Source organism: Pseudomonas sp. RV120224-01b (assembly GCF_003208145.1).
GTDB classification, from domain to species: Bacteria; Pseudomonadota; Gammaproteobacteria; order Pseudomonadales; family Pseudomonadaceae; genus Aquipseudomonas; species Aquipseudomonas monteilii.
The window spans coordinates 113,841-226,431 of the sequence record NZ_QKMQ01000001.1; the positions used below are offsets into that span (position 1 = coordinate 113,841).

General features: G+C 62.9%; 108 protein-coding genes and 1 pseudogene (2 of these 109 only partly in view). 61 read left to right on the plus strand and 48 right to left on the minus strand.

What is annotated here, in order from left to right; all coding sequences use genetic code 11:
* The 3 genes from N436_RS00560 to N436_RS00570 form a co-directional block, all read right to left on the minus strand.
* Positions 1–85: the beginning of a TonB-dependent siderophore receptor gene (locus N436_RS00560; RefSeq protein WP_110740181.1), read on the minus strand. The gene continues 2,345 nt to the left of window position 1, outside the view; the window shows 85 of its 2,430 coding nt (coding positions 1–85); it begins with the start codon at positions 83–85; its stop codon lies off the left edge, out of view.
* 247 nt (positions 86–332) lie between these two features.
* Positions 333–1,298 (minus strand): FecR domain-containing protein, encoded by a 966-nt coding sequence (locus N436_RS00565; RefSeq protein ID WP_110740182.1) that lies wholly within the window; start codon positions 1,296–1,298, stop codon positions 333–335.
* 4 nt (positions 1,299–1,302) lie between these two features.
* Positions 1,303–1,833: a sigma-70 family RNA polymerase sigma factor gene (locus N436_RS00570; protein WP_105945463.1), complete on the minus strand. Its 531-nt coding sequence runs from the start codon at positions 1,831–1,833 to the stop codon at positions 1,303–1,305.
* 332 nt (positions 1,834–2,165) lie between these two features.
* Here N436_RS00570 and mqo point away from each other — a divergent pair, with 332 nt between their 5' ends.
* The 3 genes from mqo (at position 2,166) to N436_RS00585 (ending at position 5,227) form a co-directional block, all read left to right on the plus strand.
* Positions 2,166–3,803 (plus strand): malate dehydrogenase (quinone), encoded by a 1,638-nt coding sequence (gene mqo, locus N436_RS00575; protein WP_110740183.1) that lies wholly within the window; start codon positions 2,166–2,168, stop codon positions 3,801–3,803.
* Positions 3,804–3,965: 162 nt separating this feature from the next.
* On the plus strand, positions 3,966–4,604 hold the full coding sequence (locus N436_RS00580; RefSeq protein WP_110740184.1) for a hypothetical protein: 639 nt from the start codon (positions 3,966–3,968) through the stop codon (positions 4,602–4,604).
* Positions 4,604–5,227 carry a metalloregulator ArsR/SmtB family transcription factor gene (locus N436_RS00585; RefSeq protein ID WP_110740185.1) on the plus strand — a complete coding sequence of 208 codons (624 nt, stop codon included), beginning with the start codon at positions 4,604–4,606 and terminating at the stop codon, positions 5,225–5,227. The genes N436_RS00580 and N436_RS00585 overlap by 1 nt, the downstream gene beginning before the upstream one ends.
* Before the next feature lie 148 nt (positions 5,228–5,375).
* On the opposite strand, the gene N436_RS00590 is transcribed toward N436_RS00585, so the two are convergent.
* The gene (locus N436_RS00590) at positions 5,376–5,675 is read right to left on the minus strand and encodes a helix-turn-helix transcriptional regulator (RefSeq protein WP_110740186.1); all 300 of its coding nucleotides are present in this window, start codon (positions 5,673–5,675) and stop codon (positions 5,376–5,378) included.
* Between the two features lie 84 nt (positions 5,676–5,759).
* Between N436_RS00590 and xenA the strand changes: the two genes are divergently transcribed.
* Positions 5,760–6,851: a xenobiotic reductase XenA gene (gene xenA / locus N436_RS00595; RefSeq protein WP_110740187.1), complete on the plus strand. Its 1,092-nt coding sequence runs from the start codon at positions 5,760–5,762 to the stop codon at positions 6,849–6,851.
* Between the two features lie 32 nt (positions 6,852–6,883).
* Here the strand turns inward: xenA and N436_RS00600 are convergent, their stop codons facing one another.
* The 5 genes from N436_RS00600 to N436_RS00620 all read right to left on the minus strand — a co-directional run bounded on the left by N436_RS00600 (position 6,884) and on the right by N436_RS00620 (position 13,464).
* The gene (locus N436_RS00600) at positions 6,884–8,131 is read right to left on the minus strand and encodes an FAD-binding oxidoreductase (protein WP_110740188.1); all 1,248 of its coding nucleotides are present in this window, start codon (positions 8,129–8,131) and stop codon (positions 6,884–6,886) included.
* Positions 8,132–8,133: 2 nt separating this feature from the next.
* Positions 8,134–9,711 (minus strand): aldehyde dehydrogenase (NADP(+)), encoded by a 1,578-nt coding sequence (locus N436_RS00605; protein WP_110740189.1) that lies wholly within the window; start codon positions 9,709–9,711, stop codon positions 8,134–8,136.
* Positions 9,712–9,911: 200 nt separating this feature from the next.
* Entirely contained in the window at positions 9,912–10,859 is a 948-nt protein-coding gene (locus N436_RS00610; protein ID WP_110740190.1) for a dihydrodipicolinate synthase family protein, read from the minus strand.
* A gap of 41 nt (positions 10,860–10,900) precedes the next feature.
* On the minus strand, positions 10,901–11,827 hold the full coding sequence (locus N436_RS00615) for a 4-hydroxyproline epimerase (protein WP_105945454.1): 927 nt from the start codon (positions 11,825–11,827) through the stop codon (positions 10,901–10,903).
* Positions 11,828–11,850: 23 nt separating this feature from the next.
* Positions 11,851–13,464: an APC family permease gene (locus N436_RS00620; protein ID WP_110740191.1), complete on the minus strand. Its 1,614-nt coding sequence runs from the start codon at positions 13,462–13,464 to the stop codon at positions 11,851–11,853.
* A 377-nt stretch (positions 13,465–13,841) separates the two neighbouring features.
* On the opposite strand from N436_RS00620, the gene N436_RS00630 reads away from it, so the two are divergent.
* A complete protein-coding gene (locus N436_RS00630; RefSeq protein WP_110740192.1) occupies positions 13,842–14,615 on the plus strand; it encodes an AraC family transcriptional regulator in 774 nt (257 codons plus the stop codon).
* On the opposite strand, the gene N436_RS00635 is transcribed toward N436_RS00630, so the two are convergent.
* Entirely contained in the window at positions 14,602–15,474 is an 873-nt protein-coding gene (locus N436_RS00635; protein WP_110740193.1) for a DUF6216 family protein, read from the minus strand. The two genes, N436_RS00630 and N436_RS00635, sit on opposite strands and share 14 nt — an antisense overlap.
* A 156-nt stretch (positions 15,475–15,630) precedes the next feature.
* Complete coding sequence (locus N436_RS00640; protein WP_110740194.1) at positions 15,631–16,518, minus strand: LysR family transcriptional regulator; 888 nt, start codon at positions 16,516–16,518, stop codon at positions 15,631–15,633.
* Positions 16,519–16,659: 141 nt separating this feature from the next.
* On the opposite strand from N436_RS00640, the gene moaB reads away from it, so the two are divergent.
* A complete protein-coding gene (gene moaB / locus N436_RS00645; protein WP_105945450.1) occupies positions 16,660–17,199 on the plus strand; it encodes a molybdenum cofactor biosynthesis protein B in 540 nt (179 codons plus the stop codon).
* Between the two features lie 164 nt (positions 17,200–17,363).
* Here moaB and N436_RS00650 read toward each other — a convergent pair whose 3' ends face one another.
* Complete coding sequence (locus tag N436_RS00650) at positions 17,364–18,263, minus strand: bestrophin family protein (RefSeq protein ID WP_105945449.1); 900 nt, start codon at positions 18,261–18,263, stop codon at positions 17,364–17,366.
* 20 nt (positions 18,264–18,283) lie between these two features.
* On the minus strand, positions 18,284–19,288 hold the full coding sequence (moaA, locus tag N436_RS00655) for a GTP 3',8-cyclase MoaA (RefSeq protein WP_110740195.1): 1,005 nt from the start codon (positions 19,286–19,288) through the stop codon (positions 18,284–18,286).
* A gap of 234 nt (positions 19,289–19,522) precedes the next feature.
* Between moaA and N436_RS00660 the strand changes: the two genes are divergently transcribed.
* Positions 19,523–21,853 carry an FdhF/YdeP family oxidoreductase gene (locus N436_RS00660; protein WP_105945447.1) on the plus strand — a complete coding sequence of 777 codons (2,331 nt, stop codon included), beginning with the start codon at positions 19,523–19,525 and terminating at the stop codon, positions 21,851–21,853.
* A gap of 117 nt (positions 21,854–21,970) precedes the next feature.
* On the opposite strand, the gene N436_RS00665 is transcribed toward N436_RS00660, so the two are convergent.
* Positions 21,971–22,432 (minus strand): Lrp/AsnC family transcriptional regulator, encoded by a 462-nt coding sequence (locus N436_RS00665; RefSeq protein ID WP_016498365.1) that lies wholly within the window; start codon positions 22,430–22,432, stop codon positions 21,971–21,973.
* 91 nt (positions 22,433–22,523) lie between these two features.
* On the opposite strand from N436_RS00665, the gene N436_RS00670 reads away from it, so the two are divergent.
* Positions 22,524–23,705, plus strand: a complete 1,182-nt coding sequence (locus N436_RS00670; protein ID WP_110740196.1) for a PLP-dependent aspartate aminotransferase family protein — start codon at positions 22,524–22,526, stop codon at positions 23,703–23,705.
* Between the two features lie 125 nt (positions 23,706–23,830).
* Here the strand turns inward: N436_RS00670 and N436_RS00675 are convergent, their stop codons facing one another.
* Entirely contained in the window at positions 23,831–24,067 is a 237-nt protein-coding gene (locus tag N436_RS00675; protein ID WP_016711950.1) for a YdcH family protein, read from the minus strand.
* Between the two features lie 252 nt (positions 24,068–24,319).
* On the opposite strand from N436_RS00675, the gene N436_RS00680 reads away from it, so the two are divergent.
* The 4 genes from N436_RS00680 to N436_RS00695 all read left to right on the plus strand — a co-directional run bounded on the left by N436_RS00680 (position 24,320) and on the right by N436_RS00695 (position 28,417).
* Entirely contained in the window at positions 24,320–25,957 is a 1,638-nt protein-coding gene (locus tag N436_RS00680; protein ID WP_110740197.1) for a phosphoethanolamine transferase, read from the plus strand.
* 101 nt (positions 25,958–26,058) lie between these two features.
* Positions 26,059–27,192, plus strand: coding sequence for a ribonuclease D (rnd, locus tag N436_RS00685; protein ID WP_060498659.1), 1,134 nt, complete (start codon positions 26,059–26,061; stop codon positions 27,190–27,192).
* Positions 27,189–27,482 carry a YcgL domain-containing protein gene (locus N436_RS00690; protein ID WP_016711947.1) on the plus strand — a complete coding sequence of 98 codons (294 nt, stop codon included), beginning with the start codon at positions 27,189–27,191 and terminating at the stop codon, positions 27,480–27,482. Before rnd ends, N436_RS00690 begins: the two co-directional genes overlap by 4 nt.
* 2 nt (positions 27,483–27,484) lie before the next feature.
* Positions 27,485–28,417: a D-2-hydroxyacid dehydrogenase gene (locus N436_RS00695; protein ID WP_105945444.1), complete on the plus strand. Its 933-nt coding sequence runs from the start codon at positions 27,485–27,487 to the stop codon at positions 28,415–28,417.
* 130 nt (positions 28,418–28,547) lie between these two features.
* Here N436_RS00695 and N436_RS00700 read toward each other — a convergent pair whose 3' ends face one another.
* Positions 28,548–29,141, minus strand: a complete 594-nt coding sequence (locus tag N436_RS00700; protein WP_016711945.1) for a nitroreductase family protein — start codon at positions 29,139–29,141, stop codon at positions 28,548–28,550.
* Between the two features lie 143 nt (positions 29,142–29,284).
* On the opposite strand from N436_RS00700, the gene N436_RS00705 reads away from it, so the two are divergent.
* From N436_RS00705 to N436_RS00745, 8 genes are all read left to right on the plus strand, one after another.
* Positions 29,285–29,734, plus strand: coding sequence for a YcgN family cysteine cluster protein (locus tag N436_RS00705; protein WP_105945443.1), 450 nt, complete (start codon positions 29,285–29,287; stop codon positions 29,732–29,734).
* Positions 29,735–29,775: 41 nt separating this feature from the next.
* Positions 29,776–30,984 (plus strand): hypothetical protein, encoded by a 1,209-nt coding sequence (locus N436_RS00710; protein ID WP_105945442.1) that lies wholly within the window; start codon positions 29,776–29,778, stop codon positions 30,982–30,984.
* Positions 30,985–31,173: 189 nt separating this feature from the next.
* Positions 31,174–32,571 carry a GABA permease gene (gabP, locus tag N436_RS00715; RefSeq protein WP_105945441.1) on the plus strand — a complete coding sequence of 466 codons (1,398 nt, stop codon included), beginning with the start codon at positions 31,174–31,176 and terminating at the stop codon, positions 32,569–32,571.
* Between the two features lie 394 nt (positions 32,572–32,965).
* Entirely contained in the window at positions 32,966–33,682 is a 717-nt protein-coding gene (locus N436_RS00725; RefSeq protein WP_105945439.1) for a GntR family transcriptional regulator, read from the plus strand.
* 61 nt (positions 33,683–33,743) lie between these two features.
* Positions 33,744–35,063, plus strand: coding sequence for an FAD-binding oxidoreductase (locus N436_RS00730; RefSeq protein ID WP_105945438.1), 1,320 nt, complete (start codon positions 33,744–33,746; stop codon positions 35,061–35,063).
* A 183-nt stretch (positions 35,064–35,246) separates the two neighbouring features.
* Entirely contained in the window at positions 35,247–36,575 is a 1,329-nt protein-coding gene (locus tag N436_RS00735) for an MFS transporter (RefSeq protein ID WP_105945437.1), read from the plus strand.
* Between the two features lie 73 nt (positions 36,576–36,648).
* Positions 36,649–37,542: a dihydrodipicolinate synthase family protein gene (locus tag N436_RS00740; protein ID WP_105945436.1), complete on the plus strand. Its 894-nt coding sequence runs from the start codon at positions 36,649–36,651 to the stop codon at positions 37,540–37,542.
* A 13-nt stretch (positions 37,543–37,555) separates the two neighbouring features.
* Positions 37,556–39,046, plus strand: a complete 1,491-nt coding sequence (locus N436_RS00745) for an aldehyde dehydrogenase (RefSeq protein WP_105945435.1) — start codon at positions 37,556–37,558, stop codon at positions 39,044–39,046.
* A 74-nt stretch (positions 39,047–39,120) separates the two neighbouring features.
* Here N436_RS00745 and N436_RS00750 read toward each other — a convergent pair whose 3' ends face one another.
* Both N436_RS00750 and N436_RS00755 read right to left on the minus strand, forming a co-directional pair.
* Positions 39,121–39,591, minus strand: a complete 471-nt coding sequence (locus N436_RS00750; RefSeq protein WP_016711941.1) for an RNA methyltransferase — start codon at positions 39,589–39,591, stop codon at positions 39,121–39,123.
* A gap of 71 nt (positions 39,592–39,662) precedes the next feature.
* The gene (locus N436_RS00755) at positions 39,663–40,034 is read right to left on the minus strand and encodes a YajD family HNH nuclease (RefSeq protein WP_003254676.1); all 372 of its coding nucleotides are present in this window, start codon (positions 40,032–40,034) and stop codon (positions 39,663–39,665) included.
* Between the two features lie 132 nt (positions 40,035–40,166).
* On the opposite strand from N436_RS00755, the gene N436_RS00760 reads away from it, so the two are divergent.
* Positions 40,167–40,445 (plus strand): hypothetical protein, encoded by a 279-nt coding sequence (locus N436_RS00760; RefSeq protein WP_105945434.1) that lies wholly within the window; start codon positions 40,167–40,169, stop codon positions 40,443–40,445.
* 146 nt (positions 40,446–40,591) lie between these two features.
* Here the strand turns inward: N436_RS00760 and N436_RS00765 are convergent, their stop codons facing one another.
* Positions 40,592–42,634, minus strand: a complete 2,043-nt coding sequence (locus tag N436_RS00765; RefSeq protein WP_105945433.1) for a S9 family peptidase — start codon at positions 42,632–42,634, stop codon at positions 40,592–40,594.
* 92 nt (positions 42,635–42,726) lie between these two features.
* Between N436_RS00765 and N436_RS00770 the strand changes: the two genes are divergently transcribed.
* Genes N436_RS00770 through N436_RS00780 form a run of 3 tightly spaced genes read left to right on the plus strand, consistent with a single transcriptional unit; the run spans position 42,727 to position 44,546 of the window.
* A complete protein-coding gene (locus tag N436_RS00770; RefSeq protein ID WP_105945432.1) occupies positions 42,727–43,224 on the plus strand; it encodes an MFS transporter in 498 nt (165 codons plus the stop codon).
* A gap of 17 nt (positions 43,225–43,241) precedes the next feature.
* Positions 43,242–44,015: a class II glutamine amidotransferase gene (locus tag N436_RS00775; protein ID WP_060498670.1), complete on the plus strand. Its 774-nt coding sequence runs from the start codon at positions 43,242–43,244 to the stop codon at positions 44,013–44,015.
* 9 nt (positions 44,016–44,024) lie between these two features.
* Positions 44,025–44,546: a DUF2937 family protein gene (locus N436_RS00780; protein ID WP_110740198.1), complete on the plus strand. Its 522-nt coding sequence runs from the start codon at positions 44,025–44,027 to the stop codon at positions 44,544–44,546.
* A gap of 72 nt (positions 44,547–44,618) precedes the next feature.
* On the opposite strand, the gene N436_RS00785 is transcribed toward N436_RS00780, so the two are convergent.
* A complete protein-coding gene (locus N436_RS00785; protein WP_105945430.1) occupies positions 44,619–45,530 on the minus strand; it encodes a LysR family transcriptional regulator in 912 nt (303 codons plus the stop codon).
* Positions 45,531–45,660: 130 nt separating this feature from the next.
* Between N436_RS00785 and N436_RS00790 the strand changes: the two genes are divergently transcribed.
* From N436_RS00790 to N436_RS00805, 4 genes are read left to right on the plus strand one after another with little or no spacing between them, the layout of a single operon-like run.
* On the plus strand, positions 45,661–46,947 hold the full coding sequence (locus tag N436_RS00790; protein WP_105945429.1) for an MFS transporter: 1,287 nt from the start codon (positions 45,661–45,663) through the stop codon (positions 46,945–46,947).
* A 9-nt stretch (positions 46,948–46,956) separates the two neighbouring features.
* A complete protein-coding gene (locus N436_RS00795) occupies positions 46,957–47,736 on the plus strand; it encodes a 5-oxoprolinase subunit PxpA (RefSeq protein ID WP_105945428.1) in 780 nt (259 codons plus the stop codon).
* Entirely contained in the window at positions 47,733–48,419 is a 687-nt protein-coding gene (gene pxpB, locus N436_RS00800) for a 5-oxoprolinase subunit PxpB (RefSeq protein ID WP_105945427.1), read from the plus strand. Before N436_RS00795 ends, pxpB begins: the two co-directional genes overlap by 4 nt.
* A complete protein-coding gene (locus tag N436_RS00805; protein WP_110740199.1) occupies positions 48,416–49,333 on the plus strand; it encodes a biotin-dependent carboxyltransferase family protein in 918 nt (305 codons plus the stop codon). Before pxpB ends, N436_RS00805 begins: the two co-directional genes overlap by 4 nt.
* A 30-nt stretch (positions 49,334–49,363) precedes the next feature.
* Here the strand turns inward: N436_RS00805 and N436_RS00810 are convergent, their stop codons facing one another.
* Both N436_RS00810 and N436_RS00815 read right to left on the minus strand, forming a co-directional pair.
* The gene (locus tag N436_RS00810) at positions 49,364–50,542 is read right to left on the minus strand and encodes a VWA domain-containing protein (protein WP_060498678.1); all 1,179 of its coding nucleotides are present in this window, start codon (positions 50,540–50,542) and stop codon (positions 49,364–49,366) included.
* A gap of 13 nt (positions 50,543–50,555) precedes the next feature.
* Positions 50,556–51,401 (minus strand): MoxR family ATPase, encoded by an 846-nt coding sequence (locus tag N436_RS00815; RefSeq protein WP_012273667.1) that lies wholly within the window; start codon positions 51,399–51,401, stop codon positions 50,556–50,558.
* Between the two features lie 294 nt (positions 51,402–51,695).
* On the opposite strand from N436_RS00815, the gene cysK reads away from it, so the two are divergent.
* The 4 genes from cysK (at position 51,696) to N436_RS00830 (ending at position 55,052) form a co-directional block, all read left to right on the plus strand.
* Positions 51,696–52,670, plus strand: coding sequence for a cysteine synthase A (gene cysK, locus N436_RS00820; protein WP_105945425.1), 975 nt, complete (start codon positions 51,696–51,698; stop codon positions 52,668–52,670).
* Between the two features lie 173 nt (positions 52,671–52,843).
* Positions 52,844–53,779 (plus strand): aspartyl/asparaginyl beta-hydroxylase domain-containing protein, encoded by a 936-nt coding sequence (locus N436_RS00825; protein ID WP_105945424.1) that lies wholly within the window; start codon positions 52,844–52,846, stop codon positions 53,777–53,779.
* Between the two features lie 115 nt (positions 53,780–53,894).
* The gene (locus N436_RS28505; protein WP_177410862.1) at positions 53,895–54,056 is read left to right on the plus strand and encodes a hypothetical protein; all 162 of its coding nucleotides are present in this window, start codon (positions 53,895–53,897) and stop codon (positions 54,054–54,056) included.
* 114 nt (positions 54,057–54,170) lie between these two features.
* A complete protein-coding gene (locus tag N436_RS00830; protein ID WP_105945423.1) occupies positions 54,171–55,052 on the plus strand; it encodes a DMT family transporter in 882 nt (293 codons plus the stop codon).
* Positions 55,053–55,055: 3 nt separating this feature from the next.
* Here the strand turns inward: N436_RS00830 and N436_RS00835 are convergent, their stop codons facing one another.
* Positions 55,056–55,514, minus strand: coding sequence for a DUF4265 domain-containing protein (locus N436_RS00835; protein WP_105945422.1), 459 nt, complete (start codon positions 55,512–55,514; stop codon positions 55,056–55,058).
* 13 nt (positions 55,515–55,527) lie between these two features.
* On the minus strand, positions 55,528–56,403 hold the full coding sequence (locus tag N436_RS00840) for a DMT family transporter (protein WP_105945421.1): 876 nt from the start codon (positions 56,401–56,403) through the stop codon (positions 55,528–55,530).
* A gap of 126 nt (positions 56,404–56,529) precedes the next feature.
* Between N436_RS00840 and aceK the strand changes: the two genes are divergently transcribed.
* A complete protein-coding gene (gene aceK / locus N436_RS00845) occupies positions 56,530–58,239 on the plus strand; it encodes a bifunctional isocitrate dehydrogenase kinase/phosphatase (RefSeq protein ID WP_105945420.1) in 1,710 nt (569 codons plus the stop codon).
* A gap of 7 nt (positions 58,240–58,246) precedes the next feature.
* Here the strand turns inward: aceK and N436_RS00850 are convergent, their stop codons facing one another.
* Positions 58,247–59,107 (minus strand): DUF6279 family lipoprotein, encoded by an 861-nt coding sequence (locus N436_RS00850; protein WP_110740200.1) that lies wholly within the window; start codon positions 59,105–59,107, stop codon positions 58,247–58,249.
* 147 nt (positions 59,108–59,254) lie between these two features.
* Between N436_RS00850 and N436_RS00855 the strand changes: the two genes are divergently transcribed.
* From N436_RS00855 to N436_RS00870, 4 genes are all read left to right on the plus strand, one after another.
* Positions 59,255–59,773 carry a sigma-70 family RNA polymerase sigma factor gene (locus N436_RS00855; RefSeq protein ID WP_105945418.1) on the plus strand — a complete coding sequence of 173 codons (519 nt, stop codon included), beginning with the start codon at positions 59,255–59,257 and terminating at the stop codon, positions 59,771–59,773.
* Positions 59,770–60,711, plus strand: coding sequence for a FecR domain-containing protein (locus N436_RS00860; protein WP_105945417.1), 942 nt, complete (start codon positions 59,770–59,772; stop codon positions 60,709–60,711). The genes N436_RS00855 and N436_RS00860 overlap by 4 nt, the downstream gene beginning before the upstream one ends.
* 108 nt (positions 60,712–60,819) lie before the next feature.
* A complete protein-coding gene (locus N436_RS00865; RefSeq protein ID WP_105945416.1) occupies positions 60,820–63,267 on the plus strand; it encodes a TonB-dependent receptor in 2,448 nt (815 codons plus the stop codon).
* 106 nt (positions 63,268–63,373) lie between these two features.
* Complete coding sequence (locus N436_RS00870) at positions 63,374–64,210, plus strand: S1 RNA-binding domain-containing protein (RefSeq protein WP_110740201.1); 837 nt, start codon at positions 63,374–63,376, stop codon at positions 64,208–64,210.
* A 6-nt stretch (positions 64,211–64,216) separates the two neighbouring features.
* Here N436_RS00870 and N436_RS00875 read toward each other — a convergent pair whose 3' ends face one another.
* Positions 64,217–64,597, minus strand: coding sequence for a hypothetical protein (locus N436_RS00875; RefSeq protein WP_060498687.1), 381 nt, complete (start codon positions 64,595–64,597; stop codon positions 64,217–64,219).
* A 129-nt stretch (positions 64,598–64,726) separates the two neighbouring features.
* A complete protein-coding gene (locus tag N436_RS00880; protein WP_110740202.1) occupies positions 64,727–66,199 on the minus strand; it encodes a nitrous oxide reductase family maturation protein NosD in 1,473 nt (490 codons plus the stop codon).
* 244 nt (positions 66,200–66,443) lie between these two features.
* On the opposite strand from N436_RS00880, the gene N436_RS00885 reads away from it, so the two are divergent.
* The 3 genes from N436_RS00885 to def all read left to right on the plus strand — a co-directional run bounded on the left by N436_RS00885 (position 66,444) and on the right by def (position 68,275).
* Positions 66,444–66,623, plus strand: a complete 180-nt coding sequence (locus N436_RS00885; RefSeq protein WP_060498688.1) for a CsbD family protein — start codon at positions 66,444–66,446, stop codon at positions 66,621–66,623.
* A gap of 159 nt (positions 66,624–66,782) precedes the next feature.
* The gene (locus tag N436_RS00890; protein WP_105945414.1) at positions 66,783–67,742 is read left to right on the plus strand and encodes a YihY/virulence factor BrkB family protein; all 960 of its coding nucleotides are present in this window, start codon (positions 66,783–66,785) and stop codon (positions 67,740–67,742) included.
* Positions 67,739–68,275 carry a peptide deformylase gene (gene def, locus N436_RS00895; protein ID WP_016711916.1) on the plus strand — a complete coding sequence of 179 codons (537 nt, stop codon included), beginning with the start codon at positions 67,739–67,741 and terminating at the stop codon, positions 68,273–68,275. Before N436_RS00890 ends, def begins: the two co-directional genes overlap by 4 nt.
* Here the strand turns inward: def and N436_RS00900 are convergent.
* Complete coding sequence (locus tag N436_RS00900) at positions 68,230–68,598, minus strand: GNAT family N-acetyltransferase (RefSeq protein WP_110740203.1); 369 nt, start codon at positions 68,596–68,598, stop codon at positions 68,230–68,232. The genes def and N436_RS00900 overlap by 46 nt on opposite strands.
* Positions 68,599–68,955: 357 nt before the next feature.
* On the opposite strand from N436_RS00900, the gene N436_RS00905 reads away from it, so the two are divergent.
* The 5 genes from N436_RS00905 (at position 68,956) to N436_RS00925 (ending at position 71,991) form a co-directional block, all read left to right on the plus strand.
* The gene (locus N436_RS00905) at positions 68,956–69,213 is read left to right on the plus strand and encodes a DUF2790 domain-containing protein (RefSeq protein ID WP_016711914.1); all 258 of its coding nucleotides are present in this window, start codon (positions 68,956–68,958) and stop codon (positions 69,211–69,213) included.
* 218 nt (positions 69,214–69,431) lie between these two features.
* Positions 69,432–69,857, plus strand: coding sequence for a nuclear transport factor 2 family protein (locus N436_RS00910; protein ID WP_104835366.1), 426 nt, complete (start codon positions 69,432–69,434; stop codon positions 69,855–69,857).
* A gap of 44 nt (positions 69,858–69,901) precedes the next feature.
* A complete protein-coding gene (locus tag N436_RS00915; protein WP_016711912.1) occupies positions 69,902–70,246 on the plus strand; it encodes a YciI family protein in 345 nt (114 codons plus the stop codon).
* Positions 70,247–70,267: 21 nt separating this feature from the next.
* Positions 70,268–70,753, plus strand: coding sequence for an SRPBCC family protein (locus N436_RS00920; protein ID WP_105945410.1), 486 nt, complete (start codon positions 70,268–70,270; stop codon positions 70,751–70,753).
* A complete protein-coding gene (locus N436_RS00925) occupies positions 70,753–71,991 on the plus strand; it encodes an RNA polymerase sigma factor (RefSeq protein WP_110740204.1) in 1,239 nt (412 codons plus the stop codon). The genes N436_RS00920 and N436_RS00925 overlap by 1 nt, the downstream gene beginning before the upstream one ends.
* A gap of 126 nt (positions 71,992–72,117) precedes the next feature.
* Here the strand turns inward: N436_RS00925 and N436_RS00930 are convergent, their stop codons facing one another.
* Both N436_RS00930 and N436_RS00935 read right to left on the minus strand, forming a co-directional pair.
* Positions 72,118–72,588, minus strand: a complete 471-nt coding sequence (locus N436_RS00930; RefSeq protein ID WP_051099445.1) for a MaoC family dehydratase — start codon at positions 72,586–72,588, stop codon at positions 72,118–72,120.
* 34 nt (positions 72,589–72,622) lie between these two features.
* On the minus strand, positions 72,623–73,567 hold the full coding sequence (locus tag N436_RS00935) for an alpha/beta hydrolase (protein ID WP_110740205.1): 945 nt from the start codon (positions 73,565–73,567) through the stop codon (positions 72,623–72,625).
* 218 nt (positions 73,568–73,785) lie between these two features.
* Between N436_RS00935 and fadD2 the strand changes: the two genes are divergently transcribed.
* Both fadD2 and fadD1 read left to right on the plus strand, forming a co-directional pair.
* Complete coding sequence (fadD2, locus tag N436_RS00940) at positions 73,786–75,474, plus strand: long-chain-fatty-acid--CoA ligase FadD2 (RefSeq protein WP_110740206.1); 1,689 nt, start codon at positions 73,786–73,788, stop codon at positions 75,472–75,474.
* A 294-nt stretch (positions 75,475–75,768) separates the two neighbouring features.
* On the plus strand, positions 75,769–77,466 hold the full coding sequence (gene fadD1 / locus N436_RS00945; protein WP_027609399.1) for a long-chain-fatty-acid--CoA ligase FadD1: 1,698 nt from the start codon (positions 75,769–75,771) through the stop codon (positions 77,464–77,466).
* Between the two features lie 65 nt (positions 77,467–77,531).
* Here the strand turns inward: fadD1 and N436_RS00950 are convergent, their stop codons facing one another.
* Positions 77,532–78,839: an FAD-binding oxidoreductase gene (locus N436_RS00950; RefSeq protein WP_105945402.1), complete on the minus strand. Its 1,308-nt coding sequence runs from the start codon at positions 78,837–78,839 to the stop codon at positions 77,532–77,534.
* Positions 78,840–78,863: 24 nt separating this feature from the next.
* Positions 78,864–80,228, minus strand: a complete 1,365-nt coding sequence (locus N436_RS00955) for a glutamine synthetase family protein (protein WP_110740414.1) — start codon at positions 80,226–80,228, stop codon at positions 78,864–78,866.
* A 572-nt stretch (positions 80,229–80,800) separates the two neighbouring features.
* Between N436_RS00955 and hrpA the strand changes: the two genes are divergently transcribed.
* The gene (hrpA, locus tag N436_RS00970) at positions 80,801–84,706 is read left to right on the plus strand and encodes an ATP-dependent RNA helicase HrpA (RefSeq protein ID WP_110740209.1); all 3,906 of its coding nucleotides are present in this window, start codon (positions 80,801–80,803) and stop codon (positions 84,704–84,706) included.
* Between the two features lie 174 nt (positions 84,707–84,880).
* Complete coding sequence (locus N436_RS00975) at positions 84,881–86,002, plus strand: beta-ketoacyl-ACP synthase III (protein WP_019099150.1); 1,122 nt, start codon at positions 84,881–84,883, stop codon at positions 86,000–86,002.
* Positions 86,003–86,140: 138 nt separating this feature from the next.
* On the opposite strand, the gene N436_RS00980 is transcribed toward N436_RS00975, so the two are convergent.
* Positions 86,141–87,385, minus strand: a complete 1,245-nt coding sequence (locus N436_RS00980; protein WP_016711900.1) for a putative porin — start codon at positions 87,383–87,385, stop codon at positions 86,141–86,143.
* Positions 87,386–87,647: 262 nt separating this feature from the next.
* Here N436_RS00980 and N436_RS00985 point away from each other — a divergent pair, with 262 nt between their 5' ends.
* Positions 87,648–88,775: a GNAT family N-acetyltransferase gene (locus N436_RS00985; RefSeq protein WP_105945399.1), complete on the plus strand. Its 1,128-nt coding sequence runs from the start codon at positions 87,648–87,650 to the stop codon at positions 88,773–88,775.
* A 40-nt stretch (positions 88,776–88,815) separates the two neighbouring features.
* On the opposite strand, the gene N436_RS00990 is transcribed toward N436_RS00985, so the two are convergent.
* The 4 genes from N436_RS00990 to N436_RS01010 form a co-directional block, all read right to left on the minus strand.
* Entirely contained in the window at positions 88,816–90,948 is a 2,133-nt protein-coding gene (locus N436_RS00990; protein ID WP_110740210.1) for a TonB-dependent siderophore receptor, read from the minus strand.
* Positions 90,949–91,024: 76 nt separating this feature from the next.
* Positions 91,025–91,405, minus strand: a complete 381-nt coding sequence (locus N436_RS00995; RefSeq protein WP_060498703.1) for a hypothetical protein — start codon at positions 91,403–91,405, stop codon at positions 91,025–91,027.
* A 116-nt stretch (positions 91,406–91,521) separates the two neighbouring features.
* A complete protein-coding gene (locus tag N436_RS01000; protein ID WP_105945397.1) occupies positions 91,522–92,691 on the minus strand; it encodes an MFS transporter in 1,170 nt (389 codons plus the stop codon).
* Between the two features lie 220 nt (positions 92,692–92,911).
* The gene (locus tag N436_RS01010; RefSeq protein WP_105945396.1) at positions 92,912–93,661 is read right to left on the minus strand and encodes a 3-oxoacyl-ACP reductase family protein; all 750 of its coding nucleotides are present in this window, start codon (positions 93,659–93,661) and stop codon (positions 92,912–92,914) included.
* 118 nt (positions 93,662–93,779) lie between these two features.
* Here N436_RS01010 and N436_RS01015 point away from each other — a divergent pair, with 118 nt between their 5' ends.
* A complete protein-coding gene (locus tag N436_RS01015; RefSeq protein ID WP_104835357.1) occupies positions 93,780–94,718 on the plus strand; it encodes a LysR family transcriptional regulator in 939 nt (312 codons plus the stop codon).
* 114 nt (positions 94,719–94,832) lie between these two features.
* On the opposite strand, the gene N436_RS01020 is transcribed toward N436_RS01015, so the two are convergent.
* Together N436_RS01020 and N436_RS01025 are read right to left on the minus strand one after the other, a co-directional pair.
* The gene (locus N436_RS01020; protein ID WP_105945395.1) at positions 94,833–95,303 is read right to left on the minus strand and encodes a GreA/GreB family elongation factor; all 471 of its coding nucleotides are present in this window, start codon (positions 95,301–95,303) and stop codon (positions 94,833–94,835) included.
* A gap of 2 nt (positions 95,304–95,305) precedes the next feature.
* A complete protein-coding gene (locus N436_RS01025; RefSeq protein WP_105945394.1) occupies positions 95,306–95,704 on the minus strand; it encodes a hypothetical protein in 399 nt (132 codons plus the stop codon).
* Between the two features lie 130 nt (positions 95,705–95,834).
* Here N436_RS01025 and earP point away from each other — a divergent pair, with 130 nt between their 5' ends.
* Both earP and efp read left to right on the plus strand, forming a co-directional pair.
* Positions 95,835–96,962 (plus strand): elongation factor P maturation arginine rhamnosyltransferase EarP, encoded by a 1,128-nt coding sequence (gene earP / locus N436_RS01030; RefSeq protein WP_105945393.1) that lies wholly within the window; start codon positions 95,835–95,837, stop codon positions 96,960–96,962.
* Between the two features lie 48 nt (positions 96,963–97,010).
* On the plus strand, positions 97,011–97,580 hold the full coding sequence (gene efp / locus N436_RS01035; protein ID WP_012271109.1) for an elongation factor P: 570 nt from the start codon (positions 97,011–97,013) through the stop codon (positions 97,578–97,580).
* A gap of 56 nt (positions 97,581–97,636) precedes the next feature.
* On the opposite strand, the gene N436_RS01040 is transcribed toward efp, so the two are convergent.
* The 3 genes from N436_RS01040 to N436_RS01050 all read right to left on the minus strand — a co-directional run bounded on the left by N436_RS01040 (position 97,637) and on the right by N436_RS01050 (position 99,672).
* Positions 97,637–98,065 carry an organic hydroperoxide resistance protein gene (locus N436_RS01040; RefSeq protein ID WP_012271110.1) on the minus strand — a complete coding sequence of 143 codons (429 nt, stop codon included), beginning with the start codon at positions 98,063–98,065 and terminating at the stop codon, positions 97,637–97,639.
* Positions 98,066–98,205: 140 nt separating this feature from the next.
* Complete coding sequence (locus N436_RS01045) at positions 98,206–98,661, minus strand: MarR family winged helix-turn-helix transcriptional regulator (RefSeq protein WP_016715092.1); 456 nt, start codon at positions 98,659–98,661, stop codon at positions 98,206–98,208.
* 57 nt (positions 98,662–98,718) lie between these two features.
* Positions 98,719–99,672: a LysR family transcriptional regulator gene (locus N436_RS01050; RefSeq protein WP_105945392.1), complete on the minus strand. Its 954-nt coding sequence runs from the start codon at positions 99,670–99,672 to the stop codon at positions 98,719–98,721.
* A 113-nt stretch (positions 99,673–99,785) separates the two neighbouring features.
* Between N436_RS01050 and N436_RS01055 the strand changes: the two genes are divergently transcribed.
* Complete coding sequence (locus N436_RS01055; protein WP_110740211.1) at positions 99,786–100,535, plus strand: sulfite exporter TauE/SafE family protein; 750 nt, start codon at positions 99,786–99,788, stop codon at positions 100,533–100,535.
* 28 nt (positions 100,536–100,563) lie between these two features.
* On the opposite strand, the gene N436_RS01060 is transcribed toward N436_RS01055, so the two are convergent.
* Positions 100,564–101,415 (minus strand): LysR substrate-binding domain-containing protein, encoded by an 852-nt coding sequence (locus tag N436_RS01060; protein ID WP_110740415.1) that lies wholly within the window; start codon positions 101,413–101,415, stop codon positions 100,564–100,566.
* Positions 101,416–101,512: 97 nt separating this feature from the next.
* Here N436_RS01060 and N436_RS01065 point away from each other — a divergent pair, with 97 nt between their 5' ends.
* Both N436_RS01065 and N436_RS01070 read left to right on the plus strand, forming a co-directional pair.
* A complete protein-coding gene (locus N436_RS01065) occupies positions 101,513–101,731 on the plus strand; it encodes a DUF1127 domain-containing protein (protein ID WP_105945391.1) in 219 nt (72 codons plus the stop codon).
* Between the two features lie 83 nt (positions 101,732–101,814).
* Complete coding sequence (locus tag N436_RS01070; protein WP_105945390.1) at positions 101,815–103,035, plus strand: winged helix-turn-helix domain-containing protein; 1,221 nt, start codon at positions 101,815–101,817, stop codon at positions 103,033–103,035.
* Here the strand turns inward: N436_RS01070 and N436_RS01075 are convergent.
* Positions 103,016–104,362: a class II 3-deoxy-7-phosphoheptulonate synthase gene (locus tag N436_RS01075; protein ID WP_016715096.1), complete on the minus strand. Its 1,347-nt coding sequence runs from the start codon at positions 104,360–104,362 to the stop codon at positions 103,016–103,018. The two genes, N436_RS01070 and N436_RS01075, sit on opposite strands and share 20 nt — an antisense overlap.
* A gap of 116 nt (positions 104,363–104,478) precedes the next feature.
* On the opposite strand from N436_RS01075, the gene N436_RS01080 reads away from it, so the two are divergent.
* Together N436_RS01080 and N436_RS01085 are read left to right on the plus strand one after the other, a co-directional pair.
* Positions 104,479–105,234, plus strand: coding sequence for a spermidine synthase (locus tag N436_RS01080; RefSeq protein WP_016715097.1), 756 nt, complete (start codon positions 104,479–104,481; stop codon positions 105,232–105,234).
* Between the two features lie 293 nt (positions 105,235–105,527).
* Positions 105,528–107,241: pseudogene (locus N436_RS01085) on the plus strand (DEAD/DEAH box helicase).
* Positions 107,242–107,381: 140 nt separating this feature from the next.
* Here the strand turns inward: N436_RS01085 and N436_RS01090 are convergent.
* Entirely contained in the window at positions 107,382–108,149 is a 768-nt protein-coding gene (locus N436_RS01090) for a class III extradiol ring-cleavage dioxygenase (protein WP_110740212.1), read from the minus strand.
* Between the two features lie 110 nt (positions 108,150–108,259).
* Between N436_RS01090 and N436_RS01095 the strand changes: the two genes are divergently transcribed.
* A complete protein-coding gene (locus tag N436_RS01095; protein ID WP_110740213.1) occupies positions 108,260–108,910 on the plus strand; it encodes a thiopurine S-methyltransferase in 651 nt (216 codons plus the stop codon).
* Between the two features lie 173 nt (positions 108,911–109,083).
* Here N436_RS01095 and htpX read toward each other — a convergent pair whose 3' ends face one another.
* Both htpX and N436_RS01110 read right to left on the minus strand, forming a co-directional pair.
* On the minus strand, positions 109,084–109,971 hold the full coding sequence (htpX, locus tag N436_RS01105) for a protease HtpX (protein ID WP_012271122.1): 888 nt from the start codon (positions 109,969–109,971) through the stop codon (positions 109,084–109,086).
* Between the two features lie 243 nt (positions 109,972–110,214).
* Complete coding sequence (locus N436_RS01110; RefSeq protein WP_110740214.1) at positions 110,215–111,426, minus strand: pyridoxal phosphate-dependent aminotransferase; 1,212 nt, start codon at positions 111,424–111,426, stop codon at positions 110,215–110,217.
* 167 nt (positions 111,427–111,593) lie between these two features.
* On the opposite strand from N436_RS01110, the gene msrB reads away from it, so the two are divergent.
* Positions 111,594–111,989 (plus strand): peptide-methionine (R)-S-oxide reductase MsrB, encoded by a 396-nt coding sequence (msrB, locus tag N436_RS01115; protein ID WP_016715103.1) that lies wholly within the window; start codon positions 111,594–111,596, stop codon positions 111,987–111,989.
* Between the two features lie 13 nt (positions 111,990–112,002).
* The gene (locus N436_RS01120; protein ID WP_110740215.1) at positions 112,003–112,491 is read left to right on the plus strand and encodes a glutathione peroxidase; all 489 of its coding nucleotides are present in this window, start codon (positions 112,003–112,005) and stop codon (positions 112,489–112,491) included.
* On the opposite strand, the gene N436_RS01125 is transcribed toward N436_RS01120, so the two are convergent.
* A protein-coding gene (locus N436_RS01125; protein ID WP_110740216.1) for a response regulator crosses the window boundary here: on the minus strand, positions 112,481–112,591 show its 3' end. The gene runs 2,247 nt beyond the window's last position; the window shows 111 of its 2,358 coding nt (coding positions 2,248–2,358); the start codon falls outside the window, past its right edge; the stop codon is at positions 112,481–112,483. The genes N436_RS01120 and N436_RS01125 overlap by 11 nt on opposite strands.

Sequence of the window (112,591 nt, forward strand, 5' to 3'; positions counted from 1 at the left end):
CTGACAAAATCAGCGGTGTGGCGGCACACAGTGAAAGCGGGGCGGCAAGCGCCAGGCGAAGCGCGGGGTGGAAGGGCGTCGGCATGCGGGTCTCTGGAGTCGGTAAGGTGAGTTGGACGGGCTATGCCGGGTTAACCGATCGAGATTGGAAAAAGGGAACTGGCTTGGCATTAATTTTCATAACTGATGAACACCGCGTCGCCTGCTTCGCGGGCTCGCCCGCTCCCACAGGTACTGCGCCGGCTTCGAGTTCACGCTGTCTCTGTGGGAGCGGGCATGCCCGCGAAGAATCCAGCGCGGTGCAAGGCGTTGGTTTCAAAGGTGTTCAGGTATCAAGCCGGCTCAACTGTGACCCACCACGGCGTCAGCCGCTGCACCCGCACTGGCAGTGCCGCTTGCAGCAATTCCAGCGCACGATCGGTATCGTTGAGCGGAAACGCCCCCATCACTGACAAATTCGCCACCTCCGGGTGCCAGCCCAGATGCCCATGGCGATAGCGCCCGAGCGTTTGCAGCAAATGCGCCAAGGGCATGTCTTCGGCATTCAGGCGGTGGTGAATCCACGACTCACCTGCGCTTTGTGCCGGGCGGGTGCTGCCGATACCTTCGGCACTGAAGTCCACCTGCTGGCCAGCCTGCACGATGCAGCGCTCACCGCTGAGCGCGGTGCACACCTCCACGGCGCCTGCATACACGTCCAGCCGGGTGTTCTCGCCCTGCTGGCACACCGCAAAGCGGGTTCCCAGCGCCTGCATGCGCCCTTGCGCGGTGTCGACGAAGAAGGGGCGACGCGGGTCGTGGGCGGTTTCCACCAGCAGTTCGCCAAAACGCAGTTTCAGTACCCGGCTGAAGGTGGAGAACTCCATGTCCACGGCACTCTGTGCGCCCAGCCACAGCTGGCTGCCATCGGCCAGGCGCGTCTCGCGGATTTCCCCAATGCCCGTGGCCATATCGGCGCCCAAACCCGACAAGGGGGCACCATGCCAGGCCCGCCAGCCCAGTAGCGAGCTGGCACCCAGCACCAGCAGCGACTTGAGCCCGGTGCGCCGTCTGAAGCGGTGTGCGTCGTGCTCACGCAGTGCCCGGCCCGCCGCCGCACCTTCGCCCAGCAAGGGGGTAAAACGCTGGCCGACACGCTGCACATAGTGCCAGGCCGCCTGATGGTCACTGTGCTGGCCCAGCCAATGTTGCCACTGTGCGCGTAGGTGAGGGCTGACGTTATCGTCCTGCAACTGCACATACCACTGCGCGGCTTGTTGCAGGCTGGCATGGCTGAGCTTTTGTGCGGATGAGGTCATGGCGTCACTCCACCAGCAACCCGTCGAGCTCGGCTTCAAGAATGGCGCAATGCAGAAACGCCTGGGCCAGGTACTTCTTGATCATGCGTTCGCTCACGCCGATATGCGCGGCAATATCGCGGTAGGCCAGGCCATCGATCTGCGCCAGCAGGAATGCCTGGCGCACCTTGCCGGGCAAACGCAGCAACATCGCGTCCACCTCGTGCAGGGTTTCGACAATGATTGCGCGCTGTTCGGGGGAGGGCTGCAATGCCTCGGGCTGCAAGGCCAGCTGCTGCAACCAGGCCTGTTCCAGCTTCTGCCGCCGCCAGTGGTCCACGCACAGGCCGCGGGCGATGGTGGCCAGGTACGAGCGCTCGCCGCGTTCACCGTCGAACTGCCTCGGGCGGTTGAGGATGCGCACGAACGTGTCCTGCACCAGGTCGGCAGCATCGCAACGGCTGCCCAGCCGACGGTACAGAAAACCCAGCAACCAGCGTGAATGGCTGTGGTACAGGGTATGGAGCGAGGTGTTCAACTCTGGGATCGAAACCACGGCGGCATCCGGCGCGAGCGCATACTGGTGTAAATGAGAAGTGATCGCGATAGTAGGGGTGCCAGAAAAATACTGCAATCGTCGTAATGCTTGCTGTTATCCCCTGGGACAACCCGTCACCTTGACGCGAGGGCGGGCAATTTGTTTGTGCTGGCATTTCATATACAATCAGAAAAACGATTCAGCGTTGTCGGTCAATTCGACAAAAGGCCGGGTCGTTTTCTGGTTCTCTGGCTGCTGAACAATGATCAACAACAAGCCTGCGCTGAAGAACACGCTTTACCTGGGCCAGCCACAGGCCCGCCCTCTGTTCTCCTGACTGGAATTGATCAATGTTCAAGAAAGCTGGCAAGACCTTGCTGGGTCTGGCTGTCGCTGCAAGCTTCATGCAAGCGCACGCCGCAGAAACCAAGAAAGTAGACGTGCTGCTGGTCGGCGGCGGCATCATGAGCTCCACCCTGGCCGTGTGGCTGCATGAGCTGGAGCCAAGCTGGTCGATGGAAATGGTCGAGCGCCTGGACGGCGTGGCCGAAGAAAGCTCCAACGGCTGGAACAACGCCGGTACCGGCCACTCCGCGCTGGCCGAGCTGAACTACACCCCGGAAGACAAAGACGGCAACGTCAACATCTCCAAGGCCATCGAAATCAACGAAGCCTTCCAGATTTCCCGCCAGTTCTGGTCGTGGCAGGTACGCCAGGGCGTGTTGAAGAACCCACACTCGTTCATCAACACCACCCCGCACATGAGCTTCGTGTGGGGCGATGACAACATCAAGTTCCTTAAGAAACGCTACGACGCGCTGCAGGCCAGCCCGCTGTTCCGCCCGATGCAGTACTCCGAGGACCACGCGCAGATCGCCAAGTGGGTCCCGTTGATGATGGAAGGGCGCGACCCGAACCAGAAGCTGGCCGTGACCTGGACGCCGATCGGCACCGACGTGAACTTCGGCGAGATCACCCGCCAGTTCGTTGGCCACCTGCAAACCCAGAAAGGCTTCGACCTGAAGCTGTCCAGCGAAGTGCAGGACATCTCCCGCAACAAGGACGGCTCCTGGCACGTCGAGTACAAGAACCTGAAGGACGGTACCGAATCGGCCACCGACGCCAAGTTCCTGTTCATCGGTGCCGGCGGCGGCGCACTGAAGCTGCTGCAAAAATCGGGCATTCCTGAAGCCAAGGAATACGCAGGCTTCCCGGTGGGCGGCTCGTTCCTGGTGACCGAGAACCCGACCGTGGCCATGCAGCACATGGCCAAGGCCTACGGCATCGCCTCGACTGGCGCACCACCCATGTCGGTACCGCACCTGGACACCCGCGTGCTGGACGGCAAGCGCGTGATCCTGTTTGGCCCGTTCGCCACCTTCTCGACCAAGTTCCTGAAGAACGGCTCGTACCTGGACCTGCTGAGCAGCACCACCACCCACAACGTGTGGCCGATGACCAAGGTGGGTATCGAGCAGTACCCGCTGGTCGAGTACCTTGCTGGCCAGCTGATGCTGTCGGATGACGACCGCTTCGAAGCCCTGCGCACCTACTTCCCGAACGCCAAGAAAGAAGACTGGCGCCTGTGGCAGGCCGGCCAGCGTGTGCAGATCATCAAGCGTGATGCCGAGAAGGGCGGCGTGCTGAAGCTGGGTACCGAAGTGGTAGCCTCCGAAGACCGCACCATCGCTGGCCTGCTGGGTGCATCGCCAGGCGCCTCGACGGCTGCACCGATCATGCTGAACGTGCTGGAAACCGTGTTCAAGGAGAAGGTCGCTACCCCTGAGTGGCAGGCCAAGATCAAGGAAATCGTGCCAAGCTACGGCACCAAGCTGAACGATTCGGCGGCGGCCACCCAGAAAGAGTGGAACTACACCGCTGAAGTGCTGCAACTGGAGAAACCGCCGGTGATCGACGCCAGCGTCGACTTCGGTGGCGATGTGAGCAAGCCGGTTGAGAGCAAGCCGGAGAACGACATGGCGCTGTAACTGGCCATTGTTGTGACAGGAAAGCCACGGGGGAGACCTCGTGGCTTTTTTGTTGCCGGCGTAGGAGAACCACTGATCGGAAACCCGATGAGAGACCAATAAAAACATATTTTGATGCTTAAATTAATCTTGTCAGTCGATCCCCTCCAGGAGGGTGCCGTCATGAACATCAAGATTGCCGCCTTACTGCTGCTTGCCCTGTGCGCCCAGCCGGCATGGAGCCAGAGCTACGCAACCCCGCCCCCCGCCGCCGAACCGGCAGAATCCGCTGCATTGACCACGCGCATGGCCCTGCGCGACCTGTGGGTCGAGCACATTTTCTGGGTTCGCAACTATGCCGTAGCCAACCAGGCCGGCAACGCCAAACAAGCTGAAGTCGCCGCCAATGAAGTGGTCAGCGACGCTACCCGCATCGCCAACAGCATCGCGCCGCTGTACGGCCAGCCCGCTGCTGACCAGTTGTTGAAACTGCTGGCCGGCCACTGGGGCGCGATCAAGCACTACAGCGATGCCACTGTGGCCAAGGACAAGAAGGGTCAACAAGCCGCCGTCGATGAGCTGACCCGCAATGCCAAGGCCATCGCCGCGTTCCTGGCCAAGGCCAACCCGAACCTGCCCGAACCGACTCTGCTGACGTTGCTCAGCGCCCATGGCGGCCACCATGTGGCGCAGATCGATCAGCTGGCGGCCGGTGACTACGCGACCGAGGCGCGCACATGGGGCATGATGCGTGAGCATATCCTGACCTTGTCGGATGCCCTGGCCGCAGCGTTGGTCAAACAATTCCCGGACAAGTTCTGATGCTTGAAGGCCTGGGCCGTACCCAACAGGACCTGCTCCACGCGTTGCTGCACCAGCCAGCCGGCATGAGCATCGACGACCTGGCGCAGGCCCTGGCCATCACCCGCACGGCCGTGCGCCAGCACCTGGCCGCGCTGGAGCGTGATGGCCTGGTCAAGCGCGGCGCTACTCGGCCTACCGGGCGTCGGCCGGAACAGCTGCACGAGCTGACCGATCTCGCCCGCGAACAGTTTCCCCGCCAGTACCCCTTGCTGGCCAACCTGCTGATTGGTGAAGTGGCTGGTTTGCTTGGGCCGGAAGCACTGCAGGCGCTGATGCGCCAACTGGGGCGCAGGCTGGCGGCGGATCTGGAGCACGAGGTAGTGGATCAAGCGCGCATCGTCGATCACATGAACACTGCCGGGTATGAGGCGCAGGTGTTCTTTCGCTCGTCAGGTGAGCCCGAGATCGTCGCGCACAATTGCGTGTTTCATCATTTGGCCAAGGCGCATCCGGTGGTCTGCGAGCTGGACCTGGCGCTGATCGGGGCCTTGGGTGGGGCTGAAGTCAGCCATGAGGAATGCATGCTCAGGGGAGGGCAGGTGTGCCGGTTTGCGCTGGCCCGTACAAAACCGGCAGGCTGACACGGCCTTTGTGGGAGCGGCCTTGTGTCGCGAAAGGGGCGCGTAGCGGCCCCAGATTTCAGCTTCGCCACACAAATTGCCGGGGTCGCTTTGCGACCCTTTCGCGACACAAGGCCGCTCCCACAGGGACTGCGCACGGCGCGAAAAGTCAGACTTGCCGCAGGATGCACTCCAGCAACCCGGGAAACCGCTCACCCAGCATTTCGCTACGCAGCGAATTCATATGGGTTGTCCCCACATTGCGGGTATGCACCAACCCCGCATCGCGCAACACACGGAAGTGGTGGGACATGCTCGACTTCGGCCGCCCGCCATCCAGCTCGCCGCAACTGGCTTCGGTAACCCCGGCCAGGTGACGGACGATTTCCAGGCGCACAGGGTCGCTCAGCGCATAGAGCAGGCGTTCAAGGATCAGGTCTTCAGCGGTGGGGTGTTTGTAGGCTCGCATGGCTCACATGATAACGGGGGTTTCATTAATTGCCATAGTTCGATTATGATCGAACAACAGTATTCAGATGAACCGGAGTTTCCCATGTCCGCACTGTTCGAACCCTACGCCCTCAAGGACGTCACCCTGCGCAACCGCATCGCCATTCCGCCCATGTGCCAGTACATGGCCGAGGATGGCCTGATCAACGACTGGCACCAGGTGCATTACGCCAGCATGGCCCGTGGCGGTGCCGGCCTGCTGGTGGTCGAAGCCACGGCGGTGGCACCGGAAGGGCGCATTACCCCCGGTTGCGCCGGTATCTGGAGCGATGCCCACGCCCAGGCTTTCGTGCCGGTGGTGCAGGCCATCAAGGCGGCCGGTTCGGTGCCGGGCATCCAGATTGCGCACGCCGGCCGCAAGGCCAGCGCCAACCGCCCGTGGGAGGGGGACGACCACATTGGTGCTGATGACGCACGTGGCTGGGAAACCATCGCCCCGTCCGCCATTGCCTTTGGCGCGCACCTGCCAAACGTGCCGCGCGCAATGACCCTGGACGACATCGCCCGGGTCAAGCAGGACTTCGTCGATGCCGCCCGCCGTGCGCGTGATGCCGGCTTTGAGTGGATCGAACTGCACTTTGCCCACGGCTATCTGGGCCAGAGCTTCTTCTCCGAGCACGCCAACAAGCGTACCGATGCCTACGGCGGCAGCTTCGACAACCGCAGCCGTTTCCTGCTGGAAACCCTGGCTGCAGTGCGTGAAGTGTGGCCGGAGAACCTGCCGTTGACCGCGCGTTTTGGTGTGCTGGAGTACGATGGCCGCGATGAGCAGACCCTGGAAGAGTCGATCGAGTTGGCGCGCCGCTTCAAGGCCGGTGGCCTGGACCTGCTGAGCGTGAGCGTCGGTTTCACCATCCCTGAAACCAACATTCCGTGGGGACCGGCATTCATGGGGCCGATTGCCGAACGTGTGCGCCGTGAGGCGAAGCTGCCGGTGACTTCGGCGTGGGGCTTTGGTACGCCGCAACTGGCTGAGGCCGCGTTGCAGGCCAACCAGCTGGACCTGGTGTCGGTAGGGCGTGCGCATTTGGCTGATCCGCACTGGGCGTACTTTGCGGCCAAAGAGCTGGGAGTGGAGAAAGCTTCCTGGACCTTGCCAGCCCCATATGCGCATTGGCTTGAGCGTTATCGCTGAGGCTTAGAGGGGCCGCACAGCGGCCCCCGAATCTAAAACCGATCTAGCCGGTAGGCCCCCATCTCAGGCCCACTGGCCTGCTCAGCCAACCTTCCCACCCACTCCGCCGTCACCGCTGCCTGGGTCAGCCCCAAATGCTGATGCCCAAACGCCAACAGCACCCGCCCGTCACACACCCTGTCGATCACCGGCAACGAGTCTGGCAACGAAGGCCTGAAGCCCATCCACGGCGTAGCCCCTTCGGCACTCAAGTCTTGCCGGAACAACCCCTTGCTCAAATGGTGCAACTGCCAGGCGCGCTGCATGCTCGGCGGTGCCTCCAGCCCGGCGAATTCCACCGTGCCGGCCAGGCGCAAGCCGTCGGCCATGGGCGTCATGATGAACTTGCGTTCCAGCGAAGTGACTGCAAACGGCAGGCGCTGATGTTCGCTCGGCAGCATCAGGTGGTAACCGCGCTCCGTGTCCAGCGGCACCCTTTTGCCCGTCAGTGCGGCGGTCAGTTTCGCAGAGTGCGCACCACAGCTGATCAGCACTTGACGGGAATTGAACGTGCCATGGTTGCTGACCAGGGTGACCCCGCCACTGTGCAACCGGCCACCCTCGACCTGCGCCTGGGCAAACCGTACGCCACTGGCTTTGGCCGCTTCGAACAGCTCGCACACCACCCTGTATGGATCGATGAAATGACCGGTCTTGGGAAAGAACAGCCCGCCCAGCAATGACGGGTTCAACTGAGGTGCCGCTTCGTGGACGGCCTCGGCCGACCAGAAGTCCACCGGCACCGCCTGCTGTTGCATGCGTGCGCGCAAGGCCTCCAGCGCCTGGCGTGATTCAGGCTTCTCGAACACCAGCAGTGAGCCATCTTCCTGGAACAGCTCGCTGCACCCGATTGAGCCCAGTAGGCGCTGCCAGGCACCCAGGCTGCCTTCGTTCAGTGTGCGGATGCCGGTCACGCTGCGCTGGAACGGTGCCGGGCGCAGATTGAGCAGCAGGCGGGTGAACCAGGGCATGGCCCTGGGCAGGTACTTCCAGTCCAGGCGCAGGGGGCCCATCGGGTCCAGCAGCATGCGCGGCAGGCGCTTGAGGATGGACAGGTCGGCAATCGGGAACACCTGCTCGGTCGCCAGGTGCCCGGCATTGCCATAGGATGCGCCCTGGCCGGGCGCCTGACGGTCGACCAGCAGCACTCGGCGGCCCTGACGGGCCAGTTGCAGGGCGCAAGCGACGCCGACAATGCCGGCGCCAACCACCGCGATATCGGTTTCAGCGGTTTCGAGCATGCTCAGCCTTCCCGTTTACCGTCAAGCAGGCGCCGCAGTTGCAGCGGGTTACCGTGCTGCAACGCCGACGGCAGCAAGGCTTCGGGGAAGTCCTGGTAGCACACCGGTCGCAGGAAGCGCAGGATCGCCGCCGTGCCCACCGAGGTGGTGCGGGCATCGGAGGTGGCCGGGAACGGTCCGCCGTGGACCATCGCATCGCACACCTCGACGCCGGTCGGCCAGCCATTGACCAGAATGCGCCCGGCCTTGCGTTCAAGGGTTGGCAGCAGGGCGCGGGCGCTGGCGATGTCGGCATCGTCCAGTTGCAACGTAGCAGTCAACTGGCCTTCCAGATGCTCGGCCACCTGGCGTACCTGTTCATCGCTCGCGCAGGCCACGACCAACGATGCAGCACCGAACACTTCGGCCTGCAACGCCGGGTCTGCCAGGAAAGCTTCGGCCTGTGTCACGAACAGCTGTGCCTGGCATTGGTTGGGGCCTTGCCCGGCCTGGCCACTGGCTGCCGCCTCGGCATTGGCGTTTTCCGCCAGGGCACCGACACCGGCCTGGTAAGCACTGAAGATGCCCGGGGTGAGCATGGTCTGCGCGGCGGCCTGTTGTACGTGTTCGCTGGCGGCAGCGATGAAGCGCTGCAACGCGGGCCCTTGCCGGGCGATCACCAGGCCGGGGTTGGTGCAGAACTGGCCAGCACCTTGGGTCAACGACGTAACGAAGCCTTGCGCCAGCGATTCGGCGCGGGCCTCTAGAGCGCCCTTGAAGAGGAATACCGGGTTGATCGAGCTCATTTCGGCGTACACCGGGATCGGCTCCGGGCGTGCCTGAGCGGCCTGGCACAGTGCGACACCACCGCTGCGCGAGCCGGTAAAACCTACTGCCTTGATACGCGGGTCGCTGACCAGGGCGATGCCCACTTCTCGGCCAGAGCCGTACAACAGCGAGAACACGCCGGCCGACAAACCGCACAGCTTCACCGCTTGCGCCACGGCCTGGCCGACCAGTTCGCTGGTGCCAGGGTGGGCGCTGTGGGCCTTGACCACCACCGGGCAGCCAGCGGCCAATGCCGACGCGGTGTCGCCACCGGCCACCGAAAATGCCAGCGGAAAATTGCTGGCGCCGAACACGGCCACCGGCCCCAGGGCCACCTGGCGCTGACGCAGGTCGGCGCGGGGCAGGGGCTGGCGTTCGGGCTGGGCATTGTCGACCCGCACATCCAGCCATTCACCGGCCCGTACCACCCGGGCGAAGGTGCGCAACTGGGTGCAGGTGCGGCCACGTTCGCCCTGGATGCGCGCTTTGGGCAGGCCGGTTTCGGCCATGGCGCGGTCGATCAGGGCATCGCCGAGGGCTTCGATCTGCGCGGCGATGGCTTCGAGAAATTGTGCCCGTTGTTCGAGCGAGGTTTCGCGGTAGGCGTCGAATGCCGCCCAGGCCAGGGCGCAGGCCTGGGCCACGTGTTCGCCGGTGCCGCCGAGGTAGGCCGGCTCCAGCGTTTGGCCTGTAGCCGGGTTGATGGCGCGGATGGCTTCGCGGCTGCCGGTTACCGGCGTCTGGCCGATCAGCAGGTTGCCTGTGAGGGGCATGTAGCCTCCTTGGAATCAAATACGGGTATCAAGGGAAACCGCAGCCCCTGTAGGAGCGGCCTTGCCGGGGCGCCGGACCGGTCGGAATGGGCTGCGAAGCAGCCCCAGCAATTTGTGCATTTGCGCGGAAATCCCGGGGCTGCTTCGCAGCCCATTCGCGACACAAGGCCGCTCCTACAAGAGTCCGCGCAGGACTAAAGTCAGGCGACGTTCTGCTCAGCCGACCAGTTGGCATACCAGCTACGGAACAGCGCGTACTGCTGCTCGGCATAGTTGCGCTGGGCATCGGTCAGCACGTCGGTCTCGTTGAAGTGCAGGCTGTACTCGCTGTCACCGTTCAGCACCATCAGGTGCTTGTAGTACAGCACCAGGTCGCAACCCTCATCGAACGACGACAGCACCGCCAGTGCCGCCTCCAGTTCACGCGCCAGGCGGCGGGCCTTCGCATCGCCCTTGGCCGCCTGCTTGCTCAGGCTTACCAGGTGCAGCACTTCACGCGGCAGGGCGTTGCCGATGCCGGTGATGGCACCGGTGGCGTTGCAGTTGACGAAGCCGTGCACCACCTGGGTATCCACGCCGACCATCAGGGTCACATCGTCGTCCTTGGAGGTGATGTGCTCGGCGGCGTAGCGCAGGTCGGCGCCACCGCCGAATTCCTTGAAGCCGATCAGGTTGGAGAATTCGCGGCGCAGTTCGAAGAACAGGTCGGCGCGGGTGGCGAAGCCGTAGTAGGGGCTGTTGTAGATGACTGCCGGCAGCTTCGGCGCGGCAGCCAGGATGGCCGAGAAGTGGTGTTTCTGGGCGATCAGCGAGGCACCACGGCTAAGCACGCGGGGGATGACCATAAGGCCGGCGGCACCGACCTTGGCGGCATGGGCAGCGTGGGAAACCGCTTCGCGGGTGTTCACCGCACCCGTGCCGACAATGGTCGGAATGCCGGCGGCCACCAGGCGCGCCACGCCTTCCTGGCGCTCGGCTTCGGTCAGCAGCGGCCAGTCACCCATCGAGCCGCAGTACACCACGGCGCTCATGCCGGCCTCGATCAGCTCTCGGCCCTTGCGCACCAGGGCGTCGAAGTCCGGCTTGCGCTCGGCGGTGCATGGGGTCATCAGGGCGGGCATGGTGCCGGTGAAGATGTTGTCAGTCATTGTTGTCACTCCTCGCAATGTTCAGTCGGAAAAAGCCGGGGTCAGATGCCCCAGGCGAACGGGTCTTGTTCGTCGATCAGCAGGGTGCTGTCGGCGGTCATGTAGGCGCGGCCGGTGATGAACGGGCGAATGTGTTCGCCGTCGCGCTCGTAGCGGCCGTGGAACTGGCTGCCGGTGATGCTGGCCTGCACCCAGGTCTGGCCTTCGGCAAGCTTGCCGTCGGCGGCCAGGCAGGCCAGCTTGGCGCTGGTGCCGGTGCCGCAGGGCGAACGGTCGTAGGCCTTGCCTGGGCACATCACGAAGTTGCGGCTGTCGGCGTTGGCGTCGTTGGCGAACAACTCGACGTGGTCGATGGGGGCGCCGTTTTCACCGGTGATACCCTGGGCTTCGAGGGCCTTGAGCATGGCCCAGGTGTACTCGGTGAGCGCTTCCCGGTTGCCCAGCTCGATGCGCTGGCCGTGTTCGGAAACCAGGAAGAACCAGTTGCCGCCCCAGGCAATGTCGCCGTGCACGACGCCGTGCCCGGGCACATCCACCGCCACCTGCTGGCGGTAGCGGTAAGAGGGCACGTTGCCGACGGTGATGGCCCCGTCGTCATGCAGGGTGGCGCTGACCTGGCCGACCGGGGTGTCGATCTTGTGCACGCCGGGCGCGATCAGGCCCAGGTGCTGCAACGAGGCGACCAGGCCGATGGTGCCGTGGCCGCACATGTTCAGATAGCCGGCGTTGTTGAAGAAAATCACCCCGCAGGTGGCGTCGGCCGACACCGGTGGGCAGTACAGCGCGCCCACCAGCACATCGTTGCCGCGTGGCTCCAGCAGGCAGGCACGGCGCCAGTGGTCGTGCAGCTCGCGCAGTTCGTCGCGCTGTTCGGCCATGCTGCGGCCATGCAGTTGCGGGAAGCCCTTCATCACCAGGCGGGTCGGTTCGCCGCCAGTGTGGGAGTCGATGACGTGAATCTGTTTCATGGGCTTGTCCCTTGCGTAAAAGATCAGGAGGCGACGGCGGCAGGGCGGCCGGCATAGGTGTCAGCGGTGGTTTCGCTTTCGTCCTCGCCTTCCAGGCGCACCAGGTGTGCAGGCACGCCAGTGGCCGCTCCCCAGTAGTAGATGCCCAGGGCACAAGCCGCCACGGCTACGGTGTCGAGCGGGTGGCCGATGACCCCCAGGCCGCCGAAGCTGCCCAGCCACGACAGCAGGATGGTTACCGCGTAGAAGCCGATCAGCCATGCCGACGAGCGCACTTGCTGGGCCAGCGACAGGTGCTGGGTGGGCACGAAGCGACCGCACAGCAGGTACAGCACGAACATCACGATTTGCAGGGCCAGTAGCCACGACACGGTATTCCAGCCGGACCAGTACACGATCAGCGCGGCGATGATGAACGACAGCGGCCCGAGCACGCCCATGCCCTTGACCCGGAACGGGCGCGGCATGTCTGGCGCATTGCGGCGCAGGGCGGCGACGGTGACCGGGGCCACGGCGTAGCTCAGTACCAGGGCAGCGGATACCACGTTGATCAGTGCTTCCCACGACGGGAAGGGCAGGGTCCAGAACACCGACAGGCCAAACGTCAGCCACAGGGCCGGGCGCGGGATGCCGGACTCTGCATCTATGCGGGTGAAGTACTTGAAGAAGGTGCCGGTCTGCGCCCAGCCATAGATCACACGCGGGGTGGCGTTCATGTAGATGTTGCCGCAGCCGCTGGGCGAGATTACCGCGTCGGCCACCACCAGGTAGGCCAGCCAACCCACACCCAGGGCAAGGGCGATGTCACGGTAGGGCAGGGCCAGTTCCTTGGTGACCGCAGCCCAGCCGTTGGTGAGCATTTCGGTCGGTACGCTGCCGAGGAAGGCCAGTTGCAGCAGGGCGTAGATGGCGGTGGACAGCAGCACCGAAAGAATCAGCGCAATCGGGATGGTGCGCTGCGGGTTCTTCACTTCGCTGGCCACCGAAATGATCGGTGTCAGGCCCAGGTAGGCGAAGATGATGCCGCCCGCCGACACGGCCATTTCCACCCCGGACAGGCCGAACGGGGCGAAACCGTGGACCTCGAAGTTTTCTGGCTTGAAGAAGGTGAACAGCACGCCAATTACCAGCAGCGGCACGATGAACTTGAACACGCTGACCAGGTTGTTGGCCTTGGCGAAGGTTTTCACGCTGCGGTAATTGAGGAAGAAGAACAGCCCCAACAGCGCGAACTGCACAAGCCAGCCAAGCACGGTCGGGTCGCTTGAACCGTTTTCGGTCAGCCCGGGAAACCAAGCGGCGGCGTACTGGCGCGAGGCGACCACTTCGATGGCGATCAGGCTGGAAAAGGCGATCAGGGTGATGAAACCCATCAGGTAGCCCAGCAGCGGGCCGTGTGAGTAAACCGGGTAGCGCACCACGCCACCGGCGCGGGGCAGGGCGGCGCCCAGTTCGCAGTAGACGATGCCCAGCAGCAGTACGGCGAACCCGCCGAGGAACCAGGACAGGATGCCGGCCGGGCCGGCGATGGCCGAGACGTGGCTGGCGGCGAACAGCCAGCCGGAGCCGAAGATGGCCCCCAGGCCGATGAAGGTGAGGTCCAGCAATGACAACTGTTTCTTGAATTTGCCTGACATGGGTTCGCCTTTTTGTTGGTTATTGGATAGGCAGGTCTGATGTCACGAGATGCGGCTTTTTGGGCCGCGCTCTTGTAGGACTTGGGCGGCTTGCGTGGGGCATAGAGTGAACCGGTCGGGGCGGCGGTTCTTGATGGTTTTCTGCAAGGGGGATGACGAAATCGGCACAGTTGCAAAAAATGCTGGCGGCGAGGGTGGGGTGCTGGATAGGCTGTAGGCCTTAGCGAATAAGGGCTGTAGAGATGTGTTGGTAATGCTGGCCTCTTCGCGGGCATGCCCGCTCCCACAGGTACAGCGCACGATTCGGTATGTGTAGAGGACCTGTGGGAGCGGGCGAGCCCGCGAAGAGGCCGGCACAGCCAGCAGAGAACCGACAGATGACAGACAATCCCCTGGCAACGCTTTACCAATCTCTGGACCAGCACCGCCCCGCCACCCTCGAAGCCCTGCTGGCCGGTGTATCGCTGCTATTGCCCATCCTCGACGCCATCCCCAACGCCGCCATCTTCATCAAGGACCCGGCCGCCCGCTACGTGCTGGCCAACCACACCCTGGTCCAGCGCTGTGGCCTCAAGCGCTTGCAGCCGTTGCTGGGCAAGACCAGTGCCGAAGTGTTCCCGGCGCAGCTGGGCCCCGGCTACACCGAGCAGGACCGCCGCGTACTCAAGGAAGGCCTGGTGCTGGAAGACCAGCTGGAGCTGCACCTGTACGGCAGCCGCGAGCCCGGCTGGTGCCTGACCCACAAGCGCCCGCTGTACAACCAGACGGGCGAGATCATCGGCCTGGTGGGCATTTCGGTCGACCTGCAATCAGCCGCCGACACTCACCCGGCCTACCAGCGCCTGGCCGCAGTGGACGAGCACATCCGCCAGCACTTTCACCAGCCGATCAGCATGGGCGAGCTGACCCGAATCGCCGGCATTTCCGTGGCTCAGCTGGAGCGCTACTGCAAGCGGGTATTTCACCTCACGCCCCGACAGATGATCCACAAGGCGCGCCTGGAGCACGCCCACCGCCTGCTGCATTCGGACCTGCCGATCACCGACGTGGCGATGCGCTGCGGCTACACCGACCACAGCGCCTTCAGCCGCCAGTTCAAGCAACTGACCGGCTTTACACCGAGGCAGTACCGCCAGGCTACGGCGCTGTAGGCGCAGTGGTCGCAGGCGTCGCGATATTGGCCTGCCAGCGGTTATAGACCTTTTGCGCGCGTTCCATGCGTGACAGTTTCAGCACAACCAGCACCAGTCCGAGCATGAGGATCGCGGACAACCCCGCCAGAATGCCACGTTGCCCCTTTACCCCGTTTTCTACTTGTGCGCCGTAGTCGGATGCCAGGAAGAACGAGCAGATCGTGTCGAGTTTCTCTTCCGGCATGTACCGGGTGAAGGGCGCGAGGCTTTCTGAAGAGCGGCATTGGTCGAGCGTCAGTTTTTCATCCGGAAACCACATTTCAAACTTGATGTCCTGCGGTGACAGATAGAAAAAGGGGGAGTCCGGGTCATTTTTGAGCGATACCATCAAGTATTCCGACTGGCTCGCCATGGGTAGAGGGGCCATCATCATGCCAAGTACGGCCAGCAAGGCAATGAACCCCTTGAAACGCCGCGGGGAGAACCGCGCTGTAGCGAACTTGGGGGCGCTGAAGTCAGTCCAGTCGATGTAGGCGCGGTTGCGGCTCAGGTCGCCGGGCGCAAAGCCGTTGTCGACGATCCAGCGGTGCGCCTGGCTGGCCTCGTCCAGGTTATTGGCCGGGATGTTGAACTCATAACGGAAGAATTCGATCTCCCGCAGTTCCTTGCGCAGGGTATTCAACTGCGAGTGGCTGTCGAACTCGGTGGTGCCTCCAAAGCTGCGCCAAATGAGGTCTCGAAGAAAATACAGCGAGCCGGCCCGGTTGTAGATGAACCATAACTCCATCCCCAACAGTATCGCCACACCGATACCGCCCAATGGGGCGAGCGTTTCTATGCTCCAGAATGAGGAGGCCAGGTTGGTGGAAGTCGTCATGTCAGCTCCTTGAGCGAAGTAAGCGGGCCTTGTGTCTGCATCAGGCCGGCGGGTCCGATAAGGTGACGATAATAAAAGTGCTCAAGCTGACATGTCGTTAGTGAAACTTCCGAGTTGATTGTGGGAAATTTCCTTATTGTTCGCGAAGCATGAACTTCAAGCGTTGGCAAACAAGCCGCGCGCCTCGGCAAAACACTGCTCGGCAATGGCTGAGCGCGGCTCGCTGCGGCGCAGCAACAGGCCGACCGGGCTGTGGATGGCTGCGTCGGCCACCGGCAGAATGCGCAGGTGCTCGCTGAGGTCTTCGAGGCCGCAGTCCAACGGCATGATCGCGCAGCACATGCCGGTGTTGATGGCCTGGATCAGCTGGAAGGTCGAGTCGCTTTCCAGTACCGCATGCGGTTCCAGGCCACGGCTGCGGAAGCTCAGGTCCAGCGACTGTCGGTAGTGCATACCCTTGCTCAACAGGCCCAGCGGTATGTCGCTGAGCGCGTCCCAGCGCAGGGTGTCGCTGTCAAACTGGAAGTGCCGGGTGTCGTGCAGCAGGCCCATGGTGGTGGTGCCCAGCTCCAGTACTTCGAAGAAGCTGGTGTTGACCTGGTCCAGGTAGCAGATACCCAGGTCGAGCTGGTTGCGGCTCAGTCCGTCGATGACTTGCTCCGAGCTCAGCGAGCTGAGCTGGAAGTGCAGTTCGGGGTATTTTTCGCGCAGCGGCAGCAGCAGGTGCATGGGGTTGAAGCTGGCCAGCGGCACTGTGCCCAGCCGCAGGCTGCCGACCACCTGGCCCCGGCAACTGGCGGCCTCGGCCTGCAGGCCGTCGTGGGCGGCGAGCAGGGTGCGGGCCCAGGCCAGAATACGCTCGCCGGCCTCGGTGAAACCTTCGAAGCGCTGGCCGCGCTTGACCAGCACTAGGTCCAGCTCGTCCTCCAGGTTGCGCAGGCGCATGGACAGCGTCGGCTGAGTGATATGGCACAGCGCCGCCGCCTGGCCGAAGTGGCGCGTCTGGTCGAGGGCGATAAGGAACTTGAGCTGCTTGATGTCCATGAAAGTGCCTGGCGTATGGTTGTGCAGACCATAACCCACGTCTGCGATAGATGTCATTGATCGGCCGGTAAGCCATAACGATTGGACGCCCCCGAGCCACGCCTCTAGCGTGGTGACAATGCCATTCAAGGAGCTTTTACCGTGCGCGTCCAACCCGATGCGGTCTTCGTACCGCTCAACATCGCCGTGCTGACCGTCAGCGACACCCGTACCTACGACAACGATACCTCCGGCGAGCTGCTGGCCAGCCGTTCGGTGGAGGTCGGCCACCGGCTGGTGGCGCGGGAGTTGCTCAAGGACGACCTGTACAAGATCCGCGCCCAGGTCGCCACCTGGATTGCCGACGAGCAGGTGCAGGTGGTGCTGATAACCGGCGGTACCGGATTTACCGGGCGTGACAGCACACCGGAGGCGGTCGAGTGCCTGCTGGACAAGCGCATCGATGGCTTTGGCGAGCTGTTCCGGGCGCTGTCGATTCTGGATATCGGCAGTTCTACCGTGCAGAGCCGAGCGCTGGCCGGGTTGTCCAACCGCACGTTGGTGTGCTGCTTGCCGGGTTCCACCGGCGCCTGCCGTACGGCGTGGGAAGGAATTCTGGCGGAGCAGCTGGATGCCCGGCACCGGCCGTGCAATTTCGTTAAACACCTGTTGCCGATCGAGGCTTGTGCCAGCCGGGGGTGATTAGAAGCTCGCAGGCCGGCGCGGTCAATGTGGGAGCGGCCTTGCGTCGCGAAAGGGCCGCAAAGCGGCCCCGGCAATCTTTGCATCATGGTTGAGATCCTGGGGCTGCTACCGCAGCCCTTTCGCGACGCAAGGCCGCTCCCACATCCACCGTGCATGCTGCCTCAGCTCAACACATACCCCACCGGCAACAACGCTGGCGGCAACTGCGTCTCCCCCAGCCCCGCGAGCACATCCCGCTCCACCGTCCGCACCATGGCATCGGTCGGCAGGTCGTTCTCATCCCGCCCGAACGGGTCCTCCAGCTCGTTGCCAATCGCATCCAGCCCGAAGAACGTGTACCCCACGATGGTGGTGAACAGCGGTGCCAGCCAGCCCAGCGGCTCGGCCAGGGCAAACGGCAGCAGCAGGCAGAAGATGTAGATGGTGCGGTGCAGCAACAGCGTGTAGGGGAAGGGCAAAGGTGTGAACTTGATCCGCTCACAGGTGGCCTGCACCTCGGTCAGGCCTACCAGCCGCTGTTCCAGCAGGCTGTAGCGCCAATCGCTGATGTGCTGTTGTTCCGCCAGCCGCGAGCAATGCTGGCCAATGTCGCGCAGGATGCCGTCGCACACGTTATGCGGGCTGATCGCCTCCGGCCGGGCCAGCCAGGGCCGGGCGGCCGCCAGGTCGTCCTCGTTACGCAGGCGGGCATTCAGCGCGTGGGCATAGCCACACAGGCTGCGCAGCAGCTCTGCGCGCAGCGCCTCGTCAGCAATCACCACGCTTTCGCGCACGAACGAGCGGGTTTCGATAATCAGCTTGCCCCAGGCCTTACGGCCCTCCCACCAGCGGTCGTAGCAGGCGTTGTTGCGAAAGCTCATGAAAATCGACAGCGACAGGCCCAGCAAGGTAAACGGCGTGGCACTGACCGGGTAGAAAAACGCGGGGAAATGGCGCTCGACCAGCACGATCAGCGCGGCCAGCAGGGTCACCATCAGGCAGCGCAGGGCGATGCGCTTGACGATCGACCCCTTGAGGGTGAACAGCACACGCAGTACATCGGGGTTTGGGTGGACAATCATGGAAATCCAGAGACGGCCGTTCAGCCGCCGGTCATGTTCATGAAGCGCAGGATCTGCACATCGCCACCCACTTCGAAGTGGTGGCGGTAGGGCTTGAGGTGCAGGGAGTCGCGGATGGCCTTTTCCAGGCGCTCGCGGTTGCCTGGGTGAGCACGCAGCACGTGCTTCAGGTCTACCGAGTGTTCGTTGCCCAGGCACAGCAACAGGCGGCCTTCGACCGTCAGGCGCACGCGGTTGCAGGTGGCGCAAAAGTTGTGGCTGTGCGGCGAGATGAAACCGACCCGGGTGTTGGCGGCTTCGGCCAGGCGCCAGTAGCGGGCAGGGCCCTGTGATGATTCGGTGGACTCCACCAGGGTGAACTGTTCTGCCAGGCGCTCGCGTACTTCGTCGCTGGAGCAGAACGACTCGCCACGTTCGTGTTCACTGATTACCCCCAGCGGCATTTCTTCGATGAAGGTGATGTCCAGCTCGCGATCGATGGCAAAGCGCACCAGGTCGACCAGTTCGTGGTCGTTGCGGCCTTTGAGTACCACACAGTTGAGCTTGATGCGCCTGAAGCCGGCCTGGCGTGCGGCGTCGATACCGGCGATGACCTGGTGCAGGTCGCCGGTACGGGTCAGCTGCTTGAAGCGTTCGGTATCCAGGCTGTCGAGGCTGATGTTCAGGCGCGACAGCCCGGCGTCGAACAGTGGCTGTGCCAGGCGCCCGAGTTGCGAGCCGTTGCTGGTCATGCACAGCTCGCGCAGGCCGGGCAGGGCGGCAATCCGCCTGCACAGCTCGACGATACCCTGGCGTACCAGCGGCTCGCCGCCGGTCAGGCGGATCTTGCGGGTGCCCAGGGCGACGAAGCGCTCGGCCACCTGGAACAGTTCTTCGAGGCTGAGGATCTGCTGGCGCGGCAAAAACTGCATGTCTTCGGCCATGCAGTACACGCAACGGAAGTCACAGCGGTCGGTGACCGACATCCGCAGGTAGTCGATTTTCCGGTTGAAGCCGTCGATCAGGGCCCGGCTGTTCTGTTCCACGTTCGCGCTCGAATGGGGTGGGTTCACTCCAAGCTATAACCTGGCCGCAGGGCCGTCAAATTGCTTTGCCCGACTGGTTGATCGATGGTTTCTATCACGGCTGCAGGCCCGATGCCTCAAAGCTTCCAGCCCATGATCGAAACCGCTTATCACGCCGTAAGATCTTTCGATTGGACGCCCCACCCCCACGCTCAATAGGCTGGAAAAAAGCATCGAAGCGTGAGGATTCATCGCATGAGCCAGGACGAACATATCAGGGACTACAAGGGCGCAGCCGCCGGCTGGGGAGCGCTCAAGAGCGTGACCAAAAGCTGGCTGGGCAGCGAAAATGCCTTCAAGAACCTGCGGGCCATGCTCAAGACCAACCAGAATGGCGGCTTCGACTGCCCCGGCTGTGCCTGGGGTGAGTCGCCGGAAAGCGACATGGTCAAGTTCTGCGAAAACGGCGCCAAGGCGGTCAACTGGGAAGCCACCGGCCGCTCGGTTGACCCGGCGTTCTTCGCCAAATACAGCGTCAGCGCGCTGAAGGACCAGACTGACTACTGGCTCGAATACCAGGGCCGCCTCACGCACCCGATGCGCTACGACGCTGCCACCGACCACTATGTCGAAACCACCTGGCAGGAGGCCTTCGAGCTGGTCGCCAGACACCTGCGTGCACTGCAGTCGCCCGATGAGGCCGAGTTCTACACGTCGGGCCGGGCCAGCAACGAGGCGGCGTTCCTCTACCAGCTGTTCGTGCGCGCTTACGGCACCAACAACTTCCCCGATTGCTCGAACATGTGCCACGAAGCCAGCGGGGCAGGCATGTCGGAAACCCTCGGGGTGGGCAAAGGCACTGTCGTGTTTCACGACCTGGAGCTGGCTGACGCGATCTTCGTCATCGGTCAGAACCCAGGCACCAACCACCCGCGCATGCTCGAGCCGCTGCGTGAGGCGGTCAAGCGCGGGGCTCAGGTGGTGTGCTTCAACCCGCTGAAAGAGCGTGGCCTGGAGCGCTTCCAGCACCCGCAGCACCCGTTCGAAATGCTCAGCAACGGCTCCGAGCCGACGTCCAGCGCCTACTTCCGCCCGGCCTTGGGCGGCGACATGGCGGCCATGCGTGGCATTGCCAAATTCCTGTTGCAGTGGGAGCGCGAAGCCCAGGCCAACGGTGAGCCGGCGGTGTTCGACCATGCCTTCATTGCCGAACACACCAGCGGCGTCGATGACTATTTGGCGGCAGTGGACGCCACCTCGTGGGAGCACATCGTCAAGCAGTCCGGTTTGACCCTGGCCGAGATCGAACTGGCGGCACGCATGTACCGCAAGGCAGAACGGGTGATCATGTGCTGGGCCATGGGCGTCACCCAGCACCGCCATTCGGTGCCTACCGTGCAGGAAATCGTCAACCTGCAACTGCTGCGCGGCAACGTCGGCAAACCCGGCGCTGGCCTGTCGCCGGTACGTGGCCACAGCAACGTGCAGGGCGACCGCACCATGGGCATCGACGAAAAGCCCAGGCCGGCGCTGCTCGATGCCATCGAAAAACGCTTCCAGTTCCGTGTGCCGCGTGCCCATGGGCACAACGCGGTGCTGGCGATCAAGGCCATGGAAGAGGGGCGGGCCAAGGTGTTCGTCGCCCTGGGCGGCAACTTTGCCCAAGCCACCCCGGACACCCCGCGCACCCACGCGGCGCTGCAGAACTGCGCGTTGACCGTGCAGATTTCCACCAAACTCAACCGCTCGCACCTGGTCACTGGCCGCGATGCGTTGATCCTGCCCTGCCTGGGCCGGACCGAAATCGACCTGCAGGCCGAAGGGCCGCAAGGCGTGACCGTGGAAGACACCTTCAGCATGGTGCACATCTCCAACGGCCAGTTGCGCCCGCGCTCACCGCACATGCGCTCGGAGCCGTGGATCATCGCTGGCATGGCCAAGGCCACGCTGGGCAACCAGCCGATCGACTGGGAATATGCGGTGGCCGACTACAACCGCATTCGTGACATGATTGCCGACGTGATCCCTGGTTTCACCGGCTTCAACGAACGCCTGCACAGCCCGGGCGGTTTCCACCTGGGCAACAATGCAGCCGATCGCAACTTCCGCACGGCCACGGGCAAGGCCCGGTTCATGCCCCACGCGCTGCCGGAGGAGTTGATCAACGCCAAAGTGCTGGCGCGGGGTGACAAGCCCGACCTGATCCTGCAGACCCTGCGCTCGCACGACCAGTACAACACCACGCTGTATGGCCTGGACGACCGCTACCGCGGCGTGTTCGGCCTGCGTGAAGTGGTGTTCGTGAACGAGGCCGATATTCGCCGCCTGGGCTTCGAGCCGGGTGAGCATGTGGACCTGGTGTCGCTGTGGGAGGATGGCGTAGAGCGGCGGGTGTCGGGGTTCCGCCTGGTGGCGTATGACGTGCCTGAAGGGCAGGCGGCGGCGTATTACCCGGAGACCAATCCGCTGGTGCCTCTGGAGAGTTATGGCGTGGGGACCTATACGCCGACGTCGAAGTTTGTGGCGATCAAGGTCGAGAAAGCCAAGGCGGGGAACCGGATTGCGGCAGTGCTTGCTTCGGATTGATGGGTTGCCTGTACCGGCCTCTTCGCGGGTGAACCCGCTCCCACAGGGACGCCACAGCTCTTGAGTTTGTGGTGATCCTGTGGGAGCGGGCTTGCCCGCGAAGAATCCAACGCCGATTCAGGATCGATGCACCGGGTACGCCGTGGTGTACTTCATCTGCTCCATGGCAAAACTGGACGTAATGTTCGATAGCCCATCGGTACGGGTAATCAGCTTTTTGTAGAACCGGTCATACGCCGCAATATCCCCCACCACTACCCGCAGCATGTAATCCCAGTCGCCGGACATGCGGTAGAACTCCATCACTTCCTCGAACCCGGTCACGGTCGCGGCAAACTGCTCAAGCCAGGCGCTGTCGTGGCGCTGGGTCTTGAGCTGGACGAACACCGTTAGCCCCAAGCCCAACCGCTCTGGGTCGAGCAGGGCGACGCGGCCAAGAATGTAGCCTTCTTCCTCCAGGCGCTTCACCCGCTTCCAGCACGGCGTGGTGGACAGGTTGACGGCCTCGGCCAAGTCCTTGAGCGATATCGAGGCATCGCGCTGAAGCAGGGTAAGAATGTGCTGGTCGAAACTGTCCATATCGCGCGCGGGCCGTTAAGAAAATTTTTCACAGATTACCCCAAGGCCAGAACATTTGGGTTGTGCGATAGTTGCAGCCTTAACTCTGCCAATGGGCCTGACCATGTCCGACAAGCCGCGCAATTTCGCCACCCGCACCATTCACGCTGGCGAGCAGTTCAGCGTCGCTGAAAACGCCATTTTCCCGGCCATCGTCACCGCCAGCTCGTTCACCAAACGCAGCCTGGACGACAAACCGGAATACTCCTACAGCCGCGTTGGCAACCCCACCCGGCATGCCTACGAAACCTGTGTCGCCGCGCTGGAAGAGGGCGTGGGCGCGGTTGCCTGTGCCTCGGGCGTGAACGCCACGGCGACGGTGCTGGAGCTGCTGCCCAAGGATGCCCATGTCGTGGTGATGAACGGCGTGTACGGCGGCACTTTCCGTATCCTGGAAGACTACCGCAGCCGCACCTCGGGCCTGACCACCACCTATGTCGACCTCAACGACCTGGAGGCCGTGGCCGCCGCCATCAAGCCCCAAACCCAGCTGATCTGGATCGAATCGCCGACCAACCCGCTGCTGCACCTGGTCGACATCAAGGCCGTGTGCGACCTGGCCAAGGCCCGCGGCATCCTCACCTGCATCGACAATACCTTCTGCTCGCCGTGGAACCAGCGCCCGATCACCTTGGGCGTGGACCTGGTGATGCACTCGGCCAGCAAGTACATCGGTGGCCACTCCGACCTCACCGGTGGTGTGGTGGTGGCGGCCAACGATGCACTGCTGGCGCGCCTTCGCCGCATCAGCATGGCAATTGGCGCGGTGCAGGGGCCGTTCGACTGCTACCTGGCCCTGCGTGGCCTGAAAACCCTGGATGTGCGCATGGAGCGCCAGTGTGCCAATGCCCTGCAGGTGGCGCGCTTCCTCGAAAACCACCCGCAGATCGAGCAGGTGTATTACCCGGGGCTGAAAAGCCACCCGCAACACGAATTGTGCAAACGCCAGATGCGCAGTGGCGGGGCGGTGGTGGCCATGAAGGTCAAGGGCGACCGCGCCGCGCTCAACCGCCTGGTGGAGGCGCTGCAGATCTTTGTGCTGGCCGACTCGCTGGGTGGGGTGGAGAGCATGATCAACCACTCGTGGACCATGTCGCACTGCTCGCTGAGCCCGGAGCAGAAAGGGGTGATGGGGATCAGCGAGAACCTGCTGCGGTTGTCGATGGGGATCGAGGATTATCGTGATCTGATCGAGGATCTGGATGGCGCGCTCAAGGCTCTGGTTGCCGTGTAAGGGCTGCTGGCCCTATCGCCGGCAAGCCAGCTCCCACAGGTGCAGCACAGGTTCGAAATCTGTGGAGACCCTGTGGGAGCTGGCTTGCCGGCGATAGGGCCGGTAAATTCAAAGAAGATATTCAGTCAGGATTTCGGCGGATGAATAATCCGTTCGATCTTGTCCTTGATCAGCAACCGTTCCTTGCGCAGGCGGTTGACGGTGTCGTCGTTGGTGCCGTTGCCTTCGGCGGCAACCACCTCCTTGTCCTTGGCGTTGTATTCCTTGTGCAGTGAGTGCAGCGTCTGGTCCTTGTCAATGAGCGCCTGGAATGCATCAGCGGTAACGTGCAGGTCAGCGAGCAGATCATGCGGAACTGGCATTTCTTCACCTCTGTCAGGGTTGTCGGTAAGGTCCTGACCTCTGAGGATAGCCGCCTTTGCGCAGGCCGGTGATGTCGGCCAGCCTGAATGGCAGCTGAATGAAGCACAGATAATCACTGAAAGACGCGCCCTCACGAAATTGTTACCAACTTTTTCACAAAAAATTGATGACGCGCTTTCTAGAGTTCGCCCAACTTTCCCACGGTGCCACCCGGCCTGGGGGTTGATAATCACTCTTGATTGCGAACGCTAATGCTCAACTTCAAATCCCTGCGGACTGAATGGGTCACGCTGCTGGCCAGCCTTTACCTGCTGATTGGCTTGAATATGTTCCTTTGGGGGCACTTGCAAGAGGTGGTGCCTGCCGGCCTGTCCGGGCTGTGGCTGAGCCTGGCGTTTGCCGTGCTGATGTTGTTCGCTTTCAATCTCATCCTCACGTTGTTTGCCTTCCGATATGTATTGAAGCCGGTACTTATCGTGTTGTTCATGAGTGGCGCGGGTGTGGCTTACTTCATGAATCAATACGGCGTACTTATTGATGCGGGTATGTTCCGCAATATTGCAGAAACCAACGTAGCCGAAGTGCGCGACCTGCTTTCGCTGAAGTTTGCCTTGTACATCCTGGGGCTGGGCGTGCTGCCTTCGGTGCTGCTGTGGAAGGCGCCCATTGCCTACCGTGCCTGGCACCGTGAGTTGCTGGGCAAGCTGGTGGTCAGTGGTGCCTGCGTGGTGGCACTGGGTTCGGTGGCGCTGGTCAACTACCAAGGCTTGTCGTCGCTGTTTCGCAACCACCACGAATTGCGCCTGATGCTGACCCCCAGCAATATCGTCGGTGCCTCCATTGGCTATGTCAGCGAACGCGTTGGTACGGCATCGCGTCCTTTCCAGCACTATGGCGAAGATGCCAAGCGTGATGCCGCCTGGCAGAAGCATGAACGCAAGTCGTTGACCGTGCTGGTGGTGGGTGAAAGTGCGCGGGCCGACCACTTTGGCGTGTTGGGCTATGACCGCGATACCACTCCGAACCTGGCCAAGGAGCAGGGCCTGGTGGCGTTTTCCGATGTGCATTCGTGCGGTACGGAAACGGCTGTCTCGGTGCCGTGCATGTTCTCGGGTATGACCCGCAAGGAATACGATGCCCGCGTGGCCAAGAACCGCGAAGGGCTGCTGGATATCCTCCAGCGTGCCGGCCTGGCCGTGCAGTGGCGCGACAACCAGTCGGGCTGCAAAGGTACCTGCGACCGTGTGCAGTTCATCGATGTCAGCAACCTCAACGACCCGCAGCTGTGTGCCAATGGCGAATGCCATGACCAGATCCTGCTGCAAGGGCTGGACGCGCTGATCGACAACCTCGACAAGGACACCGTGCTGGTGCTGCACCAGATGGGCAGCCACGGCCCGGAATATTTCAAGCGCTACCCAAGTGACAGTGAGCGCTTCACGCCGGTGTGCCAGAGCAACGCGCTGAACCAGTGCAGCGAGCAGGACATCATCAACGGTTACGACAACACCCTGGCCTACACCGACAAAGTGCTGGCGTCGCTGATCGACACCCTGCGCAGCAAACAGGACAAGGTCGACACCGCGATGATCTACCTGTCCGACCATGGCGAGTCGCTGGGTGAGTACAACCTGTTCCTGCACGGCACGCCTTACGCCATCGCCCCGGAGCAGCAGAAGCATGTGCCATTGCTGACCTGGTTCTCCGACAGCTACAAGGAGGACTTCGGCATCGACACCGACTGCCTGGCCAAGCTCAGCGATGCGCCGCTGTCGCAGGACAACCTGTTCCACTCCATGCTCGGCCTGTTGCAGGTGCGCACCGAGGTGTATCAGCAGTCGCTGGACATGTTCGCCAGCTGCCGCCCGTGGTTGGCGGCCAAACGCTGACCCACACAACACCACCACTTATCGATATCAAGGATGGCCCGGGTTTCACCAGCAGTGCCCGCGCCGTATATACTGCGCGCCAATGTTAGTGGGAGAGCCTTGTGGCCATCGAAATTCACTGGATCCGTGACGACCAGAGCCTGGCCGAACACTGCCGCGACTGGCACCAACTGCCTTTTGTCGCTGTCGACACCGAATTCATGCGGGTTGACACCTTCTACCCGAAAGCCGGGCTGATCCAGATCGGCGACGGCCAGCGGGCCTACCTGATCGACCCGTTGCTGATCGGTAACTGGCAACCCTTGGCCGACTTGCTCGAAGACAGCGGTGTGGTCAAGGTGCTGCACGCCTGCAGCGAAGACCTCGAAGTGCTGTTGCGCCTGACCGGCAAGCTGCCGCAGCCGCTGTTCGACACCCAGTTGGCAGCCGGCTACCTGAACCTGGGCTTCTCCATGGGCTATTCGCGCCTGGTGCAGGAGGTGCTGGGTATCGAGCTGCCCAAGGGCGAAACCCGCTCCGACTGGCTGCAGCGCCCGCTCTCCGACACGCAGGTCAGCTATGCCGCCGAAGATGCTGTGCACCTGGCCGAGCTGTTCACCGCCTTGCGCCCGCGCCTGAGCGACGACAAGTACGCCTGGGTGCTGGAAGACGGCGCCGAGCTGGTGGCTGCGTTGCGCCGTGAGGTCGAGCCCGAAACCCTGTACCGCGACGTCAAGCTCGCCTGGAAGCTGGCCCCCCAGCAACTGGCGGTGTTGCGAGAGCTGTGCGCCTGGCGCGAGCGTGAAGCCCGTAGCCGCGATGTGCCGCGCAACCGCATCCTCAAGGAGCACTCGCTGTGGCCCATGGCCAAGAGCCAGCCGAACAACCTGTCGGCGCTGGCCAGGATCGACGAGATGCACCCGCGCACCATTCGTCAGGACGGTGAGTTCCTGATCAAGCTGATCCAGCGCGCCGCCAGCCTGCCTGCCGAGCAGTGGCCAGCGCCTTTGCCCGAGCCGCTGCCGATCGAGGCCGCCGGCATCCTCAAGCAGCTGAGAGCCATCGGCCAGGCCGAAGGCGAACGCCTGGGGATCGCCCCCGAGCTGATGCTGCGCAAAAAAGCCCTGGAAGCGCTGCTCAAGAGCGGCTACCCCAATGGCCCTTATCAACTGCCCGATTCGCTGCGCGGCTGGCGCCGTGAGCGTATGGGCCAGGCCCTGCTGGACAGCCTTGCAGGTGCCGGAGAGACCCGATGAAACGCATTTGCTCGATCTACAAGAGCCCCCGCAAGAACGAAATGTACCTGTATGTGCTCAAGGCCGAGGGCCTGGAGCGCGTGCCGGAAGGCCTGCTGCCGTTCTTCGGCACCCCTGTGCATGCCTTCGACCTGGTGCTCACCCCCGAGCGCAAGCTGGCCCGCGAGGACATCGCCAAGGTGCTGGAAAACCTCGACAACCAGGGCTACCACCTGCAGATGCCGCCAGCGGAAGACGAGTACATCGAGCACCTGCCTGAAGAGCTGCTGCGCCGAAACGACCCGGTCTGACCATGCGCGTACTGATTGCTGAGCATGATCATGCTCGTTACGCCGCGCTTTTGCGCGAAGCTGCGCCTGAAGTGGAAGTACTGACCAGCGGTGATTCCGCCGAACTGGCCCGCCAGGCACCACAGTGCAAGGTGTGGCTGGGCCAGCCGGACCTGCTGGCGAGCTTGCTGCGCCAAGGCCACAAGCCGGACTGGATGCAGTCGACCTGGGCGGGTATCACGCCGTTGCTGGCCGATGGCTTGCCGCGTGACTATCGCCTGACCCGTGCGGTAGGCATCTTCGGCCAGGTGATGGCCGAGTACATGCTTACCTACATGCTCGGCCACGAACGCGAGGTGCTGTCGCGCCTGGTCAGCCAGGTGGAGCGGCGCTGGGACGATCGCCCAGGACGTACGCTGGAAGGGCGCAAGGTGCTGATCGTGGGCACCGGCGACATTGGCCAGCGCGTGGCCGAGTTCCTGCAGCCGTTTGGTGTGGTGCTGTACGGGGTCGCCAGCAGTGCCCGGGAGCAGGCACCGTTCGTCGAGGTGGCGGCGCTGGCCGACTTGCCGCGCATGGTTGGCCAGGTCGACTACGTGCTCAACCTGCTGCCGGACACCCCGGCGACCCATGACCTGTATGACGCGGCGCTGTTCAAGTGCTTCCAGCCGAGCACGCTGTTCATCAATGCCGGGCGAGGTGCGGCGGTGGTGGATGCGGACCTGGTCGAGGCGCTGAAGGAAGGGCATCTGGCCGGTGCGGTGATCGATGTGTGCCGCCAGGAACCACTGCCTAAACAGCACCCGTTCTGGACCGCCTGGGGCTTGCTGCTGACCGGACACAGCTCGGCACCCACCTCGCCGGCGGCGATGGTGCGGCTGTTTGTCGAGAATATGCAGGCGTATGAAGCGGGGCAGGGTTTGCGGGGTGAAGTGGACTTTGCCAAGGGCTACTGATTTGTAGTGCCTGCACTGGCCCAATCGCCGGCAAGCCAGCTCCCACAGGTACTGCACAGAATCTGAAAACTGTGGGGTACTTGTGGGAGCTGGCTTGCCGGCGATTGGGCCGGTACAGGCTACACAAGGCTTACAGGCTGAAATCACCCTCGGCAGCCAGCTCGCTCAGCGGCTTGCGCGGGCTCGGTACTTCACGTGCCTGCAACGCCTCATCCAGGCTGGCCTTGTCACCCAGTTTGCCGATCGCCACCATGGCATGCAGCACATAACCTTCAGGAACCTTCAGCTCCTGACGCGCCAGGTCCTGGTCGAAGCCGGCCATGCCATGGGTGTGCCAGCCGCTGATGCTGGCCTGCAGGGCCAGGTGCCCCCAAGCGGAACCGGTGTCGAAGGTATGCCACAGCGCCGGCTTTTCCTCCGTGGCGCCCGGGGCGGCGAAGGTGGTCTTGGAAATGATCAGCACCAGTGCCGAGGCCTGTTGTGCCCAGCTGCGGTTGAACGGCACCAGCAGGTTCAGGTAACGCTCCCAGTTTGGCGTGTCGCGGCGGGCATACAGGAAGCGCCAAGGCTGCGAGTTGTACGCCGACGGAGCCCAACGGGCGGCTTCCAGGAAGCTCAACAGCGTTTCTTCGCTGATCGGCTCGGCGGTGAAAGCACGCGGCGACCAGCGGTTGATGAACTGCTCGTTGATGGCGTAATCGGCAATGCGAGGGTTGGCGCTCATGACAGCTCCTGCAAAAGGACGGGAAACCCGCACGCTACTGCGTCCCGTCGCGACTGACAAGCGGTCTGGCTTTGCGCAAGGTCAGGCTCTAGACTGGCGCCGCCGCGCGCCGTGGCCCAATGATGAATGCAGGAAACCGTGTGATGATCGCTGAAAACGCGCCGTTCTGGCGGCGCAAGACCCTCGAACAACTCAGCCCGCCAGAGTGGGAGTCGCTGTGCGACGGCTGCGGCCTGTGCTGCCTGCAAAAGCTTGAGGACGAGGACGACAACAGCGTCTATTACACGCGCATCGCCTGCAAGCTGCTGGACCTGCACACCTGCCAGTGCAGCGACTACCCCAACCGCTTCGACCACGTGCCGGACTGCATCCAGCTCACTCCGGGCAAGGCCGACCAGTTCAAGTGGCTGCCGAGTACCTGCGGTTACCGCCTGGTCAGCGAGGGCAAGGACTTGCCCGCCTGGCATCACCTGGTCTGCGGCGACCGCCAGCAAGTCCATGAACAGCGCATTTCCCAGTCGGGGCGTATGCTCAGTGAACACGATGTGCACGAAGACGACTGGGAAGACCACCTGATCTTCCGCGCCAGCTGACCGGCGCGGCCCGCTGCCACGGGGAAACAAGGAGTTTCTGTATGCGTTGCCAGCTGTTGCTGTTGTTGGGCCTGATGGCCAGTTCGCCGGCCTGGGCGAAAAAGGTCGACCTCGACTACCAGGTGCGTTTGTTGCCTGCCAGTGGCCAGGCTGAAGTCCGCCTCACATTGGCCGAAGGCAGCGCCGTGCGCAGCCTGGACTTCGACCTGGGCAAGGCCGGGGCCTACAGCGGCTTCCAGGCCGATGGCCAATGGCAACTGCAGGGGCAGCGCGGTGTGTGGCAGCCGGCGGCCGGCAAGACCAGCCTCAGCTACCGCGTGCAGTTGGACCAGAAGCTCGCCAGCGGTGCCTATTCCTCGCGTGTTACTCCGCACTGGGCGTTGTTCCTTGGTGACCAGCTGGTGCCGCCCGCGCGCCTCGACCAGCAGGATGGCACCGAGCTGGTGGCACGCCTGGCGTTCGACCTGCCCGAGGGCTGGAAGAGTATCGAGACCTCCTGGCCGCGCATCGGCAAGGACAAGTTCCGCATCGACAACGTTTCGCGCCTGTTCGACCGCCCCACTGGCTGGATGCTGGCTGGCGATCTTGGCAGCCGCCGTGCTCGCCTGGGTGATACCGAGGTCACCGTGGCTGCGCCGGTGGGGCAGGGTATGCGGCGTATGGACAGCCTGACCCTGCTGACCTTCGTATGGCCGCAGTTGCAGGCGGTGTTCCCGCGCAATCCGCCGAAGCTGCTGCTGGTCGGTGCCCGTGACGGCATGTGGCGTGGGGCAATGGCAGCACAGGGTTCGCTGTACCTGCACAGCGCCCGGCCGATGGTAAGCGAGAATGGCAGCAGCCCGTTGCTGCGCGAAGTGGTGCAGCTGTTTGCACAGATCCATGGGCGTGACGGCAGTGACTGGTTGGTAGAGAGCCTGACCGACTATTACGCCAGCGAGTTGCTGCGCCGCTCGGGCGGGGTGAGCGATGACCGTTACCAGGCCTGGCAGGCACGCCTGAGCAAACAGGGCGCCAAGGTCACCCGGCTCAAGGGTGAACGCGCCAGCCCTGCCCAGGTGGCGCGCGGGGTGATGCTGTTGCAGGCACTGGACAAGGAAATCCGTATTCATACCCAGGCCAAGCGTTCCTTGGACGATGTGGTACGCGGGCTGATGCGCCTGCCCAGCGTGAGCACCGAAGACTTCGTGCAAATCAGCGAGAACGTGCTGGGGCGCAAGTCCGAGGTGTTGCAAAGCAAGGCGTTGCGCTAGGCCGCGATAGCTCTATCTTGCCTGTTTAAACGTGTTCGATGTCATCTATGGTCAAGTCCGTGGCGGATTCAGGCAACTTGACCAACCCCTCGCTGGCGTACCGTGACCGGGCGCGAAGCTCATCCACGCTGGGTTTCGATCCAGGAGCTTCACGTCCCCCCCACAAAGAAAACAAAAGCAGGGATCAGGATGACAATGACAAGCGCGAGTGGCGCCGGCAATCAGCTGGCGCAAGGCTTCAAGCAACGCCATGTGACCATGCTCTCCATCGCCGGGGTGATCGGTGCCGGGTTGTTCATCGGCTCCGGGCACGCCATCGCGGCAGCCGGCCCCTCGGCCATCGTCGCCTATGCACTGGCCGGTGCGCTGGTGGTGCTGGTGATGCGCATGCTCGGGGAAATGGCCGTTGCCAGCCCCGATACCGGTTCGTTCTCCACCTATGCCGACCGCGCCATTGGCCGCTGGGCCGGCTTTACCATCGGTTGGCTGTACTGGTGGTTCTGGGTGCTGGTAATTCCTATTGAAGCCATTGCCGCTGGCGTGGTCCTCAACAACTGGTTCCCGCACATCGATGCCTGGTTCTTCGCCCTGAGCATGACCGTGCTGCTGACCGCCACCAACCTGTTCAGCGTGGCCAAGTACGGCGAGTTCGAGTTCTGGTTCGCCATGCTCAAGGTCATTGCCATCGTTGCCTTCATTGCCCTCGGTGCTGCGGCCCTGGCCGGCGTGTTGCCGGGCCGTGAAGTCAGTGGCCTGCCACTGTTGCTGGAGCAGCAGGGCGGCTTCATGCCCAATGGCTGGACGGCAATCATCGGCGCCTTGCTGACCACCATGTTCAGCTACCTGGGTACCGAAGCGGTGACCATTGCCGCCTCCGAATCGAAAGACCCGGCGCGCAACATCGCCAAGGCCACGCGCTCGGTCATCTGGCGTATCAGTGTGTTCTACCTGCTGTCGATTTTCGTGATCATCTCGGTGGTGGCATGGAACGACCCGCTGCTGCCGGTGCAAGGCTCGTATCAGCGGGCCCTGGAAATCATGAACATCCCGTATGCCAAGCAACTGGTGGACATCGTCGTGCTGGTGGCGGTGGCCAGCTGCCTGAACTCGTCGATCTACATTTCCTCGCGCATGCTCTACTCGTTGAGCAAGCGCGGTGATGCACCGGGCTTCATCCAGCGCACCTCGAAAGTGGGCGTGCCGCGCGCGGCGGTCATCGGCAGCACGTTGATCGGCATGCTGGCGACCATCGTCAACTACTTCGCCCCGGCCGAGGTGTTTGCCTTCCTGCTGGCCAGCTCCGGGTCGATTGCCCTGCTGGTGTACCTGGCGATTGCCTTCTCGCAACTGCGCATGCGGGCCATCCTGCAGAAGCAGAACGTCGAGATCGCCTTCCGTATGTGGTTGTACCCGTGGCTGACCTATGCGGTGATCGGCTTCATCATCTTTGCCTTGGGTACCATGTTCGTCATGCCCAAGCACCGTATGGAAGTGTCGCTGACCTTGGCATTGGCACTGGTGATCCTGGTGTTGGGCGTGATTACCAGCAAGCGGCATGCGCGGCGGGAGGCGCTGGCAACTGCTTGATCAGATTTGTGTGAATGAAAAAGGAAGCCACCTGCCTGCAGGTGGCTTTTTGATTTGTGCTGCTGGCCCTATCGCCGGCAAGCCAGCTCCCACAGGTACTGCACAGGCCCAGAGTGCTGTGGGGTCCCTGTGGGAGCTGGCTTGCCGGCGATAGGGCCCGAGCAGGCGGTGAAATATAGGGAGCTTGTCTTGTTTGGTGAATTTCCTGTCTGGTTTGGCAATGCAGCCTCAAGGGTGTTTAATTCCACCCCTGTAACCCGCTAGAACCCTTTAAAACAGGGGCCTAAACAGATTTCACCGTTCATCGAAAATGCTGTAGACACATTGTCTAACAGTGCCCTATAGTCGTTATACAAATAGTAGACATAGCTCTATGACAACAAAGAAGGCCGCCATGAAAGCCACCGTCCAACCACTCGCCGCAGAAGTGCCGCAGGACCGCAAAGCCGTCCTGGCCGAAGCGCTGCGCCGCCGGATCCTCAGCATGGAACTGGCCCCGGGCGCAGTGGTGGACGAACTGGCCCTGTGCGACGAATTTGGCCTGTCGCGCCCCCCGGTCCGTGAACTGCTGCGCCAGATCGCCGCCGAAGGTTACATCGAGCTGGAAGCCAACCGCGCACCACGCGTTGCCGCCATGAACCACGAGTCGCTGCACAGCTTCTACGTTGCCGCACCGCTCATCTACGTGGCCACCACCCAGTTGGCCGCCACCTACGCCAGCGCTGAAGAAATCGAAGTGCTCAAAGGCATCCAGGCCCAGTTCCGCCAGGCCATTGAAGAGCGCGACGTGGAAAACCGCGTGCTCTACAACGACGCCTTCCACCTGGAAATCGGCAAGATGGCGCACAACGACTACCTGTTGCCTAGCCTGCGCCGCCTGCTGATCGACCACACCCGCCTGGGCAAGATCTTCTACCGCCACCCGACCACCGACGACATGCAGCGCGACCTCGAAATCGCCTGCGAACAGCACGATCAGATGATCCAGGCCATCGAGCGCCGCGACCCGCAAACCGCCGGTCAGCTGGTGCGCGAGCACTTCGAGCTGTCGCGCCGCCGCATGGCCGAGTACGCCGCACCGCAAGGGCTGGATGTGCCGATTCAGATATGAGTTACACAGGTCAGCCCGCTGGCGCTGACCACCCGTCGACAACAAGAACCAGGTTAGTGACATGACAAGAATAAGTTCGTTACCTGCCGATGATGCCACCTGTGGTTGGTATCACCTGAGCAAGCCCCGCACGCCAAGGCCGGCCCACACAGGCCACAGCCAGGCACGCTGGGTGGTGGTCGGCGCCGGCTTTACCGGCCTGGCTGCCGCGCGGCAGTTGGCAACGAACTTTCCGCATGACGAGATCGTGCTGGTCGAAGCCCAGGAGGTCGGCTTTGGTACCTCCGGGCGCAATGCCGGCTTTGCCATCGACCTGCCGCACGACATCGGTGCCGAGGACTACATCGGCGACATCGACATCGCCAAGACCGTCCTCAAGCTCAACCTGGGTGGCCAGCAGTACCTCAAGGACCTGATCGAGCGCTACGACATCGAGTGCCAGTTTCGCCATTGCGGCAAATACCAGGCTGCCATCGAAGACCGCGGCATCGCCGTGCTGGATGCCTACCGCCGGGGCCTGGACAAGCTTGGCCAGCCGTACGAAGTGATCGAAGGCCGCGACCTGCCCGATCACATCGGCACCCATTTCTACCGCAAGGGCCTGTTCACCCCAGGCACGGCCTTGCTGCAACCCTCGGCGTTGGTCAAAGGCCTGGCCGACAGCTTGCCAAGTAACGTTTCGCTGTACGAGCGCACACCCATTACCGACGTCGAGTACGGCGACAAGGTGGTGTTGCGCCACGCCAACGGCTCGATCACGGCCGACAAGCTGGTGCTCACCACCAACGCCTTCGGCATGAGCTTCGGTTTCCTCAAGGGCCGTATGCTGCCCGTGTTCACCTACGGCAGCATCACCCGCCCGCTGACTGAAGAAGAGCAGGCGCGCCTGGGCGGCAAACCCTACTGGGGCGTCATCCCTGCCGACCCGTTCGGCACTACCATGCGCCGCACCGTCGACAACCGCCTGCTGATCCGCAACAGCTTCAGCTACAACCCCGACGGCCGCAGTAACCGCAAATACCTGGAGCGCTTTGTCGAGCGCCACCGCGATTCGTTCGCCCGGCGCTTCCCGATGTTGCCTGGTGTGAACTTCGAATATACCTGGGGCGGTGCACTGGCACTGTCACGCAATCACATGGGCTTCTTCGGCAAGTTGGCACCCAATGTGGTGGGTGCACTGTGTTGTAACGGCCTGGGTGTAACCCGTGGCACCGTCACCGGCAAGTTGCTGGCCGACTGGCTGGCCGGCGACAAGAACGAACTGATCGAATTCTTGCTCAATGCCCCCGGGCCTTGTGCAAACCCGCCGCAGCCCCTGGTTTCCCTGGGCTTGAACGCCAACCTGATGTGGGGGCAGTTCCGCGCTGGCAAAGAGAGCTGATCGTTACCTGAGTTAGGCCATAGAACATTTTTCGTCGGCGTAAGTTGGCCGGCACGGGCGCGGCTTGCCCGAATTTGATGATCGAGATGCGTTGTCCGGTCACCCGGGGCTGAGTGTGGTTTTCAGTTTCGCGGACGCGCTCGCCTTGAAAATGTGCATGTAGCAGACGTGGTAGGAACAACAATGACAAGTCCGAATGTTTCGATTGAAGATGTACCGATCAACAACTTTCACCAGTTGCTGACCTTGCGTTCCGGTGGTGGTTCGTTCGTCGATGGCTATGTACTGAGCATCATCGGTGTGGCCATGGTGCAGATGTCCGCAGGCCTGGGCCTCACCAGCTTCTGGCAGGGCATGATTGCCGCCTCGGCGTTGATCGGCATTTTCTTCGGCGGCTTCTTCGGCGGTTGGCTGACTGACCGCTTTGGCCGCAAGCGCGTGTTCTTCGTTGGCCCGACCCTGTTCATCCTGGCCTCGGTCGCGCAGTTCTGGGTCGAATCGGCGCTGGCGTTGTTCCTGCTGCGGTTCGCCATCGGTATCGCCGTGGGCATCGAATACCCGGTTGCCACCTCGCTGTTGGTGGAGTTCTTGCCCAAGAAAAACCGCGGCCCGCGCCTGGCCACCTTGACGGTGTTGTGGTTCGCCGGTGCCGCCACCGCCTATCTGGCCGGTGAGGCCATCCTGCGCCACGGTGGCGACGATGCCTGGCGCCTGGTGCTGGCCAGTGCGGCGGTCATCGGTGCATTGCTGTTCGCCATTCGCCTGGGTACCCCGGAGTCGCCACGCTGGCTGATCAGCAAAGGCCGCTCGGCCGAGGCCGAGCAGGTGATCAAGCGCGTCTATGGCAACGGCTTCTCGCTGAAGAACCTGCCGGAAGAGCCCAAGACCCGCAAGCTGTCGTTCCTCAGCCTGCTGCACTCGGGCTACGGCAAGCGCATGTTGTTCGTCACTATGTTCTGGACCTGCTCGGTGATCCCGGTGTTTGCCGTGTATGCGTTCGCCCCGAAAGTGCTGGGCGCGCTGAACCTGAAAGGTGACTGGGCCTCGATCGGCTCCATCGCCATCACCTTCCTGTTCGTGGTCGGCTGCATCGTCGGCACCCGCCTGCTCAACACCCTCGGCCGACGCACCACACTGCTGCACAGCTTCTTCTGGTCGGGGCTGGCGCTGTTGGGCCTGGGCGCCTTCAGCAATGGCAACGAGATGCTCATCCTGGTGCTGTTCGGGGCCTACGCTTTGTTTATCGGTGGCGCCCAGGTGCTGCAGCTGGTGTACCCCAACGAACTGTTCCCTACCGAAATCCGCGCTGGCGCTGTAGGCGTCGGCACCTCCATGTCGCGGGTCGGTGCCGCCGTCGGCACCTGGCTGGTGCCCATCGCCCTCGACAGCTATGGCATCGGCGCCACCATGTATGCCGCCGCCGCCGTGACCTTTGTCGGCCTGGCCTTCTCGGTTGCCCTGGCCCCGGAAACCCGTTCGCTGAACCTGCAACAAGCGGCTTCGCTTGGCTGAACCCTTACAACCTGCCGCCGCGTCGTTGCGCGGTGGTCTTTACAACACTGAGCAACGCACTGGAGAACCTACCGTGAAATTCGAAGGCATCTACACCCCGGCAATCACTCCGCTGGCTGCGGACGGCTCGATCGACAAGGCAGCGTTTGCCGAGGTCCTCGAATACCTGGTCGAGTCGAAAATCCACGGCGTCATCATTGGTGGCTCCACCGGCGAGTACTACGCCCACACCACCCAGGAGCGCATCGAGCTGGCCGCCCAGGCCAAGGACGTGCTCAACGGCCGCCTGCCGCTGATCGTCGGCACCGGTGGCATCCGCACCGAAGACGCCGTGGCTTTCGCCCAGCACGCCAAGGAAATCAAGGCCGACGCACTGCTGGTGGGCACCCCGCCATACGCGCTGCCAACCCAGCAGGAAATCGCCCTGCACGTCAAAGCGGTCGACGCCGCTGCCGGCCTGCCGATCATGCTCTACAACTACCCAGGCCGCATGAGCGTCAGCATGGGCGAAGAATTCTTCGATGCTGTTGCCGATGTGAAAAACATCGTCGCCATCAAGGAAAGCTCCGGCGACATGGCCCAGCTGCACCGCCTGGCCATCCATCGCCCGAACATCCAGCTGTCGTGCGGCTGGGACGACCAGGCCCTGGAATTCTTCGCCTGGGGCGCCAAGAGCTGGGTCTGCGCCGGCTCCAACTTCATCCCGCGCGAGCACGTGGCCCTGTACGAGGCCTGCGTGATCGAGAAGAACTTCGACAAGGGCCGCAAGATCATGGCCGCCATGATGCCACTGATGGACTTCCTCGAAGGTGGCAAGTTCGTCCAGGCCATCAAGAACGGCGTGGCCCTGAACGGCCTGAAGACCGGCGGCGTGCGCAAGCCGCTGTACGACCTGGATGACGCCGAGAAAGCAGAACTCAAGCGCGTGGTCACCGAACTCAAGGCCACCATCGCCCAGATCAAATAAGGAGGCTGGAAAAATGGCTGAATTGCTGAGCAAGGAACAATACGCGGCCATCGCCGCCGAACTGCAACTGCGGACCAAGGCCTTCATCGACGGTGAGTTCCGCGATGCCATCTCGGGCAAGACCTTCGTCACCACCAACCCGGCCACCGGCCAGCAACTGGCCGAAGTGGCGGCCTGCGACGTCAACGACGTCAACGTGGCCGTTGCAGCTGCCAAGCGCGTGTTCGAAGAGGGCACCTGGTCGAAGATGCAGCCGAACGACCGCAAGCATGTGCTGCAGAAGTTCGCCCAGTTGCTGGAAGACAACGCCCATGAACTGGCCGTGCTGGAAGCGCTGGACAGCGGCAAGCCGGTCAGCGAGTGCCAGAACGTCGACGTGCCGGAAACCATCCACACCATCCGCTGGCACGCCGAGCTGATCGACAAGATCTACGACGCCACTGCGCCGACCGGCAACGCTGCCGTGACCATGGTGGTGCGTGAGGCCATCGGCGTGGTTGGCCTGGTGCTGCCGTGGAACTTCCCGCTGCTGATGCTGGCCTGGAAGATCGCCCCGTCGCTGGCTGCCGGTTGCTCGATCGTGGTCAAACCCGCCAAGGAAACCACCCTCAGCGCCCTGCGCGTGGCCGAGCTGGCCCATGAGGCTGGCATCCCGGCCGGTGTGTTCAACCTGGTGCCTGGTGGTGGCCGTGAAGTGGGCGAGGCCATCGGCCGCCACATGGACATCCCGATGGTGAGCTTCACCGGCTCCACCGACACCGGCCGCCTGTTCCTGAAGTACGCCGCCGAATCCAACCTCAAGCGCATCGTGCTGGAGCTGGGTGGCAAGAACCCGGCCGTGGTCATGAACGACTGCGAAGACCTGGACGAAGTGGCCCAGTTCGTTACCGCCGGTGCGTTCTGGAACATGGGCGAAAACTGCTCGGCTTCTTCGCGTCTGATCGTCCACAAGGACGTGAAGGACGAGTTGCTGGGCCTGATCGCCAAGCACCTGAAGGACTGGAAACTGGGCGACCCGCTGGACCCGGACAACCGCCTGGGCGCCATGGTCAGCAAGTCGCACTTCGAGAAGGTCAAGTCGTACCTGGAATACGCTGCCGAGCAGAAGCTCAGTATCGTCCAGGGTGGCGAGACCGAAGAAGGCGTGTTCGTGCAGCCGACCATCGTCGACAACGTGGGCCGCGACAACAAATTGTTCGTCGAAGAAATCTTTGGCCCGGTGCTGAGCGTGACCAGCTTCGAGACTATCGACGAGGCCATCGAACTGGCCAACGACACCGTTTACGGCCTGGCCGCTTCGGTCTACACCGGCAGCCTGCGCAATGCGCTGCGCCTGTCGCGGGAAATCCGTGCGGGTGTGGTGACGGTCAACTGCTTCGGCGAAGGTGATGTCACCACGCCGTTCGGCGGCTACAAGGAGTCTGGCTTTGGTGGGCGCGACAAGTCCATCTGGGCCCATGACCAATACACGGAGCTGAAGACCATCTGGATCAACGCTTCGTGATCTGAGCAAGACCGGTGCTGTTCTGACGGAGTTCGGCACCTGGCCGCCCTGCTTTTGCAGTGGCGGCCTTTTTATTACTTGAACTTCGGCCCTGAGCGGGTATTCAGCCCCTTGGCCATGCGGTCGTACAGCACCACATTCACCGTCGCCGCCAGGTTCATGCAACCTTCGGTCGGTATGTAGATGGTCTCTTCACACCAGCCCCGCACATCCTCGCTCAACGAGCCGTCCTCTGGCCCGAAGATGTAGATGGCACGGTCCGGGTGGGTGTATTCCGGCAATGGCCGCGCCCCTTCCACCAGCTCCACCGCCACCGGCGTGCAGCCCAGCGGGATGATGCGTTGCAGGTCGTCGATGCCGATCAGCGGAATGTCGTAATGCACGCGCTTGGTGTCGGTGACAAAGTCACGCGCGCGTTCGTAGCGTTTGCCGGTGTAGAACACCGAATTGACGCCGTAGCAGCCCGCAGCGCGCATCACCGAGCCGACGTTTTCTGGCGACTTGGGGTTGAACAGGCCGATGCAGCTGTATCGTTTGTTTGCCACGTACCGGGGCCCTTCACGAAAAAAGCGCGATTATACGGGCTGCCCGGCAGCAGCGGGGGGCGAATCGATGGTCAGTCTTTCTTCAGCATGCCCGCCAGCCCGGCGAACGGGTTGTGGGTGGCCTTGGCGATGCTCGGGGTGCTGGTGGAGCCTTCGCTGAAGTACTGCTGGTCGGTGTAGCGCGAGTGCTCGTTGTCGTGGCAGTACAGGCACAGCAGCTCCCAGTTGGAGCCGTCCTGCGGGTTGTTGTCGTGGTTGTGGTCGCGGTGGTGCACGGTCAGCTCGCTCAGGCGCTTGCCAGCGAACTCGCGGGCGCAGCGGCCGCACACGTGCGGGTACATTCTCAGGGCCTTGTCGCGGTAGCCCATTTCCTTGTCGCGCTTGGCATCGGCCAGGATGCGGTCGAGGCGCGCGGTGGCGGCGGCGGAAGAGGTGGAGCTCATGGTGTTTCCTTTGTTCTGATCAGGCAAATGACGGTTATGTCATTGAGTCTAGCGCGCTTGCGGGGCGGGCGGACAGGCGAAAGCTTTGATTTAGGCGTAGCCTGTAGGAAGGTTCCCGACAGGAGGTTGCAGATGTTTCACGCGATCCTCACCGCGCTGTTGTTGGCTGGCTTGCCGCTGGCCGAAGCGGCAAGCACGCCACCCCGGTTGACGACGCCTGTGCCTGGTGCGCCGGGCACGCCGACGCCCACGCCATATCCGCAGGTTACCCCGAGTACGCCGCCCAAGGCTTATGACAGCCAGCCGGGGGCGCCCTTGCTACCGCCCATGCCGGTGCCCGGGCCGCCGAAGGACCAGCCATTACCCGGGCTGCGGCCAGAGCCGCAGAAGCCGGTAGTCGAGGACGATTGACTGAGCGATGTGCGTGGCTGTGGAACTTTTGGGGCTGCGTTGCAGCCCATCGCGACGCAAGGCCGCTCCCACAAGGTCCTGCGAACGCCGATCAATGTGGGAGCGGCCTTGTGTCGCGAAAGGGGCGCAAAGCGCCCCCGGCTATCTCAAACAATACCCAGCTCGCCAAACACGAACGCATATTCCAGCGCCACATCCTTGAGCCCCTGGTACCGGCCGCTCATGCCCCCATGCCCAGCCCCCATCTCGGTCTTGAGCAGCAGCAGGTTGCTGTCGGTCTTGCGGGTACGCAACCGCGCCACCCACTTGGCCGCTTCCCAGTACTGCACGCGGCTGTCGTTGTAACCCGCCACCACCAGCATCGCCGGGTAGGCCTGGGCTTTCACGTTCTCATACGGCGCATACGCCTTGATCCGCTCATACACCTCGGGCTCTTCAGGGTTGCCCCATTCGTCGTACTCGGTCACGGTCAGCGGCAGTTCGGGGTCGAGCATGGTGTTGAGCACGTCGACGAACGGCACTTCGGCAATTGCACAGCGGAACAGCTCGGGGCGCAGGTTGAGCACCGCGCCCATCAGCAGGCCACCGGCACTGCCGCCACTGATGGCCAGCCGGTCAGAGGCGGTCACGCCCTCGGCAATCAGGTGCTCCGCACAGGCGATGAAGTCGCTGAAGGTGTTGTGTTTGTGCTCCTGCTTGCCGGCGCGGTACCAGGCCTCACCCAGTTCACCGCCGCCACGCACATGGGCGATGGCAAACGCCACGCCGCGCTCCAGCAGGCTCAGACGTGCATGGGAGAACCACGGGTCGAGGCTTTCGCCATAGGCACCGTAACCGTACAGGTAGAGCGGCACGGTCTTGCCCAGGTCCTGGCGGCGACGCACCAGGCTGATCGGCACCCGGGTGCCGTCTGCCGCGCTGGCCCACAGGCGCTCACTCACATAGTCATCGGCATCGAACGCACCCAGTACAGGGGTTTGTTTGAGCACGGCCTGTGCGCCTGTGGCCAGCTCCAGCTGGCGCACCTGGGCCGGGCGGTTGAGTGCCTCGTAGCGCAGGCGTACGCGGGTGCTGGCGAACTCCAGGCTGTCCTGCACGTACAGGCTGTAGGCCGCGTCTGGCAGTTCGACGCGATAGGCCGGCAGAGCCTGCGGGCGGACTTCGATGATCGGCAGGCCGCCTTCGCGCAGGCTCAGGGTGAGGGCGCCGGCATTCAGGCTGAGGCCTTCGAGCATGATCGTGTCGCGGTGCGCCACCAGCACCTGCCATTGCTCACGGCCTGGTACGGGCGTGGCCGGTGCGTGGTACAGGGCAAAGTTGATGCCGTCCTGGTTGGTGCGGATAAACCAGCGCCATTCGCCATCGAGCTGACCGTGGTCGGGGAAGTACTCGTGGCCTTCGACACGCGGGGCCAGGCAGGTAAACGGCGCCTGTGGGGTTTCGGCGTCCAGTACCCAGGCTTCGCTGGTGGTTTTGCTGTTCAGCAGCAGCACCAGCTGGCGCTCGGAGCTGGTGCGGTAGCAGTGCAGGAAAAAGCGCCCGTCGGGCTCTTCGAACACGGTCTGAGCACCGTCGCTGCCCAGGGTGTGGCGGCGCAGGCGCCATGGCCGGTGGGTGTCATCCAGTTCGGCGAAGAACAGCGTCTGGCTGTCGTTGGCCCAGGTCAGGCTGCCGTCGCAGTCGTCGAAGGGCAGGGCAGTGACGTTGCCGTTGGCCAGGTCTTTGATGTACAGGGTGTAGATTTCGTCGCCGCTGGTGTCGAGGCTGTAGGCCAGCAGGCGGTGGTCGGGGCTGACGTTGAAGGCGCCCAGCGACAGGAAACCACCCTTTGCCAGGGCGTTGGGGTCGAGCAGCAGTTGCTCCTGGCTTTCATCGACGGTATTGGCGTCGTCGGCCGGACGAGGGCAGCGGTAATGGCGTGGGTATTCGTCACCAGCGGTGGTGCGGGTGTAGTAGAGGTAAGGGCCCCACGGAGACGGCAGCGACAGGTCGGTTTCCTGGATGCGGCCCTTGATCTCTTCGAACAGTTGCTCGCGCAAGGGGGCCTGGTCAGCCAGGCAGGCTTCCTGGTAGGCGTTTTCGGCTTGCAGGTAGGCAAGCACCTCGGGGGTGTCGCGCTGTTGCAGCCAGGCGTACGGGTCGGTGGTGTTGTCGGCGTGGGCGATGGGCGGCTGGGGCTTGTTGGGCATTGGCGATCTCTTGGCTAGGGACAGGCAAACACTGTCTGCGCCCGGAAAAGTGTTTATCATAGGCGTCTCTTTGCCTGGCTTGCACGAACACCATGACCGAGAACGACTACACCTTCGCCTGGGGCCTGTACGCTGTGGCCGCTTTGGGCTGCCTGCTGGTGGGCTTCAAGCTCACCGGCTGGATGTGGCGCTGGCTGCGCGAACCGCTGCGGGTGGTGCTGGCGGTGCTGCTGCTGACCCCGACCGTGGTCGATCCGGTCAAGGACAGCTTCGCCCCGGCCATCGCCATCACGGCCCTGGATGTCGCGTTCAAGGTCGGCAACAACGCCTGGCGTGCGGTGTCCGACTTCGCCATGTACGGCATGATTGCCTTTGGCCTGTATTTCCTCTTCGTGCTGCTGCGCTGGCCGCTGGAAAAGCGCGCCCGTGAGCGCCGTGCGCAAGCCGAGGCGGCTGCCCAGCGCCAGGCGGCCGAAGATGACCAGCTCTCCGCCCAGGCGCCCTTGGCTGCCGAACGCGGCGACCGTTACCGCGACGACCCACGCCCTGCCGCACCGCGCGGCAATGGCCGGGTCGAGCCCCGTCTGTAAGCGCAGGAGACACGCCTATGTGCGAACTGCTGGGCATGAGTGCCAACGTCCCCACCGATATCGTTTTCAGCTTCACCGGCCTGATGCAGCGCGGCGGGCGTACTGGCCCGCACCGTGACGGCTGGGGCATCGGCTTTTACGAAGGCCGTGGTCTGCGCCTGTTCCAGGACCCGGCAGCCAGCAGCGAATCGGAAGTGGCCAACCTGGTGCAGCGATACCCGATCAAGAGCGAAGTGGTGATCGGCCATATCCGCCAGGCCAACGTTGGCCGGGTGTGCTTGTCCAACACCCACCCGTTCGTGCGGGAAATGTGGGGCCGCAACTGGTGCTTCGCGCACAACGGCCAGCTGGGTGATTTCAAAGGCCTGGCCAGTTTTTATCGACCAGTGGGCGATACCGACAGCGAAGCGGCCTTCTGCGACCTGCTCAACCGCATCCGCAGTGCGTTCCCCGAGCCGGTGCCGGTGGAACAGCTGCTGCCGGTGCTGGTCGAAGCCTGTGCCGGCTACCGTGGCCAGGGCGTGTTCAACTGCATGCTCAGTGACGGCGACTGGCTGTTCTGCTTCTGCTCGACCAAGCTGGTACACATTACCCGGCGTGCGCCTTTCGGTGCCGCGCGGTTGAAGGATGTCGACCTGATCGTCGATTTCCATACCGAAACCACCCCCAACGACGTGGTCACGGTGATCGCCACCGAGGCCCTGACCGAAAATGAGACCTGGCAGCGCTACGAGCCGGGTCAGTGGGCCGTGTGGCGGCACGGCGAGTGCGTGGCGCACGGCCAGAGCTAAGGACGCTGCATGTTCAGAAGTTACCTGCGGTTGCTGCTGTTCACTTTCGGCCTGCTGGCCGGTATTCAGGTTCCGGGGCTGGTCAAGGACTACAGCCAGCGGGTCGAGGCGCACCTGTTCGAATCACGCGAGGCGCTGGATGGCTTCCGGCAAACGGCCGAGCGCTTTTTCAAGGGCGACTTGCAGGCGCTGCTGCAGCATTACCGCAGCAGTGACGACCCGGTGTTCAACAGTGATGCCAACAGCATCGAAAGCCTGATGATCCGCAACGAACTGCTGGAAAACGAATGGCAAGCGTTGCAAGGGCCGTGGGCGCAGCGTACCTGGCATGTGCTGGTGCAGGCTGACCCGCAGTTGCGGGAAGAAACGCTGAATGGCTACAGCTACCAGATTCTGCTGGTGCCCGAGGCGGTCGGCTGGGGTGTAGGGGCCGGGTTTGTGCTGGCCTTTGTGGTTGAAAGCCTGTTGCTGGGGATTGGCTGGGTGATCCTGGGCGGGCGGCGCAGGGCCGTGAAAGAGAGCTGGCGTTGATTTCTGTTTTGCCTGTGCCGGCCTCTTCGCGGGCTCGCCCGCGAAGAGGCCAGTACAGGCAAAGGTAATCTTTTAGACCAACACAATCCGCTGCCCCCCCACATCCCGCGCATACCCCTCCAGCACCTGCCGGCAAACCCCGACCACTTCATCCACCAGCGCCACCCCGGTCTGCCAGGCCACCACCAGCTCCAGGCTGGGCGGGGGTTGTAGCCCTTCCAGCAACACCAACTCACCCCGGCCCAACTCGGCATCCACCAACGCTGGCGGCAACGCGCCAATACCAAACCCATCGCGTAACAGCCGGGTAATCGCCGCCACCGAGTTCACGCAGTTCAGCCGCGGTGCCTCAGCCCCCGCAGCTTGCAGCAAGCTCAGCACCTCCTGGTGTGGCCGCGAATTTTTCGAAAAGGTGATGATGCGCTCGCGCCCAAGCTCGGCCAGCGAGGCATAGTCCCGGTGCTGGTGCGAGCCTGCGGCTACCACCCAGCCCATCGGGTAACGCGCCAGGTCCAGGCTGCGGATCGACTGCTCGCGCAGCAGGTCGGTCTGCAGGATCACGTCCAGAAAACCCTTCTGCAGCTGCTCGCGCAGGTTCAGCGCGGTGTCGGCCACCAGTTCGATTTCCACCTGTGGGTAGCGCTCGGTCAGCTCCGCCACCAGTGCGCTCATCCAGGTGTGGATCACCGTGTCCATCACCCCGATACGAATGCGCCCAACCTTGGCCCGGTCGCTGTCCAGCGACTGTTTCATGGCCTTGGCGGTTTCCAGCATGCGTTCGGCATATTCCAGCACCTTGCCGCCTTCCGGCGTCAGGCTGACCCCGCGTGAGTCGCGCAGCAACAGCTTTACGCCAAGGTCTGCCTCCAGCGCGGCAATGCGGCTGGACACCGAGGCTTGAGTGGTGAACAGCTTTTCTGCGGTCAGGCGGAAGCTTTTGAGCCGGGCGACCCAGACGAAGGTTTCGAGGAAGCGAAGGTTCATGATCAGTTTTTCTTGTTCCAGACCGGCGGTTTTTCTCGTTGGACGCAGGCGGCGTGGCCTCTGAACAATGGTGCCCAGGCCGCGACGCTTTATGTCGCCCATAAAACAATACCAACAAGCCGAGGCATCCATGAACCCCACCGGCGTGCAGCAGCAGGTCAGTTCCCCACCTTCGTCCGGGCCTTTCGCCTGGTACCGCGATATCGACAAACAGCAACGGCGCACGTTCTGGAGCTGCAAGATCGGCTACGGCCTGGACGGCATGGATACGCAGATGCTCAGCTTCGTCATCCCTACGCTGATCATGCTGTGGGGTATCACCACCACCGAAGCCGGGTTGATCCACACCAGCACGCTGATCGCCTCGGCGGTAGGCGGCTGGGTCGCCGGCATCCTCTCCGACCGCATCGGCCGCGTACGCACCCTGCAATTGACGGTGCTGTGGTTCGCCTTCTTCACCTTCCTGTGCGGCTTCGCCCAGAACTACGAACAGTTGCTGATCGCCCGGACGCTGATGGGCTTTGGCTTCGGCGGTGAATGGACTGCTGGCGCGGTATTGATCGGCGAGGTCATCCGCGCCCAGGACCGTGGCAAGGCGGTGGGCATGGTGCAATCCGGCTGGGCCATCGGCTGGGGCCTTACGGCGATTCTCTACGCGCTGCTGTTCTCCTGGCTGCCGCCAGAGCAGGCCTGGCGTGCGCTGTTCCTGCTGGGGCTGGTGCCGGCTGTCTTCGTGATCTTCGTCCGCCGCCTGGTCAAGGACCCTGAGGTATACCGCGAGGCCAAGGCGGTGGAAAACGCCGAGGCACCTTCGCACTTCTACGAGATCTTCGCCCCGGGCATGCTCTGGACCACTGTACGTGCGTCCCTGCTGACCACCGGTGCACTGGGCGGCTACTACGCCATCACCTCGTGGCTGCCAACCTTCCTCAAGAACGAGCGCGGCCTGAGCGTGCTGGGCACGGGTGGCTACCTGGCCATGGTGATCGTCGGCTCCTACGTGGGCTATGTGGTCAGCGCTTACCTGTCCGACCTGCTGGGGCGCAAGAAGAACTTCATCCTGTTCGCCGTGGGCTCGTTCGTCATCGTGCTGCTGTACACGCAGATGCCAGTCAGCGATGGCGTGATGCTGTGGCTGGGCTTCCCGCTGGGCTTCTTCGCGTCGGGCATCTTCAGCGGCATGGGGGCGTTTCTTACCGAACTGTTCCCTACGCGCATTCGCGGTTCGGGGCAGGGCTTTTGCTACAACATCGGCAAGGTCATTGCGGCACTGTTCCCGTTGCTGATCGGCATGCTTGGCCAAAATGTGCCGCTGGGCCTGGGTATCGGTGTGTTTTCTGCGGTGTCCTACGGGATTGTGATCGTGGCGGCCTTGAGCCTGCCGGAAACCCGCGGCAAACAGCTCAAGGCGCGGTAAGGTAGGGCTATGGACAACAACAAGGGAGACCGCGTGGTGGAACGCCTGCTACTCAATTGCGACATGGGCGAGAGCTTCGGCAGCTGGCGCATGGGCCTGGACGCCGAGGTGATGCCCTACATCGATTGCGCCAACATCGCCTGTGGCTACCACGCGGGTGACCCCGGCATCATGCGCCGCACCGTGGCCCTGGCGCTGGAGCATGGTGTGACCATCGGCGCGCACCCCGCTTACCCGGACCTGGTCGGCTTCGGCCGCCGCTCCATGGCGTGCAGCCCGGAAGAAATCCGCGACCTGCTGCACTACCAGATCGGTGCGCTGGAGGGTATCTGCAAAGTGCTGGGGGGCCGCGTGGCCTATGTGAAGCCTCATGGCGCGTTGTACAACGACATGATGGCCGACCCGCTCAAGCTGCGCACCGTGCTGGAGGCCGTGGCAGCCTACGACAGCAACCTGCCGCTGATGCTCATGGCCACTGCCGACAACCGTGCGGCCCAGGCTCTGGGCGATGAAGTCGGCGTGCCGCTGTGGTTCGAAGCATTCGCCGACCGCGCCTACACCGCCAGCGGCCACCTGGTGTCGCGGCGCCTGCCCGGTGCGGTGCATCACGACCCGGCACTGGTCGTTGAACAGGCCCTGCGCCTGGCTCGGGGCGACACCCTGGTGGCAGACGATGGCAGTGCCTTGCGCCTGCAGGCCAGCACCCTCTGCGTGCATGGCGACAACGACAGTTCGGTGGCAGCGGTGCGGCAGATACGCCAGGCCCTGGATGCCCTGGAGGCACGATGAAGCCGCGCATCGAAGTGGTGGCCATCGACAGCCTGATGGTGCGCCTGTTCGACCGTATCGACGAGGCGAACATGCCGTGGATGCTCGCCGCCAGCCAGCGCCTGAGCGCCGCGTTCGGTAAGCACTTGCTGGATCTGGTGCCGTCCTATACCACGCTGATGGTGCAGTTCGACTTGCCGCCGGGTGAGGCGAGGGCGCTGATCTCCCAGGCGCTGGACGGTTTGCAGCCAGACACCGGCAGCGGCGGTCGGCGTCATGAGATTCCAGTCTGGTATGACACCAGCGTCGGCCCTGAGCTGCCTGTGCTGGCGGCCCGCAGCGGCTTGAGTGAAGACGATGTCATCCGCTTGCACAGCGAGCGCGACTATCCGGTATTTGCATTGGGCTTCGCCCCTGGCTTCGGCTTTATGGGCCTGGTGGACGAGCGCCTGGCCAGCCCGCGCCTGAGCACCCCGCGCAAGCGGGTGGCGGCGGGTAGCGTGGGCATTGCCGAGCGGCAGACGGCAGCGTATCCGGCGGTATCGCCGGGCGGCTGGAACCTGATTGGCCGTACCCCGGTGCGCCTGTTCGACCGGGATCGCGAGGGCTACAGCCTGCTGCAACCCGGTGACCGAGTGCGCTTCGTGCCGGTTTCGCGCAGCGAATTCCTGGCCTTGGGTGGTGATGTGGAGGCGCAGGCATGAAGCAGTTGAAGATCGAGGCCAGTACGCCGTTGTGCCAGTTGCAGGACGCCGGGCGCTTTGGCGTGCGCCACTTGGGCGTAACCCAGGGCGGCGCGCTGGACTGGGTGGCGATGCACTGGGCCAACTGGCTGCTGGGCAACCCACTAGGTGCGCCGGTGGTCGAGGTAGCGCTGGGCGGGTTCTGCGTGGTGGCCGAACAGGCGTGTGTGCTGGCGTTGGCCGGTGCCGACCTGGATGCGCGGGTTGATGATCAGCCGGTTGCGCCTTGGCGCAGCTTTGCCCTGGGCAAGGGGCAGCGTTTGACCCTGAAGCAACCGAAGCAAGGCGTGCGAGCTTACCTGGCCGCGCCGGGCGGGTTCCAGGCTGAATACGTACTCGGCAGTTGCGCTACGGTCGTGCGGGAAGAGCTGGGAGGTATCGACGGTCAAGGCGCTGCACTCGCCAAAGGCCAGGCACTGGTATTTAGCGGTAGCGATGCAACCCTGCGCGAGGTGCCACATGCGTTGCGCCCGGAGTACGTGCAAAAACCTGTGCTCGACCTGGTCATGGGCGCGCAGATCGGTGATTTCAGTGGTACCAGCCTTTTCGAGGCGTTCAACAGTGACTGGACGCTGGACAGCCGCGCAGACCGCATGGGCATTCGCCTGCTGGGGCCGCAACTGGTCTATCAGGGCGCGCCGATGATTTCCGAAGGTATACCGCTGGGGGCGGTGCAGGTGCCGCCGGATGGGCAGCCGATCGTGTTGCTCAATGACCGGCAGACCATTGGTGGTTATCCGAGGCTGGGGGCGTTGACGCCGCTGGCGTTGGCGCAACTGGCGCAGTGCATGCCGGGGGCAGTGGTGCGGTTCAGGGCGGTGGTGCAGGATGAGGCCTGGCGGGAGCATCAGGCTTTTGGAGTGCGTTGGCTTTGAGATTTTTGGGGCCGCAAAGCGGCCCCATACTCACTTGGACAGGTACCGCATCCCTTCCTCCAACCCCTGCAAGGTCAGCGGATACATCTTGTCTTCGATCAAATCCCGCACCAGATGGGTCGAAGCCGTGTAGTCCCAGGCCTGCTTCGGATACGGGTTGATCCAGATGATCTTCCTGAATTTTTCCATGAAGCGCTGCATCCACACATACCCGGCCTCTTCGTTCCAGTGCTCCACGCTACCCCCCGGCTGGGTGATTTCGTAGGGCGCCATGGCCGCGTCACCCACGAACACCACCTTGTAGTCGTCGCCATACTTGTGCAGCAGGTCGAAGGTGGAATACCGCTCCGAAGTGCGGCGCAGGTTGTTCTTCCACACCGACTCGTACACGAAATTGTGGAAGTAGTAGTACTCCAGGTGCTTGAACTCGGTCTTGCACGCCGAAAACAGCTCTTCGCAGACCTTGATGTGCGCGTCCATCGAGCCGCCGATGTCGAACAGCAACAGCAGCTTCACCGTGTTGCGCCGCTCAGGGCGCATCTGGATGTTCAGCAACCCGGCATCACGCGCGGTGTGGTCGATGGTGCCGTCGATGTCCAGCTCTTCGGCAGCACCCTCACGGGCGAACTTGCGCAGCCGGCGCAGGGCCAGCTTGATGTTGCGCGTGCCCAGTTCCACCTGGTCGTCCAGGTTCTTGTACTCGCGCTGGTCCCACACTTTTACTGCCTTGCCCTGGCGCTTGCCGGCTTCGCCCACGCGGATACCCTCGGGGTTGAAGCCGCCTGAGCCGAACGGGCTGGTACCGCCAGTGCCGATCCACTTGTTGCCACCGGCGTGGCGCTCCTTCTGCTCTTCAAGGCGTTTCTTGAATGCTTCGATCAGCTTGTCCAGGCCGCCAAGGGACTGGATCTGTGCACGTTCTTCGTCCGTGAGCGAGCGCTCGAATTCCTTGCGCAGCCAGTCTTCGGGGATCAGTGCCTCGATGTGCCGGTCGAGGTTTTCCAGGCCCTTGAAGTAGGCGGCAAACGCCCGGTCGAACTTGTCGAAATGGCGTTCGTCCTTCACCAGAATGGCGCGGGCGAGGTAGTAGAATTCGTCCATGTCGGCGAACACCACGCGCTTTTGCAGTGCCTGGTGCAGGTCCAGCAACTCGCGTACCGACACCGGCACCTTGGCCGCGCGCATTTCATTGAACAGGTTGAGCAGCATGGCCCGGCTCCTGTCAGCGGTTGCCGCGCCGGCTCATGAAGGCCAGGCGCTCCAGCAGTTGCACGTCCTGCTCGTTCTTCACCAGCGCACCGGCCAAGGGCGGGATGGCCTTGGTCGGGTCGCGCTCGCGCAGCACCGCTTCACCGATGTTGTCGGCCATCAGCAGCTTCAGCCAGTCGACCAGCTCGGAGGTGGACGGCTTTTTCTTCAGGCCCGGTACCTTGCGCACGTCGAAGAACACATCCAGCGCCTCGCTGACCAGCGACTGGCTGATGTTCGGATAGTGCACGTCGACGATCTGCTGCAGGGTAGTGCGGTCGGGGAAGGCGATGTAGTGGAAGAAGCAGCGGCGCAGGAAGGCGTCCGGCAGCTCCTTTTCATTGTTGGATGTAATGATGATGATCGGACGCTGTTTGGCCTTGATGGTCTCGTCGATTTCGTAGACGTAGAACTCCATCTTGTCCAGCTCTTGCAGCAGGTCGTTGGGGAACTCGATGTCGGCCTTGTCGATTTCGTCGATCAGCAGGATGACCCGTTCTTCGGCCTCGAAGGCTTCCCACAGCTTGCCCTTTTTCAGGTAGTTGCGCACATCGTGCACCTTGTCCACGCCCAGCTGCGAGTCACGCAGGCGGCTCACCGCGTCGTACTCGTACAACCCCTGATGGGCCTTGGTGGTGGACTTGATGTGCCAGGTGATCAGGCGCGCGCCGAACGAGGCAGCCAGCTGCTCGGCGAGCATGGTCTTGCCGGTGCCGGGCTCGCCCTTGACCAGCAGCGGGCGTTCGAGGGTGATGGCCGCGTTCACCGCCAGTTTCAGGTCGTCTGTGGCGACGTAGTCACGGGTGCCTTCGAACTTCATGGGTTTGTCCTCTGCCGTATGCCTGTCAGGGCCTCTTCGCGGGCACGCCCGCTCCCACAGGTACTGCACAAACTTCTGGATTTGTGGGTACCTGTGGGAGCGGGCGTGCCCGCGAAGGCCCCAACATCTGTTTTCGATTTGTCACCGACTATAACGCGGGGTTCGGCAACTGAAAACGCAGACCGGGTATTCAGTCTCTGAATGCCCCGTCACATCTGCAGGCTTTACGGGCCTCGGGGGCAGGCTTACCCTTGAGGTCTTTCCCTGCTCTTTTTCATGCCAAGGACCCCTGCCATGAGCCGTATCTTTGCAGACAACGCCCACTCCATCGGTAACACGCCGCTGGTGCAGATCAACCGCATCGCCCCGCGCGGCGTGACCATCCTGGCCAAGATCGAAGGGCGCAACCCGGGCTACTCGGTCAAGTGCCGCATTGGTGCGAACATGGTCTGGGACGCCGAGAGCAGCGGCAAGCTCAAGCCGGGCATGACCATCGTCGAGCCCACCTCGGGCAACACCGGTATCGGCCTGGCCTTCGTCGCCGCTGCCCGTGGTTACAAACTGATGCTGACCATGCCCGCTTCCATGAGCCTGGAGCGCCGCAAGGTACTGAAGGCACTGGGCGCCGAACTGGTACTGACCGACCCGGCCAAGGGCATGAAGGGCGCCATCGAGAAGGCCAACGAAATCGTCGCGTCCGACCCGGCCCAGTACTTCCTGCCGGGCCAGTTCGAAAACCCGGCCAACCCGGCCATCCATGAAAAAACCACCGGCCCGGAAATCTGGAACGACACCGACGGCGCAGTCGACGTACTGGTGGCGGGTGTGGGCACCGGCGGCACCATCACAGGTGTATCGCGCTACATCAAGCACACCCAGGGCAAGGCCATTCTGTCGGTGGCCGTCGAGCCCGCTTCGTCGCCGCTGATCACCCAGACCCTGGCAGGCGAAGAACTCAAGCCCAGCCCGCACAAGATCCAGGGCATCGGCGCCGGTTTCGTGCCAAAAAACCTCGACCTGTCCATCGTCGACCAGGTGGAAACGGTAACCGATGAAGAGTCCAAGGCCATGGCCATCCGCCTGATGCAGGAAGAAGGCATCCTCTGCGGCATTTCCTGTGGCGCAGCCATGGCTGCCGCCGTGCGCCTGGCCGAAAAGCCGGAAATGCAAGGTAAGACCATCGTCGTAGTCCTGCCGGATTCGGGCGAGCGTTACCTGTCGAGCATGTTGTTCAGCGACATGTTCAGCGAGCAGGAAAACCAGCAGTAATCGGCCTTGCCGCTGACCCGGCGCAACAATCGGCGGCCTGGTTTATTGCAAAATCTTCATGAATGCGATCCCGCCCGGGTTGTTTTTACCTCGGCGGGATCGGTTTATGATGGCAGGATGATTTTCAGGAGAGCAGGACGCGCAGCCCTGGCTCTTCCCCAAGGAGTGAAAGCATGACCTTTTCCTTTGCAGCCAAGGCGGGTGTCTTGCTGGTGTTTTTCGGCAGCGTGCTGTTCGTGCACCTGCGCGGCAAGGCCCGCCTGCCGGTGTTGCGCCAGTTCGTCAACCATTCGGCGCTGTTCGCCCCGTACAACGCTTTGATGTACCTGTTCTCCGGCGTGCCGTCCAAGCCCTACCTGGACCGTCAGCGCTTCCCTGAACTGGACGTGTTGAAAGACAACTGGCAGGAAATCCGCGAAGAGGCCATGCGCCTGTTCGACGAGGGCTACATCCGCGCCGCCGAGAAGGACAATGACGCCGGTTTCGGCTCGTTCTTCAAGAAAGGCTGGAAGCGTTTTTACCTGAAGTGGTACGACAAACCTCTGCCTTCGGCCGAAACGCTGTGCCCGCGCACCGTCGAGCTGGTCAGCAGCATCCCCAACGTCAAGGGTGCGATGTTTGCCCTGCTGCCTGGCGGCAGCCACCTGAACCCGCACCGTGACCCGTTCGCAGGGTCCTTGCGCTACCACCTGGGCCTGTCCACGCCCAACTCCGATGCCTGCCGTATTTACGTCGACGGCCAGGCGTACGCTTGGCGTGATGGCGAGGACGTGATGTTCGACGAAACCTACGTGCATTGGGTCAAGAACGAGACCGACGTTACCCGCGTCATTCTGTTCTGCGACATCGAACGCCCGCTGAGCAGCCCGCTGATGACCCGCATCAACCGCCAGGTCAGTGCCTTCCTCGGTCGCGCCACCGCGCCGCAGAATACCGATGACGAGCGCGTGGGCGGAATCAACCAGGCGTATGCCTGGAGCAAGCGCTTCAGCAACAAGATCAGTGGCCATGTGAAGCAGTTCAAGCGCGCCAACCCCAAGGCCTACCGCGTGCTGCGGCCGGTGCTGGCGGTGGTGGTGGCCTATTTGCTTTATCGTTGGTTGTTCTGACCGGCTGGGCCGGCCTCTTTGCGGTTTCAGCCGCGAATTGGCCGGCTCAGGTTGTTGCCCAATCCGGCATTCACCGCTATATTCCGAAACACATATCTTCCCTGAAGACCTGAACATGCCAGCCAGCCCTTCCATCACAAGCTTTGCCATCGCGCCAGTCGCGGGCATGTTCGTGCGTGGCAGCCAGCAGCCGGCCATGATCAGTCACTACCCACCACCTGTCAGTGGCGTTGTAGGCGGCGTAGCTCCGCCTCCTTGCGTGGTCGTGCTGGGCTGATCGGCTTCTGGCCGAACCCTTTCGCACACGCAACCTACTGAACACGGTCGGCTACTTCCCCTGCTGAAGTCTACGCCCACCGTTCGGCTTATTTGCCCGAATACAGGTGCATACATGTCTGTCTTTTCCAAAACTTCCGTGGCCTCGGCGGCCACTACCAGCCTGTTCGTCCTGCTGTGGAGCAGCGGGGCGATCGTCTCCAAGCTGGGCCTGGCGCATGCCAGCCCGTTTGCCTTCCTGCTGTTGCGCTCGGCGCTGGCCCTGGCCGGCCTGCTGCTGATCGGCCCGCTGCTGGGGCTGCGCTGGCCGCGCAGCCGTGGGGCTATCCTGCGGGCACTGGGTACCGGGTGTGTGCTGCTGGGCGCGTACCAGATCTTCTACTTGCTGGCGCTCAACACCCATGTCACCCCCGGCGTGATGGCCACGGTGATGGGGGTTCAACCTATCCTGACCGTGGTGCTGATGGAGCGTCAGCGTTCCTGGAGCCGTCTGTTCGGCCTTGGGTTGGGGTTGGGTGGCTTGATCATGGTGGTTTACCAGGGCATCAACCTGGGCGGCGTTTCGCTGGCGGGGATGCTGTTCGCCTTGCTGGCGCTGGTCAGCATGACCTTGGGCTCGATCCTGCAGAAGCGCATCACCGACAACCCCATGGGCACGCTGCCGCTGCAGTACCTGGCCGGCTTTGCCATGTGCGCGCTGTTTGCGCCGTTGCAGCCGCTGCATGTGCAGTGGACGGGCGGCTTTGTCGGCGCGCTGCTGTGGATGGGCCTGGTCGTCTCGCTGCTGGCAACCTTGCTGCTGTACCGGCTGATCGCCAAAGGCAACCTGGTCAATGTCACCAGCCTGTTCTACCTGGTGCCGGCAGTCACTGCGGTGATGGACTTCCTGATCTTCGGTAACCGCCTGGCACCACTTAGCCTGCTGGGCATGGGGCTGATCGTGGTGGGCCTGCTGTTCGTGTTTCGCAAACCCGTTGCGCGGTTGGCCGAGGCGTAAGCCTTAGCGGAACTCTTCGGGGATGGTGTGGCGCAGCACGCCTTCCTCGAAGTCCAGCAGGCCGGCTTCACGCTGGGTGAGCAGGTAGTAGAGCAGGGTATCGAGCGACCGCTGCGATGGCACCTCGACAGCCAGCATCTTCACGGCCTGCTCGGTTTCGCAGTTGCAGCCGAAGTCCTGCAAGGCTGCGCGTACCTGGTCCAGGGTTTCCGGCGGTTTGACCACCACCCGAAACACCGAGCTGCCGCTGCGCTGGCGCAGTTCGGCGAACCAGGTCTCGCCGGCTTCTTCATGGGTGCCGATGACGTCGCCCGGTGCGATGCCGTAAACGTGGAAGGGAATATTGTCGACGGCATAGCCACCTTCCACGGCTTTTGCCCACAGGCCCTCGACCGAGGCCGGTGGGTAGCCGGTTTCGTCCTGTTCCAGGCGGAACAGGACCTTTTTGTACGCGCTGTTCATCGTGTACCCCGCTTCAGTTGCGCGCCGGGCGCAGCACCAGCCACAGTGCCACGCCAATCAGCAAGCCACCGTACAGGTGTGCCATCGACAGCGGCTCGTCCAGCAACCACGCCCCCCACAATACGCCGAATGCCGGGATCAGGAAGGTTACGGTGCTGGCTTTTACCGGGCCGATTTCTTCCAGCAGGCGGAAGTACAGGATGTAGGCGAATGCGGTGCACAGCAGGCCCAGGCCCAGCAGCGACAGCCAAACCTGCCAACCGCCCCAGCTGGCGGGCGGTTGGGTGAGTGCGCTCCAGCCGAACAGCGGGCTCAACATGAGGGTGGCACCGAGCATGCTGCCCAGTGCTGACAGGCGGCTGTCCAGGCCACTGACCCAGCGGCGGGCGAGGAACCCGGCAAAGCCGTAGCAGGTGGTGGCCGCCAGGCAGGCGAGGGCGCCTTGCACCAAGGCCATGTCCAGTGCCACCGGGCCGGCGCCGCTGAGGATGCCGACCCCGAACAGGCCCAGGAAAATGCCGCAAAGCTTGGGCGGGGTCATGGGTTCGCGGAAGAACAGCACGCCGATCAGTACGCCCATCAGTGGCGTGGTAGCGTTGAAAATGGCCGAATAGCCGGCCGGCAACACCTGGGCCGCTACGGAATAGAAGGTGGCGGGGATGCCAGAGTTGATCATGCCCAGCACCAGGCAGGCGCCGAGCTTGCCCTGGAAGTCCCAGCGTACGCGGGCGGCGGCGACGATGGCGACCAGGCCCAGGCAAGCGATGGACACGCGGAAGAACGCGGTCGGCACCGTGCCCAGCTCCGGGGCGATGATGCGCATGAACAGGAAACTCGCCCCCCAGACGGCGGCAAGGGTTAGCAGGCGGGCTAGGGCGATGGGGCTCACAACGGTCTCCGGAGGCAGGGCAGGGGCGCGAGTTTACGCGAGGGGGCGGGGAGATTCTTGTGCTTTCTTGCGGTGTAATCCTGTGCGGCTAAGCTGTCTATCTCACCCCGCACCGAGGTGTCCCGCATGACCCAGCACTGGCCTGCCGGCGAGATCGCCCGGATGATCCTCGATGGCTTTGACGACTATCGCGAGCATTTTCGCCGCATCACCCTCGGTGCCCGTGAGCGTTTCGAACAGGCGCGCTGGCAAGCGTGCCAGCGCGCCGCCGCCGCACGGATCAACCTGTATGAACAGAAGGTCGGCGAGGTCAACGGCTGGTTGCGGGATGCGTTCGATGACGAGGTGCTGCTGGAGGTCGGTCAGTGGCCCTTGGTGAAAAGTGCCTACATAGGCCTGATCGACCCGCGCCTGGACGATGAACTGTCGGAAACCTGGTACAACTCGCTGTTCTGCAGCCTGTTCAGCCATGACCAGATCAGCGACGGCTGCATGTTCATCCACACCACCCGACCGTCGATCCGCAGCCACCAGCGTGCTGCGCAAACCCGTACCTATCGCCCCGATGGCAGCCTCAAGGGCCTGTTGCGGGCGATCTTCGCCGACTACGCATTCGTCTATGGCGACCTTGAAAGCGACCTGTCACGCCTTGAGGAACAGCTGCGCGAGTGCCTGCCGGACTGGGTCTGCAAGGACCCGACGCTGGCGGTGGAGCTGTTTTCACCGGTGTTGTACCGCAACAAGGGGGCCTACCTGGTCGGCCGGCTTTACAACAGCGACGAGCAGTGGCCACTGGTGATTCCGCTGTTGCACCGTGAGGGGCATGGCGTAGAGGCCGATGCGCTGATTACCGACGAGGCCGAGGTGTCGATCATCTTTTCCTTCACCCGCTCGTACTTCATGGTCGATGTGCCGGTGCCGGCCGAGTTCGTCAACTTCCTCAAGCGCATCTTGCCCGGCAAGCACATTGCCGAGCTGTACACTTCAATCGGTTTCTACAAACACGGCAAGTCGGAGTTCTACCGGGCGCTGATCAACCACCTGGCGAGCAGCGACGACCGCTTCGTCATGGCACCCGGCGTGCGTGGCATGGTCATGAGCGTGTTTACCCTGCCGGGCTTCAATACGGTGTTCAAGATCATCAAGGACCGTTTTTCGCCCTCGAAAACCGTTGACCGCGCTACGGTGATCGACAAGTACAGACTGGTGAAAAGTGTCGACCGTGTCGGGCGTTTGGCCGATACCCAGGAATTTGCAGACTTTCGCTTCCCGCGTGACAAATTCGAGCCAGAGTGCCTGGCCGAGCTGCTGGAGGTGGCGCCATCGACCGTGGCGCTGGAGGGTGACACGGTGCTGATCCGCCACTGCTGGACCGAGCGGCGCATGACGCCGCTGAACCTGTACCTGGAGCATGCCAGCGAAGGCCAGGTGCATGAGGCGCTGGAAGACTATGGCCTGGCCATCAAGCAGTTGGCGGCGGCGAACATCTTCCCGGGTGACATGTTGTTGAAGAACTTTGGGGTGACGCGTCATGGCCGGGTGGTGTTCTACGACTATGACGAAATCAGCTTTTTGACCGAAGTGAATTTCCGCCATATCCCGCCGCCGCGTTACCCGGAAGACGAAATGTCGGGCGAACCGTGGTACTCGATCGGCCCGCATGATGTGTTTCCCGAAGAGTTTCCGCCGTTTCTGTTTGCCGATATCGGCCAGCGGCGGTTGTTCAGCCGCTTGCATGGGGAGTTGTATGACGCGGATTACTGGAAGGGGCTGCAGGCGGCGATTCGAGAGGGGAAGGTGATTGATGTGTTTCCGTACCGGCGCAAGGGACGGTGATTGGCACTCACCCCTTCAAACACTTCAACTCACTGAAATCCGTCCGCACCTTGCCCAACCGATCCTGCAAAAACCGCCGCTGCTGCGGCGTGCTTTGCTGCACCAGGTCCACCAGTAAACTGCGCGCCTGCCGCTCGGTATTCTGAAACGCCGCACGATACGCCGGCGTCCACAAACTCTCCTTGCGCTGCAGCAACGTCGCCAGCCGCGGCTCGAAACTCGCGTCATTGCGCTGGTTCATCGCCAGCAGCAATTGCTGCTGCCAGTGGGCGCGGTTGGCGATCCATTCGCGGTTCTGGTCACCCAGCGCCTGCGACCAGGCCTGCACCCGCTGCTTTTGCACTGGCGTCAGTTCCCCCAGCCATGGCGTCAGGCGTTTTTCCATGCGCTCGGTACGGCGGGCGATCTGTTTGGCCAGCGGTGTATCCACATACTGCTTCTGCCGTTCGCTGATGTCGTCGCGGAAGGCATCGCGCATTTCCGCCACTTGGGTGTCGCTCATGCCACGCAGCAGTTCAGTGGCCGACGGGGTGATTGCTTCTGCCACCCGGCCAATCGCCTCGCGGGCCTCATGGGTACGTTGCTGCAGGGCCTGGTCGGTCACCTGGTCGTCAGCGACCATGCCGCGTACCCGGTCCAGCCAGTCGAGGTAACCGGGCAGTTGGGTCTTGCAATGCCAGGCCAGGTGCTCGCGCAAGCGGTCGTCGAGCATGGCCTTCTGCTCGCGGTTCATGTCCAGGTAATCGCCCAGCGACCACGGCACCAGGCGATCGAGGTTGCGGTAGGCCAGGTCGATACGGCTGCAGGCGGCCAGGGCCAGGGCGAAGCCGATTGCGACAAGCAGGGCTTTGGGCAGGCGGACAGGCATGTGCTGTTCCTTGCAGTGACGGCCAATCGGTAGAGGTAAGGGTAGCCGCAGGGTTCCATTGCATCGCGGTAATGGCGGTTTCCTTCCATCGGCAATCTCACTATTATTGCGACTAATTCTTATCCGCATCGTTACAAGGATGATTGCGTGTACAAGGTCCCGCCTGCACCGCACGATGACATGCACTGCCTGTACCGCGACCACAGCGGCTGGCTGCAAGGCTGGCTGCGCCGGCGCCTGGGCGACCGGGAGCGGGCGGCGGACCTGACCCAGGACACCTTCGTGCGCCTGATCGCCAGCACGGTGGCCCACCCGTTGCGCGAGCCGCGCAATTTTCTGGCGACGGTGGCCAAGCGGGTGATGGTTGACCACCTGCGCAGGCGGTCATTGGAGCAGGCCTATCTGCAAGCCATGGCCCTGGAGCCGGAACTGGTGGAGGCGTCACCGGAACATCGGGTCGTGCTGCTGGAAACGTTGCTGCAACTCGATGCCATGCTGGACGGCCTGAACCACAAGGTGCGCCAGGCGCTGTTTCTTTCACACTTCGAAGGCTTGAGCTACGCCGAAATTGCCGAACGCCTGGGTGTGTCTGTCAGTTCGGTGACCAAATACATCGCCAAGGCCACTGAGCAGTGCCTGTTGTTCGCGCTGGATGCCGAGCTGTGAGCCCGGCGCAGCAAAGGCAGGCGCTGCGTGATGCGGCGCAGTGGCATGCCCGTTTGAGTGCCGGGGCGGACTACCCGGCGCTGTATCAGCGTTGGCAGGCCTGGCATCAGGGCGACCCGGTTCATCAATGGGCTTGGCAGCGTCTGGAGGCCTTTCACGCCGAGTTGCGCAGTGTGCCGGCGACCGTGGCGCAACGGACGCTGGTGGTGGAACCTCCATTGGCAGGCAGGCGTACTGTGCTCAAGGGCCTGGTGCTGGGCCTTGGTGTGTCCGGCCTGGCCTGGACCGGCTATCGGCAGACGCCGCTGTGGCTGGCTGATGTGCGCACCGCGACGGGTGAGCGGCGCCAGCTGAGGCTGGAAGATGGCACCCAACTAACGCTGAACACGGCCAGCGCCGTGGACATTCGCTATGACCACTTGCAACGCCTGATCATCCTGCGCGCGGGGGAGATCATGGTGACGACAGCCAAGGATGCACGGCCACTCAGCGTGCGCAGCCAACAGGGTGAGATGCGTGCGTTGGGTACGCGCTTCGTCGTGCGCCAGCTGGACGGGCAGACTGAACTGGATGTGCTTGAACATGCCGTTGCCGTGCGCAACCGGCCAGAGGCCGAGCCGCTTCGGGTGGAGGCGGGCATGAGCCTGCGTTTTGGTTCGGGGCCATTGCCTGCGCCCCAGGTGCTCGACCTTAATCGGGACGAGTGGGTGAATGGCCGGCTGGTGATCGACAACTGGCCGTTGGTTCGGGTGCTGGATGAATTGCAGCGCTATCGCCCGGGCTTTATCGAATGCGCCAAGGAAGTTGCGCACCTGCGCCTTTCCGGCGCTTTCCCGCTGGACGATACGGCGCGTGCGCTGGAGGCGATTGCCCAGGCGCTGCCCGTGCGTATCGAGACCCGCACACGGTTCTGGGTACGGGTGCGGCCTTTGGGCTGATGCTGCATCGGGTTTTTTTAAAAATATTTCTCGTTTGCATTGTCGGTTTTCCGGTTTCACACGACCCCTCCTGCAAACCGCCACTACAGGCCTTTGAAGGAGCCCCCCATGCATCGCCGCGTTACGCCACACAGCTACCCCAGAAAACCCCTTGTCGTTGCCATGTTCAGCGCCGCCTTGCTGTTGCAGGCGGGTGTGGTTCATCCGCTGAGTACCGCCGGGCAGGCCAGTGCTGCCGAAGCCGCACGCAGCTACGCCATCGCCGCCGGGCCACTGGGCGCGGTGCTCAGCCGCTTTGCCAGCGATGCGGGGGTGGTGTTGTCGTTCGAAGCCAAGTTGACCCAGGGCAAGCACAGCCCGGGGTTGCAGGGGACGTACAGCGTTGAACAAGGTTTTGCCCGGTTGCTGGCGGGGAGTGAGCTGCAGGTAATGGCCGCGAGCAATGGCAATTACGTGCTGCTGCCGCGCTCGACGGATGGCGCGCTCGAACTGGGTGCGACCAGCATCAATGCCGCAGGTTTGGGGGCTACGACGGAAGGGACAGGGTCTTATACGACCGGGTCGACCAGTACGGCGACGAAGATGAATCTGTCTATTCGGGAAACGCCGCAGAGCATCAGCGTCATTACCCGCCAACAGATGGATGATCAGCACTTGGCAAGCATCACCGACGTGCTGAAACAGAACCCGGGCATCACTATGTCCCAGGACGGCGGCGAGCGTTTTCACATTTATTCTCGCGGTTCGGAAATCAGTACCTATCAGCTTGATGGCGTGAACACCACTCAGGACTACCTGACACGCAACATGCCCAACACCTTGATGGACATGGCCATGTTCGACCGTATAGAAATCGTGCGCGGCGCCACTGGCCTGATGACCGGTGCGGGTGAGCCCAACGGCGTTGTCAACATGGTACGCAAGCGCCCCACCCGTGAGTTCCAGTCTTACGTACAGGCCGGTGTCGGCTCGTGGGACTACTACCGCGCAGAGGCGGACGTTTCTGGCCCGCTGATCGAAAGCGGCAAGCTGCGTGGCCGCCTGGTGGCCGCCAAGCAGAGTAACCAGAGCTTCATGGACTGGTACAGCCAGGACCGTGATCTTGTGTACGGCGTGCTCGAAGCGGACCTGACCGATACCACCACCGTGCGCTTCGGCATGGACTACCAGACCTACGACGCCAACGGGGCGCCAGGTGTGCCGCTGTTCTTCAGTAACGGCCAGCCCACCAACTTTTCCCGCTCGACCAGCTCCGGCCCGCGCTGGATGTATGAAGACTACGTCACCAGGAACTACTCCTTCGGCCTGGACCAGGAGCTTGGCAATGGCTGGCAGTTGAAAGTAGCCAGCAACTACATGGATGTGGATCGCGACTCGCTGTCAGCGTTCTACCGCACCGGTGCGGGGGTATCCACCCTTGATCAAGCCACCGGCAATGCCAAGCTCGACCTGCTGCAAGTTGACGCCCATCAGGTTCAGCGCGGTGCGAATATTACACTGCAAGGTCCTTTCGAACTGTTTGGCCGAACCCACGAACTGGTTACCGGCTTCGACTACATGGACTACAGGAACAATCACTTCACCGGAACGGCCGGCGCCGCCGACTTCAACTTTTACACTTGGGGTAACCGTGTTCCACAACCAGGCAGTTATTCACCCCTGCTGGACTACGACCTGAACATCCGCCAGACCGGCTACTTCATTGCCACTCGCCTGAACTTCACCGACGACCTGCATATGATCCTGGGAGCCCGTACCACCAGCTACCGCTCCAACTCCGAGCAAGTCGTACTTACCACCAACACGCCTTATGTATCGAACCTGCAGGAACGCGGTGAGGTAACGCCCTATGCCGGCCTGATCTACGACCTGAACGATGAGCAATCGGTCTACGTCAGTTACACCGATATCTTCAAGCCGCAGACCAACGTCGACCGCAACCGCAAGACCCTCGACCCGGTAATTGGCCAGAACTATGAAATGGGCTGGAAAGGCGAATTTTACAATGGTCGCCTGAATGCCAACGCGGCGATCTACTTGATCAAGCGTGACAACCTCGCCGTGCTCGACACTGATTTCGTGGCACCGGCAGAAGAAACGTGGTCGGCTTACAAGGCGGTAAGTGGTGCCGAGACCAAAGGTATCGACCTTGAACTGTCCGGCGAAGTAGCACCAGGATTGGAAGTGCATACTGGCTACAGCCATTCGCGCACAGAGGACTCCAGCGGCACTCGCCAGACCCCTCAGCTGCCTCTGGACACCTTCCGACTGTGGACCACCTTCCGCATGCCTGGTGAGTGGGACCGCCTGACCGTAGGCGGTGGCGTGAACTGGAACTCCAAGCAATCCATGGTCACCAGTTACAAGACCCGTATCACCCAGGACGACTACGCAGTGACCAGCCTGATGGCCCGCTACAAGATCAGCGAAAACCTGGCGGCCACACTGAACGTGGACAATATCTTCGACAAGAAATACTACGCAGGCCTGGCCGGCAACTATGGCCACTATGGCGCGCCGAGAAACGCGACGCTGAACCTGCGCTACGATTTCTGATCCGGCGCCCCAAAAGCTCAAGCACATAGGGGCAACCGTCCGGAAGCTTTGACACCACCCCATGTCTATCCGGAAAATAGCCCCCTTGTCTTGAGGATCATCAGAAATGGCTCTGCTTGGGCGTTACAACAGTTTGCAAATCGTGAAGCACGTGGACTTCGGCCTGTACCTGGACGGCGGTGCCGACGGCGAGATCCTGCTGCCCGGGCGCTACATCCCGAAAAACGCCGAAACCGAAGTCGATGACTGGCTGAACGTGTTCATCTACCTGGACAGCGAAGACCAGCTGATCGCCACCACCGAAAAGCCCAAGGTGCAGGTCGGCGAATTCGCCAGCCTCAAGGTCAAGGACATCAACGGTGCCGGCATCTTCCTGGACTGGGGCCTGTCCAAGGACCTGCTGATGCCGTACTCGGAAGAGGCGCGGCCGCTGAAGATCGGCGACTACTGCGTGGTGCACGTCTACCTCGACAAGCGCACCCGCCGCATCACCGCTACTTCACGCCTGGACCGCTACCTCGACGTCACCCCGGCTGACTACAGGGTCGGGCAACCGGTCGAGCTGCTGGTGGCCGGTGAAACGCCGATGGGCTTCAAGGCCATCATCAACAACCGCCACTGGGGCCTGATTCACAAGAACGAGGTGTTCAAGTTCCTACGTTCGGGCATGCACGAGAAGGGCTTCATCAAGGAAGTGCGCCACGACGGCAAGATCGCCCTCAGCCTGCAGCCAGTGGGCGCGGCCCTGTCCGACAGCCTGCAAGAGCAGATCATGGCACGCCTGGAGGCTGAAGGTGGGGTGTTGGGCGTGTGCGACAAGAGCGACCCGGCGCTGATCAGCAAGCTGTTCAACGTCAGCAAAGGCAACTTCAAGAAGGCCATTGGCGGGTTGTTCAAGCAGGGCCTGATCGTCATCCATGACGACCGTATCGAAAAGGTCTGACTGCCCTTACGCCTGCACGAAGTTGCGAAAATCCAGCTGCTCGCCACCCGGACGGGTGTCGCGCAGCAGCGAGTCGCGGTCTGCGCTGAGGGCCAGGCTGATGGTCGAGCGGCGCTTGCCGGGCTTGCGCACTTCCATCTGCTCCAGGTGAGCCTTGAGGAAATTGGTGGGCACCTTCAGGTGCTGCAGCTCATCGCTTTCTGGCGTGTGCAACAGCAGGTTGACCCAGTCGGCCTGGCCTTTGCCCAGCAGCTTCACGGGTACTTCGAACCACCACAGGTTGCGCTTGTTGTCCAGGATGGCGAACAGCGTGTTGTTGCTGTTCAGCACCGGTTTGGCCAGTGCTTCGTTGCGCCGGGCGATGGCGGCGGGTTTGTCGAGTTTCATGCAGGTTCCTGCGGGTTGACGCTATGAAGGCCTGCATTGTGAGGGGTGGCACGGGGCGGGGCAAGGTTTGTGATTTGCGGTGCCTGTGCCGGCCTCTTCGCGGTTAAACCCGCGAAGAGGCCAGTAGCCTTACCGCCGAACCGGCAGGCTCAACTCGGAAGTAGCCCCATCAGCAGTCGTCACCGTCGCAGTAAAGCTGCGCAACCCGCCGATATTCTCCAGCACCTGGGCAATCCGCGCCTGCCCCTGCTCGTCACTGTTCACCAGCACGTCTCCAAGGTACTGCTCCGCCTCGGTGCCATCGGCTTGGGCATTACCAAAGAACTCCACGCGCAACAGGCTCGACACCGGCCCCTGCACCTCGCCGCGCAATACATTGCCTTCCAGCGCCATCAGCCGTGGCGCCTGCTGGTTGTGGTTAGGCAGCGGCTGGCAAGGCTTGGGCTCGCCTTTGGCATCACAGATGATCGCCTGGTCCTGCTTGGGCAAATCGGCCCCCACCCCGCGCGAACCCACATACAGCGCATGCGCCTGCGCCGGGACGCCAAACACGATGGCGCCCGTGCGTTGGTCAGGCACGCACGAGCCGCCCGCCTCGCAGCGGCGGATATCCTGGCTGTTACCCCAGATGCGGTTGGCGCTCAGGCGCGTGGCGGTCGTGTCCGGCTCCGGGCGCAGGGCCACGCCGATGCGGTTGCCGTGGATCAGGTTGCCGTCGAGGATGTTGCTCTCGCCGGTCACGCTGACCCCGATCGAGTTGCCGCTGAAGGTATTGGCTGCCAGGTAATTGCGCTTGCCCCAGTTGATCTGCAGGCCGTCGGAGTAGTTCTCGAAGCGGTTGCGCACCACGCTGTTGTCGTTGCCCAGCAGAATCTCGATGCCTTGCGAGGGCTCAGGGTTGGCAGCGGTGGAGCGGAACAGGTTGTCGGCCACCAGGTTGAACGCCGCGCCACGGGTCAGCTCCAGGCCGTCGCCATTGTCGATCAGCTGGTTGCGCAGCACCTTGTTGTTGTTCGTGGTGGTGGCGGTGGGATTACCGGCGCCGTCATCACCGGTCAGCATGATGCCCGCGCCGCCTTTGTTGGCGACGATGCGGTTGTCTTCGATCACGTTGCCGCTGGCGCGGTTGACCAGGATGCCGATGCAGAAGTTGCGCACCTCCAGGCCGCTCAAATGCACGCCTTGGGTATCGCGCAGCACCAGCCCCGGGTTGGTGGTGGTGCGCACGTTGGTGCCGAACTGGCCGGGCAGGGCGCCGGGGCAGGTGCGCACGCCTTGGTCCTTGATGTAAGCCGAACCGTCGATGGCGATGTATTGGCCATCGCGTGCCCAGGGCAGGCCAGTGATGCGCACCGGGCCTTTGATTTCTGGCAGGGGGCTATTGGGGCGGATGACGTAGGGCGGCTTGCCCACTGGCGCAATGTCGATGCGGTAATGGCCAGGGTTCTGGTTGCTGGTTTCGATGGCCCAGCGCAGCGAGCCGGGTTGGCCATCGTCGGCGTAATGCTCGACACGCAGGGTTTCAGGGTTGGCCGGTGCGGCGGCCAGGGCGGGCAAGGGGAGCAGTGGCAGCAAGGCCACCAACGCAGGCATCAGACGCATGGGTGCGGGTATCCGGAAAACATTGTTTTTATGAAGTGCCAGCCTGCTTTGGGCGGACGTTTGCGGAGGATTCTAGGGCAGGGTTGATGGCATCGCGCAGGCGCAGGGGCGATTCGGTGCGGTATTCGCCCGCAGTTTTACCGCTTGGCTCAAGCGTTACAAATCCGTTGAAACTCCTGGCGAGGGCGTTGGGTCCACCGACTGTCGACACGGTTCACGTGTCTCCCATTGCAGGAGTTTTGCCATGAGCGGTACTACAGACAAAGCGAAAGGCCTGGCCAACGAAGCGATCGGCAACATCAAGCAGGGCGTCGGCAAGGTGACCGACAACGACAAGCTGCGGGCCGAGGGCAAGGCGCAGGAACTGAAGGGCGAGGCGCAGCAGATCAAGGGCAATGTGAAGGATGCGGTGAAGAAGCCTTGATTCGAGGCAGCCTGACCCGGCCTCTTCGCGGGCAAGCCCGCGAAGAGGCCGGACCTGTATAAGCAAATTCTTCAAGCATGGCGGGGAGCAGCACAGCAACCGCAGGGTCTATTAGACTTACCCGCTGTACTGATGAATCAAGCGGCGAAAGGAGACGCTATGATTTTCCCCGACCTGCGCGGTCTGCCCCTGCACCGCGTGCTGGTACGCACCGTCAAGGAATTCCTCGACGACGAGATGTCCACCTATGCCTCCGCGCTGGCTTACCAGGCGTTGTTTTCGCTGTTCCCCTTCTTGCTGTTCCTGATTGCCCTGATCGGTTTCCTGCACCTGCCAGACTTCTTCTCCTGGCTGCGCCTGCAAACCGAGCTGGTGCTGCCGCCCCAGGCACTGGAGCAGGTTAACCCGGTAATCGACCAACTCCAGCAGTCCAAGGGCGGGCTGCTGTCGGTGGGTATCGTGATTGCCCTGTGGACCGCGTCGGCGGGCGTGCGCCTGATGATGAGCGCCATGAACGCCGCCTACGACGTGCCCGAAGGGCGACCGGTATGGAAGCGCATACCGCTTTCCATCATCTACACCGTGGGCCTGGCCGGCATGCTACTGGTGGCGGCGGCGCTGATGGTGCTGGGGCCGCAGGTGATGGAGTGGATTGCCTCACAGGTGGGCATGCAGGAGTTTATCGTAACGCTGTGGACCATCTTGCGCTGGCCGGCGATCATCATCCTGCTGATGGTGGCCGTGGCGGTGATCTACTACGTGATGCCCGACGTGAAGCAGAAGTTTCGCTTCATCACACCCGGCTCGGTGCTGGCGGTGGTGGTGTGGATCGTGGCCTCGCTGGGCTTTGCGTACTACGTGAAAACCTTTGCCGACTACAACGCCATGTACGGCAGCATTGGTGCAATCATCGTGCTGTTGCTGTATTTCTATATTTCCGCCGCCGTGTTGCTGCTGGGCGCGGAAATGAACGCGGTGATCGAGCACATGTCGAGCGAGGGCAAGAACCCTGGCGAGAAGGATTTTGAAGGGCACAAGGCCCCGCAAACCATTACCGTGCTGGGCCACGAACACCCGCAACCGAGCGAGCCCCAACCCTCCGAGCCGAACCCCAGATGATCCGTGACATTCTCAAGATGGGCGACGAACGCCTGCTGCGCATCGCCCCGCCCGTGCCCGAGCACCTGTTCGGTACGGCCGAATTGCAGCAACTGATCGACGACATGTTCGAAACCATGCGCCATGTGGGCGGTGTCGGCCTGGCCGCGCCGCAGATTGGCGTCGACCTGCAGTTGGTGATCTTCGGCTTCGAGCGCAGCGAACGTTACCCGGATGCCGAAGCGGTGCCGCAGACCATTTTGCTCAACCCGGTCATCACACCGACCTCCACCGAGGTCGAGGACGGCTGGGAAGGCTGCCTGTCGGTGCCTGGCCTGCGTGGCGTGGTGCCGCGCTTCAAGCACATCTGCTACGAAGGGGTCGACCCCCAGGGCAACCCGATCAACCGCTTTGCCGACGGCTTCCATGCACGGGTGGTGCAGCACGAGTGCGATCACCTGATCGGCCGTTTGTACCCATCGCGCATTCAGGACTTCGCCAAGTTCGGTTACACCGAGGTGCTGTTCCCGGGGCTCGACGTCAGCGACGACTGAGCCCGCTCCAGCGCTACCAGGCGTTTGCTGCGCTGGTAGCGCAGCAGGCGGCTTGCCAGGCTTTCGGGCAGTTGCCCGGCCATGTGGAAACCCAGGCGCTGATAGAAGGGCATCAGGTCCGGGTGGCAGAACAGCCAGGTTGGGCCATTGGCCTGCTCCAGCGCCGCCTCGATCAAGCGTCCGGCCATCCCCTTGTTGCGCTGTTGCGGGTCGACGAACAACCCGGTCAGCCAATAGCCATCGCCCACGGGGCTCAGGCTCAAGCCTGCAATGATGCCCGGCGCCCTCGCCACCCACAGTTGCGCATCGCTCGCAGCACGCATGCGCGAGCCGTGCTGACGGTAAAAATGGTCCAGCAGCCGGCGTTCTGTGTCTGAAAGCGTCGAGCAGTGAAGATATTTTAATGAAATGGCGAGTCCTGCCCTGAAAGCTGGCCAGAGGCTCTGGCTTGATGTTTTGCGGCCAATTTGACGCAGATTGTTGCAAATCCGGCAAGGGTGAATATCCGACTACGGGGTTCAACTATTGCCAAGCGAGAGTAGACTTTTACACATCCCCCCTGGCAGTACGAAGCGGGATCGGTACTTCGTGCCATCTTCACCGTAGATGGCAACTTCTCCGCGCCGTTCACGGCAATAGAAGTCAATCGATCAGCTTGAATGCTCAAAAGGCAAACCCACATGAAACCACTACTGATTCTTGCATTGGTCGGTATGTCCTCGTTCGCCCTCGCCGATGAGGCTACCCCCGTCTCCAGCCAGCCTGTGGCTCAGCAGTATGACTACTCCATGAACCTGGACATCAAACGGGTGATCAACCTGTCGACCATCCCCAATGTCTGCGAAGTGGTACCTGCCACCATGACCTATGAAGACCACCAAGGCCAGGTGCATACCATCCAGTACCGGGCCATGGGTGAGGGTTGCCAGCAAGGTTGAAGCTGAGGCGATCCCTGTAGGAGCGGCTTTAGCCGCGAACACCGGCACAGCCGGTGCCATCCACCATCGGTAGATGGATCGCGGGGAAGCCCGCTCCTACAGGCTATAAAGCCACTGCTCGATAGAATAATTTCCAACGCCTGTCGATTCCTCCGCTCTCCGTTCGACCATAGGTGAAGGCACCACCGTGCCCCCATGACCTGTCGGAGGAACCCCCGATGAGCACCGCAGCCGAAACCGAGATCCGCCAACTGATCGAGCGCTGGATGCAGGCCGTGCGCGATCGCGACATCCCCAACATCACCGCCCCTTATGCCGATGACATCGTCGCCTTCGATGCCATCCAGGCCCTGCAATTCAAGGGCAAGGCTGCCTACACCGCGCACTGGGAAATGTGCATGGGCATGTGCACCGGCCCCATGGTCTTCGAACTGGCCGAACTCACCGTACACGCCGCTGGCGACCTGGCCCTGGCCCACTGGCTGAACCGCTGCGGGCCGGGCGATGACGAAAGCCAGTGCGGCTTCATGCGTGCCACCGTGGGCTATCGTCGTCAGGGTGGCCAGTGGCAGGTGATCCATGAGCACTGGTCGGCGCCGTTCGACATGGAAACCCAGAAAGCCCTGTTCGATCTCAAGCCCTGAGTCGTTATCGCCAAACGCACTTTGCCAATGCCCTGGAGGCGACCATGAAATACCTGTGCCTGGTCTATTGTGACGAGGGGCTGCTGCACAGCCTGCCCGACAGCCCGGAAGACGCCGAATGCATGGCGTATGCCGAAGCCATCCAGGGCTCCGGGCGAATGCTGGCGGCCGAGGCGCTGAAGCCTGTGCAGACCGCCACCACGGTACGCGTGCGCAACGGGCACATGAGCCTGACCGACGGCCCGTTCGCCGAAACCAAAGAGCAACTGGCGGGTTTTTACCTGGTGGAGGCCCGCGACTTGAACGAGGCGCTGAACATCGCCAAGGGTATTCCTGCCGCACGGGTCGGTAGCGTCGAGGTAAGGCCCGTGCGCCAACTGCAACCCTGACAGCAAAGGAGCACAACAATAATGAGCCTTGCCCAACCTGCACCTGCCCAACACGAGTTGTCCATCAGCCGCTTGATCGACGCGCCCCCGGCCAAGGTGTTCCGCGCTTGGACCGAGCCCCAGTGGCTGATGCAGTGGTGGGGGCCGCACGGCATGACCACCCCGGAGTGCGAGATGCAGTTGTGGGCCGGCGGCCTGTTCCGCACCCTGATGCGCGCGCCGGATGGCAGCGAGTACCCGAACCAGGGTGTGTTTCTGGAAATTGCCGCACCACGGCGGCTGGTGTTCACCGATGCCTTCGGCCCCGGCTGGGTGCCCTCGAACAAGGCCTTCATGACCGCCGTGATCAGCTTTGACGAGGAGCAAGGCAAAACCCGCTACACCGCCCGCGCCTGGCACTGGAATGCCGCCGACTGCCGGGCCCATGAGGAGATGGGCTTTCACCTGGGCTGGGGAGAAAGCCTGGACCGCCTGGTGGAGGTGGTGACCCAGCGGATGCCCGACTGATGGCGGCACTGGCGCAAGTGCGCACCGAAGTCGAGGCGGTGTACCGGCGGGAGTCGCGGCGCATTTTGGCAACGTTGATCCGCTTGCTGGGTGATTTCGACCTGGCCGAGGAGGCCATGCATGATGCCTTCTTCATCGCCGTCGAGCGTTGGCAGCGCGACGGCATCCCCGAAAACCCAAGGGCGTGGCTGGTTTCCACCGGGCGCTTCAAGGCCATCGATGCGCTGCGCCGGCGCGCCCGTTTTAACTGCTCCCAGGCAGACCTGAGCATGCTGCTCGACGGGCAGGCACAGGACCCCAGCGAAGAAGAGTTGCTGGCCGATGACCGCTTGCGGCTGATCTTCACCTGCTGCCACCCGGCACTGTCCGCCGATGCCCAGGTACCGCTGACCCTACGCGAAGTCTGCGACCTGACCACTGAACAGATTGCCCGCGCCTTCCTGCAAAACCCGGCCACCATTGCCCAGCGCATCGTCCGCGCCAAAGCCAAGATCCGTGATGCCGGCATTCCGTACCAGGTGCCGGAGCTGAACGAACTGCCCGAACGGCTGGAGAGCGTGTTGCGGGTGATCTACCTGGTGTTCAACGAAGGCTATTCGGCGTCATCGGGCGAGGCGTTGCTGCAGCAGGACTTGAGTGACGAAGCCATTCGCCTGGCGCGGTTGTTGGTGCAGTTACTGCCCGACCCGGAGGCGGTCGGCCTGCTGGCCTTGATGTTGCTGCAGGCGTCGCGGCAGCAGGCGCGAACCGATGCCCAGGGCAACCTGGTGGTGCTGGAGCTGCAAGACCGCAGCCTGTGGGACCGGCAACGCATTGACGAAGGCTGCGAGCTGGTGCGCCAGGCGCTGCAAAGCCGGGCGTTCGGCGCCTATACCGTGCAGGCGGCGATTGCTGCGGTGCATGCCGAAGCATCGACGGCAGCGGAGACGGACTGGGCGGAGATTGTCGGGCTTTATGACGTGCTGCAGCGACATTGGCCTTCAGCCGTGGTGGAGCTGAACCGGGCGGTGGCGCTGGCGAAGCGGGATGGGCCGGAGGTTGGCTTGCGGGCGGTGGAAGGGATTCTGGCGCGGGGGGAGCTGCTGGACTATCACCTGGCGCATGTGGCACGGGCGGAGTTGCACTACCAGTTAGGGCAGGTGGAGGCGGCGCGTGTGGCTTGGCGGCAGGCGCTGGCTTTGACTCGGCAGGCGCCGGAGCGCAGGCATATCGAGCGGCGGTTACAGGCTCTGGAGTAATGGTGACAGTACCGGCCCTATCGCCGGCAAGCCAGCTCCCACAGGATCACCACAGGCCTGAATATTGTGGTGATCCTGTGGGAGCTGGCTTGCCGGCGAAAGGGCCGGTACTGGCTAAATCAATCTTCAGCTGGCCACAAAGTTCGGCGGCGACACCAGCTCGACAGTCTGCTGTTTGCGCGGTGCCAGAATTTCGGCCTCACCCTCGACCACCAGCTCATCGTTCTGGTTGTACACATTGGTGGCGATACGCACCTTGAACTTCGGCAGCTTCTCAAGAATTTCCAGGCGCACGGTCAGGGTGTCGCCAATTTTCACCGGCTTCTGGAAGCTCATTTTCTGGCCCAGGTAGATGGTGCCAGGGCCGGGCAGGGTGCAGGCCACTGCAGCACTGATCAATGCGCCGCTGAACATGCCATGGGCAATACGCTCGCGGAACATGCTCTTGGCGGCGAACTCGGCGTCCAGGTGCACCGGGTTGTGGTCGCCGGACATGGCGGCGAACAGCTGGATGTCGCGCTCTTCAACAGACTTCTTGTATTCGGCCTTCTGGCCGACTTCGAGGGCTTCGTAAGGCGTGTTGGTGACCTGGGACATCGGGGCTTCCTTAAGCGGTGGGCGAGGGCGGCTATCATTCACTGCGCACAGGGCGGCCAAGGGCCAGCGCCTGTTCAAGCCAGCCGAGAATATCGGCGGTGACCTCGTCACGGTTGGTTTCGTTGAGCACTTCGTGCCGCGCCTCAGGATAGACGCGCAGCTGTACATGTCGATTGCCGGTCGCGCGCAGGGCGTCGGCCAGATGAGTGAGACGCTTGCCGGCACTGACCGGATCACATTCACCACCGATCACCAGCATCGGCAGGTTCGGATCGATCTGCGCGAGGTTACTCGGCTGGCTGATCTGCGCCAAGCCTTGTAACAGGTCGAGCCACAGCTGGTTGCTGCAACGAAAGCCGCACAACGGGTCGTTGACGTACAGGTCGACTTCGGCCGGGTCGCGGCTGAGCCAGTCGAACGCCGTGCGGTTGGGCTTGAAAGCCTTGTTGAACGAGCCGAACGACAACCATTCGATCAGTGCACTTTTACCCAGCGGCCCCTGACGCCAGGCTTCCAGCCGGGCAATCTGCCGGGCCACGCGGTAAAGCGTCGCCGGCTGGTAGTTGGAGCCACTCAGGATGGCTCCGTGCAGGCTGGCACTGTGGTGCAGCAGGTAGGCCTGGGCGATGTAGCTGCCCATGCTGTGGCCGAACAGGAACAGCGGCGTGCACGGGTATTGCTGACCGATGTGCTGGGCCACCCGGCCGAGGTCGTTGACCACGGCATTCCAGCCATGATGGCGGGCGAACAGGCCGAGGCTGCCCTGTTCGGCAGTGCGCCCGTGACCGCGCTGGTCGGCCGCGAACAGGGCAAAGCCGGCCTCGCTCAAGGCCTGCCCCAGGCGTTGGTAGCGCCCGGCATGCTCGGCCATGCCATGGGCCAGCAGCACCACGGCTTTCACCGGTTTGGCCGGCAGCCATTGGTGCACATACAGGCTGCAGTGCTCGCTGGCGGGTAGCCAGAAGGCGTCGTGAGGCATGGCGGGTCCTTGTGCGCACAGGTACCCGAACAGTGTATGCACAACCGGCCGGATTGCAGGAAGGGCACAAATAAGATTCACAATGTTAATGGCGGCACTTGGCGTATATGCCACCTTGGACTTACCTGTTAACGTCGGATCAACGCCTTTTCGCCGGCTGGCGATCAGGTAATGGACTAAAGGACGCAGTGCAGGTCCAGGCAGAGGAACAATAATAAATGCAAGCCGACTTCTGGAATGACAAGCGCCCGGCGGGCGTGCCTTCCACCATCGACATCAATGCCTACGCCTCGGTCGTCGAGGTGTTCGAGCGCTCTTGCAAGCGCTTTGCCGACCGCCCGGCGTTCAGCAACCTGGGCGTGACCCTCACCTACGCCGAGCTGGAGCGCCATTCAGCCGCCTTCGCCGGCTGGTTGCAGCAGCACACCGACCTCAAACCGGGTGACCGCATCGCAGTGCAGATGCCCAACGTGCTGCAGTATCCCATCGCCGTCTTCGGTGCCATGCGCGCCGGCCTGATCGTGGTCAACACCAACCCGCTGTACACCGAGCGCGAAATGCGCCACCAGTTCAAGGACAGCGGCGCGCGCGCACTGGTGTACCTGAACATGTTTGGCAAGCGTGTGCAGGAGGTGTTGCCCGATACCGGCATCGAATACCTGATCGAGGCGAAGATGGGCGACCTGCTGCCCACCGCCAAAGGCTGGCTGATCAACACCGTGGTCGACAAAGTGAAGAAGATGGTGCCGGCCTATCACTTGCCCCAGGCGGTATCGTTCAAACAGGTGCTGCGCCAAGGGCGCGAGCTGTCACCCAAACCGGTGCCGCTGAGCCTGGACGACATCGCCGTGCTGCAATACACCGGCGGTACTACCGGCTTGGCCAAAGGCGCGATGCTCACCCACGGCAACCTGGTGGCCAACATGCTGCAGGTGCTGGCCTGCTTCTCGCAGCATGGCCCCGACGGGCAGAAGCTGCTCAAGGACGGGCAGGAGGTGATGATCGCGCCGCTGCCGCTGTACCACATCTATGCCTTTACCGCGAACTGCATGTGCATGATGGTCACCGGTAACCACAACGTGCTGATCACCAACCCACGGGATATCCCGGGCTTCATCAAGGAGCTGGGCAAGTGGCGTTTCTCCGCACTGCTGGGGCTGAATACCTTGTTCGTTGCGCTGATGGATCACCCGGGGTTCCGTCAGCTGGACTTCTCGGCGCTGAAGGTCACCAACTCCGGCGGCACGGCGCTGGTCAAGGCCACCGCCGAACGCTGGGAAGACCTGACCGGCTGCCGCATCGTCGAAGGCTACGGCCTGACTGAAACTTCGCCGGTGGCGAGCACCAACCCCTATGGCAAGCTTGCCCGGCTGGGCACGGTGGGCATCCCGGTGGCGGGTACCGCGTTCAAGGTGATCGACGATGACGGCAACGAGATGCCGCTGGGCGAGCGGGGCGAGTTGTGCATCAAGGGCCCGCAAGTGATGAAGGGCTACTGGCAGCAGCCCGACGCCACGGCCCAGGCCCTGGATGCGGACGGCTGGTTCAAGACCGGCGATATTGCGGTGATCGACCCGGACGGTTTTACCCGCATTGTCGACCGCAAGAAGGACATGATCATCGTCTCGGGCTTCAACGTTTACCCCAACGAGATCGAGGATGTGGTGATGGGCCACCCCAAGGTCGCCAACTGTGCAGCCATCGGTGTGCCGGACGAGCGTTCCGGCGAGGCGGTGAAGCTGTTCGTGGTGCCGCGTGAGGGGGGGCTGAGCGTGGATGAGCTCAAGGCCTACTGCAAGGCCAACTTTACCGGCTACAAGGTGCCCAAGCACATCGTGCTGCGCGAGTCGTTACCGATGACGCCGGTGGGCAAGATCTTGCGGCGGGAGCTGCGCGACATAGCTTGATACCGGAGGCTTCTTCGCGGGCTTGCCCGCGAAGGCCTTTAAACGGCTCTAACAGGCTTGTTACAGCCTGATCTGCGACATTTTGGTTAAAAACTCTAAAAATGACTTGTATTGTTCATTGAGTCATTTTTGTGACTGTAAGGCCTGTTTTGGCCTCTAGGCGACCCCAGGCAAAGCTGTTACTCTCGGCCCGCTTTCAGACGATCCGGTTTGCAACGAACCGCCGTCTCATATCAATAATAAGCGCATCGACGCGCCAATCGAACTTCGCTGTTGCTGAAGGAGTGGGCTTCCATGATCGAACATTTTTGGAAGGATAAGTACCCAGCCGGGATTACGGCGGAAATCAATCCTGACGAATTCCCCAATATCCAGGCAGTACTCAAGCAATCCTGCCAACGCTTTGCCGACAAACCGGCCTTTAGCAACCTGGGCAAGACTATCACTTATGGCGAGTTGTATGCGCTGTCGGGGGCGTTTGCGGCCTGGCTGCAGCAGCATACCGACCTCAAGCCGGGTGACCGCATTGCCGTGCAACTGCCCAATGTCCTGCAATACCCGGTCGCGGTATTCGGTGCCATGCGTGCCGGGCTGATCGTGGTCAACACCAACCCGCTGTACACCGTGCGGGAGATGGAACACCAGTTCAACGACTCCGGCGCCAAGGCCCTGGTGTGTCTGGCCAACATGGCTCACCTGGCTGAAAAGGTGGTGCCCAAGACCCAGGTCAAGCACGTTATCGTCACCGAAGTGGCCGACCTGCTGCCGCCGCTCAAGCGCTTGCTGATCAACAGCGTGATCAAGTACGTGAAGAAGATGGTACCGGCCTACAACCTGCCGCGTGCCATACGCTTCAACGACGCGTTGGCATTGGGCAAGGGCCAGCCGGTAACCGAGGCCAACCCGCAGGCCAACGACGTGGCGGTGCTGCAGTACACCGGCGGCACCACGGGCGTGGCGAAGGGGGCGATGCTGACCCACCGCAACCTGGTGGCCAACATGCTGCAGTGCCGGGCGCTGATGGGCTCCAACCTGCACGAAGGCTGCGAAATCCTGATCACGCCGCTGCCGCTGTACCACATCTATGCCTTTACCTTCCATTGCATGGCGATGATGCTGATCGGCAACCACAACGTGCTGATCAGCAACCCGCGTGACCTGCCGGCCATGGTCAAGGAACTGGGCAAGTGGAAGTTCAGCGGCTTTGTCGGCCTCAACACCCTGTTCGTTGCCCTGTGCAACAACGAGGCGTTCCGCGCCCTGGACTTTTCGGCGCTGAAAATCACCCTGTCTGGCGGCATGGCCTTGCAACTGAGCGTGGCCGAACGCTGGAAGGCCGTTACCGGCTGCGCCATTTGCGAAGGCTACGGCATGACCGAAACCAGCCCGGTGGCGGCGGTGAACCCGGCAGAGGCCAACCAGGTGGGTACCATCGGTATTCCGGTGCCTTCGACCCTGTGCAAGATCATCGACGACGCCGGCAACGAGCTGCCGTTGGGCGAAGTGGGCGAGCTGTGCGTCAAGGGCCCGCAGGTGATGAAGGGCTACTGGCAGCGCGAAGACGCCACCGCCGAAATCCTCGACAGCGAAGGCTGGCTGAAAACCGGTGACATCGCCCTGATCCAGGCGGACGGCTACATGCGCATTGTCGACCGCAAGAAGGACATGATCCTGGTCTCGGGCTTCAACGTGTACCCCAACGAACTGGAAGATGTGCTGGCGGCCTTGCCGGGCGTGTTGCAGTGCGCTGCCATTGGCGTGCCGGACGAGAAGTCGGGTGAAGTGATCAAGGTGTTTATCGTGGTCAAGCCGGGCATGACCCTGACTAAGGAGCAGGTGATGGAGCACATGCGTGCCAACGTTACCGGCTACAAGGTACCGCGCCAGATCGAGTTCCGTGATTCGTTGCCAACTACCAACGTGGGCAAGATCCTGCGTCGCGAGTTGCGTGATGAAGAGCTGAAGAAGCAGGGCCTGAAGAAGATCGCCTGATCTTCTGAGTCTATGCTGGCCTTACTGGCCTCTTCGCGGTTAAACCCGCGAAGAGGCCAGTGAAATCAGCGCAGCTTTTCAAGCATCTGGTAGTACCACATCCCCGCCGCCAGCAGCGGGTTCCCCAGCAAGTCCCCCATCGGCACCCGCACATGCTTGCACTGCGCGAAGGTGTCGAACTTCTCCAGCGTCCCGGTCAACGCCTCGGCCATGATCTCGCCCATGATGTGGCTGGTGGCAATGCCATGCCCCGAGTAACCCTGGCAATACCACACGTTGTCCGACAGCTTGCCCAACTGCGGTATGCGGTTGACCACGATGCCCATGGCACAGCTCCACTGGAACTCGATCGGCACGCCCTTGAGCGCCGGGAAGGTGCGTTCGATGCACGGGCGCAGTTCGCCTTCGATATCGCGTGAGTCCTTGCCCGAGTAATTGGCGCCGCCACCAAACAGCAGGCGTTTGTCGGCGGTCAGGCGGTAGTAGTCGAGCACGAAGCGGCAGTCGTATACCGCCAGGTCCTGCGGGTTGATCTGCTCGGCCAGCTCACCCAGCGGCGCGGTGGTGACGATGCCGCCCATGGCCGGGAAGATCTTACCCTTGAGCTGGCGCTTTTCCAGCTTGTGATACACATCGCCGGCCAGCATTACCTGGCGCGCTTCGACCCGGCCATGGGCAGTGACCACTGCCGGGCGCGGGCCGTGAACGATGTCCAGCACCTCGGAATTCTCGAAGATCAGTGCACCCAGGCTGTGGGCTGCACGGGCTTCACCCAGGCACAGGTTGAGCGGGTGCAGGTGCAGGTTGCGCAGGTTTTTCAGTGCGCCCAGGTACAGCGGGCTTTGCAGGTGCTCCGCCACTGCCGCACGGTCCAGCAATTGCACCTGCTCGCCCATGCCACGGCGGCGGGCCTCGGCCTCGAAGGCGCGCAGTTCGTCCATGTGCGAAGGTTTCATTGCCGCATGCAGGTGGCCGCGCTTGAGGTCGCAATCGATGCCATAGCGCGCCACGCGCTGCTCGATCACCTGGTGACCGCGCCAGCGCAGGTGCCAGATGAAGTCGTCGACTTCGCCACCCAGGTGGTTGCGCATCTGCGAGCGCATGGCCTCATCACCCGACAGGCTGCCGGTGACCTGGCCGCCATTGCGCCCGCTGGCGCCCCAGCCGATGCGGTTGGTTTCGACGATGGCCACTTTCAGGCCACGCTCGGCCAGCTCCACCGCCGTGGCCACGCCGGTAAAGCCGCCGCCGATGATGGCCACATCCACCTGCACCGTGCCCTTGAGCTGCGGGTACTCGGTGTGGTCGTTGAGGGAGGCGGTGTAATAGGACGGCGCACGCTGCGCCGGGCCTTTGTTCAATGCTGCGTTCATGGGTGTTCCTTGTTAGGTAGGGGCTCAGGCCTGGTGCAGGTACCAGCGCCAGTCCTGCTCGCTGACTTCGGCCATGAACTGGCGGTACTCGGCACGCTTTACCTTCAGGTACACGCCAAGGAAGTCGTCGCCCAAGGCTTCGCGAGCCCAATGGGAATGCTGCAGGGCATCGAGGGCGGTCAGCCAGTCGGTGGGCAGGTGCTCGGTGGCTTGGGCATAGCCGTTGCCTTCCACCGGTGCGCCTGGGTCCAGCTGTTCGCGGATGCCGCGATGGCTGGCGGCGAGGATCGCTGCGGCAGCCAGGTAAGGGTTGGCGTCGGCGCCGCAAATGCGGTGCTCTACATGCCGGCTGTTGGCCGGGCCGCCGGGCACGCGCAGGCTCACGGTGCGGTTGTCCACGCCCCAGGTCGGCGCCAGCGGCGCATAGCTGTTGGCCTGGAAGCGGCGGAACGAGTTGGCATTGGGGCAAAACAGCAGCAGCGAGTCGCGCAGGTGGCGCAGCATGCCCGCCACGGCCTGGCGCAGCAGCGGGGTGCCGGCCTTCTCTTCACTGGCGAACAGGTTGTTGCCCGTGCTGCCGGCCAGGCTCAGGTGCATGTGCATGCCGGTGCCGGCCAGGTTGGCAAACGGCTTGGCCATGAAGCAGGCCTGCATGCCGTGGGCGTGGGCCACGCCCTTGACCAGGCGCTTGTAGCGCACGGCCTGGTCCATTGCCTGCAGGGCGTCGCCGTGTTCGAGGGTAATTTCCACCTGGCCGGGGGCGTACTCGGAAATCGCAGTGCGCGCCGGGATGCCCTGCGCCTTGCAGGCGGCGTACAGGTCGGCGAGGAACGGTTCGATCTGTTCCAGTTCACGCAGGCCATAGACCTGGGTGCTGCGCGGGCGGCCGCCATCATTGTCCAGCGCCGGTTGCGGGCGGCCCTGGGCGTCACGCTTCTGGTCGAGCAGGTAGAACTCCAGTTCGCAGGCCATCACCGGGTGGTAGCCGTCGGCTTTCAGCGCTTCGATGGTGCGTAGCAGCACATGGCGCGGGTCGGCGATGCTGGCTGGCAGGCCTTCGCTCGGGTGCATGCTGACCTGTACCGCGGCGGTCGGCACCCGGCGCCAGGGCAGGCGCACCAGGCTGCCTTCGAGTGGGTAGGCGCGGCAGTCGATGTCGCCCACGTCCCACACCAGGCCCGAGTTTTCCACGTCGTCGCCGTTCAGGGTCAGGCCAAGGATAGTGCTGGGCAGCGGCCGGCCGGTCTGGTACACGGCCAACAGTTCATCACGGTGCAGCAGCTTGCCGCGTGGTACGCCGTTGGCGTCGAGGATGAACAGCTCGAACAACTCGATATCGGGGTTGTCAGCCAGGAAACGGGTAGCCTGCTCTACAGGTGCAAAGTGCATGATGAATTCGCTCACAAGCGCACAGGACATTCGCGCAAAAAGCGCGGTCCGGTTGAGTCAAACGGCCAGACGATGGCCGGGTTTGGTCACAAAGGCGTGAGCGAGCAGTCCGGTGGGCGCGCGTGGCGGCAGTGCCACAGTGCCCAGAAGGCGAGGATGATGTGCACCAGCGGATTTTCCCCGGCACGGCTCCGGGCCTTCGGTAGCGAAGGGCGGGAAGACGGTGGGGCGATGGGCTGGGCGGGAGTCATGCTTTTGATACTCACATGCGGCGTAAGGTTGATTAAAGCAGTGAATGGCAACCTTTACATCGCGGTTGGCTAAACATTATCCGGAAGGCAACTCGTTCAATGTGGGAGCGGCCTTGTGTCGCGAAAGGGCCGCAAAGCGGCCCCAGGTTATTAGCTTCAGTGCAGAGATTGCTGGGGCCGCTGCGCGGCCCTTTCGCGACACAAGGCCGCTCCCACAGGGATTGTGCAAGCAGCAGAGAATCGGCAAATCTGCGACAATCGCCCAACTTTCCGAATGCCGATCATGAAAAAGCAGGCTCACCTGCATCACTAAAAAGCCCCATGACTGACCACGCCATCGACAAACTGCTGCAAAACCTCGACCACGCCATGATTGCCGACCGCCATCGTCTGCGTCGGCAACTGCACGAACTGCGCAAGCGCCCCGACGAGGCGAAGCTTTCGCAGTGGGTGGAAAAGGTCCAGGCCTCCTGCGCCCAGGTCACTGCACGTCAGCAGAGCGTGCCGACCGTGCGCTACGACGACAACCTGCCGATCGCCGCCAAGCGTGACGAAATCAAGAAGGCCCTGGCCGAAAACCAGGTGCTGGTGATCGCCGGCGAAACCGGTTCGGGCAAGACCACCCAGCTGCCGAAGATTTGCCTGGAACTGGGCCGTGGCAGCCATGGCCTGATCGCCCACACCCAGCCACGCCGGATCGCCGCGCGCAGCGTGGCAGCGCGGGTTGCCGAAGAACTGGGCACTCCGCTGGGCGGGCTGGTCGGTTACCAGGTACGTTTCGAAGACCAGAGCGATGCCAATACCTTGGTCAAACTGATGACCGATGGCATCCTGCTGGCCGAAACCCAGCACGACCGCTTTCTTGAGCGCTACGACACGATCATCGTCGACGAAGCCCACGAACGCAGCCTGAACATCGACTTCCTGCTCGGCTACCTGAAGACACTGCTGCATCGCCGGCCGGACCTGAAACTGATCATCACGTCGGCCACCATCGACCTGGAACGCTTTTCCAAACACTTCGATGGCGCGCCGATCATCGAGGTGTCCGGGCGTACTTTCCCGGTGGAAACCTGGTACCGCCCGCTCACCAGCGAGCAGGACGAGGAAGGCAACCAGATCGAGGACGACCTCACCGTCGACCAGGCTATCCTCGCCACCCTGGATGAGCTGGCGCACCACGAACGCAGCGAAGGCAAAGGCCCGGGCGATGTGCTGATCTTCCTGCCCGGCGAGCGGGAAATCCGCGATGCCGCTGAAATCCTGCGCAAGGCGCAGTTGCGCCACACCGAGATTTTGCCGCTGTACGCACGCCTGTCGCCGGCCGAGCAACAGCGCATCTTCCAGCCGCACACCGGGCGCCGTGTGGTGCTGGCCACCAACGTGGCCGAAACCTCGCTGACCGTGCCGGGCATCCGCTACGTGATCGACACCGGCACCGCACGCATCAGCCGCTACAGCTACCGCGCCAAAGTGCAGCGCCTGCCCATCGAAGCTGTGTCCCAAGCCAGCGCCAACCAGCGTAAAGGCCGTTGCGGCCGGGTCGAGCCGGGCATTTGCGTACGCCTGTACAGCGAAGAGGACTTCAACAGCCGGCCGGCGTTTACCGACCCGGAGATTCTGCGCACCAACCTGGCGGCGGTGATCCTGCAGATGTTGCACCTGCGCCTGGGCGCGATCGATGCGTTCCCGTTCATCGAGCCGCCGGATGGCAAGGCCATCAGCGATGGCTTCAACCTGTTGCAGGAACTGTCGGCGGTCAACCGCGAAAACCAGCTGACGCCGATTGGCCGCCAACTGGCGCGCCTGCCCATCGACCCGCGGCTGGGCCGCATGCTGCTCGAAGGCGCCCGACTGGGCAGCCTGCAGGAAGTGCTGATCGTTACCAGCGCACTGTCGGTGCAGGACCCGCGCGAGCGCCCGCCAGAGCGTCAGCAGGCGGCTGATCAGGCCCATGCACAATGGAAGGACGTAGACTCCGACTTCGCCGCGCTGGTCAACCTGTGGCGCGGTTTTGAAGAGCAACGCCAGGCGCTGACGGCCAACCCGCTGCGCAACTGGTGCCGCAAGAATTTCCTGAACTACTTGCGCCTGCGTGAGTGGCGCGATGCCCACCGCCAGCTGGCGCTGATCTGCCGTGACCTGCAGTTGACGGTGAACAAGGAACCGTCCGACTACCAGAAGATGCACAAGGCCATCCTCAGCGGCCTGCTCAGCCAGATCGGCCAGAAGACCGAAGAGGGCGACTACCAGGGGGCGCGTCAACGGCGTTTCTGGGTGCACCCGTCTTCGGGCCTGGGGCGCAAGCGACCGCAGTGGGTCATGGCCGCCGAACTGGTCGAGACCACCAAGCTGTATGCGCGCATGGTCGCCAAGATCGAGCCGGACTGGATCGAGCCGCTGGCCGGCCACCTGGTCAAGAAAAACCACTTCGAACCGCACTGGGAGAAGAAGCGCGGGCAGGTGGTGGCTTATGAGCAGATCACCCTGTACGGCCTGATCCTGGTCGGCCGCCGCCCGGTACACTTTGGCCCGATCGACCCGGTCACTTCGCGTGAGCTGTTCATCCGCGAGGGCCTGGTGGGAGGCGAAATACAGTCGAGGGCCAAGTGCCTGGCGGCCAACAAACGCCTGCTCGAAGAACTCGACGAGCTGGAGGCCAAGGCCCGCCGGCGCGACATCCTGGCTGACGAGGAAACGCTGTACGCCTTCTACGAAGCGCGCCTGCCGGCGGAAATCCACCAGACCGCGACCTTCGACAGCTGGTACCGCATGGGCAGCCAGAAGGACGCCAACCTGCTGATCATGCGTGAGGAAGACGTGCTGGCCCGCGAGGCTAGCGAAGTCACTGCCGCGCAGTACCCCGACAGCATGCAGGTCGGCGAGCTACGCCTGCCGCTGAGCTACCACTTCGAACCCGGCCACCCGCGTGACGGCGTGACCGTGCGGGTGCCGGCACCGTTGCTGCCAAGCCTGCCCGGCGAGCGCCTGGAATGGCTGGTGCCAGGCCTGCTGGAAGCCAAGTGCGTGGCGCTGATACGCAACCTGCCCAAGGCCCTGCGCAAGAACTTCGTGCCGGTGCCGGACTTCGTCAAGGCTTCGCTGGCGCGCATGACTTTTGGTCAGGGCGCACTGCCGCGGGCCTTGGGTCAGGAGTTGCTGCGCATGACGGGTGCGCGGGTGTCCGACGAGGCCTGGGACGAGTCGGTCCAGCTGGTCGAGGGCCACCTGCGCATGAACATCGAAGTGGTCGACGGCCAGGGCAAGTTCCTTGGCGAAGGCCGCGACCTGGCCGAGCTGACCGCGCGCTTTGCTGCTGCCAGCCAGGCTGCCCTGGCGGTGCCGCGCACTGAAAAGAGCGAGCAGCCGGTGCAGGCCAAGGCTTTCAGCGAAGTGAAGCAGACTGCCCAGCAGAAGATTGCCGGCCTGTCGATGACCGTGTACCCGGCGTTGGTGGAAGAGGGCGGTAGCGTGCGCGAAGGGCGCTTCTCGACCCAGGCCGAAGCCGAGTTCCAGCACCGCCGCGCCCTGCAGCGCCTGTTGTTGCAGCAACTGGCCGAGCCGGCCAAGTACCTGCGCGGCAAGCTGCCGGGCCTGACCGAGCTTGGCCTGCTGTACCGTGAAATGGGCCGGGTCGAGGCACTGGTCGAAGACATCCTGCTGGCCAGCCTGGACAGCTGCATCCTTGAAGGCGAACAGCCGTTGCCGCGTGATGGTGCGGCCTTGGCCGGGCTGGCTGAGCGCAAGCGCGGCAGCTGGGCCGAACATGCCGAGCGGCTGGCGCGCCAGACGCTGGAGGTGCTGAAGCTGTGGCATGGGCTGCAGAAGCGCTTCAAGGGCAAGATCGACCTGAGCCAGGCGGTGGCGCTGAACGACATCAAGCAACAGTTGGGCAACCTCGTGTACCCGGGCTTTGTGCGTGAAACGCCCGGGGTTTGGTTCAAGGAGCTGCCGCGTTACCTCAAGGCGGTGGAACTGCGCCTGGAGAAGCTGGGTTCGCAGGTGCAGAAGGACCGGGTATGGAGCGGTGAGCTGGCCAATTTGTGGGCACAGTACAAGGCCCGTGCCGACAAGCATGCCCAGGAAGGCAAGCGCGATGAGCAACTGACGTTGTACCGCTGGTGGCTGGAGGAATACCGGGTGTCGCTGTTTGCCCAGCAGTTGGGCACAAAGGTGCCGATTTCCGACAAAAGATTGAGCAAACAGTGGAGCCAGGTGGAAGGCTAACCTGCCCGATTTGTGGCAAACTTCAGGGAGTTTGGGGCCGCGTTGCGGCCCTTCGCGGGCGAACCCGCTCCCACAGGGGGCACGTACGCCCCTGAATTGGTACTAAAGTGCCACTAAATTGTCATATTCCCAGCCAGCGCCCTGTGGCGATGGCCTTTGACCAGAGGAACGACCGTGCATAATGTCGTGATCAGCGGCACCGGCCTGTACACCCCGGCCCAGAGCATTTCCAACGAAGAACTGGTGGCTTCCTTCAACGCCTGGTCGCAGCAGTTCAACCAGGACAACGCCGCTGCCATCGAGCGCGGTGAAGTTGAAGCAGCGCCGCTGTCCGATGCGGCCTTTATCGAAAAGGCCTCGGGCATCAAGAGCCGCTTCGTGATGGACAAGGCTGGCATCCTCGACCCGCAGCGCATGAAACCACGCCTGCCCGAGCGTTCCAACGACGAGCCCTCGGTGCTCTGCGAAATGGCCGTGGCCGCTGCCCGCCAGGCCCTGGAGCGCGCCGGCCGCACGGCTGCCGATGTCGATGGCGTGATCGTCGCCTGCTCCAACCTGCAGCGCCCGTACCCGGCCATCGCCATCGAAGTGCAACAGGCGCTGGGCATCCAGGGCTTTGCCTTCGACATGAACGTGGCCTGCTCGTCGGCCACCTTCGGCATCCAGACTGCCGCCAACAGCGTGGCCCTGGGCCAGGCGCGTGCGGTGCTGATGGTCAACCCGGAAGTGTGCACCGGGCACCTGAACTTCCGTGACCGCGACAGCCATTTCATTTTCGGTGATGCCGCCACCGCGGTGTTGCTTGAGCGTGCCGACAAGGCCACCTCGGCGCACCAGTTCGACATCGTCAGCACCAAGCTGTGGACCGAGTTCTCCAACAACATCCGCAACAACTTCGGCTTCCTCAACCGGGCAGCGGAAGAGGGCGAGGGCGCCGCAGACAAGCTGTTCATCCAGGAAGGCCGCAAGGTGTTCCGTGAGGTGTGCCCGAAGGTGGCCGAGCTGATCGGTGAGCACCTGCAGGAAAATGGCCTGCAACCGAGCGATGTGAAGCGCTTCTGGCTGCACCAGGCCAACCTCAGCATGAACCACCTGATCGTCAAGAAGCTGCTGGGGCGTGAAGTGGCCGAGGAAGATGCACCGGTGATTCTGGACCGTTACGCCAACACCAGTTCGGCGGGGTCGGTGATTGCCTTCCACCTGTATCAGGATGACCTGGCCAAGGGGTCGTTGGGCGTATTGAGCTCGTTTGGTGCGGGGTATTCGATTGGTAGCGTGATTCTGCGCAAGCGCTGATCCTCAGTCAGCCTGTACCGGCCTCTTTGCGGGTTTACCTGCGAAGAGGCCGGTACAGGCTGACAGGCAAAAAAAAAGCGGGAAACGCCGGATGGGGTCGGCATTTCCCGCTTCAGGTGAAGCAGAGGAGGGTGGTGCTTAGAACTTGGCTTCCAGGTCCACCTGCAGCGTGTCTACATCAGCATCGCTGTTCGGCAGGTTGGAGTAGTCGGTCTTGGCCATCATGTAGGCCGCGCCCAGGGCGAAGTTCTTGTCGATTTCGTAACCCACCTTGAACTTGTGGCCACGGGAACCGGTAAAGCCGTTACCGAAGTCGGAGTCGGTGAACAGGCTGACAACACCGTTACGCTGTACGTCGCGGTAGTTGTAGTCCAGGCTCCAGGCGCCGATCTTGCTCTTCAAACCAGCCAGCCAGGCCTTGTCCTTGCCATCGGTGCTTTCGGTGTTCTTGACGAACTGGCCGTAAGCCGACAGTGGAATGGCGAAACCGGTGAAATCGACCTGACCGAAGCCTTCAACCAGGTTGAACTCGTCGGTGGTGTTGCCCAGCGAGCGCAGAGCAGCCGAGGCCTTGTCGTTGTCGTAGCCGTATACGCTGCCGCCAACGGTAACCTTGACGGTGTCAGCCGCGTTGAACTTGGTACCCAGCTGGGCCGCGTACAGTTGCGCGTCGTGCTTGAACTGCACGCCGTCGCCGTCGACGTTGTCCTTCAGGTTGTAGTGGCCGATGCTGCCGAACACTTCGGCCGGGCCGAGGTTGGTCTTGTAGGTAGCTGCCACGCCTTCCGGGTTGATGTCGCTGTCCCAGATGATGTCGCCCATGCTCACCCATGGCTGCATCATCTTGCCGCCAATCAGGTGCAGGTTAGGCACGGCAGTCGGGTGCCAGTCGAGGTAGGCCAGGTCGACCCACAGCGATTTCTTCTCGAAGTAGTTGTCCAGGCTCTGGTTGGTCGAACGGGCATCGGCGCTGCTGCCGGTGGCCACACGCACGCCAGCGTCAACCTGCGGGTTGATCTCGCTGTAGAAGCCGACACGGGCACGCACGCGCTCACGGTCCTGGTTGCCGCTGCGGGAGATCGGGTTGTCAACGTTGACGTCTTCGTAACGCAGGCGCACATCACCCTTGATCTGGGTCTTGGCGGCCCATGCCACTTTCTGTTCGAAGTTGCTCATCCGTTCAGATTGAGCTTTCTGGTCGGCCCTTTCCTTGGTTTCTTTTGCCAGGTCGCCCTGCAGTTCGTTGTACTGCGCCTGGTTGATCGAGCCGTTGGCGCGGAGCATTTCGAGCAGCTTGGCGTCGACAGCAGCACTGGCCGGGGCGCTCAGAGCCAGCATCATGCCGGTGAGGCTCACTCCGGTAAGTGTAGAAACAAGACGCATAAGGTTCTCCCTACTGAAAAAAATGGGGGAGGCTCAAGCGCCTGCCCCTGCGTTGGCATGTCTTCGGAAAGGGCCTGACTAGACAGGTTCTGAGGTTCCGGAAAACAGGCGCAAGTATTGCGGGGGCCAATGACAGATTAATGTCTAATTAGTGGCACTGCGGTTAAGTAATTGAGAATAAAAGGATCAGCCCGGCGTTCGTCATTTGAGTGCCGGGCCTTCCTTGAGGATACTGAAGGCCTTCACACAGCGAGCCGAAACCGTGACCAGCCTGTACAGCCTTGCCCATTTGCGTGATCTTCCGGCGGCCACCTGGGACGCCCTGGTGCCAGCAGGCCAACCGTTCCTGCGCCATGCCTTCCTCAGTGCGATGGAGGACAGCGGCAGCGTGCAGCGCAGCACGGGATGGGCTGCCGAGCACCTGGTGCTGGAGCGTGACGGGCAGGTGAGGGCGTTGTTGCCGGCTTACCGCAAGTGGCATTCGTTTGGCGAGTACGTTTTCGACCATGGCTGGGCCGATGCCTGTGAACGGGCAGGTATTGCCTACTACCCCAAGCTGCTGGGGGCAGTACCGTTCAGCCCGGTCAGCGGCCCACGCCTGTTGGCGGCGGACCCTGCCGACGGTTTGATGATGCTGCAGGCCCTGCCCGAGTACCTTGGCAAGGGCGGGTTATCCGGTGCGCACATCAACTTCACCGACCCGGCACTGGACACACAGCTGGCAGGCCTGCCGGGCTGGATGGAGCGCCTTGGTTGTCAGTTCCATTGGCGCAACCGGGGCTACAGGGACTTTCAGGACTTTCTCGACAGCCTGAGTTCGCGCAAGCGCAAGCAGATGCGCAAGGAGCGTGAGCAGGTGGCCGGGCAGGGCATTGATTTTCGCTGGTACCGTGGCGATGAGCTGGACGAGGCGCAGTGGGATTTCGTCTTCCTGTGCTACGCCAACACCTATGCGGTGCGCCGCCGTGCCCCCTACCTGACCCGCGCATTTTTCAGCCTGCTGGCCGAGCGCATGCCCGAGGCTGTGCGGGTGGTGATGGCGCGTCAGGGTGGGCGCGATGTGGCGATGGCGCTGAGCCTGGTGGGGGGCGACAGCCTGTTTGGTCGTTACTGGGGCTGCCTGGATGAATTCGACCGGTTGCATTTCGAGACGTGTTTCTACCAGGGCATGGACTTTGCCATTGCCGAGGGCTACCAGCGTTTCGATGCCGGGGCGCAGGGGGAGCACAAGCTGATACGCGGGTTCGAGCCGGTGTTGACGCGGTCGTGGCATTACCTGCTGCACCCCGGGTTGCGGCGGGCGGTGGAGGATTTCCTGGCGCAGGAGCGGGAAGGGGTAAGGGGGTATGCCGAGGAGGCACGGGGGATGTTGCCCTTCCGCCAGGAATGATGCCTTCGGTGATGCAGGTTGGCTTTGGTGCGCTTCTAATCTAGAAGCTGACCGAAGCCGACAGCCGAGCCGTACGTGGCGCCCCCTGGAACAGGTAGTTATCCCCCAGGTAATCCCCTACATCACGCCAGTAGCGTTTGTCGAACACGTTATCAACGGTCAGCCGTAGCACCGTGTCATACCCGGCAATACGCGTCCGGTAGCGGCTGCCAAGATCGAGTACCGCATAGCCGCCAACCTCCACGTTCCCCGCCTGGCTCGCAGACTTGCTGGCGCTGTAGCGCGCCCCGCCCAGCAACGCCAGGCCTGGCACCGGTAGTGTGTATTCTGCCTGCAGCGCTGCCCGGAACCTGGGCACGTTGATCGCCTGATGGCCTTCATAGGCCTCGGTGCCGCTGTTTTGCACCCGCGCCCGAATGGCCGCAGCGCTGGCTTGCACCTGCAGGTTGTGGGTCACCCAGCCGCTGGCGCCCAGTTCCAGGCCAGTGTTTTTCTGCTGGCCTTGCTGCACATAGGTGAAGTTACCGGCGCCGTCCGGGCGTGCGTACTGGTAGGCCTGGCGGATCTGGAACAGCGCGGCGCTGAAGCTCACACCTTGCCAATCGTGCTTCAGGCCCAGTTCCAGTTGGTGGGAGGTAGTGGGCGCGAGGATTTCGAATTTGTTTTCAGCGAACCACGGTGCGGTACCGCCTGCGGACAGACCCTTGGAGTAGCTGGCATATACCGTGGTATCTGGCTGCGGTTTGTATATAAGCGCTGCGTTAGGCAGCAACTCGTACTGCCGGGTGTGGCGGCCAGTTGCGCCGTCTTCATTCCAGGTTTTCTCGTCCAGGCGTACTTCACGTGCACCCAGCACGGTCTGCCATTGCTCGTTGAAGCTGATTCGGTCGCTGAAAAACAGCCCATACTGGCGGCTGTCCAGGCGACGCTCGCTTGACCTGATGGACTTATCGGATGGATCAAAAGCCGGTGCACCGGTATACAGGTTGCCTGTACCGACCCATTCCATATAGCTGGGTCGCTGATCCAGCGTACGCCGTTGCGCACTGGTCCCCACGGTCAGCTCATGACCCACGCCCAACGCATCGAACCGCCCATTGAGCATGGCCTGCGCCTCATCGGTGCGGCGGGTGTCGTCGGGGCTGCGGAAGTCGTAGATGTCGTAGTCGCCATTGCTGCCGAAAAATGCGCCTTCGCTCGAACCCCAGGCGAACGAACTGTAGTCGTCGATCACCACCTTGCTGCGCGAGGCACTCAAGGTGCCGGTCCAGGCCTCGTTGAAGCGATACTCGAAGCGCCCGCCCAGGTTCAGCGAGTCGTTCTGCACCGGTTTGGCCCAATCCTGGTAGGCCAGGCGGTCATCCGGGTCGATGCCGTGGGGCACTTCGGTGCCGCCCAGTAATTGGTAACCCGGCACCGAGCGCTGTTCGCGGTGCTGGTATTCGGCATCCAGTTGCAGGGTGGCATCCGGGTTGATCTGCCAGTCGAACGCCAGCGAGGCGAAGTCGCGCTTGCCGTCAGCGTGGTCGACGTAGGCGCGGATGTCTTCATGGGCCAGGTTGGCGCGCAGGCCAAACTGTTTTTCGCTGCCGAACCAGCCGCCCAGGTCAGTGGCCAGGTAGCGTTCGCCTTGCTCATTGGTCGATACCGTGACGCTGCGCACGTCTTCGGCACGCTTGGTCACGTAGTTGACCAAGCCGCCGGGCTCCGACACGCCGCTCTGCAGCCCTGACAGGCCCTTGAGCAACTCCACCTGCTGCTTGTTCTCCAGGGCCACGTTCTGCTCACCGGCGATGGTCTGGCCATTGATGCGGTAGCTGCTGGCGGCATTCAGCTCGAAGCCGCGCACATTGAAATTTTCGTAGTAGCCGATGGGGGCATAGCTGTCGCCAACCGAGGCGTCACTTTGCAGCACTTCGCTGAGCTTGCGCACCTGGCGGTCTTCCAGCAGTTGCTGGGTGAATACGCTGACCGAGGCGGGCGTATCGAGCAAGGGCGCGGGCTGCAAGCCACCCACTGCGGCCTGGCGTGCCTGGTAGCCATCGTTGGCATAGGTGTCGGACACCTGCAGCGGCGCCAGCACCACGCTGTCTTCGGCAAGCACATGGGGGCAATGCAGGGCCAGGCCCAGGCTGAGCAGGCTCAGGGGCAGGCGGGGGTGACGCGGTGGCATGCGGGGGCTCCGACCATGAAAAAGGTGGCATCTTAACAGCCGCCTTCTGCATAAAACGATCCGGGCCCCGCGATATTCAGTCCTGGTTGGCGGGCCGCTTGTGCTGCCGCCAGCTGTCATCGATCTTTGACCAGGTTTTGCCGTCGGTTATCGCCATGAGCTTGCGCCCATCCTTGAAGGTGGCCAGGAAGGTGGCTTCTTCCTCCTTGCCACCCAGCCACAGCCCGGCCAGCAACCCTACCGGGCCCGCCACCAGAGCGCCGGCCACACCCCAGCCCAGGGCGCTGCCCAGGCTGCGGCTTGATTCCAGGCTGGCCAGCCTGAGGTCGCTGATGCGCGCGAGTGAAATCCGCTCGCCCGGGGAGGGGCTGCGCGGGGTCTTGAGTGTGAGCGATCCGTTGCGATACTCGCCTTCACCTTGCAAGAAATCGCCGGATTGCACCGTGAGTCTTGTCATAAAGTCGTCCTGTCAGGGAAAGGGCATTGACCAGCGCCTACTGAGCGCTGCCCGGGCAGGCAAGTCAACGCCAATACGACGGAGGGTAGTGCGGTGCGATGTCGCCCCTGTGTCAATCAAGCGGCCTTTCGATTGGCCAGTCCCCACGCCAGCAGCGCCAGCCCGCCTATCACCAGGCCTGCTACCACAATGCCCATCCAGCCCTGGTGCTGGAACAACTGTGTGCCCAGCAGCGACCCCAGCGCCCCGCCAATGAAGTAGCAGGTGATGTACCCGGCATTCAGCCGCGTGCGTGCCTCGGGCCGCAGGGCAATCACTGCGTTCTGGTTGCTCACGTGCACCAGTTGCACTGCCAGGTCGAGCATCAACACGCCCAGTAGCAAGGCCAGCAGCGACTGCTGGGCAAACCCCAGCGGCACCCACGACAGCAGCAATACGACCAGGCCCACAGTGGTACCCAGCGAGCCTTTGCCACGGTCGGCCAGCCGCCCGGCCCAGTTGGCCGACAGCGCACCCGCCGCACCAGCCAGACCGAACAGGCCGATCACGGCATCCGAATAGTGGTAGGGGCCTTGTGCGAGCAGAAACGCCAGCGGTGTCCAGAACAGTGCGAACAGGCTGAACGCCAGCAGCCCAAGCAGTGAGCGCAGGCGCAGCACGGGCTCTTCGAAGAACAGGCGGAACACCGAAGCGATCAGCGCCGGGTACTTCAGCCCGGCATGGCTGTGGTGCTGTGGCAAGCTGCGGTACAGGGCCAGGGCGGTAATCGCCATCAGCACGGCGGCCAGCACATAGATGCTACGCCAGCCGCCCAGTTCGGCCATGAAGCCGGCTGCGGTGCGCGCCAGCAGGATGCCCAGCAGCAGGCCGCTCATCAGCGTGCCGACCGCACGGCCGCGCTGATGTGGCTCGCTCAGGGTCGCGGCCATGGGGACCAGGATCTGCGCCACCACCGAGAACAGCCCGGTCAGCGCCGTGCCCAGAATCAGCCAGGGAAGGCTCGGCGCACAGGCGCTGATGACAAGGCCCAGCGTGGAAATAGCGGTCATTACGGTGATCAGCCGGCGCTGCTCGAACAGGTCACCCAGCGGCGCGAGCAACAACAGGCCGGCGCCATAACTGAGCTGTGCGGCAATGACGATGCTACCGGCGCTGGCAGTGCTCAGGCCGAACTGCTGGGCGATGCTGTGCAGCAGCGGTTGGGCGTAGTAATTGCTGGCCACGGCCAGGCCGGTGGCGGTGGCCATCAGCAGGATCAGGGCGCGGCTGAGAGTGGGGGAGGTCATGCGTGGCTCGCGGCGGGCAGAGGAAAAGGGGGATTATCGGGAAGTGTCGGGCATGACATCAATCTATTGTGCGGTGTAGAGGGGCGCAGATAGGTTGAACCTGTGCCGGCCTCTTCGCGGGCTTGCCCGCTCCCACAGGGATATCACTGCCCTCAAGCCTTGTGATTTCCCTGTGGGAGCGGGCAAGCCCGCGAAGGGGCCGGCACAGGCGACCTTTCAATCAGGCAGCAAACCCACCATCCACAGTCAAACTGGCCCCGGTGATGTACCCCGCCTCCGGCCCCGCCAGGTAAGCCACAAAGCTGGCAATCTCATCCGCCTCGCCATAGCGCCCAATCGCCATCAGCGGGATCAGGCTCTCGGCAAACTCGCCGCTGGCCGGGTTCATGTCGGTGTCCACCGGCCCTGGCTGCACGTTGTTCACGGTAATGCCTTGCGGCCCCAGGTCGCGGGCCATGCCGCGGGTCAGGCCAACCAGCGCCGACTTGCTCATGGCATAGGGTGCGCCACCGGCAAACGGCATGCGTTCGGCGTTGGTGCTACCGATGTTGATGATGCGCCCGCCCTGGCCCATGTAGCGTGCGGCGGCCTGGCTGGCGACGAACACGCTGCGTACATTCACCGCCAGCATGCGGTCGAAGTCGGCCAGGTCGAATTCGGCTACCGGTGCCACCGCCAGCACGCCGGCATTGTTGACCAGGATATCCAGCCGGCCGAAGGCCTTCACGGCGTCATCCACCGCCAGCTGCACGGCTGCTGCATCGGCACTGTCGGCCCGCAGGGCCAGGGCCTTGCCGCCGTTTTCGATAATTTCCTGGGCCAGTGCTTCTGCCGGGCCGGCAGAGCTGACATAGGTAAAGGCCACGTGTGCGCCCTCGCGGGCCAGGCGCCGCACGATGGCCGCACCAATGCCACGGGAACCGCCCTGTACCAGGGCCACTTTGCCTTCGAGTGTAAGTTGCTTGGACATGCTGATCTCCTGCTGGAAGCCAGGCCGGAATGCCTTGGATGGGCGCAGTATCGGCGCTCGATTACCTGCTGATAAGATGGCAATCACTATCAGCAGAGTAAACCTTTGGTTGCCAATCATGGCCATGGAATCGTTCAACGCGTTGGAGTGCTTCATCCGCAGTGCCGAGGTCGGCAGCTTTGCCGAGGCTGCCAGGCGCCTGAGCATTACCCCGGCCGCTGTGGGCAAGCATGTGGCCCAGCTGGAGGCGCGCCTGGGGGTGCGGTTGTTCCAGCGTAGTACCCGCAAGCTGACTTTGACCGAAGCGGGGCAGCGTTTTCTCGGTGAGGTCAGTGACAGCTTCCGCACTATCCAGTACGCCGTGGCCAACCTGGCCAGCGCCGAAGGCCAGCCGGCCGGGCTGTTGCGGGTAAGTATGGGTACGGTGTTCGGGCGCTTGTACGTGTTGCCGTTGCTGAGTGAGTTTTTGCGCCGTTACCCGGCCATTACCCCGGACTGGCATTTCGACAACCGCCAGGTCGACTTGATTGGCCAAGGGTTCGATGCGGCGATCGGCGGTGGTTTTGAACTGCCGCCGGGGGTGGTGGCGCGCAAGCTGACGCCTGCGCACCGGGTGTTGGTGGCGGCGCCGGTGTATCTTGAACGGCATGCGCCGATTGCAGACCCAGAGGTGCTGCAGCGGCACGACGGCATCCTGATCCGCTCACCGCAGACCGGGCGGGTGCGTTCGTGGCCGTTGACCAGCCGCTGGCAGGCGCAACAGCCGTTGCAACTGCGCCAGGCGATGACCATGAGCGATTCGGATGCGGCGTGCGCGGTGGCCGAGCAGGGGCTGGGGATTGCCCTGGTGAGCCTGCCGTTTGCCGTGCCCTACCTGCAGGGTGGGCGGCTGCGGCGGGTGTTGCCGGACTGGTATGTGGACGACGGGCATATCAGCCTGTATTTCGCCGAGCACAAGTTGTTGCCGGGGAAGACCCGGGCGTTCATCGATTTTGTGGTGGAGAAGTTTGCCGAGCAGGGGTTGGCGGGGCGGTTTGATGCCTTGCAAGACCATTAGATTTGTATTGCCCATACTGGCCCTATCGCCGGCAAGCCAGCTCCCACAGAGACCGCACAGCATTCAGGCCTGTGGTAATCCTGTGGGAGCTGGCTTGCCGGCGATAGGGCCCGGTCAGGCAATACCCGTAATGAACAATGTCTGCGCCCCCACGCTCACCTCATCATCCACACGCTTGCCCATCAGTTGCTGCCCAAGCGGCGAGCGCGGGGTAATTACAGTTACCAACCCATCCCCCTCGCCAATTTTCAGCCCTGCCGCTTCAGGGCCGATGAACACCCGCCGCTGCCCGCCATCCTCATCCTCCAGTGTCACCAGGTTGCTCACCTGCACACCGCGTGCGGGGTCATAGTCGCGCAGCAGTAGTTGCTGGTAGATCAGCAGGGCCTGGCGAATCTCTGCACTGCGCCGGGCCTGGCCTGTGGCCAGGTACGAGGCTTCCAGGCCCAGGGTGTCGTACTTGTTCTCGGCGATGTTCTCTTCGGCGGTGGCGGCCTCGTAGGCGGTTTGCGCCGCACGGGTCAGCACGTCCAGATCATGCGTGAGGATGGCGACGATCTGCGCCAGCAGGTGGGGCTTGTCCATGGTCAGTAACAGAACTCCAGCACATTGGCCTGGCTTTTGTCGGTGGGGGCGGTGCGGTTCTGCTGCAGCCAGAACTGGCACTTGGGGCTGTTGAGGTTGCGCGGGTTGCCTTGGGCGGCTTCGGCGGCCTGTTGCTGTTCCTGCTTGTGCAGGATGTCCTTGTAGCGGTCGAACATCTCGGCCTGGGCATCCGCTGGCGGGGCTGCTGCCGGCGCCGCTGCTGGCGGGTAGACGCTGGGGGGCAGGGCCTGGGCCAGCGGCTGTACCTGCTGCGGCCACACCGACAGGGCTAGCCAGGCGCTCGCCACGATGGCCACCGCGCCCAGCCAAAGGCCAAAGGCAACGCACAGGATCAACGGCAACGGCTTGAGGGTGATTTTCAGTTCACGCTGGCGGGGCATGGCAGCCTCCTGGCAAGGTCGGTCGGGGTGCATTGTCGCATGCACTTGGGCATTTTTCCGCGCAGGTGCTTTTGTCGGCGACAATTTATGCGCAGAATTCGCGGTTTTTGCACCGGTACGGGAGGGGCGCATGAAAGCCACCTGGGACATCTTCTGCAGTGTCGTCGACAACTACGGCGATATTGGCGTGACCTGGCGCCTGGCTCGGCAGCTGGTGGCTGAGCATGGCCTGGCGGTGCGCCTGTGGGTGGATGACCTGAACGCCTTCACGCCCATGTGCCCCGGCGCCGATGCCACTGCTACGCAACAGTGGCAGCAGGGTGTGGACGTGCGCCAATGGCCGGCAGCCTGGTTGCCGGTGGATCCGGCTGATGTGGTGATCGGCGCATTTGCCTGCCAGTTGCCGGCACCTTATGTGGAGGCCATGCGTGCCTGCGCCACGCCGCCGCTGTGGCTGAACCTGGAATACCTCAGTGCCGAGGACTGGGTGGAGGGCTGCCATGGCTTGCCGTCGCCGCAGCCCAATGGCCTGCGCAAGGTGTTTTTCTTCCCCGGCTTTACCGAGAAGACGGGTGGACTGCTGCGCGAGGGCTCGCTGCTGGCGCGGCGTGACGCGTTCCAGCAGGGGGCAAGGCAGGCCTTCTTGCAGGGGCTTGGTGTAAATCCCGAAGCAGGGGCGTTGCTGGTTTCGCTGTTCGCCTACGAAAACCCGCAGCTGGGCAACTGGCTTGATGCCCTGGCCACAAGCGAGCAGCCTTGTCACCTGCTGGTGCCGCAGGGGCGCGTTGTCGCGGGGCTCAGCCAGTGGCTTGGCGAGGCGCCGCTACCCGTGGGCAGCGTGCGCAAACGAGGGGCACTGACCGTGCAGGTGCTGCCTTTCGTCAGCCAGGACGACTACGACCGGCTGCTGTGGAGCTGTGATTTCAACGCCGTGCGCGGCGAAGACTCGTTCGTGCGTGCACAGTGGGCCGGGCAACCGATGCTGTGGCACATCTACGTACAGGACGAAAACGCCCACTGGGAAAAGCTCGAAGCGTTTCTCGGGCATTATCGACGCGGCCTGTCAGACGATGCCGATGCCGCACTGCTGGGCCTATGGCGTGCCTGGAACATGGATTTCGACATGGGCCAGGCCTGGCGGGCGGCCCGTCAGCATTGGCCAGAACTGCAGCAGCATGCCCGGCGTTGGGCTGCGCAACAGGCCGCTCAGCCGGACCTTGCCACAGCGCTAGTACACTTTTACCGAAATTCGCTATGATACGCGGCCTCGATTTTTATAAATCCATCCAGATTCGGATACTTCGTAATGAAAACTGGTAAAGAACTGAAACCCGGTACCGTCCTGCGGATCGACAACGACCCGTGGCTGGTTCAAAAAGCTGAGTTCACCAAGTCGGGCCGTAACAGCGCGATCATGAAGACCAAGCTGAAGAACCTGCTGACCGGCTACAAGACCGAAACCGTATACGGTGCGGACGACAAGCTGGACGACGTGATCCTGGATCGCAAAGAAGCGACCCTGTCGTTCATCAGCGGTGACTCGTACACCTTCATGGACACCACCGACTACACCATGTACGAACTGAACGCCGAAGACATCGACGCCGTTCTGCCGTACATCGAAGAAGGCATGGAAGACATCTGCGAAGCCGTGTTCTTCGAAGGCCGCCTGGTATCGGTTGAACTGCCGACCACCATCAGCCGTCAGGTTGTCTACACCGAGAACGCTGCTCGCGGCGACACCTCGGGCAAGGTCATGAAGCCTGCCAAACTGAAGAACGGTACCGAGATCCAGGTTGCCGACTTCATCCAGATCGACGAGTGGATCGACATCGACACTCGCGACAACAGCTTCAAAGGCCGCTCCAAGAAGTAATTCTTCTTGTGAAACGCAAAAACCCGGCCTTGGCCGGGTTTTTTTGTGCCTGTGATTTACACGGTCACGTGCAGGCGTACATCCACATTGCCGCGGGTAGCGTTGGAGTACGGGCACACCTTGTGCGCTTTTTCCACCAGCCCTTCGGCGTCGGCCTGGGCCAGGCCCGGCAGGTTGATGTGCAGGTCGATGTCCAGGCCGAAACCACCCGGGATCTGGCCGATACCCACCTTGGCGGTGATCGATGCATCGGCCGGCAGGGCTTTTTTCTCTTGCCCGGCTACAAATTTGAGGGCGCCAATGAAGCAGGCCGAGTAACCGGCGGCGAACATCTGCTCGGGGTTGGTGCCGTCACCGCCGGCGCCGCCCAATTCCTTGGGGGTGCTCAGGCTGACGACCAGCTTACCGTCGCTGGACTTGGATTTGCCGTCGCGCCCACCGGTAGAGGTAGCTTCTGCGATGTACAGCGGAGTGACCTTTTGCATCTTGAGCCTCGCTAATGTGCTGTGCGCTCCCGTTTGCAGGAGGGCGCGGGTTGGTGTGGGATTTAAATTAACGCGCAATTAGTTTGTGCGCAAGATAAATCGTTACCGCTCATCCGAACGGCCACTGCACAGCATAGCTTTCAGAGGTTTTTTTGCAGGTTCTCGCGCAGGTTCAGCAGGTCGGCCTGCAGTTGTTGCAGCTGCGCCAGGCTGTACCCACTGGCCTTGAGGATGCACTGAGGCACCTCTTTGGCCTGCTGTTGCAGGGCACGGCCCTTGTCGGTCAGTTGCACCATCACCACCCGTTCGTCCTCGCGGCTGCGGTTGCGTTGCAGAAGGCCTTCGCTTTCAAGGCGCTTGAGCAGCGGGGTCAGCGAGCCCGGGTCGGTGAGCAGGTGCTGGCTGATCTCGCCCACGGTCAGGCCGTCGCGCTCCCACAGCACGAGCATGGCCAGGTACTGTGGGTAGGTCAGGCCCAAGGCCTGCAGCAGCGGTTTGTAGACCTTGGTCATCAGCAACGAGGTGGAGTGCAGGGCAAAGCAGACCTGGTTGTCCAGCAGCAGCTCGTCACAGGAGGCTTGGGTGTCGGCGTTCATGCAGGTCCTTGAAGGCAATAATGGGGAATTCTGGCTCGCTGATCATTAGTGCGCGCATTACTCGCGCAGTTCACTGCGCAAGGCCAGGTCCCAGGGGGGAACCGGGCTGAAGCGGCTCTTGAGGAATTCGAGCAGCAAACGGCTGCGAGAGTTCGTTTTGTGTTCCAGGCGTAGCGCATAAATACCGCTGGTTTCGGCTTCGGGCAGGCCGCCATCGCAAAACAGCGGGACCAGTTCGCCGCGCAAAAGGTATTCGCTGATCAGCCAGGTGGGCAGGTGGGCAACACCCAGGCCGGCGAGGGCGCCGAACAGCAGGGTTTCGGCATTGTTGGCGGCCATGCGCATGCGCGCCGGGCGGTACAGGCGGGTTTGCCCGGCTACGTTGAAGCGCCAGGCGAACGGCGGTGCCAGGCCGTCCCAGTCCAGGCCGTCGTGCCCGGGCAGTTCGCTGGGGCAGGTAGGGATGCCTCGGCTGGCCAGATAAGCCGGGCTGGCGCAGGCAATGCGTACCATGTAGGCCAGCGGCGTAGCCACCAGGCGGGTGTCGGCCAGGGGGCCGGCACGCAGTACCAGGTCGACCTCGCCCAGGTGGCTGCCATGCAGGTCGACGAAGCTGTCGATCAGGCGCAGTTGCACGTCCAGGCCAGGGTAGGCCACCAGGAAGTCGGCGATGGCCGGTGCAAGATGGCGGCGGCCGAACGCGGCGGGGGCGTCGATGCGGATCAGCCCTTCCGGGGCGTTGCTCAGCGATACCGCTTCGGCACGGGCCAGGCGCAGTTCCTCGATGATGCGCCTGGCCCGTTCGGCAAACGCATTGCCCGCAGGGGTGGCGCGCACGGCGTGGGTGCTGCGGGTGAACAGACGGCTGCCCACGGCGGTTTCCAGGTTGTCGATGCGTCGGGCCACCGCAGACGGGGTCAGCGGATGGCGGCGGGCAGCGGCTGAAAAACTGCCGGTCTCCAGCACATCGAGGAACAGGCTCAGCTGGTCGGTGAGGGCATCGGGGCTCATGGTTGCCTTGCTTTTGCGAAATGCGCACAGCCATTGTGCGCTGCTGTGCGTTTCCCCGCCAGCCCGCAATCGTTAGCATGCTCGCAATATCTGTACAGGCGGACGAGGCCCTGATGATCGAGTGGTTGTTGTATATCGTGCTGGGCGCTGCCCTGGGCACCATGGGGGGCCTGTTCGGCATTGGCGGCGGGCTGATCGCCATTCCGGCGCTGGGCGTGCTGTTCGGCCTGGACCAGCAACTGGCGCAGGGGACGGCGCTGGTGATGGTGGTGCCGAACGTGCTGCTGGCGCTGTGGCGGTATCACCAGCGCAACCGCATCGAGCTGCGCCATGCCGTGCCGCTGTCGGCGTGCAGCTTCCTGTTTGCCTGGCTGGGGTCGATCTGGGCAGTGGGGCTGGATGCGCATTCCATGCGCCTGGGTTTTGTCGGCTTTCTGGTAGCGCTGGCGGTGTGGAACGTGGCACGGATGTTCATGAAAGTGTCGCCGCCGAGTGCCGAACTGCGCTATGCCTGGCCGTGGCTGGGCGTGCTGGGCAGCTTTGCCGGCACCATGGGCGGGTTGTTCGGTGTCGGCGGGGCGGTGGTGGCGACGCCGATCCTGACCAGTGTGTTTGGCACCACCCAGGTGGTGGCTCAGGGGTTGTCGCTGGCGCTGGCGGCGCCGAGCACCTTGGTCACGCTGGTGACCTATGGCGTGCACCATAGTGTTGATTGGGGCGTGGGGATTCCACTGGCGGTGGGCGGTTTGCTCAGTATCAGCTGGGGGGTGAAGTTGGCCCATGCGCTGCCCGAGAGGGTATTGCGGGCGATGTTTTGTGTGTTTTTGGTGGTGTGCGCGGTGATGCTCGGGTTTGAACTTTGAGATTGTGGGGCCGTAAAACGGCCCCCAATTACTTGAACCCTTCGACAATGTAATCGGCCATGCAGTCGGTGATGGGGGACTGGGTCTGGGTGTTGCGCAACAGCATCACATTGGCCATGGGCAGCTGCGGCAACCCGTCCTGTTCGCCCAGGATGCGGATGTTCCCGCCAATCAGGCTCTGCAATTGCGCCGTTACCGCCAAGCCCGCCGTGACAATGGCAAAGATCGCCGCCAGGCTGGGGCTGGTATAGGCGATGCGGTAGTCGATGCCCTGCGCTTGCAGTGCATTGCACGTCCAGGCTCGGCAGAAGCAGTCGGTATTGAACAGCGCCACAGGCATCGGCCGCTGCTCTTGCGGGCAAAAGCCTTCGGCGGCGGCCCACACCAGGCGTTCCTGGCGCAATAACTGGCCAACCTCGTTGCCCGGCTCACGCGTGACGATGGTCAGGTCCAGGTCCTGGCGCAGCATCAGCTGTTTGGACGAGTCGCAATGCACTTCCACCTGCACCAGCGGGTAGGCCTGGGCAAAGCTCGACAGAATGGTCGGCAAAAAACGCATGGCGTAGTCGTCTGGCGTGCCGATGCGCACCAGCCCGACCATGTGCGGCATGCGCAAGGTGTTGAACACCTCGCCATGCAGCTTGAGGATGCGCCGGGCATAGCCCAACAACACCTGGCCTTCGGCGGTGAGCCTGACCTGGCGGCCGTCACGCTCGAACAGCTGACGCTGCAGAATGTCTTCTTCCAGGCGTTTCATTTGCATGCTCACCGCCGACTGGGTGCGGTTGACCACCTCACCGGCGCGGGTGAAACCGCCTTGCTCGGCGATGGCGACGAAGGTGCGCAGCACGTCTGCATCGAGGCTCTGGTACTGGGACATTGCATCAATCTCCGAGATGCATGGCATCAGAAACATTCGTTGGATTGATCTTAAGCCCGGCGCGAGACTGAGGCCATCCAACACGGAGGGCTTCACGATGAAAGGTCATGTCAGCAGCATCCAGCAACCTGCCTTCTCCCTGAACCACCTGTGGCATGTGGCCCTGCAGCGGCCGGTGCGCTGGCTGGAGTTGTACCGCCAGCGGCGAGAACTGGCCGCCCTCAGCGATGCTACCTTGCATGATTTGGGGCTGAGCCGGGCGGATATCCAGCAAGAGGCCGAGCGGCCTTTCTGGGATGACCCGCTGCGAAAATAGGCTACGTTTGTCGGTGGGTTTACTGGCCCTTTCGCGGGCTTGTCCGCGAAAGGGCCGGAACAGCAACAACAAGGAGTTCAAGCTTGCCCCTCCAGCTGTCCATCAACCAGGCCCGTCGTCTGGCACTTTCTGCCCAAGGTTTCGGCAAGCCGCCGGAAGCCGCCCCGAGCCTGGCGGCCCTCAAGCGCATGTTGCATCGCCTGGGTGTGTTGCAGATCGATTCGGTCAACGCCCTGGTCCGCTCGCACTACCTGCCTCTGTTCTCGCGCCTGGGCGACTACTCGCCAGCGACCCTCGATCAACTCGCCTGGGGCCAAGGCCGTCAGCGGCAGTTGTTCGAGTACTGGGGACACGAAGCGTCATTGCTGCCGATGAGCCTGTACCCGCTGCTGCGCTGGCGCATGGCGCATGCCGCCGATGGCCGAGGCATCTACCGCCAGCTGGCGCAGTTTGGCCGTGAACGCCAGGACGTGATCGCCCGTGTGCTGGCCGCCGTCCGTGAGCAAGGCGCCCTTGGCGCAGGCAGCTTGTCTACCCGTGAGGAACGGGCCGGGCCATGGTGGGACTGGAGCGAGGAAAAGCACGCGCTGGAGTGGCTGTTCGCTGCCGGCGAAGTGACCGTGGCGGGCCGGCGTGGTTTCGAGCGGCTCTACGATGTACCGGACAAGGTTCTGCCCCGGGCGGTTCTTGACCAACCATTGCCCCGGGAGGCCGAGGCGCATCAGGGTTTGATGCTGCACGCAGCTGCTGCCCTGGGTGTGGCCACCGAACGCGACCTGCGTGACTACTTCCGCCTGGAACCCGGGCAAGGCAAGGCGGCGCTGGCCGAACTGGTGGCCGACGGCCGTTTGCAAACGGTTGAGGTGCAGGGGTGGAAGCAACCTGCTTACTGCGCCGGCACGCCGCGCATCCCCCGGTGCATCGAAGCCAGCGCGCTGCTGTCGCCGTTCGACTCACTGGTCTGGGAGCGTAACCGCACCGAACGCCTGTTCGACTTCCGCTACCGCCTTGAAATCTACACCCCGGTACATAAGCGGGTGTACGGCTACTACGTGCTGCCGTTTCTGTACCGCGAACGCATCGCCGCGCGGGTGGACCTGCGCGCCGAGCGTGCCCAGGGCCGGCTGGCGGTGCATGCCGTGCATGTCGAGCCGCCGGGGCTGGACGAGCAGGGTTACCAGGCCCTGGCCGGCAACCTGCTGCGCCTTGCCAACTGGCTCGGGTTGGCGAGCGTGCAACTGAACTGCCCGCGCACGGAGGGCAGCCAGTTGCGCCTGGCGTTACTCAGCGCCGCACCTGTTTGAGCGTTTCGGCAATCAGGAATGCCAGCTCCAGCGACTGATCGGCATTCATCCGTGGGTCACAATGGGTGTGATACCGGTCAGACAACGCATCTTCAGTGATCGGCCGGGCGCCGCCGATGCATTCGGTGACGTTCTGCCCGGTCATCTCGATATGAATGCCGCCGGCATGGCTGCCCTCGGCCTGGTGTACCTGGAAGAACTGCTTCACTTCATCCAGGATCTGCGCAAAGTCGCGGGTCTTGTAGCCGGTGCTGGCCTTGATGGTATTGCCGTGCATCGGGTCCGAGCTCCACAGCACCTTTCGCCCCTCGCGTTCGACGGTGCGGATCAGCCCCGGCAGGTGGTCGCCAACCTTGCTCGCGCCCATACGCACGATCAGGTTCAGGCGCCCGGGGTCGTTGGCCGGGTTGAGCGTGTCGATCAGGCGGATCAGCTCTTCAGGGTTCATGCTGGGGCCGACCTTGACCCCGATCGGGTTGTGCACCCCACGCAGGAACTCCACATGGGCACCGTCCAGTTGACGGGTGCGGTCGCCGATCCACAGCATGTGCGCCGAGCAGTCGTAGTAGTCGCCGGTCAGGCTGTCCTGGCGCACGAAGGCTTCTTCGTAGTTCAGCAGCAGTGCTTCGTGGGCCGTGAAGAAGCTGGTTTCACGCAGTTGTGGCGCGCTGTCCAGGCCACAGGCGCGCATGAACGCCAGGGTTTCGTCGATGCGGTTGGCCAGCTGGTGGTACTTGTCTGCCAGCGCCGAGTTGGCAATGAAGTCCAGGTTCCACTTGTGCACCTGGTGCAGGTCGGCAAAGCCGCCCTGGGCAAAGGCGCGCAGCAGGTTGAGGCTGGCGGTGGCCTGGTGGTAGGCCTGCAGCAGGCGATCCGGGTCGGGGATGCGGCTTTTGGCATCGAAACCGATGCCGTTGACGATGTCGCCACGGTAGGCGGGCAGGGTGATATCGCCGATGGTTTCATCGCCCGAGGAGCGCGGCTTGGCAAACTGGCCGGCCATGCGGCCTACCTTGACCACCGGGCAGCCGGCGGCAAAGGTCATCACGATTGCCATTTGCAGCAGCACCTTGAAGGTGTCGCGGATTTTCGCCGCCGAGAACTCGGCGAAGCTCTCGGCGCAGTCGCCCCCCTGCAGCAGGAAGGCGCGCCCTTCGGTCACCTCGGCAAACTGCCGGCGCAGCTCGCGTGCCTCGCCCGCGAACACCAGCGGCGGATAGCTGGCCAGGGTTTGTTCAACCTTCAGCAAGTGCGCGGCGTCGGGGTAGGTCGGTTGCTGCTGGATCGGCAGGGCGCGCCAGCTGTCAGGGCTCCACGGTTGGTTCATCTCGGGCTCGGTCTTGTCGGTTGTAGGCTATGGGCCATGGTAACAGTTGGCGCTGCGCTTGTTGCATCGAGGGTGTTGACGGACAATGCGCGTTTTTGCGCGGGCGGGTGGTAAGCATGACGGCGGAACGGGAAGAGCGGCTACTGGCACGGGTAGAGGACGCGTTTGGCGTCATCAGCGTGTACGAAGTAGACGACTACCGCTTTCTGGAATTCGGTGATGCCATCGAGCAAAGCTGTGTGTTCACGGCCGACCCGAGTTGGCTGGAGTACGACTACACCCGCGCCATGCTGGTGGGGGCGCTGTGCCACGAACAGCCCGAGAGCGCGCTGTTTCTTGGCCTGGGTGCCGGCACGCTGACCCAGGCCTGCATGAAGTTCCTGCCGCTGGAAGACATCGAAGCCATCGAACTGCGCCCGGACGTGCCGCGCCTGGCCATGGAGTACCTGGGGCTGGATGACGACCCTCGGCTGTATGTGCGCATCGGCGATGCCCTGGAGTTGCTGCCCACGGCGGAGAAGGCTGACCTGCTGTTCGTCGACCTGTACACCGACCACGGGCCGGGCGTGGGGCACCTGGCGTGGAACTTCCTGGAGAACTGCCAGCAGCAGCTGAACCCGGGCGGTTGGCTGGTGATCAACCAGTGGGCCACCGATGATGGCAAGCCGCTGGGTGCGGCGTTGCTGCGTGGGTTGTACCACCGGCATTACTGGGAGCTGCCGGTGAAGGAGGGCAATGTGATCTTGCTGGTGCCGGCTGATCTGGAACAATCGCTGGACCTGGAAGGGTTGCGGGCGCGTGCCGAGGCGCTGGCACCGCGGTTGGGGTATAGCCTTGAGGGGCTGATCCGCGAGATTCGGCCGGCTACCTGACCGCGTCAGTCTTCAGGGAAATAACGATTCAGCTCCCGCTAACTGATGGCCCGACAATGGCCTTTCACTGCGAAAATATTCCTCACGTCCCCGCACGATTTCGGGTATAGTACGCGCCGGTCTTTTAGCGGACCTCAAAATCAGGTGGTGCAAATCCTCCGAGTCCAGCTTCGGCTGCACGTCCGCTAGGCGGACCTTCCCACGTTTTCTTTTTCAATCGTTTTCGCAAATCCCCGCCGCCAAAGCTGCCTGGGTGACCTGACGGTCTTTCAAGGCATGTGCAGCTTTGGAGCATGGGTCTTTGCGGATGCACCTAGAGGCAGACCCATGACCCAGGAAACCGGCGGCTTCGCCGCTCTCGATCTTAATCCGAATATTGTTGCTGCCGTTCTGGCGACCGGCTACGAAGAGCCGTCCGCCATTCAGCAACAATCGATCCCGATCATCCTCGCCGGTCACGACATGATCGGCCAGGCGCAGACGGGCACCGGCAAGACCGCTGCCTTCGCCCTGCCGATCCTCAACAAGATCGATGTGAGCAAGCGCGAACCGCAAGCCCTGATCCTGGCGCCAACCCGTGAGTTGGCGCTGCAAGTTGCTACCGCTTTCGAAACCTACGCCAAGCAGATGCCAGGCGTGAACGTGGTTGCCGTGTACGGTGGTGCCCCGATGGGCCCACAGCTGCGTGCAATCCGCAACGGCGCGCAAATCGTGGTGGCCACCCCGGGCCGCCTGTGTGACCACCTGCGTCGTGACGAAAAAGTCCTGTCGACCGTGCAGTACCTGGTACTGGACGAAGCCGACGAGATGCTGAAGCTGGGCTTCATGGACGACCTCGAAGTGATCTTCGACGCAATCCCGGCTACCCGTCAGACCGTACTGTTCTCCGCAACCCTGCCTTCGTCGATCCGTTCGATCGCCGAGCGCCACCTGCGTGAGCCCAAGCACGTCAAGATCCAGAGCAAGACCCAGACCGTTACCGCGATCGAGCAGGCCCACCTGATGGTCCACGCCGACCAGAAGATCCCGGCTGTGCTGCGTCTGCTGGAAGTGGAAGAGTTCGACGCGCTGATCGCCTTCGTGCGCACCAAGCAAGCCACCCTGGACCTGGCCGCCGCGCTGGAAGCCAAGGGCTACAAGGCTGCCGCGCTGAACGGCGACATCGCCCAGAACCAGCGTGAGCGCGTGATCGACTCGCTCAAGGATGGCCGCCTGGACATCGTCGTCGCCACCGACGTCGCTGCACGTGGTCTGGACGTACCGCGCATCACTCACGTGTTCAACGTTGACATGCCGTACGACCCGGAGTCCTACGTACACCGTATCGGTCGTACCGGCCGTGCCGGTCGCGATGGCCGTGCGCTGCTGCTGGTCACTCCGCGTGAGCGCCGCATGCTGCAGGTGATCGAGCGTGTGACCGGTCAGAAGGTAGCGGAAGCCCGCCTGCCGAATGCCCAGGCCGTGCTGGATGCCCGCATCAAGAAGCTGACTTCGAGCCTGGCGCCGCTGGTAGCCGAAGCCGAAGCCACCCACGGCGACCTGTTCGACCGCCTGACCACCGACCTGGGTTGCAGTGCCCGTGCCCTGGCTTCGGCCCTGCTGCGCAAGGCCACCAATGGCCAGGCGCTGGACCTGGCAGCGGTAGAGCGTGAGCAGCCGCTGGTGCCTAGCTTTGCCCCGCGTGGCGAGCGTACCGAGCGCGGTGAGCGTGGCGAGCGCCCAGACCGTGGCGACCGTGAGCGCCGTGCGCCGATGCCGCTGGCCGAAGGCCGTGTGCGTTGCCGTACTGCCCTGGGTGCCCGTGACGGCATCGCTGCCAAGAACCTGCTGGGCGCGATCCTCAACGAAGGTGGCCTGGCCCGTGACGCCATCGGTCGTATTCAGGTGCGCGACAGCTTCAGCCTGGTCGAGCTGCCGGAAGATGGCTTGGAGAAGCTGCTGTCCAAGCTCAAGGACACCCGCGTGGCTGGCAAGCAGCTGAAGCTGCGTCGCTACCGCGAGGATTGATCCTGGCGCAATGAAAAAATCCCCGGCCTTGGCTGGGGATTTTTTTTGCCTGTGAGGGCCTCATCGCCGGCAAGCCAGCTCCCACAGGAGTACCACAGCGTCGAATATTGTGGGAGCTGGCTTGCCGGCGATAGGGCCCGTCAGTCGAACCGATAAATGTCCATCCCCAGCGCCCCCAAGGTGAACCCCTGGTGCACCACCCCAAACCTCTCACCAGCCCCAAGGGCAAAGAACAACGGCAGCAAATGCTCATCACTGGGATGGTTGCGCACCGCATACGGCGCCTGCTGCCGGTAATCCATCAGCGCCGCCTGGTCATCTGCCTGCAACCGCTCCACCACCCAATCCCTGAATGCCAGCGCCCAGGGCTCGATCACATCCGGCCCGGCGTGCCAGTCCAGCTCGCCCAGGTTATGGGTGATGCTGCCCGACCCGATCAGCAGCACACCTTCGCCACGCAGCCCCGCCAGCGCCTGGCCTACCTTCACCTGCAGCGCCGGCCCCATGCGGCTGGGCAGCGATACCTGCACCACCGGAATGCTCGCATCCGGGTACATCAGCGACAGCGGCACCCAGGCGCCGTGGTCGAACGGCCGTTGCGCATCCAGCCGGGCCGGCAGGCCGGCGTTCGTGAGCCGTTCGCTTACCTTGGCAGCCAGCGCAGGCTCGCCCGGCGCCGGGTACTGCACGGCGTACAACGCCGGCGGGAAGCCGTAGAAGTCATGCCAGGTTTCGGGTTGCGCGCTGCTGGTCACCAGCAGTTCACGGCTTTCCCAGTGCGCCGACACCACCACGATGGCCTTCGGCCTTGGCAGGCTGTTGGCCAGCCCGACCAGGGCCGGCCCGCTGGCACCGGGGTGCAGGGCGAGCATAGGGGAACCATGGGAGATGAACAGGCTGGGCAGCATGGCGAGGTCCTGAAGGTTAAGATGCACTCATCTTCGATCAGAAACTGATCGATATCCATCGCAAGTTTTACGCGTTTTCTATCGGTTTACTCGATAAACAAGGAGCAACCATGGAGCCAGCGTTCTGGCACAAACGATGGGCCGACAACCAGATCGGTTTTCACCAGGGGCAGGTCAATCCTTATCTGCAAGCGCATTGGCCAGCACTGGGCCTGGCGCCAGGCAGCCGCGTGCTGGTGCCGCTGTGCGGCAAAAGCCTGGACCTGGCCTGGCTGGCGGGGCAGGGGTATCGCGTGTTGGGCGTGGAGCTGTCGCGGCGGGCGGTGGAGGATTTTTTCCGTGAGCATGGGCTTGAACCCGAGGTGCGTCAGCAAGGCGCATTCGAGGTATGGCGCCAGGGTGACGTCGAGCTGTGGTGTGGCGATTTCTTCGCATTGCGCGCGCAGGACATTGGCGATTGCGTGGGGCTTTATGATCGGGCTGCGCTGATTGCGCTGCCGCCGCAGATGCGTGCGAAGTACATGGAGGCTTTGTCTGCATCGTTGCCGATGAGCTGTCGGGGGCTGCTGGTGACGCTGGATTATGACCAGGCGCTGCTGGACGGGCCGCCGTTTTCGGTGGGGGATGAAGAGGTGCGGCAGGGGTTTGCCAGGTGGCAGGTGGACGAGCTGGGGGCTGTGGAGCTTATACAGGAAAGCCCGAAATTTTCGCAGGCCGGGGTTTCGAGTTTGTTGGAGCGGGTGTACCGCATTATCCGCTGACAGATGCGTAGCCTTCGCCGGCCCTTTCGCGGGCAAGCCCGCTCCCACAGGTACTGCATAGCCTTTGAAAGCTGTGGAGTACCTGTGGGAGCGGGCTTGCCCGCGAAGAGGCCGGTACAGGCAAACGCAAAAAAGGGCGACCGAAGTCGCCCTTTTTTGCATTGCCAGGTGGATCAACCGCGGCGGCGCAGGGCTTCGATACGGTCTTCCAGTGGCGGGTGGCTCATCAGCAGCCCGGCCAGGCCGTGCTTCAGGCCGCCGTTGATGCCGAAGGCCTTCATGGTGTCAGGCATGTGCACCGGCAGGCCTTGCTCCACGCGCAGGCGCTGCAGGGCGCCGATCATGGCGGAAGTACCGGCCAGTTGTGCACCGGCTTCGTCGGCGCGGTATTCGCGGCGGCGCGAGAACCACATCACGATCATGCTGGCCAGGATACCCAGGATCAGCTCGGCAACGATGGTCGCCACGTAGTAGGCAATGCCCTGGCCTTCTTCGTTCTTGAAGATGACCTTGTCGACGAAGTTGCCGATGATGCGGGCGAAGAACATCACGAAGGTGTTCACCACGCCCTGCACCAGCGCCAGGGTGACCATGTCGCCGTTGGCCACGTGGCCGATTTCGTGGGCCAGCACCGCACGCACTTCATCGGGCGAGAAGCGCTCCAGCAGGCCCTGGGACACGGCCACCAGCGCGTCGTTGCGGTTCCAGCCGGTGGCGAAGGCGTTGGCCTCGTACGCCGGGAAGATACCCACCTCGGGCATTTTGATGCCGGCTTCACGGGACAGCTCTTCGACCGTTTGCAGCAGCCACTGCTCGTGGCGGGTGCGCGGCTGGCTGATGATCTGGGTGCCGGTGCTCATCTTCGCCATCCACTTGGAGATGAACAGCGAGACCAGGGAGCCGGCAAAGCCGAACACGGCGCAGAACACCAGCAGGCTGCTGAGGTTCAGGTCGACCCCGTTGGCCGCCATGAACCCGTTGAAACCGAACAGGCTCAGGGTAATGCTTGCAACCAGCACCACCGCGAGGTTGGTGGCCACAAACAACAGAATGCGCATCATGGTTGTTACGTTCTCCTGACGGATGAATTGTCGCTTACTGCGGGGTATATAAGGGGCCTGCCGCGCCGATTCAATCGGGCGACTATTTCAAACTGTGTACGGCGGAGTATGGCAGAGGATGGCGCGGGGGCTGTGGGATAGAGCATTGCAGGATGTAAGAAACATCCTGTGAGACTGCAAGGCCGTGTGTAGGAGCGGCCTTGTGTCGCGAAAGGGGCGCAAAGCGCCCCCCTTGGCCATCACTTACTGCGAATAAGTCCGCAGGAAATTACCAATCCGCCCAATCGCCGCTTCCAGGTCATCCACGCGCGGCAAGGTCACCACGCGGAAGTGGTCCGGCCACGGCCAGTTGAACGCCGTACCCTGCACGATCAGCAGCTTTTCCGACAGCAGCAGGTCAAGCGCGAACTTCTCGTCGTTGAGAATCGGGCACACTTTCGGGTCGATACGCGGGAACGCATACAGCGCACCCATCGGCTTCACGCAGCTCACGCCCGGGATGTCGTTGAGCAGTTCATAGGTGCGGTTGCGCTGCTCCAGCAAACGGCCTGGCGGCAGCACCAGGTCGTTGATGCTCTGGTAACCGCCCAGCGCGGTCTGGATGGCATGCTGGGCCGGCACGTTGGCGCACAGGCGCATGTTGGCCAGCATGTCGATGCCTTCGATGTAGCTTTGCGCGTGGTGCTTGGGCCCGGAGATGACCAGCCAGCCGGAACGGAAGCCCGCCACCCGGTACGACTTGGACAGGCCGTTGAAGGTCAGGCACAGCAGGTCGGGGGCTAGCGAGGCGGTGCTGATGTGCACGGCTTCGTCGTACAGGATCTTGTCGTAGATCTCGTCGGAGAACACCACCAGGTTGTGCTGGCGGGCCAGCTCCAGCATGCCTTGCAGCAGCGCTTTGGAGTACACCGCGCCGGTCGGGTTGTTCGGGTTGATGATCACCAGGGCCTTGGTGTTCGGGGTGATCTTGGCCTTGATGTCTTCAAGGTCGGGGAACCAGTCGGCCTGCTCGTCGCACAGGTAGTGCACCGGCTTGCCGCCGGCCAGGCTCACGGCGGCGGTCCACAGCGGGTAGTCGGGGGCCGGGATCAGCACTTCGTCGCCGTTGTTCAACAGCGCCTGCATCGACATGACGATCAGCTCGGACACGCCGTTACCGAGGTAGATGTCCTCGATGGTGACGCCTTCGATTTCCTTTTGCTGGCAGTACTGCATCACCGCCTTGCGCGCGCTGAACAGGCCCTTGGAGTCGCTGTAGCCTTGCGCGGTGGGCAGGTTGCGGATGACATCCTGGAGGATTTCATCCGGCGCCTCGAAGCCAAACGGCGCCGGGTTGCCGATGTTCAGCTTGAGGATGCGGTGGCCTTCCTCTTCCAGGCGTTTGGCGTGCTTGAGCACTGGGCCGCGAATGTCGTAGCAGACATTGGCGAGCTTGTTCGATTTGCTGAACTGCATGATGGGATCCCGATATGAGAAAACACGCCACCCACGCCGAAAGGTTTGAAACGGCAGGAAGCGGGTGCCAGACTGAACGCCTGGCACACGAAGCCAACTAATATACGTGCCACCCGCGCCCCGGAAAAGACGGTGCGGGGTGAAATTAAGCCTGCCGAGGTTCCTGCATGAAAAAGATCGAAAAAACCCTGGATGAATGGCGGTCGATGCTCGACCCCGAGCAGTACCAGGTATGCCGTCTCAAGGGCACCGAGCGGCCGTTCAGCGGCAAGTACAACAGCGAGCGCCGCGATGGCATCTACCATTGCATCTGCTGCGGCCTGGCGTTGTTCGATGCGCAGACCAAGTTCGATTCCGGCTGCGGCTGGCCAAGCTTTTACGCACCGATCGAGGACAGCGCGATGATCGAGATCCGTGACACCTCCCACGGCATGATCCGCACCGAAGTTACCTGCGCCCGCTGCGACGCGCACCTGGGGCATGTGTTCCCCGACGGCCCGCCACCGACCGGCCTGCGCTACTGCATCAACTCGGTGTGCATCGACTTGCGCCCACGCGACTGACCGGAGCCCGACCATGGCTGGATCGATGCTGGACATCCCCTGCGTAACCCTGGGCGGCGAGCACAAGAAGCTTGGCGACTTCCCGGGCAAGGCGCTGCTGGTGGTCAATACCGCCAGCCAGTGCGGCTTTACCCCGCAGTACAAGGGCCTTGAGCACCTGTGGCAGGCCTACCGCGCGCGCGGCCTGGTGGTGCTGGGCTTTCCGTGCAATCAGTTCGGCAAGCAGGAGCCGGGCGATGCACGGGACATTGCGCAGTTCTGCGAGCGCAACTTCGGCGTAAGCTTTCCGCTGTTTCGCAAGATCGAGGTCAACGGCCCGGGCGCCCACCCGCTGTTCGTCGAGCTCAAACAACGCGCTCCGGGCATTCTGGGTAGCCAGAAGATCAAGTGGAATTTCACCAAGTTTCTGGTCGACCCCGCCAGCGGCCAGGTCACGCGTTACGCGCCCACCACCAAGCCGCAGGCCCTGGAAGCGGACATCGAGCGTTTGCTCAGCCGTTGAAGGGCACCCAGTGGTCGACCAGGGCCAGTAGCTCTTCGCGGCGGAACGGCTTGGCCAGGTAGTCGCTCATGCCTGCCGCCCGGCAGCGTTCGCGCTCTTC

Excerpts from the sequence above, each read along its gene's own strand:
- N436_RS00565 (WP_110740182.1), bottom strand. The coding sequence starts at position 1,298 with ATGACCTCATCCGCACAAAAGCTCAGCCATGCCAGCCTGCAACAAGCC.
- mqo (WP_110740183.1), top strand. The coding sequence starts at position 2,166 with ATGTTCAAGAAAGCTGGCAAGACCTTGCTGGGTCTGGCTGTCGCTGCA.
- N436_RS00580 (WP_110740184.1), top strand. The coding sequence starts at position 3,966 with ATGAACATCAAGATTGCCGCCTTACTGCTGCTTGCCCTGTGCGCCCAG.
- N436_RS00585 (WP_110740185.1), top strand. The coding sequence starts at position 4,604 with ATGCTTGAAGGCCTGGGCCGTACCCAACAGGACCTGCTCCACGCGTTG.
- N436_RS00590 (WP_110740186.1), bottom strand. The coding sequence starts at position 5,675 with ATGCGAGCCTACAAACACCCCACCGCTGAAGACCTGATCCTTGAACGC.
- xenA (WP_110740187.1), top strand. The coding sequence starts at position 5,760 with ATGTCCGCACTGTTCGAACCCTACGCCCTCAAGGACGTCACCCTGCGC.
- N436_RS00600 (WP_110740188.1), bottom strand. The coding sequence starts at position 8,131 with ATGCTCGAAACCGCTGAAACCGATATCGCGGTGGTTGGCGCCGGCATT.
- N436_RS00605 (WP_110740189.1), bottom strand. The coding sequence starts at position 9,711 with ATGCCCCTCACAGGCAACCTGCTGATCGGCCAGACGCCGGTAACCGGC.
- N436_RS00610 (WP_110740190.1), bottom strand. The coding sequence starts at position 10,859 with ATGACTGACAACATCTTCACCGGCACCATGCCCGCCCTGATGACCCCA.
- N436_RS00615 (WP_105945454.1), bottom strand. The coding sequence starts at position 11,827 with ATGAAACAGATTCACGTCATCGACTCCCACACTGGCGGCGAACCGACC.
- N436_RS00620 (WP_110740191.1), bottom strand. The coding sequence starts at position 13,464 with ATGTCAGGCAAATTCAAGAAACAGTTGTCATTGCTGGACCTCACCTTC.
- N436_RS00630 (WP_110740192.1), top strand. The coding sequence starts at position 13,842 with ATGACAGACAATCCCCTGGCAACGCTTTACCAATCTCTGGACCAGCAC.
- N436_RS00635 (WP_110740193.1), bottom strand. The coding sequence starts at position 15,474 with ATGACGACTTCCACCAACCTGGCCTCCTCATTCTGGAGCATAGAAACG.
- N436_RS00640 (WP_110740194.1), bottom strand. The coding sequence starts at position 16,518 with ATGGACATCAAGCAGCTCAAGTTCCTTATCGCCCTCGACCAGACGCGC.
- N436_RS00650 (WP_105945449.1), bottom strand. The coding sequence starts at position 18,263 with ATGATTGTCCACCCAAACCCCGATGTACTGCGTGTGCTGTTCACCCTC.
- N436_RS00660 (WP_105945447.1), top strand. The coding sequence starts at position 19,523 with ATGAGCCAGGACGAACATATCAGGGACTACAAGGGCGCAGCCGCCGGC.
- N436_RS00665 (WP_016498365.1), bottom strand. The coding sequence starts at position 22,432 with ATGGACAGTTTCGACCAGCACATTCTTACCCTGCTTCAGCGCGATGCC.
- N436_RS00670 (WP_110740196.1), top strand. The coding sequence starts at position 22,524 with ATGGGCCTGACCATGTCCGACAAGCCGCGCAATTTCGCCACCCGCACC.
- N436_RS00675 (WP_016711950.1), bottom strand. The coding sequence starts at position 24,067 with ATGCCAGTTCCGCATGATCTGCTCGCTGACCTGCACGTTACCGCTGAT.
- N436_RS00680 (WP_110740197.1), top strand. The coding sequence starts at position 24,320 with ATGCTCAACTTCAAATCCCTGCGGACTGAATGGGTCACGCTGCTGGCC.
- N436_RS00690 (WP_016711947.1), top strand. The coding sequence starts at position 27,189 with ATGAAACGCATTTGCTCGATCTACAAGAGCCCCCGCAAGAACGAAATG.
- N436_RS00695 (WP_105945444.1), top strand. The coding sequence starts at position 27,485 with ATGCGCGTACTGATTGCTGAGCATGATCATGCTCGTTACGCCGCGCTT.
- N436_RS00700 (WP_016711945.1), bottom strand. The coding sequence starts at position 29,141 with ATGAGCGCCAACCCTCGCATTGCCGATTACGCCATCAACGAGCAGTTC.
- N436_RS00705 (WP_105945443.1), top strand. The coding sequence starts at position 29,285 with ATGATCGCTGAAAACGCGCCGTTCTGGCGGCGCAAGACCCTCGAACAA.
- N436_RS00710 (WP_105945442.1), top strand. The coding sequence starts at position 29,776 with ATGCGTTGCCAGCTGTTGCTGTTGTTGGGCCTGATGGCCAGTTCGCCG.
- gabP (WP_105945441.1), top strand. The coding sequence starts at position 31,174 with ATGACAATGACAAGCGCGAGTGGCGCCGGCAATCAGCTGGCGCAAGGC.
- N436_RS00725 (WP_105945439.1), top strand. The coding sequence starts at position 32,966 with ATGAAAGCCACCGTCCAACCACTCGCCGCAGAAGTGCCGCAGGACCGC.
- N436_RS00730 (WP_105945438.1), top strand. The coding sequence starts at position 33,744 with ATGACAAGAATAAGTTCGTTACCTGCCGATGATGCCACCTGTGGTTGG.
- N436_RS00735 (WP_105945437.1), top strand. The coding sequence starts at position 35,247 with ATGACAAGTCCGAATGTTTCGATTGAAGATGTACCGATCAACAACTTT.
- N436_RS00745 (WP_105945435.1), top strand. The coding sequence starts at position 37,556 with ATGGCTGAATTGCTGAGCAAGGAACAATACGCGGCCATCGCCGCCGAA.
- N436_RS00755 (WP_003254676.1), bottom strand. The coding sequence starts at position 40,034 with ATGAGCTCCACCTCTTCCGCCGCCGCCACCGCGCGCCTCGACCGCATC.
- N436_RS00760 (WP_105945434.1), top strand. The coding sequence starts at position 40,167 with ATGTTTCACGCGATCCTCACCGCGCTGTTGTTGGCTGGCTTGCCGCTG.
- N436_RS00765 (WP_105945433.1), bottom strand. The coding sequence starts at position 42,634 with ATGCCCAACAAGCCCCAGCCGCCCATCGCCCACGCCGACAACACCACC.
- N436_RS00770 (WP_105945432.1), top strand. The coding sequence starts at position 42,727 with ATGACCGAGAACGACTACACCTTCGCCTGGGGCCTGTACGCTGTGGCC.
- N436_RS00775 (WP_060498670.1), top strand. The coding sequence starts at position 43,242 with ATGTGCGAACTGCTGGGCATGAGTGCCAACGTCCCCACCGATATCGTT.
- N436_RS00780 (WP_110740198.1), top strand. The coding sequence starts at position 44,025 with ATGTTCAGAAGTTACCTGCGGTTGCTGCTGTTCACTTTCGGCCTGCTG.
- N436_RS00785 (WP_105945430.1), bottom strand. The coding sequence starts at position 45,530 with ATGAACCTTCGCTTCCTCGAAACCTTCGTCTGGGTCGCCCGGCTCAAA.
- N436_RS00790 (WP_105945429.1), top strand. The coding sequence starts at position 45,661 with ATGAACCCCACCGGCGTGCAGCAGCAGGTCAGTTCCCCACCTTCGTCC.
- N436_RS00795 (WP_105945428.1), top strand. The coding sequence starts at position 46,957 with ATGGACAACAACAAGGGAGACCGCGTGGTGGAACGCCTGCTACTCAAT.
- pxpB (WP_105945427.1), top strand. The coding sequence starts at position 47,733 with ATGAAGCCGCGCATCGAAGTGGTGGCCATCGACAGCCTGATGGTGCGC.
- N436_RS00805 (WP_110740199.1), top strand. The coding sequence starts at position 48,416 with ATGAAGCAGTTGAAGATCGAGGCCAGTACGCCGTTGTGCCAGTTGCAG.
- N436_RS00810 (WP_060498678.1), bottom strand. The coding sequence starts at position 50,542 with ATGCTGCTCAACCTGTTCAATGAAATGCGCGCGGCCAAGGTGCCGGTG.
- N436_RS00815 (WP_012273667.1), bottom strand. The coding sequence starts at position 51,401 with ATGAAGTTCGAAGGCACCCGTGACTACGTCGCCACAGACGACCTGAAA.
- cysK (WP_105945425.1), top strand. The coding sequence starts at position 51,696 with ATGAGCCGTATCTTTGCAGACAACGCCCACTCCATCGGTAACACGCCG.
- N436_RS00825 (WP_105945424.1), top strand. The coding sequence starts at position 52,844 with ATGACCTTTTCCTTTGCAGCCAAGGCGGGTGTCTTGCTGGTGTTTTTC.
- N436_RS28505 (WP_177410862.1), top strand. The coding sequence starts at position 53,895 with ATGCCAGCCAGCCCTTCCATCACAAGCTTTGCCATCGCGCCAGTCGCG.
- N436_RS00830 (WP_105945423.1), top strand. The coding sequence starts at position 54,171 with ATGTCTGTCTTTTCCAAAACTTCCGTGGCCTCGGCGGCCACTACCAGC.
- N436_RS00835 (WP_105945422.1), bottom strand. The coding sequence starts at position 55,514 with ATGAACAGCGCGTACAAAAAGGTCCTGTTCCGCCTGGAACAGGACGAA.
- aceK (WP_105945420.1), top strand. The coding sequence starts at position 56,530 with ATGACCCAGCACTGGCCTGCCGGCGAGATCGCCCGGATGATCCTCGAT.
- N436_RS00850 (WP_110740200.1), bottom strand. The coding sequence starts at position 59,107 with ATGCCTGTCCGCCTGCCCAAAGCCCTGCTTGTCGCAATCGGCTTCGCC.
- N436_RS00865 (WP_105945416.1), top strand. The coding sequence starts at position 60,820 with ATGCATCGCCGCGTTACGCCACACAGCTACCCCAGAAAACCCCTTGTC.
- N436_RS00870 (WP_110740201.1), top strand. The coding sequence starts at position 63,374 with ATGGCTCTGCTTGGGCGTTACAACAGTTTGCAAATCGTGAAGCACGTG.
- N436_RS00875 (WP_060498687.1), bottom strand. The coding sequence starts at position 64,597 with ATGAAACTCGACAAACCCGCCGCCATCGCCCGGCGCAACGAAGCACTG.
- N436_RS00880 (WP_110740202.1), bottom strand. The coding sequence starts at position 66,199 with ATGCGTCTGATGCCTGCGTTGGTGGCCTTGCTGCCACTGCTCCCCTTG.
- N436_RS00885 (WP_060498688.1), top strand. The coding sequence starts at position 66,444 with ATGAGCGGTACTACAGACAAAGCGAAAGGCCTGGCCAACGAAGCGATC.
- N436_RS00890 (WP_105945414.1), top strand. The coding sequence starts at position 66,783 with ATGATTTTCCCCGACCTGCGCGGTCTGCCCCTGCACCGCGTGCTGGTA.
- def (WP_016711916.1), top strand. The coding sequence starts at position 67,739 with ATGATCCGTGACATTCTCAAGATGGGCGACGAACGCCTGCTGCGCATC.
- N436_RS00900 (WP_110740203.1), bottom strand. The coding sequence starts at position 68,598 with ATGCGTGCTGCGAGCGATGCGCAACTGTGGGTGGCGAGGGCGCCGGGC.
- N436_RS00905 (WP_016711914.1), top strand. The coding sequence starts at position 68,956 with ATGAAACCACTACTGATTCTTGCATTGGTCGGTATGTCCTCGTTCGCC.
- N436_RS00910 (WP_104835366.1), top strand. The coding sequence starts at position 69,432 with ATGAGCACCGCAGCCGAAACCGAGATCCGCCAACTGATCGAGCGCTGG.
- N436_RS00915 (WP_016711912.1), top strand. The coding sequence starts at position 69,902 with ATGAAATACCTGTGCCTGGTCTATTGTGACGAGGGGCTGCTGCACAGC.
- N436_RS00920 (WP_105945410.1), top strand. The coding sequence starts at position 70,268 with ATGAGCCTTGCCCAACCTGCACCTGCCCAACACGAGTTGTCCATCAGC.
- N436_RS00925 (WP_110740204.1), top strand. The coding sequence starts at position 70,753 with ATGGCGGCACTGGCGCAAGTGCGCACCGAAGTCGAGGCGGTGTACCGG.
- N436_RS00930 (WP_051099445.1), bottom strand. The coding sequence starts at position 72,588 with ATGTCCCAGGTCACCAACACGCCTTACGAAGCCCTCGAAGTCGGCCAG.
- N436_RS00935 (WP_110740205.1), bottom strand. The coding sequence starts at position 73,567 with ATGCCTCACGACGCCTTCTGGCTACCCGCCAGCGAGCACTGCAGCCTG.
- fadD2 (WP_110740206.1), top strand. The coding sequence starts at position 73,786 with ATGCAAGCCGACTTCTGGAATGACAAGCGCCCGGCGGGCGTGCCTTCC.
- fadD1 (WP_027609399.1), top strand. The coding sequence starts at position 75,769 with ATGATCGAACATTTTTGGAAGGATAAGTACCCAGCCGGGATTACGGCG.
- N436_RS00950 (WP_105945402.1), bottom strand. The coding sequence starts at position 78,839 with ATGAACGCAGCATTGAACAAAGGCCCGGCGCAGCGTGCGCCGTCCTAT.
- N436_RS00955 (WP_110740414.1), bottom strand. The coding sequence starts at position 80,228 with ATGCACTTTGCACCTGTAGAGCAGGCTACCCGTTTCCTGGCTGACAAC.
- hrpA (WP_110740209.1), top strand. The coding sequence starts at position 80,801 with ATGACTGACCACGCCATCGACAAACTGCTGCAAAACCTCGACCACGCC.
- N436_RS00980 (WP_016711900.1), bottom strand. The coding sequence starts at position 87,385 with ATGCGTCTTGTTTCTACACTTACCGGAGTGAGCCTCACCGGCATGATG.
- N436_RS00990 (WP_110740210.1), bottom strand. The coding sequence starts at position 90,948 with ATGCCACCGCGTCACCCCCGCCTGCCCCTGAGCCTGCTCAGCCTGGGC.
- N436_RS00995 (WP_060498703.1), bottom strand. The coding sequence starts at position 91,405 with ATGACAAGACTCACGGTGCAATCCGGCGATTTCTTGCAAGGTGAAGGC.
- N436_RS01000 (WP_105945397.1), bottom strand. The coding sequence starts at position 92,691 with ATGACCTCCCCCACTCTCAGCCGCGCCCTGATCCTGCTGATGGCCACC.
- N436_RS01010 (WP_105945396.1), bottom strand. The coding sequence starts at position 93,661 with ATGTCCAAGCAACTTACACTCGAAGGCAAAGTGGCCCTGGTACAGGGC.
- N436_RS01015 (WP_104835357.1), top strand. The coding sequence starts at position 93,780 with ATGGCCATGGAATCGTTCAACGCGTTGGAGTGCTTCATCCGCAGTGCC.
- N436_RS01020 (WP_105945395.1), bottom strand. The coding sequence starts at position 95,303 with ATGGACAAGCCCCACCTGCTGGCGCAGATCGTCGCCATCCTCACGCAT.
- N436_RS01025 (WP_105945394.1), bottom strand. The coding sequence starts at position 95,704 with ATGCCCCGCCAGCGTGAACTGAAAATCACCCTCAAGCCGTTGCCGTTG.
- earP (WP_105945393.1), top strand. The coding sequence starts at position 95,835 with ATGAAAGCCACCTGGGACATCTTCTGCAGTGTCGTCGACAACTACGGC.
- efp (WP_012271109.1), top strand. The coding sequence starts at position 97,011 with ATGAAAACTGGTAAAGAACTGAAACCCGGTACCGTCCTGCGGATCGAC.
- N436_RS01040 (WP_012271110.1), bottom strand. The coding sequence starts at position 98,065 with ATGCAAAAGGTCACTCCGCTGTACATCGCAGAAGCTACCTCTACCGGT.
- N436_RS01045 (WP_016715092.1), bottom strand. The coding sequence starts at position 98,661 with ATGAACGCCGACACCCAAGCCTCCTGTGACGAGCTGCTGCTGGACAAC.
- N436_RS01050 (WP_105945392.1), bottom strand. The coding sequence starts at position 99,672 with ATGAGCCCCGATGCCCTCACCGACCAGCTGAGCCTGTTCCTCGATGTG.
- N436_RS01055 (WP_110740211.1), top strand. The coding sequence starts at position 99,786 with ATGATCGAGTGGTTGTTGTATATCGTGCTGGGCGCTGCCCTGGGCACC.
- N436_RS01060 (WP_110740415.1), bottom strand. The coding sequence starts at position 101,415 with ATGTCCCAGTACCAGAGCCTCGATGCAGACGTGCTGCGCACCTTCGTC.
- N436_RS01065 (WP_105945391.1), top strand. The coding sequence starts at position 101,513 with ATGAAAGGTCATGTCAGCAGCATCCAGCAACCTGCCTTCTCCCTGAAC.
- N436_RS01075 (WP_016715096.1), bottom strand. The coding sequence starts at position 104,362 with ATGAACCAACCGTGGAGCCCTGACAGCTGGCGCGCCCTGCCGATCCAG.
- N436_RS01080 (WP_016715097.1), top strand. The coding sequence starts at position 104,479 with ATGACGGCGGAACGGGAAGAGCGGCTACTGGCACGGGTAGAGGACGCG.
- N436_RS01090 (WP_110740212.1), bottom strand. The coding sequence starts at position 108,149 with ATGCTGCCCAGCCTGTTCATCTCCCATGGTTCCCCTATGCTCGCCCTG.
- N436_RS01095 (WP_110740213.1), top strand. The coding sequence starts at position 108,260 with ATGGAGCCAGCGTTCTGGCACAAACGATGGGCCGACAACCAGATCGGT.
- htpX (WP_012271122.1), bottom strand. The coding sequence starts at position 109,971 with ATGATGCGCATTCTGTTGTTTGTGGCCACCAACCTCGCGGTGGTGCTG.
- N436_RS01110 (WP_110740214.1), bottom strand. The coding sequence starts at position 111,426 with ATGCAGTTCAGCAAATCGAACAAGCTCGCCAATGTCTGCTACGACATT.
- msrB (WP_016715103.1), top strand. The coding sequence starts at position 111,594 with ATGAAAAAGATCGAAAAAACCCTGGATGAATGGCGGTCGATGCTCGAC.
- N436_RS01120 (WP_110740215.1), top strand. The coding sequence starts at position 112,003 with ATGGCTGGATCGATGCTGGACATCCCCTGCGTAACCCTGGGCGGCGAG.